Annotated in this window: 121 protein-coding genes, 5 tRNA genes and 1 other RNA gene (2 of these 127 cut by a window edge); 38 read left to right on the top strand and 89 right to left on the bottom strand. The window is 51.3% G+C overall.

Annotated elements, in window-relative coordinates; translation table 11 throughout:
* The 8 genes from HZU75_RS09465 to HZU75_RS09430 all read right to left on the bottom strand — a co-directional run.
* Nucleotides 1–374, bottom strand: partial view of a CobW family GTP-binding protein gene (locus HZU75_RS09465; protein WP_180305849.1) — the 5' portion only. The gene continues 682 nt to the left of window position 1, outside the view; the window shows 374 of its 1056 coding nt (coding positions 1–374); it begins with the start codon at nucleotides 372–374; its stop codon lies off the left edge, out of view.
* Between the two features lie 116 nt (nucleotides 375–490).
* The gene (gene pth, locus HZU75_RS09460; RefSeq protein WP_180305848.1) at nucleotides 491–1108 is read right to left on the bottom strand and encodes an aminoacyl-tRNA hydrolase; all 618 of its coding nucleotides are present in this window, start codon (nucleotides 1106–1108) and stop codon (nucleotides 491–493) included.
* A 129-nt stretch (nucleotides 1109–1237) separates the two neighbouring features.
* Nucleotides 1238–1816, bottom strand: coding sequence for a 50S ribosomal protein L25/general stress protein Ctc (locus HZU75_RS09455; protein ID WP_180305847.1), 579 nt, complete (start codon nucleotides 1814–1816; stop codon nucleotides 1238–1240).
* Nucleotides 1817–1941: 125 nt separating this feature from the next.
* Nucleotides 1942–2892, bottom strand: coding sequence for a ribose-phosphate pyrophosphokinase (locus HZU75_RS09450; RefSeq protein ID WP_157315062.1), 951 nt, complete (start codon nucleotides 2890–2892; stop codon nucleotides 1942–1944).
* Nucleotides 2893–2953: 61 nt separating this feature from the next.
* Nucleotides 2954–3030, bottom strand: a tRNA-Gln gene (locus tag HZU75_RS09445).
* 17 nt (nucleotides 3031–3047) lie between these two features.
* Complete coding sequence (gene ispE, locus HZU75_RS09440; RefSeq protein WP_180305846.1) at nucleotides 3048–3950, bottom strand: 4-(cytidine 5'-diphospho)-2-C-methyl-D-erythritol kinase; 903 nt, start codon at nucleotides 3948–3950, stop codon at nucleotides 3048–3050.
* The gene (gene lolB / locus HZU75_RS09435; protein ID WP_180305845.1) at nucleotides 3947–4483 is read right to left on the bottom strand and encodes a lipoprotein insertase outer membrane protein LolB; all 537 of its coding nucleotides are present in this window, start codon (nucleotides 4481–4483) and stop codon (nucleotides 3947–3949) included. Before lolB ends, ispE begins: the two co-directional genes overlap by 4 nt.
* Nucleotides 4484–6223, bottom strand: coding sequence for a tetratricopeptide repeat protein (locus HZU75_RS09430; RefSeq protein WP_180305844.1), 1740 nt, complete (start codon nucleotides 6221–6223; stop codon nucleotides 4484–4486).
* A gap of 85 nt (nucleotides 6224–6308) precedes the next feature.
* Here HZU75_RS09430 and mutM point away from each other — a divergent pair, with 85 nt between their 5' ends.
* The 5 genes from mutM to HZU75_RS09405 all read left to right on the top strand — a co-directional run bounded on the left by mutM (nucleotide 6309) and on the right by HZU75_RS09405 (nucleotide 11621).
* A complete protein-coding gene (gene mutM, locus HZU75_RS09425; protein ID WP_180305843.1) occupies nucleotides 6309–7124 on the top strand; it encodes a bifunctional DNA-formamidopyrimidine glycosylase/DNA-(apurinic or apyrimidinic site) lyase in 816 nt (271 codons plus the stop codon).
* An 89-nt stretch (nucleotides 7125–7213) separates the two neighbouring features.
* Nucleotides 7214–9208, top strand: a complete 1995-nt coding sequence (locus HZU75_RS09420) for a dynamin family protein (RefSeq protein ID WP_180305842.1) — start codon at nucleotides 7214–7216, stop codon at nucleotides 9206–9208.
* A 164-nt stretch (nucleotides 9209–9372) separates the two neighbouring features.
* The gene (locus tag HZU75_RS09415; protein WP_180305841.1) at nucleotides 9373–10128 is read left to right on the top strand and encodes a copper homeostasis protein CutC; all 756 of its coding nucleotides are present in this window, start codon (nucleotides 9373–9375) and stop codon (nucleotides 10126–10128) included.
* A gap of 94 nt (nucleotides 10129–10222) precedes the next feature.
* Nucleotides 10223–10519 (top strand): hypothetical protein, encoded by a 297-nt coding sequence (locus tag HZU75_RS09410; protein ID WP_180305840.1) that lies wholly within the window; start codon nucleotides 10223–10225, stop codon nucleotides 10517–10519.
* Entirely contained in the window at nucleotides 10512–11621 is a 1110-nt protein-coding gene (locus HZU75_RS09405; RefSeq protein WP_180305839.1) for a patatin-like phospholipase family protein, read from the top strand. The genes HZU75_RS09410 and HZU75_RS09405 overlap by 8 nt, the downstream gene beginning before the upstream one ends.
* Before the next feature lie 71 nt (nucleotides 11622–11692).
* Here the strand turns inward: HZU75_RS09405 and HZU75_RS09400 are convergent, their stop codons facing one another.
* The 5 genes from HZU75_RS09400 to argH all read right to left on the bottom strand — a co-directional run bounded on the left by HZU75_RS09400 (nucleotide 11693) and on the right by argH (nucleotide 17512).
* Complete coding sequence (locus HZU75_RS09400) at nucleotides 11693–12742, bottom strand: oxidoreductase (protein ID WP_265575725.1); 1050 nt, start codon at nucleotides 12740–12742, stop codon at nucleotides 11693–11695.
* 117 nt (nucleotides 12743–12859) lie between these two features.
* Entirely contained in the window at nucleotides 12860–13213 is a 354-nt protein-coding gene (locus HZU75_RS09395; RefSeq protein ID WP_180305838.1) for a YkgJ family cysteine cluster protein, read from the bottom strand.
* A complete protein-coding gene (locus tag HZU75_RS09390) occupies nucleotides 13206–13667 on the bottom strand; it encodes a GNAT family N-acetyltransferase (protein ID WP_180305837.1) in 462 nt (153 codons plus the stop codon). Before HZU75_RS09390 ends, HZU75_RS09395 begins: the two co-directional genes overlap by 8 nt.
* Before the next feature lie 78 nt (nucleotides 13668–13745).
* A complete protein-coding gene (locus HZU75_RS09385; RefSeq protein ID WP_180305836.1) occupies nucleotides 13746–15980 on the bottom strand; it encodes an ATP-binding protein in 2235 nt (744 codons plus the stop codon).
* A gap of 143 nt (nucleotides 15981–16123) precedes the next feature.
* Complete coding sequence (gene argH, locus HZU75_RS09380; protein WP_180305835.1) at nucleotides 16124–17512, bottom strand: argininosuccinate lyase; 1389 nt, start codon at nucleotides 17510–17512, stop codon at nucleotides 16124–16126.
* A 212-nt stretch (nucleotides 17513–17724) separates the two neighbouring features.
* On the opposite strand from argH, the gene HZU75_RS09375 reads away from it, so the two are divergent.
* Nucleotides 17725–18225, top strand: coding sequence for a GNAT family N-acetyltransferase (locus HZU75_RS09375; RefSeq protein WP_180305834.1), 501 nt, complete (start codon nucleotides 17725–17727; stop codon nucleotides 18223–18225).
* 55 nt (nucleotides 18226–18280) lie between these two features.
* Here the strand turns inward: HZU75_RS09375 and HZU75_RS09370 are convergent, their stop codons facing one another.
* Entirely contained in the window at nucleotides 18281–19000 is a 720-nt protein-coding gene (locus HZU75_RS09370; protein WP_180305833.1) for a pseudouridine synthase, read from the bottom strand.
* A 212-nt stretch (nucleotides 19001–19212) separates the two neighbouring features.
* On the opposite strand from HZU75_RS09370, the gene HZU75_RS09365 reads away from it, so the two are divergent.
* The 4 genes from HZU75_RS09365 (at nucleotide 19213) to blaOXA (ending at nucleotide 21898) form a co-directional block, all read left to right on the top strand.
* Nucleotides 19213–20223, top strand: a complete 1011-nt coding sequence (locus tag HZU75_RS09365) for an extracellular solute-binding protein (RefSeq protein WP_180305832.1) — start codon at nucleotides 19213–19215, stop codon at nucleotides 20221–20223.
* Between the two features lie 50 nt (nucleotides 20224–20273).
* On the top strand, nucleotides 20274–20795 hold the full coding sequence (locus tag HZU75_RS09360; protein ID WP_180305831.1) for a GNAT family N-acetyltransferase: 522 nt from the start codon (nucleotides 20274–20276) through the stop codon (nucleotides 20793–20795).
* A gap of 9 nt (nucleotides 20796–20804) precedes the next feature.
* Nucleotides 20805–21038, top strand: a complete 234-nt coding sequence (locus HZU75_RS09355; protein ID WP_180305830.1) for a TIGR02450 family Trp-rich protein — start codon at nucleotides 20805–20807, stop codon at nucleotides 21036–21038.
* A 77-nt stretch (nucleotides 21039–21115) separates the two neighbouring features.
* On the top strand, nucleotides 21116–21898 hold the full coding sequence (gene blaOXA / locus HZU75_RS09350; protein WP_180305829.1) for a class D beta-lactamase: 783 nt from the start codon (nucleotides 21116–21118) through the stop codon (nucleotides 21896–21898).
* Nucleotides 21899–21977: 79 nt separating this feature from the next.
* Here the strand turns inward: blaOXA and HZU75_RS09345 are convergent, their stop codons facing one another.
* The 8 genes from HZU75_RS09345 to rbsK all read right to left on the bottom strand — a co-directional run bounded on the left by HZU75_RS09345 (nucleotide 21978) and on the right by rbsK (nucleotide 28596).
* Entirely contained in the window at nucleotides 21978–22256 is a 279-nt protein-coding gene (locus HZU75_RS09345) for a peptidylprolyl isomerase (RefSeq protein ID WP_157315046.1), read from the bottom strand.
* A gap of 101 nt (nucleotides 22257–22357) precedes the next feature.
* On the bottom strand, nucleotides 22358–22705 hold the full coding sequence (locus HZU75_RS09340) for a hypothetical protein (RefSeq protein ID WP_180305828.1): 348 nt from the start codon (nucleotides 22703–22705) through the stop codon (nucleotides 22358–22360).
* Between the two features lie 39 nt (nucleotides 22706–22744).
* The gene (locus HZU75_RS09335; RefSeq protein WP_180305827.1) at nucleotides 22745–23776 is read right to left on the bottom strand and encodes a substrate-binding domain-containing protein; all 1032 of its coding nucleotides are present in this window, start codon (nucleotides 23774–23776) and stop codon (nucleotides 22745–22747) included.
* A gap of 73 nt (nucleotides 23777–23849) precedes the next feature.
* Complete coding sequence (gene rbsB / locus HZU75_RS09330) at nucleotides 23850–24779, bottom strand: ribose ABC transporter substrate-binding protein RbsB (protein WP_180305826.1); 930 nt, start codon at nucleotides 24777–24779, stop codon at nucleotides 23850–23852.
* A gap of 99 nt (nucleotides 24780–24878) precedes the next feature.
* Nucleotides 24879–25817 (bottom strand): ABC transporter permease subunit, encoded by a 939-nt coding sequence (locus tag HZU75_RS09325; RefSeq protein WP_180305825.1) that lies wholly within the window; start codon nucleotides 25815–25817, stop codon nucleotides 24879–24881.
* On the bottom strand, nucleotides 25814–27289 hold the full coding sequence (locus HZU75_RS09320; protein ID WP_180305824.1) for a sugar ABC transporter ATP-binding protein: 1476 nt from the start codon (nucleotides 27287–27289) through the stop codon (nucleotides 25814–25816). The genes HZU75_RS09325 and HZU75_RS09320 overlap by 4 nt, the downstream gene beginning before the upstream one ends.
* Before the next feature lie 9 nt (nucleotides 27290–27298).
* Nucleotides 27299–27697, bottom strand: a complete 399-nt coding sequence (gene rbsD, locus HZU75_RS09315) for a D-ribose pyranase (RefSeq protein WP_180305823.1) — start codon at nucleotides 27695–27697, stop codon at nucleotides 27299–27301.
* Nucleotides 27694–28596 (bottom strand): ribokinase, encoded by a 903-nt coding sequence (rbsK, locus tag HZU75_RS09310; protein WP_180305822.1) that lies wholly within the window; start codon nucleotides 28594–28596, stop codon nucleotides 27694–27696. The genes rbsD and rbsK overlap by 4 nt, the downstream gene beginning before the upstream one ends.
* A 255-nt stretch (nucleotides 28597–28851) precedes the next feature.
* Between rbsK and HZU75_RS09305 the strand changes: the two genes are divergently transcribed.
* From HZU75_RS09305 to HZU75_RS09295, 3 genes are all read left to right on the top strand, one after another.
* The gene (locus HZU75_RS09305; protein WP_180305821.1) at nucleotides 28852–29613 is read left to right on the top strand and encodes a competence/damage-inducible protein A; all 762 of its coding nucleotides are present in this window, start codon (nucleotides 28852–28854) and stop codon (nucleotides 29611–29613) included.
* Between the two features lie 72 nt (nucleotides 29614–29685).
* Entirely contained in the window at nucleotides 29686–30684 is a 999-nt protein-coding gene (locus tag HZU75_RS09300) for a patatin-like phospholipase family protein (RefSeq protein ID WP_180305820.1), read from the top strand.
* A 155-nt stretch (nucleotides 30685–30839) separates the two neighbouring features.
* Nucleotides 30840–31940, top strand: a complete 1101-nt coding sequence (locus HZU75_RS09295; RefSeq protein WP_180305819.1) for a GGDEF domain-containing protein — start codon at nucleotides 30840–30842, stop codon at nucleotides 31938–31940.
* A gap of 9 nt (nucleotides 31941–31949) precedes the next feature.
* Here the strand turns inward: HZU75_RS09295 and HZU75_RS09290 are convergent, their stop codons facing one another.
* The 3 genes from HZU75_RS09290 to HZU75_RS09280 form a co-directional block, all read right to left on the bottom strand.
* Entirely contained in the window at nucleotides 31950–33149 is a 1200-nt protein-coding gene (locus HZU75_RS09290; RefSeq protein ID WP_180305818.1) for an MFS transporter, read from the bottom strand.
* A 101-nt stretch (nucleotides 33150–33250) separates the two neighbouring features.
* Nucleotides 33251–34567, bottom strand: a complete 1317-nt coding sequence (gene paeA / locus HZU75_RS09285; RefSeq protein ID WP_228028013.1) for a polyamine export protein PaeA — start codon at nucleotides 34565–34567, stop codon at nucleotides 33251–33253.
* 108 nt (nucleotides 34568–34675) lie between these two features.
* The gene (locus HZU75_RS09280; RefSeq protein ID WP_180305817.1) at nucleotides 34676–34846 is read right to left on the bottom strand and encodes a hypothetical protein; all 171 of its coding nucleotides are present in this window, start codon (nucleotides 34844–34846) and stop codon (nucleotides 34676–34678) included.
* Nucleotides 34847–35063: 217 nt separating this feature from the next.
* On the opposite strand from HZU75_RS09280, the gene HZU75_RS09275 reads away from it, so the two are divergent.
* The 4 genes from HZU75_RS09275 (at nucleotide 35064) to HZU75_RS09260 (ending at nucleotide 38158) form a co-directional block, all read left to right on the top strand.
* Complete coding sequence (locus tag HZU75_RS09275) at nucleotides 35064–35444, top strand: hypothetical protein (RefSeq protein WP_180305816.1); 381 nt, start codon at nucleotides 35064–35066, stop codon at nucleotides 35442–35444.
* Nucleotides 35445–35719: 275 nt separating this feature from the next.
* Nucleotides 35720–37090, top strand: coding sequence for a peptide MFS transporter (locus tag HZU75_RS09270; protein ID WP_180305815.1), 1371 nt, complete (start codon nucleotides 35720–35722; stop codon nucleotides 37088–37090).
* Between the two features lie 236 nt (nucleotides 37091–37326).
* A complete protein-coding gene (locus tag HZU75_RS09265; RefSeq protein WP_180305814.1) occupies nucleotides 37327–37926 on the top strand; it encodes a cell wall hydrolase in 600 nt (199 codons plus the stop codon).
* The gene (locus HZU75_RS09260) at nucleotides 37907–38158 is read left to right on the top strand and encodes a hypothetical protein (RefSeq protein WP_180305813.1); all 252 of its coding nucleotides are present in this window, start codon (nucleotides 37907–37909) and stop codon (nucleotides 38156–38158) included. The genes HZU75_RS09265 and HZU75_RS09260 overlap by 20 nt, the downstream gene beginning before the upstream one ends.
* Here the strand turns inward: HZU75_RS09260 and HZU75_RS17760 are convergent.
* The gene (locus tag HZU75_RS17760; RefSeq protein WP_373279600.1) at nucleotides 38142–38345 is read right to left on the bottom strand and encodes a cysteine-rich CWC family protein; all 204 of its coding nucleotides are present in this window, start codon (nucleotides 38343–38345) and stop codon (nucleotides 38142–38144) included. The two genes, HZU75_RS09260 and HZU75_RS17760, sit on opposite strands and share 17 nt — an antisense overlap.
* The gene (locus HZU75_RS09255; protein ID WP_180305812.1) at nucleotides 38338–38949 is read right to left on the bottom strand and encodes a phosphorylase family protein; all 612 of its coding nucleotides are present in this window, start codon (nucleotides 38947–38949) and stop codon (nucleotides 38338–38340) included. Before HZU75_RS09255 ends, HZU75_RS17760 begins: the two co-directional genes overlap by 8 nt.
* A gap of 160 nt (nucleotides 38950–39109) precedes the next feature.
* Here HZU75_RS09255 and HZU75_RS09250 point away from each other — a divergent pair, with 160 nt between their 5' ends.
* Nucleotides 39110–39613: a DUF6841 family protein gene (locus HZU75_RS09250; RefSeq protein WP_180305811.1), complete on the top strand. Its 504-nt coding sequence runs from the start codon at nucleotides 39110–39112 to the stop codon at nucleotides 39611–39613.
* Between the two features lie 77 nt (nucleotides 39614–39690).
* On the opposite strand, the gene HZU75_RS09245 is transcribed toward HZU75_RS09250, so the two are convergent.
* The 4 genes from HZU75_RS09245 to HZU75_RS09230 form a co-directional block, all read right to left on the bottom strand.
* Entirely contained in the window at nucleotides 39691–40425 is a 735-nt protein-coding gene (locus tag HZU75_RS09245; RefSeq protein WP_180305810.1) for a carbonic anhydrase family protein, read from the bottom strand.
* A gap of 238 nt (nucleotides 40426–40663) precedes the next feature.
* Nucleotides 40664–40945: a hypothetical protein gene (locus HZU75_RS09240; protein ID WP_180305809.1), complete on the bottom strand. Its 282-nt coding sequence runs from the start codon at nucleotides 40943–40945 to the stop codon at nucleotides 40664–40666.
* A gap of 88 nt (nucleotides 40946–41033) precedes the next feature.
* A complete protein-coding gene (gene rlmF / locus HZU75_RS09235) occupies nucleotides 41034–41954 on the bottom strand; it encodes a 23S rRNA (adenine(1618)-N(6))-methyltransferase RlmF (RefSeq protein WP_180305808.1) in 921 nt (306 codons plus the stop codon).
* A 31-nt stretch (nucleotides 41955–41985) separates the two neighbouring features.
* Nucleotides 41986–42729, bottom strand: a complete 744-nt coding sequence (locus tag HZU75_RS09230) for a hypothetical protein (RefSeq protein WP_180305807.1) — start codon at nucleotides 42727–42729, stop codon at nucleotides 41986–41988.
* 160 nt (nucleotides 42730–42889) lie between these two features.
* Between HZU75_RS09230 and HZU75_RS09225 the strand changes: the two genes are divergently transcribed.
* A complete protein-coding gene (locus HZU75_RS09225; protein ID WP_180305806.1) occupies nucleotides 42890–44185 on the top strand; it encodes a tryptophan--tRNA ligase in 1296 nt (431 codons plus the stop codon).
* A gap of 164 nt (nucleotides 44186–44349) precedes the next feature.
* Entirely contained in the window at nucleotides 44350–45090 is a 741-nt protein-coding gene (locus HZU75_RS09220) for a substrate-binding periplasmic protein (RefSeq protein ID WP_180305805.1), read from the top strand.
* A 5-nt stretch (nucleotides 45091–45095) separates the two neighbouring features.
* Here the strand turns inward: HZU75_RS09220 and HZU75_RS09215 are convergent, their stop codons facing one another.
* From HZU75_RS09215 to HZU75_RS09200, 4 genes are all read right to left on the bottom strand, one after another.
* Nucleotides 45096–46370, bottom strand: coding sequence for a Y-family DNA polymerase (locus tag HZU75_RS09215; protein ID WP_180305804.1), 1275 nt, complete (start codon nucleotides 46368–46370; stop codon nucleotides 45096–45098).
* Nucleotides 46367–46813 carry a LexA family protein gene (locus HZU75_RS09210; protein WP_180305803.1) on the bottom strand — a complete coding sequence of 149 codons (447 nt, stop codon included), beginning with the start codon at nucleotides 46811–46813 and terminating at the stop codon, nucleotides 46367–46369. The genes HZU75_RS09215 and HZU75_RS09210 overlap by 4 nt, the downstream gene beginning before the upstream one ends.
* 112 nt (nucleotides 46814–46925) lie before the next feature.
* Complete coding sequence (locus tag HZU75_RS09205; protein ID WP_180305802.1) at nucleotides 46926–47180, bottom strand: hypothetical protein; 255 nt, start codon at nucleotides 47178–47180, stop codon at nucleotides 46926–46928.
* A 161-nt stretch (nucleotides 47181–47341) separates the two neighbouring features.
* Nucleotides 47342–47417: transfer RNA gene (locus tag HZU75_RS09200), tRNA-Thr, on the bottom strand.
* A 270-nt stretch (nucleotides 47418–47687) separates the two neighbouring features.
* Here HZU75_RS09200 and HZU75_RS09195 point away from each other — a divergent pair.
* Together HZU75_RS09195 and HZU75_RS09190 are read left to right on the top strand one after the other, a co-directional pair.
* Nucleotides 47688–48362 (top strand): SPOR domain-containing protein, encoded by a 675-nt coding sequence (locus HZU75_RS09195; protein WP_228028012.1) that lies wholly within the window; start codon nucleotides 47688–47690, stop codon nucleotides 48360–48362.
* Nucleotides 48363–48416: 54 nt separating this feature from the next.
* The gene (locus HZU75_RS09190; protein ID WP_180305800.1) at nucleotides 48417–49070 is read left to right on the top strand and encodes a thiol:disulfide interchange protein DsbA/DsbL; all 654 of its coding nucleotides are present in this window, start codon (nucleotides 48417–48419) and stop codon (nucleotides 49068–49070) included.
* A gap of 62 nt (nucleotides 49071–49132) precedes the next feature.
* Here the strand turns inward: HZU75_RS09190 and HZU75_RS09185 are convergent, their stop codons facing one another.
* The 8 genes from HZU75_RS09185 to HZU75_RS09150 form a co-directional block, all read right to left on the bottom strand.
* Nucleotides 49133–49624, bottom strand: a complete 492-nt coding sequence (locus HZU75_RS09185) for a nucleoside deaminase (RefSeq protein ID WP_180305799.1) — start codon at nucleotides 49622–49624, stop codon at nucleotides 49133–49135.
* 7 nt (nucleotides 49625–49631) lie between these two features.
* On the bottom strand, nucleotides 49632–50420 hold the full coding sequence (locus tag HZU75_RS09180) for an adenylate/guanylate cyclase domain-containing protein (RefSeq protein ID WP_180305798.1): 789 nt from the start codon (nucleotides 50418–50420) through the stop codon (nucleotides 49632–49634).
* Nucleotides 50421–50689: 269 nt separating this feature from the next.
* Nucleotides 50690–50917 (bottom strand): hypothetical protein, encoded by a 228-nt coding sequence (locus tag HZU75_RS09175; protein WP_180305797.1) that lies wholly within the window; start codon nucleotides 50915–50917, stop codon nucleotides 50690–50692.
* Between the two features lie 155 nt (nucleotides 50918–51072).
* Nucleotides 51073–52218 (bottom strand): response regulator, encoded by a 1146-nt coding sequence (locus HZU75_RS09170; protein WP_180305796.1) that lies wholly within the window; start codon nucleotides 52216–52218, stop codon nucleotides 51073–51075.
* 65 nt (nucleotides 52219–52283) lie between these two features.
* Nucleotides 52284–52502 carry a VF530 family protein gene (locus HZU75_RS09165; protein WP_180305795.1) on the bottom strand — a complete coding sequence of 73 codons (219 nt, stop codon included), beginning with the start codon at nucleotides 52500–52502 and terminating at the stop codon, nucleotides 52284–52286.
* Nucleotides 52503–52594: 92 nt separating this feature from the next.
* Entirely contained in the window at nucleotides 52595–54505 is a 1911-nt protein-coding gene (locus tag HZU75_RS09160) for a B12-binding domain-containing radical SAM protein (RefSeq protein ID WP_228028011.1), read from the bottom strand.
* Nucleotides 54506–54646: 141 nt separating this feature from the next.
* Nucleotides 54647–55171 (bottom strand): DUF6714 family protein, encoded by a 525-nt coding sequence (locus HZU75_RS09155; RefSeq protein WP_180305794.1) that lies wholly within the window; start codon nucleotides 55169–55171, stop codon nucleotides 54647–54649.
* 98 nt (nucleotides 55172–55269) lie between these two features.
* The gene (locus tag HZU75_RS09150; RefSeq protein WP_180305793.1) at nucleotides 55270–55608 is read right to left on the bottom strand and encodes a zinc ribbon domain-containing protein YjdM; all 339 of its coding nucleotides are present in this window, start codon (nucleotides 55606–55608) and stop codon (nucleotides 55270–55272) included.
* Nucleotides 55609–55789: 181 nt separating this feature from the next.
* Here HZU75_RS09150 and HZU75_RS09145 point away from each other — a divergent pair, with 181 nt between their 5' ends.
* Nucleotides 55790–55996, top strand: coding sequence for a hypothetical protein (locus HZU75_RS09145; protein WP_180305792.1), 207 nt, complete (start codon nucleotides 55790–55792; stop codon nucleotides 55994–55996).
* Nucleotides 55997–56051: 55 nt separating this feature from the next.
* Here HZU75_RS09145 and HZU75_RS09140 read toward each other — a convergent pair whose 3' ends face one another.
* The 5 genes from HZU75_RS09140 to gloA all read right to left on the bottom strand — a co-directional run bounded on the left by HZU75_RS09140 (nucleotide 56052) and on the right by gloA (nucleotide 62733).
* Nucleotides 56052–56696, bottom strand: a complete 645-nt coding sequence (locus HZU75_RS09140; protein WP_180305791.1) for a DsbA family protein — start codon at nucleotides 56694–56696, stop codon at nucleotides 56052–56054.
* A gap of 195 nt (nucleotides 56697–56891) precedes the next feature.
* Nucleotides 56892–57695, bottom strand: a complete 804-nt coding sequence (locus tag HZU75_RS09135; RefSeq protein WP_228028010.1) for an inositol monophosphatase family protein — start codon at nucleotides 57693–57695, stop codon at nucleotides 56892–56894.
* Between the two features lie 282 nt (nucleotides 57696–57977).
* On the bottom strand, nucleotides 57978–60398 hold the full coding sequence (locus HZU75_RS09130; RefSeq protein ID WP_180308777.1) for a phosphoketolase family protein: 2421 nt from the start codon (nucleotides 60396–60398) through the stop codon (nucleotides 57978–57980).
* 473 nt (nucleotides 60399–60871) lie between these two features.
* Nucleotides 60872–62269: a sodium:proton antiporter gene (locus HZU75_RS09125; RefSeq protein ID WP_180305790.1), complete on the bottom strand. Its 1398-nt coding sequence runs from the start codon at nucleotides 62267–62269 to the stop codon at nucleotides 60872–60874.
* 83 nt (nucleotides 62270–62352) lie between these two features.
* Nucleotides 62353–62733: a lactoylglutathione lyase gene (gene gloA, locus HZU75_RS09120; protein WP_180305789.1), complete on the bottom strand. Its 381-nt coding sequence runs from the start codon at nucleotides 62731–62733 to the stop codon at nucleotides 62353–62355.
* 154 nt (nucleotides 62734–62887) lie between these two features.
* Here gloA and HZU75_RS09115 point away from each other — a divergent pair.
* A tRNA-Lys gene (locus HZU75_RS09115) sits at nucleotides 62888–62963 on the top strand.
* A 20-nt stretch (nucleotides 62964–62983) separates the two neighbouring features.
* Nucleotides 62984–63056: transfer RNA gene (locus HZU75_RS09110), tRNA-Lys, on the top strand.
* A 128-nt stretch (nucleotides 63057–63184) separates the two neighbouring features.
* Here the strand turns inward: HZU75_RS09110 and HZU75_RS09105 are convergent.
* Nucleotides 63185–63550, bottom strand: coding sequence for a hypothetical protein (locus tag HZU75_RS09105; RefSeq protein WP_180305788.1), 366 nt, complete (start codon nucleotides 63548–63550; stop codon nucleotides 63185–63187).
* 201 nt (nucleotides 63551–63751) lie between these two features.
* Here HZU75_RS09105 and HZU75_RS09100 point away from each other — a divergent pair, with 201 nt between their 5' ends.
* Nucleotides 63752–63967: a hypothetical protein gene (locus HZU75_RS09100; protein ID WP_180305787.1), complete on the top strand. Its 216-nt coding sequence runs from the start codon at nucleotides 63752–63754 to the stop codon at nucleotides 63965–63967.
* Between the two features lie 78 nt (nucleotides 63968–64045).
* Here the strand turns inward: HZU75_RS09100 and HZU75_RS09095 are convergent, their stop codons facing one another.
* Both HZU75_RS09095 and yiaY read right to left on the bottom strand, forming a co-directional pair.
* Nucleotides 64046–64300 carry a DUF2061 domain-containing protein gene (locus HZU75_RS09095; RefSeq protein WP_180305786.1) on the bottom strand — a complete coding sequence of 85 codons (255 nt, stop codon included), beginning with the start codon at nucleotides 64298–64300 and terminating at the stop codon, nucleotides 64046–64048.
* A 183-nt stretch (nucleotides 64301–64483) separates the two neighbouring features.
* Nucleotides 64484–65635 carry an L-threonine dehydrogenase gene (gene yiaY / locus HZU75_RS09090; protein ID WP_180305785.1) on the bottom strand — a complete coding sequence of 384 codons (1152 nt, stop codon included), beginning with the start codon at nucleotides 65633–65635 and terminating at the stop codon, nucleotides 64484–64486.
* Nucleotides 65636–65838: 203 nt separating this feature from the next.
* On the opposite strand from yiaY, the gene HZU75_RS09085 reads away from it, so the two are divergent.
* Entirely contained in the window at nucleotides 65839–66645 is an 807-nt protein-coding gene (locus HZU75_RS09085; RefSeq protein WP_180305784.1) for a TFIIB-type zinc ribbon-containing protein, read from the top strand.
* A 2-nt stretch (nucleotides 66646–66647) separates the two neighbouring features.
* Here the strand turns inward: HZU75_RS09085 and HZU75_RS09080 are convergent, their stop codons facing one another.
* The 3 genes from HZU75_RS09080 to rnk all read right to left on the bottom strand — a co-directional run bounded on the left by HZU75_RS09080 (nucleotide 66648) and on the right by rnk (nucleotide 68487).
* Complete coding sequence (locus tag HZU75_RS09080; RefSeq protein WP_180305783.1) at nucleotides 66648–66797, bottom strand: hypothetical protein; 150 nt, start codon at nucleotides 66795–66797, stop codon at nucleotides 66648–66650.
* Between the two features lie 208 nt (nucleotides 66798–67005).
* Complete coding sequence (locus tag HZU75_RS09075; protein ID WP_180305782.1) at nucleotides 67006–67944, bottom strand: class I SAM-dependent methyltransferase; 939 nt, start codon at nucleotides 67942–67944, stop codon at nucleotides 67006–67008.
* A 129-nt stretch (nucleotides 67945–68073) separates the two neighbouring features.
* Nucleotides 68074–68487 carry a nucleoside diphosphate kinase regulator gene (rnk, locus tag HZU75_RS09070; RefSeq protein WP_180305781.1) on the bottom strand — a complete coding sequence of 138 codons (414 nt, stop codon included), beginning with the start codon at nucleotides 68485–68487 and terminating at the stop codon, nucleotides 68074–68076.
* Between the two features lie 255 nt (nucleotides 68488–68742).
* On the opposite strand from rnk, the gene HZU75_RS09065 reads away from it, so the two are divergent.
* A tRNA-Phe gene (locus HZU75_RS09065) sits at nucleotides 68743–68818 on the top strand.
* Between the two features lie 50 nt (nucleotides 68819–68868).
* Here the strand turns inward: HZU75_RS09065 and HZU75_RS09060 are convergent.
* From HZU75_RS09060 to HZU75_RS09035, 6 genes are all read right to left on the bottom strand, one after another.
* A complete protein-coding gene (locus HZU75_RS09060) occupies nucleotides 68869–69444 on the bottom strand; it encodes an SRPBCC family protein (RefSeq protein WP_180305780.1) in 576 nt (191 codons plus the stop codon).
* A 93-nt stretch (nucleotides 69445–69537) separates the two neighbouring features.
* Nucleotides 69538–69963, bottom strand: coding sequence for a ProQ/FINO family protein (locus tag HZU75_RS09055; RefSeq protein WP_180305779.1), 426 nt, complete (start codon nucleotides 69961–69963; stop codon nucleotides 69538–69540).
* Between the two features lie 188 nt (nucleotides 69964–70151).
* The gene (locus HZU75_RS09050; RefSeq protein ID WP_180305778.1) at nucleotides 70152–70412 is read right to left on the bottom strand and encodes a hypothetical protein; all 261 of its coding nucleotides are present in this window, start codon (nucleotides 70410–70412) and stop codon (nucleotides 70152–70154) included.
* 204 nt (nucleotides 70413–70616) lie between these two features.
* Nucleotides 70617–71207, bottom strand: coding sequence for an NF038129 family PEP-CTERM protein (locus HZU75_RS09045; RefSeq protein WP_180305777.1), 591 nt, complete (start codon nucleotides 71205–71207; stop codon nucleotides 70617–70619).
* Nucleotides 71208–71225: 18 nt separating this feature from the next.
* Nucleotides 71226–73931, bottom strand: a complete 2706-nt coding sequence (locus tag HZU75_RS09040; RefSeq protein ID WP_180305776.1) for a DUF8508 domain-containing protein — start codon at nucleotides 73929–73931, stop codon at nucleotides 71226–71228.
* A 170-nt stretch (nucleotides 73932–74101) separates the two neighbouring features.
* Nucleotides 74102–75040 carry a carbohydrate kinase family protein gene (locus HZU75_RS09035; RefSeq protein WP_180305775.1) on the bottom strand — a complete coding sequence of 313 codons (939 nt, stop codon included), beginning with the start codon at nucleotides 75038–75040 and terminating at the stop codon, nucleotides 74102–74104.
* Between the two features lie 214 nt (nucleotides 75041–75254).
* Between HZU75_RS09035 and HZU75_RS09030 the strand changes: the two genes are divergently transcribed.
* Entirely contained in the window at nucleotides 75255–76415 is a 1161-nt protein-coding gene (locus tag HZU75_RS09030) for a GGDEF domain-containing protein (RefSeq protein WP_180305774.1), read from the top strand.
* A 137-nt stretch (nucleotides 76416–76552) separates the two neighbouring features.
* Entirely contained in the window at nucleotides 76553–77824 is a 1272-nt protein-coding gene (locus tag HZU75_RS09025; protein ID WP_180305773.1) for an O-acetylhomoserine aminocarboxypropyltransferase/cysteine synthase family protein, read from the top strand.
* Between the two features lie 63 nt (nucleotides 77825–77887).
* On the opposite strand, the gene HZU75_RS09020 is transcribed toward HZU75_RS09025, so the two are convergent.
* Nucleotides 77888–78406 (bottom strand): AAA family ATPase, encoded by a 519-nt coding sequence (locus HZU75_RS09020; protein WP_180305772.1) that lies wholly within the window; start codon nucleotides 78404–78406, stop codon nucleotides 77888–77890.
* Nucleotides 78403–78972, bottom strand: coding sequence for a nicotinamide riboside transporter PnuC (gene pnuC, locus HZU75_RS09015; RefSeq protein WP_180305771.1), 570 nt, complete (start codon nucleotides 78970–78972; stop codon nucleotides 78403–78405). The genes HZU75_RS09020 and pnuC overlap by 4 nt, the downstream gene beginning before the upstream one ends.
* Before the next feature lie 189 nt (nucleotides 78973–79161).
* On the opposite strand from pnuC, the gene proB reads away from it, so the two are divergent.
* On the top strand, nucleotides 79162–80283 hold the full coding sequence (proB, locus tag HZU75_RS09010) for a glutamate 5-kinase (protein WP_180305770.1): 1122 nt from the start codon (nucleotides 79162–79164) through the stop codon (nucleotides 80281–80283).
* Between the two features lie 61 nt (nucleotides 80284–80344).
* Nucleotides 80345–81778, top strand: coding sequence for a tetratricopeptide repeat-containing glycosyltransferase family protein (locus HZU75_RS09005; protein ID WP_180305769.1), 1434 nt, complete (start codon nucleotides 80345–80347; stop codon nucleotides 81776–81778).
* Nucleotides 81779–81783: 5 nt separating this feature from the next.
* Here HZU75_RS09005 and HZU75_RS09000 read toward each other — a convergent pair whose 3' ends face one another.
* From HZU75_RS09000 to HZU75_RS08955, 10 genes are all read right to left on the bottom strand, one after another.
* Entirely contained in the window at nucleotides 81784–82356 is a 573-nt protein-coding gene (locus tag HZU75_RS09000; protein WP_180305768.1) for a CNP1-like family protein, read from the bottom strand.
* A 46-nt stretch (nucleotides 82357–82402) separates the two neighbouring features.
* Nucleotides 82403–83416 (bottom strand): cation diffusion facilitator family transporter, encoded by a 1014-nt coding sequence (locus tag HZU75_RS08995; RefSeq protein ID WP_180305767.1) that lies wholly within the window; start codon nucleotides 83414–83416, stop codon nucleotides 82403–82405.
* A gap of 11 nt (nucleotides 83417–83427) precedes the next feature.
* Nucleotides 83428–84741 (bottom strand): ATP-binding protein, encoded by a 1314-nt coding sequence (locus HZU75_RS08990; protein ID WP_180305766.1) that lies wholly within the window; start codon nucleotides 84739–84741, stop codon nucleotides 83428–83430.
* On the bottom strand, nucleotides 84738–85415 hold the full coding sequence (locus tag HZU75_RS08985) for a response regulator transcription factor (protein WP_180305765.1): 678 nt from the start codon (nucleotides 85413–85415) through the stop codon (nucleotides 84738–84740). The genes HZU75_RS08990 and HZU75_RS08985 overlap by 4 nt, the downstream gene beginning before the upstream one ends.
* On the bottom strand, nucleotides 85415–85972 hold the full coding sequence (locus HZU75_RS08980; RefSeq protein ID WP_180305764.1) for a cytochrome b/b6 domain-containing protein: 558 nt from the start codon (nucleotides 85970–85972) through the stop codon (nucleotides 85415–85417). Before HZU75_RS08980 ends, HZU75_RS08985 begins: the two co-directional genes overlap by 1 nt.
* Nucleotides 85973–86043: 71 nt before the next feature.
* Nucleotides 86044–86313, bottom strand: a complete 270-nt coding sequence (locus HZU75_RS08975) for a PepSY domain-containing protein (protein WP_180305763.1) — start codon at nucleotides 86311–86313, stop codon at nucleotides 86044–86046.
* A gap of 165 nt (nucleotides 86314–86478) precedes the next feature.
* Nucleotides 86479–87348 carry an HDOD domain-containing protein gene (locus HZU75_RS08970; RefSeq protein WP_180305762.1) on the bottom strand — a complete coding sequence of 290 codons (870 nt, stop codon included), beginning with the start codon at nucleotides 87346–87348 and terminating at the stop codon, nucleotides 86479–86481.
* A gap of 313 nt (nucleotides 87349–87661) precedes the next feature.
* Nucleotides 87662–88750, bottom strand: coding sequence for a metallophosphoesterase family protein (locus HZU75_RS08965; RefSeq protein ID WP_180305761.1), 1089 nt, complete (start codon nucleotides 88748–88750; stop codon nucleotides 87662–87664).
* A gap of 190 nt (nucleotides 88751–88940) precedes the next feature.
* Entirely contained in the window at nucleotides 88941–89645 is a 705-nt protein-coding gene (locus HZU75_RS08960) for a DsbA family protein (protein ID WP_180305760.1), read from the bottom strand.
* Complete coding sequence (locus HZU75_RS08955; protein WP_180305759.1) at nucleotides 89639–90505, bottom strand: MBL fold metallo-hydrolase; 867 nt, start codon at nucleotides 90503–90505, stop codon at nucleotides 89639–89641. Before HZU75_RS08955 ends, HZU75_RS08960 begins: the two co-directional genes overlap by 7 nt.
* A gap of 145 nt (nucleotides 90506–90650) precedes the next feature.
* Between HZU75_RS08955 and HZU75_RS08950 the strand changes: the two genes are divergently transcribed.
* Nucleotides 90651–91541, top strand: coding sequence for a LysR family transcriptional regulator (locus tag HZU75_RS08950; protein ID WP_180305758.1), 891 nt, complete (start codon nucleotides 90651–90653; stop codon nucleotides 91539–91541).
* A gap of 19 nt (nucleotides 91542–91560) precedes the next feature.
* On the opposite strand, the gene HZU75_RS08945 is transcribed toward HZU75_RS08950, so the two are convergent.
* From HZU75_RS08945 to HZU75_RS08915, 7 genes are all read right to left on the bottom strand, one after another.
* Nucleotides 91561–91881 (bottom strand): hypothetical protein, encoded by a 321-nt coding sequence (locus HZU75_RS08945; protein ID WP_180305757.1) that lies wholly within the window; start codon nucleotides 91879–91881, stop codon nucleotides 91561–91563.
* Nucleotides 91882–91990: 109 nt separating this feature from the next.
* Entirely contained in the window at nucleotides 91991–92935 is a 945-nt protein-coding gene (locus tag HZU75_RS08940; RefSeq protein WP_180305756.1) for a TIGR01777 family oxidoreductase, read from the bottom strand.
* Between the two features lie 36 nt (nucleotides 92936–92971).
* The gene (locus tag HZU75_RS08935; protein WP_180305755.1) at nucleotides 92972–93439 is read right to left on the bottom strand and encodes a DUF2269 family protein; all 468 of its coding nucleotides are present in this window, start codon (nucleotides 93437–93439) and stop codon (nucleotides 92972–92974) included.
* Entirely contained in the window at nucleotides 93439–94710 is a 1272-nt protein-coding gene (locus HZU75_RS08930) for an SDR family oxidoreductase (RefSeq protein ID WP_180305754.1), read from the bottom strand. Before HZU75_RS08930 ends, HZU75_RS08935 begins: the two co-directional genes overlap by 1 nt.
* A gap of 40 nt (nucleotides 94711–94750) precedes the next feature.
* A complete protein-coding gene (locus HZU75_RS08925) occupies nucleotides 94751–95170 on the bottom strand; it encodes a thiol-disulfide oxidoreductase DCC family protein (protein ID WP_180305753.1) in 420 nt (139 codons plus the stop codon).
* 37 nt (nucleotides 95171–95207) lie between these two features.
* Nucleotides 95208–95762, bottom strand: coding sequence for a GbsR/MarR family transcriptional regulator (locus tag HZU75_RS08920; RefSeq protein WP_180305752.1), 555 nt, complete (start codon nucleotides 95760–95762; stop codon nucleotides 95208–95210).
* A gap of 192 nt (nucleotides 95763–95954) precedes the next feature.
* Nucleotides 95955–96926: a TDT family transporter gene (locus HZU75_RS08915; RefSeq protein ID WP_180305751.1), complete on the bottom strand. Its 972-nt coding sequence runs from the start codon at nucleotides 96924–96926 to the stop codon at nucleotides 95955–95957.
* A gap of 272 nt (nucleotides 96927–97198) precedes the next feature.
* Here HZU75_RS08915 and HZU75_RS08910 point away from each other — a divergent pair, with 272 nt between their 5' ends.
* On the top strand, nucleotides 97199–99520 hold the full coding sequence (locus HZU75_RS08910; RefSeq protein WP_180305750.1) for an extracellular solute-binding protein: 2322 nt from the start codon (nucleotides 97199–97201) through the stop codon (nucleotides 99518–99520).
* Between the two features lie 48 nt (nucleotides 99521–99568).
* Here the strand turns inward: HZU75_RS08910 and HZU75_RS08905 are convergent, their stop codons facing one another.
* The gene (locus tag HZU75_RS08905) at nucleotides 99569–99919 is read right to left on the bottom strand and encodes a hypothetical protein (protein ID WP_180305749.1); all 351 of its coding nucleotides are present in this window, start codon (nucleotides 99917–99919) and stop codon (nucleotides 99569–99571) included.
* 32 nt (nucleotides 99920–99951) lie between these two features.
* Nucleotides 99952–100863, bottom strand: coding sequence for a LysR family transcriptional regulator (locus tag HZU75_RS08900; RefSeq protein WP_228028009.1), 912 nt, complete (start codon nucleotides 100861–100863; stop codon nucleotides 99952–99954).
* A gap of 91 nt (nucleotides 100864–100954) precedes the next feature.
* On the opposite strand from HZU75_RS08900, the gene HZU75_RS08895 reads away from it, so the two are divergent.
* Entirely contained in the window at nucleotides 100955–101923 is a 969-nt protein-coding gene (locus tag HZU75_RS08895) for a DMT family transporter (RefSeq protein WP_180305748.1), read from the top strand.
* On the opposite strand, the gene HZU75_RS08890 is transcribed toward HZU75_RS08895, so the two are convergent.
* The 4 genes from HZU75_RS08890 to creD all read right to left on the bottom strand — a co-directional run bounded on the left by HZU75_RS08890 (nucleotide 101846) and on the right by creD (nucleotide 105475).
* A complete protein-coding gene (locus HZU75_RS08890; protein ID WP_180305747.1) occupies nucleotides 101846–103093 on the bottom strand; it encodes a TIGR03862 family flavoprotein in 1248 nt (415 codons plus the stop codon). The two genes, HZU75_RS08895 and HZU75_RS08890, sit on opposite strands and share 78 nt — an antisense overlap.
* 64 nt (nucleotides 103094–103157) lie before the next feature.
* The gene (locus HZU75_RS08885) at nucleotides 103158–103604 is read right to left on the bottom strand and encodes a L,D-transpeptidase Cds6 family protein (RefSeq protein WP_180305746.1); all 447 of its coding nucleotides are present in this window, start codon (nucleotides 103602–103604) and stop codon (nucleotides 103158–103160) included.
* A gap of 78 nt (nucleotides 103605–103682) precedes the next feature.
* Nucleotides 103683–103898: a SlyX family protein gene (locus tag HZU75_RS08880; RefSeq protein WP_180305745.1), complete on the bottom strand. Its 216-nt coding sequence runs from the start codon at nucleotides 103896–103898 to the stop codon at nucleotides 103683–103685.
* Between the two features lie 158 nt (nucleotides 103899–104056).
* Complete coding sequence (gene creD / locus HZU75_RS08875; protein ID WP_180305744.1) at nucleotides 104057–105475, bottom strand: cell envelope integrity protein CreD; 1419 nt, start codon at nucleotides 105473–105475, stop codon at nucleotides 104057–104059.
* 205 nt (nucleotides 105476–105680) lie between these two features.
* Here creD and HZU75_RS08870 point away from each other — a divergent pair, with 205 nt between their 5' ends.
* On the top strand, nucleotides 105681–106436 hold the full coding sequence (locus tag HZU75_RS08870) for a M48 family metalloprotease (protein ID WP_180305743.1): 756 nt from the start codon (nucleotides 105681–105683) through the stop codon (nucleotides 106434–106436).
* 46 nt (nucleotides 106437–106482) lie between these two features.
* Here HZU75_RS08870 and HZU75_RS08865 read toward each other — a convergent pair whose 3' ends face one another.
* From HZU75_RS08865 to creB, 3 genes are all read right to left on the bottom strand, one after another.
* On the bottom strand, nucleotides 106483–107217 hold the full coding sequence (locus tag HZU75_RS08865) for a substrate-binding periplasmic protein (protein WP_180305742.1): 735 nt from the start codon (nucleotides 107215–107217) through the stop codon (nucleotides 106483–106485).
* A 79-nt stretch (nucleotides 107218–107296) separates the two neighbouring features.
* Nucleotides 107297–108727, bottom strand: coding sequence for a two-component system sensor histidine kinase CreC (gene creC / locus HZU75_RS08860; protein ID WP_180305741.1), 1431 nt, complete (start codon nucleotides 108725–108727; stop codon nucleotides 107297–107299).
* Complete coding sequence (gene creB / locus HZU75_RS08855; RefSeq protein WP_180305740.1) at nucleotides 108727–109431, bottom strand: two-component system response regulator CreB; 705 nt, start codon at nucleotides 109429–109431, stop codon at nucleotides 108727–108729. Before creB ends, creC begins: the two co-directional genes overlap by 1 nt.
* A gap of 252 nt (nucleotides 109432–109683) precedes the next feature.
* On the opposite strand from creB, the gene ycaO reads away from it, so the two are divergent.
* Nucleotides 109684–111426: a 30S ribosomal protein S12 methylthiotransferase accessory factor YcaO gene (gene ycaO, locus HZU75_RS08850; protein ID WP_180305739.1), complete on the top strand. Its 1743-nt coding sequence runs from the start codon at nucleotides 109684–109686 to the stop codon at nucleotides 111424–111426.
* A gap of 142 nt (nucleotides 111427–111568) precedes the next feature.
* Here the strand turns inward: ycaO and rnpB are convergent.
* An RNA gene (rnpB, locus tag HZU75_RS08845) (RNase P RNA component class A) lies at nucleotides 111569–111998 on the bottom strand.
* A 300-nt stretch (nucleotides 111999–112298) separates the two neighbouring features.
* On the opposite strand from rnpB, the gene HZU75_RS08840 reads away from it, so the two are divergent.
* A protein-coding gene (locus HZU75_RS08840; protein WP_180305738.1) for a hypothetical protein crosses the window boundary here: on the top strand, nucleotides 112299–112423 show its start. 349 nt of this gene lie beyond the right edge of the window; 125 of the gene's 474 nt are visible here — the first part of the coding sequence; its start codon is at nucleotides 112299–112301; its stop codon lies off the right edge, out of view.

Raw genomic sequence — 112423 nt, 5'->3', positions numbered from 1 at the left:
GCGCGCAATTCAAATGCACTCGCCAGCATCGGGTCACGTAGCAAATCCACAATACCCGCCGGGTGTCCCAAGCCAGAAGGCTCAATTAGCAAGCGGTCTGGACGCATACCCCTTGCCAGTCTTGTGAGCGTCACACGTAATTGCGGGCTGGTGGTGCAGCAAATACAGCCACCGGGTACTTCAGCAACCTGCAAGCCCTCCCCTGCCGCCGACAAGCTGGCACCGTCGATACCGACTTCGCCAAACTCATTGACGACAATCGCCCAGTATTCATCGGCAGGCTTATTGGCGAGCAGATTCATCAAGGCGGTGGTTTTGCCAACGCCAAGAAAGCCGGTCACTATATTGACGGGGATAGCTACTTTTTTGCTCATTTCTTGCCACTTTATGTAACTCTGCAAAAGTTATCCAGCAAGGCACTGCAGCCGCAGACAGTACAATGAGTACGGCAAGGCGAGGTAACGATGCTGGAGAGCTTGTGCTTGTTTAGTTATTCTGCCGCCTTTGGTGCGGGCTTGTGCTCACGTTTTTTACTTTCATCGGTGTGCAGCAAACTCATTGCCGCGCCAGCTTGGCCTGCCAGCAGCTTGGGCAGCACCACCAGCGATTTCATCAGCGCGTCATCAATTAGCGCTTGCTCTTCTTTGCGCGGCGGCTTGAGCACGAAATTAGCCACTTCGGCCTTATTACCCGGATGACCAACGCCGATGCGCAGACGCCAGAAATTGGGCGTACCGAGATGCGCCTGAATATCGCGCAAACCATTGTGGCCGCCATGTCCACCACCTTGCTTGAGCTTGGCCAAGCCCGGCGCAATATCGAGCTCGTCGTGCACCACCAAGATTTCATCCGGCAAAATCTTATAAAACTGCGCCAAGGCCACCACCGCCAAACCACTGCGATTCATAAAGGTTTGCGGCTGTAGCAGCCAGACATCATGCCCAGCAATATTGACGCGCCCAATCAGGCCATGAAATTTGCTGTCGTGGCGCAGCATAATCTTGCCGTCGCGTGCGAGCTGATCGACCAGCCAAAAGCCCGCGTTATGCCGCGTGGCTTCATATTCAGCGCCAGGATTACCCAGCCCTACGATTAATTTGATTGCCATTGTACGAATCGATGCAGAAAAAAGTGTCGAACGAAATGATACCGTGTTTACCCGCCTAATCGGGCTTGAAATGAAAAAACCCCGCCAAAGCGGGGTTTTTCGTCAGGCAATGCCAAACAGGAAAAGGGATTAGCCTTTTGCGCCGTTGAGCATAGATACCGCCAAGTCCGCGCCACGTAGCAACGAAACCAGCTGTACGCCTTCTGGCAATACCAGGTCAGACAAGTGAACTGACAGGTTACCCACTGCCAAGTTGGCTTGGTCAACAGTGATGAACTCTGGCAATTTAGAAGCAACGCAACGTACCATTACTTCGTTCAAGATGTTGCTGATCGCGCCGCCTTGCAGTTTCACGCCCAGGCAAGTATCGCCGTTCACGAAGTGCAGTGGTACTTTCAACTCGATCACAGAATCAGCAGTTACGCGTTGGAAGTCAACGTGTTGTACTTGCTGTTTGAACGGGTGGTATTGAACTGCGCGCAACAAAACTTGCTCAGCAGCAGCGCCGTCAATCGACAGATTGATCAGAGCAGTGTGGAATTTTTCGTTTTGCAGCGTGTAGTACATGCTGTTGTGGTCCAAGCTGATTGCGGTTGGCTCAACAGAACCACCGTAAACGATACCTGGCAATTGACCGGCTTTACGCAGGCGGCGGCTCGCACCAGTGCCCTGCTTTGCGCGGCTTGTAGCATTTAATTCGAAAGTCATTTTAAAACTCCAGTTTGGAAATAAACATGCGCCCCCCGCGACCAGAGAAGCGCACGATTCGGGGTATAACCCCTGAATACTTTTACTGCAATGCCTGCAAGCATATACCCTCAGGCATTTAAAACTTAATCGACGAACAGGCTAGATACAGACTCTTCGTTGTTGATGCGACGCATGGTTTCAGCCAACAGACCCGCAATCGACACCACGCGGACACGACCGCTGGCTTGTGCTTCTTCTGACACCGGGATCGTATCGGTTACAACGACTTCATCCAAAGCCGATTGCAAGATACGCTCAACCGCTGCGCCCGAGAATACCGGGTGAGTCGCATAAGCCATGACCTTTTTAGCGCCAAATTTTTTCAACGCTTCAGCCGCTTTACACAGGGTATTGGCGGTGTCGATCATGTCATCGATGATGATACAGGTGCGATCTTTCACGTCACCGATAATGTGCATCACCTCGGCCACATTGGCTTTCGGACGACGCTTGTCGATGATGGCCATATCAACACCCAACTGTTTCGCCATCGCACGAGCACGCAATACGCCGCCCACGTCAGGAGAAACAATCATCAGGTCTTCATGGTTTTTCGCACGGATATCGGCGAGCAACACCGGTGTCGAATAAATATTATCCACCGGAATGTCGAAGAAGCCTTGGATCTGATCAGCGTGGACATCCACCGTCAACACGCGATCAACGCCAGCCACTTGCAGCATGTTCGCAACGATCTTGGCAGAAATCGGCACCCGAGCTGAGCGTGGACGGCGATCCTGACGTGCATAACCAAAGTATGGAATCGCGGCAGTAATACGGCCAGCAGAGGCGCGTTTTAATGCATCGACCATCAACATCATTTCCATGATGTTGTCGTTGGTAGGTACGCAAGTCGACTGCAAAACAAAAACGTCGCGACCACGCACGTTTTCGAGCAACTCAACCGTCACTTCGCCATCAGAGAAACGGCCAACAGTGGCACGCCCCAATGAAATATCGAGGTGATTTACTACACGTTCAGCAAGGCGCGGGTTAGCGTTGCCGGTAAATACCATGAGGCTGTCGTAAGCCATTTCCGTTTCCTGAAAAACGAAAAGCGTGTAACTTGTGATTACACGCTTTTCTTTTTATAGGTGGCAGGGGAAGAAGGATTCGAACCTTCGCATGTCGGAATCAAAATCCGATGCCTTAACCAACTTGGCGACTCCCCTAACGATACTGCGTCAAATCAATCTGATGCAAAATCGAGTAACTGGTGTTGACTCAGCGTTGAACTAACAAAACCGGTCATCTCTTTAGGAAGGCAGGATATTACGGCATTTGCACGATTTTGTGAAGCGTTTTTTTCAGCGCCATCAGCAATAAATTGGGCAAATACGCAACTACCAGATCCTGTCATTTTTGCTGGAGCATACTGGCTAAGCCATTGGATACATTCAGCAATCTGCGGAAATTTGCGCACCGCAACTGGTTCCAGATCGTTTTTTAATTCGACCTGATCAGCCCTTCCTTCAAGGAGCGCGACTTTAAGTGATGGCGTATCCCTTGTCAACTCTGGGTCGCCAAAAATCGCGGGGGTTGGCACATGCACGGGTGGATGCAGCACAACAAAATGAGCCACGGGCGTCTCGATTGGCGTCATGATTTCGCCAATACCTTCCACCAAGGCATTGCGCCCAAAAATGAAAAAAGGCACATCGGCACCAAGTTGCAAACCCAAGGTCATCAAGGCCTGACGCGATAAATTGAGCGACCATAAGCGATTCAATGCCAGCAATACCGTTGCAGCATCTGAACTGCCACCGCCCATCCCGCCGCCCATAGGCAACCGCTTTTCTACGCGAATATCGACTCCCAACTGCTGTTGAGTATGCCCTTGCAATAATCGGGCGGCACGCACAGTCAAATCGCTTTCAGCAGGGACATTCTCGATTGGGTTGTGGTGAATTACTTGACCGTCTTGACGCACTCGCAGCCAGATCGTGTCATGCGCATCGATCAACTGAAAAATCGATTCGAGTAAATGATAACCATCGGCACGTCGCCCAGTGATATGCAAAAACAAGTTCAGTTTGGCGGGCGCAGGGAAAGCGGCAAAACCTTGCGCATCAATTATGGGGGTGAAACTCATGGGCTTGATGTGATCCATTCATTAATCAAAATGCGGACTTTCAAATCGTCACGCAATAATTCAATACGATAAGGTTGCGGGCCATTGCGATAATCACTCGCGCTAATTCGCCAACCGTTTTGCAGCAGCACTTCCCCTTCCCGCGTGAAAGGCACATCAGGCCGCGCCTGACCCCGCAACCACCAGCGTAAGCCTGAAACAGGTAACTGCAAACCGGTTAGCTGCTGTAGCAAGGCTTCAGGATCTTCGGCCTGAGTGATCTGACCGGCCTGATTAAGCTGCGCAGAAATAATTTCATCGCCCTGATAGCGCAGTTGCAGCTCAGCCAGCACCGACCCAAATGGAGTTGCAAGGCTTAGCTGATCTTCATTTGGACTTGCGCGCCAAGCAAACTGCGCCGTATCCGATTGATTGCCTTGTCGAATATTGACTTTGCCGCTCGCAGAAAAACCCGCCTGTGGCGGCGCCAGTGGGGCTTGTGTACACGCAAGCAATAGCGCACTTACACCGACAATCAGACGCTTCCAGCTCATTTACAGGCCCAAGCGCTGGCGCACTTCCAACGCGACTTCATCATCTGGCTGAATAGCCAGCACTTCATCCAGAATTTGCTTCGCGCGAGCTTTATCACCTTTGGTCCATAAAATTTCGGCCAAATGAGCACCCACTTCCGCATCAGGCATCGCTAGATATGCTTTTTCCAACAACGCTAAAGCTTCGCTCAATTTACCTTGTTTAAACCGCAACCAACCGAGCGAGTCGAGAATAACTGGGTTTTCGGGCTGCTGCGCATACGCCTTAACAAGATAGGTATCTGCCTCTGCATAACGATTGGTGCGATTCGCCAAGATATACCCCAAGGCGTTCTGGCCATTCACACTCTCAGGCTGCATAGCCAAAAACTGCCGTAAATCGGCTTCGGCACCAGCCGTATCGCCCGCCAAATCAAGATAGAGCGAACGGTCATAGTACAACTCAGCCTCTTGTGGCAATCGAGCAATGGCTTCCGTTAATGTGGCAACGGCCCGGCTAAGGTCTTTGCGTTCCCGCCAAACCTGCGCCTCAATCTGGGCCTTATCAATCTGCTCCTGCGTCGTTGTTACAGGCAATGCCCGCAGCGCTTGATCCGCCTTGCTCTGCTGACCAAGCTTGGCATATAAGCGCGGCAAGCGTTGGGCTGATTGTGCTTTGCGATCCCCCTCAGCTTTGCCATACCACTCGATTGCCAATGCATACTGGTGACGCTGCTCAGCAAGCTGCCCTAGATAAGGCGCCAAATGCCCCGCACTTTTCGGGTTAAGCTGCACCGAACGCGTCAGGTATTGCTGCGCCTTAGCAACTTCATTTAATTGCATCGCAATCAGGCCTGCCCCTACTAGCGCCTCGAGCTGATTTGGGTCACGCGCTAATACCGACTCATAATATTGCCCTGCTTGCTGGTACTGAGCGGTATCGGCCGCAATCCGTGCTTGCGCCAGAGTAATTTGACTCGACATTGGATTGGCTTTGGCGGCTGCGGCCAGCAAATCCAAAGATGCAGCGTCTTTACCGTCATTCAATTGCACCTTATACAGCACCGCGGGTTCCCACAGGGGACGCAGTTTCAGCGCGGCATCAAGCTCTTGTTGCGCCAAATCTGGCTGCTGAGCATTGCTATACGCGACCGCACGGGCAAAATGCGCCTCAGGCATCGGTGCATAGGCCTCAGTCAGGCGCAACGTCAACTGCAGTACCGCTTCACGATCAACGTCTTTACCCCACAGTTGGTGCATTTGCACAAAGAAAGGCGCCACCTCCTGCGGCTTCGCCGCAAACATCGCGTTTAAGTGCACTTCGGCATCAGCAATACGCCCGTTGCGCAATAATAAGCTGATCATTAACTGACGGGCAGGCAGCGCCTGCGGCGCGGCGGCAGTCCAAATTTCGGTCGCATCTTGCGCTAGAGCCAATTGGCCGGAAGCCACCGAAAGCTGCGCAGCACGTTGCGCTACGCGAGGATCTTTTGTTCGACGAGCCAAATCCACCCATGCCTCTGCGGCAAGGGGCAGATTTCCGCGCTGTGCAGCTACATCGCCAATCAAGAACCGCATCACTAGCTCATCATCCAACGCAAGCTTGGGTAGGCTAGATGGATCATATTCGGGAGCAGGCTCTGCCGCACTTGGCGCACTAGTCACTGCAGAAGCGGTAGGCGCGCTAGCGCCCGGCGGGGTTGCGCAAGCAGTAAGGCCTAACAGAAGCGAAGCAAAAAGAGCCGAAGTGCGCAAGGTCATAAATGATCCAATCAGTAAGCTGAAGGCAATAGAATGCCGATATTAGGTAAACTAGGGATTAAAGTCCAACTTCAAGCGATTGACCATGCCCGAATTACCCGAAGTAGAAACCACACGCCGCGGGATTCAAGATCATTTAGCGCAGGCCAAGATTAAGGAAATCATAGTCCGCAACCCACGTTTGCGCTGGCCGGTACCAAGCGATTTAAATGAACTAATCTCTGAGCAGACCATATTATCCGTGCGGCGCCGCGCCAAATATTTATTGCTAGAGCTTGGTACAGGCACCATTTTGATTCACTTGGGCATGTCGGGTAGCTTGCGGGTACTCACAGAAGCCTTTCCCGCAGAAAAGCATGATCACATTGACCTAGTGTTACACAACGGTACCCGATTGCGTTATCGCGATCCACGGCGTTTTGGCGCTTGGCTGTGGATTACAGGCAACCCGCTTCAACACAGCCTATTGAGTACTCTGGGACCGGAACCCTTAACTGCCGAATTTAATCCCAAGTATTTAGCGCAACGTCTAGTGAACAAACGCACTGCTATCAAACAATTGATCATGGATAATCAATTGGTGGTTGGCGTAGGTAATATTTATGCCTCCGAATCGCTATTTCGCGCCCGTATCAACCCCAACACCCCCGGCACAACCCTATCGGCCGAGCAAATCAGCTCGCTTTGTACCGAAATCAAAGCTACGCTGAGCGAAGCAATCGCTGCTGGAGGTAGCACATTGAGGGACTACGTCGATAGTGATGGCAAGGCCGGCTACTTCATGATTAACAGCTTTGTATATGGCCGCACAGGCCAACCGTGTCGCGTTTGTGGTACGCCCATTTGCTCAATTCGGCAGGGGCAGCGTGCAACTTTCTTTTGTCCGCACTGCCAAGATTGACAAGCGACTGTGCAAGCGGCATAAATCAATGTACGAAGAAGGCTTACCCAAAGCCACGCAGACTACGCGCACCGCGTAAGGGGACAAGAATGAGTACCGAATACCTGCACCAACAAGAGGTCGCCGCCAACGACCATTTAGTTGCCAATTTCCAAGCCTATAGCGCATGGCGCGGCAACTTGACCCATTCGATTGCTCAGCTTTCTCGCTGGTTAACCGATCAAGACCTGAATGATTCGCAAACCGCACTGCGTATCCAAGGCATGATCGACCGCCTGAAAGAAGACAAGCTTAATATTGCTTTTGTCGCCGAATTTTCTCGTGGCAAATCCGAATTAATCAATGCGATTTTCTTTGCCCATTATGGCAAGCGCATTTTGCCCTCAAGCGCAGGTCGCACCACGATGTGCCCTACCGAGCTGTTGTACGATGGTAGCAAAGCCCCTTGCTTGCAGTTGCTCCCCATCGAAACGCGCGCAGATAACGTCACCACCATTGAATATCGCCGTTATCAAGACGAATGGCACACCATTGCACTCGACATCGACGATGCTGACTCGATGCAGGAAGCCTTCAAGGAAATCGGCCGCACGCAACGAGTTAATGTCGAAACAGCTAAAAAATTTGGCCTGTTCGATGAAACCGATCCCGATCAAGTCGTGGCGCTTGATGCTAACGGCGAGGTTGAAATTCCGTGCTGGCGTCATGCCATCATCAATTTCCCGCATCCTTTGCTGGAACAAGGCTTAGTAATTCTGGATACCCCAGGCCTGAACGCCATAGGTACCGAGCCGGAGTTGACACTCAATCTATTGCCGAATGCACATGCGATTCTGTTCATTTTGGCCGCCGACACGGGCGTCACCAAATCGGACATCGAAGTATGGCGCAACCATATTGTGCGTAACCAGAGTGGCAAACGCGGCCGTCTGGTCGTCCTCAATAAAATCGACGGCCTGTGGGATGACCTAAAATCACACCAAGAAATTGAAGCCGAGATCAGTAAACAGGTTAAAACCACCGCAGAGCTGCTTGCGATGCCGGCCTCTCAGGTTTATCCAGTCTCAGCGCAAAAAGCCTTGGTAGCCAAAGTGCAGAATGATGATGCACTACTAAGCAAATCTCGTTTAATTGCACTCGAAACGGCACTCTCGGAAGACTTACTCCCTGGCAAACAAGATATTGTGCGTGACGCCAGCCAAAGTGAAGTTGAAGATGTGGTAACTGCAGTGCGCGCGATCTTGCAGGCTCGCCAAGATGGCGTCAAAGAACAGCTCTCTGAACTCACTGGTCTGCGCGGCAAAAATCAAGACGTCATTGCCCAGATGATGGACAAGGTTCAGCTCGACAAAAAACAATTTGAACAAGGGCTGGTGCGTTTTCAAGCTTTACGCTCGGTATTCACTCAGCAAACTAATAAATTGTTCTCGTTGCTCGGCAAGGATGCACTTAAAGCCGAAATTGACCGCATTCGCGACCAAATGGAGCGTAGTTTGTTCTCATTTGGCGATGGCGGTCTATCGGCCACGATGGATAAATTCTTTGTCGATGTGAATGCTTCAATCTCAAAATCTGCCGAACAAGTTGCCGAAATTCAGGCCATGATGGCAGCGATGTATAAAAAGTTCAGCGAAGAACACGGTCTAGGCACTGCAACACCACCACCATTCTCAACGTTGAAATATCACAAAGAGTTGGCGCGTCTGGAAAAATCGTTCCGCGAGCATTTCAACACCGTCGGCAATCTGCTGACGACCAGCCGTGGCCGTTTGACACACAAATTCTTTGAAACCGTCGCCAGCCGCGTGGTGTATGTGTTTGAAGTCGCTAACCGTGACGTCGAAAATTGGCTCAAAGCGGTGATGGCGCCAATGGAAACGCAAGTGCGCGAGCACCAATTGCAATTGCGCCGCCGACTGGAATCCATCAAACGCATTCACAAAGCCACCGACACTTTGGAAGATCGTATCCAAGAACTTGAGGAAATGCAGCGCCAGCTAGCCGAGCAGATCGGTGAGCTCAATGCGCAACTACGCGGAGTCTATACTGCACTGCATGCCAATATGGATCGCAAAGCAGCATAATCTGCTGGCAGCCCCACCCAAATATAACGCCGCCTTGTGCGGCGTTTTTTCTAGCCAAACCGGCAGCCCCCAGCCAACACGAAGGGCTGGTAATTACTTACTTGCCCAGCGCTAAAGTCGGCGCTCATAATCAGGCGATACCGATTTAGAGCCGAGAATTCAGAATGACCAACGATATTGTGTTAGAAATTTGCGCAGGCTCAGTAACTTCTTGCCTTGCCGCTCAGGAAGGTGGGGCACACCGGGTTGAATTTTGTGACAATCTGCTTGAAGGCGGCACCACCCCATCATTCGGCCAGCTTGCCGCCGCGCGTGATCGGTTGTGGATTACACTGAATGCGATTATTCGGCCCCGTGGCGGCGATTTTCTCTATTCCGAGCTGGAATTTGAAGTAATGGAACGCGATGTTTTAGCCTGCCGCAAGATAGGGGTGGATGGTATTGTTATCGGGCTATTAAACCAAGATGGCTCTATCGACATACCCCGCACTAAACGGTTAGTTGAATTGGCCGGCACCATGCCTGTCACCTTCCATCGCGCCTTTGATGTCGCCCGCGACCCACAGCAAGCGCTAGAGGACATTATCAGCACCGGCTGCACGCGCCTACTCTCCAGCGGCCAAGCCGCCACGGCACTGGAAGGCGCGGCACTGCTCAAACAATTGCAGCAACAAGCCGGTGATCGCTTGATTGTGATGCCCGGCGCCGGGGTGCGCGTCAATAATATTGGCGAGCTGGTGCAAAAAACGGGTTGCAGAGAGTTTCATAGCTCAGGTCGGGCACCATTTCCGAGCGGCATGAATTATCGCAACCCAGCAGTCAAAATGGGCGCGCCCGGCCAGGATGAATACAGCCTGATAGAAACCGATGTCAATTTAGTGCGCGAACTTCTGCATAACGCCCGTCACCACACAGAATAATTACGCGAAAACAATAAATAACTTTCTTTTTTTCCCGGAATTTGATTTACATTTGGTGCTCAAATTTAGCGGTCTTTCGCTTGAGAAGAACCCCATGTCACCTCTGCAAACCCTTTCGCGGACTACAGGCTTGGCGGGCGGTATCCAACTGGATATCGCTCGGGCGCAAGCCCATCAGCAGGCTCAGCAATTTATCCTCCGACTTGAATACCTTCCCACACCAGTATATCCCGCCAATTCTGCACTGAGCTTAGCGGCAGCCCTGACAGCGAAGCACCGCGATCGAGCTGGGCTCTCATACACCCCCAGCGACCCTAGCCACACCCGTTCTGCCAGCAACAATATCAATGAACAGCGCTACCCCGATGATCCAAGGAGACGTTATGGTTAAGCCAAAAAGAAAAATCGCCATCACCTGCCAAGGTGGCGGTAGCCAGACGGCGTTTACGGCTGGCGCATTAAAAGCACTGTATGACGCAGGCTTTGAAGACCACTACCAATTAGTCAGCATCACCGGCACTTCGGGTGGCGCACTATGTGCCACGCTGCTGTGGTACGCGCTGTTAAAGGGGGATCAATATCTGCCACAGCGCATGCTCGATTTCTGGGCGGACAATACCGCGCAATCCGCTGCCGAAGCACAATTTAACCATTACGTGGTCGAATCGATCCGCGCAGTCAATCGTGGGCAAGTGCCCCAATTTAATTTGAGCCCTTACTCGCCACTGATGCAAATGATGTCGAGTATGAGTACATCGAATTTACGTCCCAATTTCACCGATTTTCGTGGCTTACTAGCGGATCATATCGATTTTGATGAACTCGCACGCCTTGGCCCTCAACCGCAACTGCCAGCATTGATTTTAGGCGCGGCCGAAGTGCTCACCGGCACTTTGGCTAAATTTAACTCACGCACCGAGGCAATTCGCATCGAGCATATTCTGGCCTCATGCGCCGTACCAAATATTTTTGAAGCGGTTGAATTTGATGGCCAAGCTTACTGGGATGGTCTATTTTCCGACAATCCACCAATCGATGAAGTCATCAAACCCGAGATGGTCGGCATGGAAAATCTGCCCGAAGAAATCTGGGTGATTAAAATCAACCCCAATGGTTGCAGCGAAGTACCGAAAACCCCGGAAGCGATTTCAGACCGGCGCAATGAGCTAATCGGTAATGTGTCGCTGTTTCAGCAGCTGACCAGTATTCGCACGCTCAATGAGTTATTGCTAAAAGACGCCTTTAAACCAGAGTTTTTAGCCTCGCGCGGCATCAAAGCGCCAGTTTTGTTACCCAAGTGTTTAAGCAGCGATGAAGTGCGCCCTTACCATATTCCATTTATTGAAATGTCGGAAGAAATGCAAAAAACACTCGATTACGAAAGCAAGCTCGATCGCAGCAGTGAGAATATTACTCGCCTGATGGCCGACGGTGAAAAACAAGCGCAGCAGTTTATTCAAGCACGCATCGCCAGCTTGAGAGATGCCCAATAGTAAAGGGTATATCTTTACTCATTTAAAAAATAAAGGGGTATAGCAATATACCCCTTTATCTATTCCAAACATTAAATCACTGCAATCTGCCGCCCTTCCGCTGCGCTCTGGCGCGCCAGATCGAGCAGCCACATCACATCACGCGCTTCGCTGGCAGGCACTGGGTTGGCCGCACGCCCCCAGATCGCATCACGAATCCCCGCGTAGTAGGCCGCATAGTCACCAGCAGGCAAAGCCTGCTGCTCACTACTGATCTGATCGTTTTCGCTGCGATATAGCGTCGCATAGCGTGAGTCATGCCCCCAATCAACACGGTCAGGACGGGAGCCGGCCTTGAGCCAGCTTTCCTGCAAATCCAACCCTTCAACCGCATAGGCCGCCTCGGTGCCCTGCACCAGAAAGCGCGGCGTACCGCCGTGCACTAGGGTACTGGCCGATAACACCGCCCGCATTGCTGGGTAATGCAGCACCACCTGAAAATCATCAACCGCTTGCGCACCTTCTCGACGCAGTGCCAGATCTGCACTGATACGCTCAGGCAACCCAAACAATTGCAGGGCCTGATCGAGCAAATGGGGGCCGAGGTCATACCACAGCCCCGCGCCAGCCACATCCGACTCACGCCAGCGCTGGCGTACTTGCGGGCGGAAACGATCAAAGTTGGAGTTAAACTGCACCACGCGGCCCAGTGCCTTACGCGCTAGCAGCGATTTAAGATGCAGAAAGTCGTTATCCCAGCGGCGATTGTGAAATACCGATAATAATTTTCCCGCCTCTTCAGCGCGTTGAACCAGATCATCGGCTTCACGCAAATCAAGCGTGAACGGCTTATCAATCACCACATGCTTGCCTGCTGCCAGTGCAGCCCGTGCGAGGGGGTAATGGGTGTCGTTGGGCGTCGCAATCACCACCAGATCGAGCCCCGGATGCGTAATCAGGCGATCAGGCTCGGTTTTCACCACCATATCAGGCCAATCAGCGATCACATCAGCTGGACGTGAAGTGGCTATCGCAGTCAGTTTTAGGCCAGCAGTGGCATCAATTAATGGCGCGTGAAAGGTCTTGGCCGCATAGCCATAAGCAATCAAGCCCACGCGCAAACTAGGTTCAGTAATCAACACTGCAGCCCTTAAATATTCAAATTTGACTTTATAACGAAATCATCCTCGGCTGTCTGTAAGGTATTTACTTACAAGTACGCAGATTCCGATAATTGGTTATTCCCACCAAGCCATGCATCACACCAACACTTGGCGCACTTCAACAAAGAAGCGTTGAATCAATTGCTCGATGCGTGGATCAGTTAAGGCAGCGGGCCTGCGCCCATGGGGACATGGCAAACTGGGCGTCGTGCCAAATAAACGGCAAATCAAAGGTCGCTCGGTATAAACCGTACAGCCTTGCTCAGCTAAATGCGGGCAATTATATTCTTCCAGCGCTTTGGCACGCACAGTTGCAGAGACACGGGGTAAGCGGGAAATTTCTTCACTGGACGTAGTGACCGGGCCGCAACAATCATGGCAGCCTGGTATGCAATCAAACTGTGGAATTTGCGTACGCAAAAAACGAATCTGGTCGCGCTGCTCAAACATTGCTTGATCTCCTCCACAACATATCTACGTGGGGAATGCCATCTTCATCATATTGATCAGAGACAGTCACAAATCCATGGCGGCCGTAATATGCCTGTAAATGCGCCTGAGCGCCAATACGATTAGCCAGACCAGGGTATTGCTCACTAGCACCGATTAAACCTTGTTTAATTAGCATATGCCCCACCCCTGTACCTCGGGCAAAGCCTGCGGTAATTACTCGACCCAATGAGGGCTCGGCAAATTTCAAACCAGGGGGCACCAAACGTAAACAGGCGGCAATCCGTTCTCCATCCCAGCCAAGTAAATGCGAGGACACCAAATCGAGCTCATCTATATCTGGATAAGCACACTTCTGCTCGACTACAAACACATCCTGCCTTAAACGCAGATATTGAAAGAGGGTCAAGGCATCAAAATCGGCAAAACGATACCAGCGCCATTGCAGCGTCATAAGCAGATCCGCACTCTAAGCCAAAGCGCTCTATTCTAATCGGCAAAACAGATTACTGGGCCGGAAAATGCGGCACCCTTATTCCAAGGCGCGAGTTGATTCTGGCAAGCGCTCAGGCGCGATCCTAGGCAAAGTAATAACAAACTCGGCCCCCAAGCCCAGCGCACTATGCACCTCAATGGTTCCACCCAGTACGGAATGCACGATGTTATAAACAATATTTAAGCCCAGACCAGAACCGCCCTGCCCCAGTTTAGTGGTAAAGAAAGGCTCAAAAATATGCGCGAGATGTTCAGGCTTAATACCGACCCCATTATCGCGGACACTCAAGCGGATAGTCTGCTCATCAACTGGCTGCGCTTCTATCATGACCAATCCGGCCTCCATCCCAACAAAGGCATGCGTTTCCGCATTGGCAATCAGATTATTGAGTACCTGTACCAGCGCCCCCGGAAAACTATCCAACACTAAATCGGGGGCCAGATTAGATTTAAGCTTATCGTCGCCGTACAGCACCCCCATGGTTTGCATGACTTGCAACACCAGTTCGGCCAGATCAAAACGCCGCCGCTGATCGCTGGTTTGATCAACGGCAACCTGTTTGAAGCTGCTCACCAATTGGGCCGCCTGCTCCAAGTTGCGCATCAAAATTTGCAGCCCTTGTTCGGTAACATTGACATATTCAGCCAGCACGGTTTTACGTAAGGTCTGGGCGCTCATGTGCTCGGCAAGCTCACGGTTTTTCTCTTGTAGTGTTGAGCTCATAGTGACACTTACCCCGATTGGCGTATTGAGCTCATGTGCAACCCCTGCGACCAGCGAGCCCAAAGCGGCCATCTTCTCGGATTCCACCAACATCTTCTGGGTATTTTTCAGCTGCAAAATGGTTTGCTGTAGCACCTCATTGGCTTCACGCAATTCGCTGGTACGCAGCGCGACGGTGTGCTCCAAATGGGCAGAATGGCCTTGTACTTCGGTCAAATACGCAGCTCGCTCCTGTGCCGTCGCGGCTACCTGACTGAATGCACCTTGCCAGGCATTAGGCACTTGCGGCATTTCCACATGCGGATCAGCTTGTAAGCGGCGCAGAAAATCTACCAACCGCAAAGCGGGCAGCGCGAAGAAATACGAAATAGCCCATGCTGCGCCCAGCAATAATGCCAGCAGCCCCAACAACACAAACGGGGTATTCGCCACCTGCTTGGCTTTGGCTTGCTCCAATTCCAGTTCGGAAAAATACACCAGCAAATGCCACTGGCTACCCTGCAAAGGCAACACCAGCCAACGCCATTGACCATTACCTTGCAACGATTTCTTCTGCGCCAAGATGCTGGCTAAAGGTAATTGCGTCAAAGTGGCAGGCAAGACATTATTGGCTTTCAAAATATCTTTGCTTTCCATTACTTGCCCAGCATCATCGGCCAAGACATGGCCGAGTGAATCCACCACCAAGGCGTGCCCTAGATAGCTAGCATCAGTTTTAAGCACTTCAGAGAACATGCGCAAGGTGACATCCGTACCCAGCACGCCAACGTATTCATCCTGTAAATACTGGGGACGTAGCAAACTAACCATTGCACCTTTCCCACCGGCATCGTAATACGGCTGGGTCCAGCGGCTTTCGCGCTGCGGGTTGCGATTTGGCGACATCATTTGCACTGGCTTGGTACCGCCAGCATCCATCACCACTTTCAACATTTCGTCGATCGTTTTGGTGCCTGTGGCCTGCATCAACTCCTTTTCGGCAATAAACGGATAAATGCTGGAGAAGTCTTCCCGTGGCGAGTAGTAATACGACCATTGAAAAAAAGGATGCGCCTGATGCGCCGCGTGCATTGCAGGAAATAGCGCCATCGCAGCTGCGATTTCTTTGGTCAGCGTGGCTTGCTTGGGTGCGCTGGAGCTGACATACAGCTCACCAAAACGCTCGCGCCACCACGGGTCCAGCTTGGAACCCACTAGACCCCCCGCGCCAGTGCGTCGCACGCCAAATTGCGATAGATGCTGCCAAACAGCATCATCCACACCCAACTCTGGGCGAGCCATTGCATCGGTAAATTGCAGACTAAGGCGTTGTAAATGGCTGGTAGCTACATTGATAACCTGCTCAAAAGCTAGCTGCTGCTGCATAGAATGCGATTCCACCGCAGCCAACAGACGCGACTCCTCGACGGATTCAATATGATGTTTGTACATCCATAATGCCGCCAATACTGGCACGACAATTGCACACAAGAAAATCAGAAAATGCCGCTGCAAGCGGCGCAATTGCAACTCGGAGCGTTGAGACTCAACAGCCAAACCGGCACCCATAATCCGCTCCTTTTACCTTGCTGCAAGCACGTTGCAATATAGTCCACCTAGCTTCAATACCAAACTAATTGACGGTTTGTGCTGACGGTCTGGCAATAAAAAACCCCAGACCGTAGTCTGGGGTTTTTATAAGCTTAATGTGATTAGCCGCCGATGCGTTCGCGCCATTTAGCCACTTGCACCAAGACTTGGAATGGCGCAGTACCGCCAACGTGATTACGCGCATCGAGCGAGCCTTGCAATGTGAGCACTTGCTGCACGTCGTCTTCGATCAATGGCGAGAATGATTTCAGCTCAACCAGCGTCAGATCAGCCAAGTCTTTTTTCTTCTCTTCGGCATAACGCACAGCCAGCGCTACGGCTTCGTGCGCATCGCGGAATGGCAAGCCACGTTTCACCAGATAATCGGCCAAGTCAGTCGCGGTCGCAAAACCTTGTTTCGCTGCGCGTTCCATCGCTTCTGGCTTCACGGTAATACCGCGCATCATGTCAGCGTAAATGCGCAATGTGTCGGTCAGTGTATCAACCGTATCAAACAGGCCTTCTTTATCTTCCTGATTGTCTTTGTTGTAGGCCAGCGGCTGGCCTTTCATCAGCGTGAGCAAGGCCACCAAATGGCCATTCACGCGACCCGTTTTACCGCGCACTAATTCAGGTACGTCCGGGTTTTTCTTTTGCGGCATGATCGATGAGCCGGTGCAGAAGCGATCGGCGATATCGATAAAGCCGTAGCGTGGGCTCATCCACAAAATCAATTCTTCCGACAAGCGCGACAGGTGCGTCATGATCAGCGCGCCGGCGGCGGTAAATTCGATCGCAAAGTCACGATCTGAAACGGCGTCGAGCGAGTTTTCGCAGATGCCTTCAAAACCGAGCAATTTAGCGGTGATCGTGCGATCAATTGGGAAAGTCGTACCGGCCAGTGCTGCCGAGCCCAAAGGCATGCGGTTCACGCGTTTACGCGCATCAGCCAGACGCTCAGCGTCACGGCCCAGCATTTCAACGTAAGCGAGCATGTGGTGGCCAAAGGTCACCGGCTGCGCCACTTGCAAATGGGTGAAGCCAGGCATCACCGTGCTGGCATTTTTCTCGGCCAGATCCACCAGCGAGCGCTGTAAATCGCGCACCAAACCGAGCAAAACATCAATCGCACCGCGCAAATACAGACGGATATCGGTGGCCACTTGGTCATTACGTGAACGGCCAGTGTGCAGGCGCTTACCAGCGTCGCCGATTTTATCGGTCAGGCGGCGCTCGATATTCATGTGTACGTCTTCTAAATCCAGACTCCACTCAAAACGGCCGGCGCGAATATCGTCGAGGATATCGGCCATGCCGCCTTGGATCGCACGCAAATCTTCATCGGATAATACGCCCACTTGATTGAGCATACCGGCATGTGCCAATGAGCCCTGAATGTCGACTTCGGCCATGCGGTTATCAAAAAAGACCGAAGCGGTATAGCGTTTAACTAGCTCAGACACAGGCTCGTTAAAACGGCCAGACCAGGTTTTATTGGCGGAATCAGACATTGCAAGGTTTCCGAGAATGGATAAGAAAAACAGCAGCGATTATACGGGAAAACTGCAATAAGGCGCAGAGTATATGCCCCAACGCTAGGCCGCTCAGGTGCAAAGCCAATACAAAGCTTGCACCGCAGCCTGATGTGCATCAAAGCATGCCGCAACAACCCCGCAGCCAACCGGTTTGAGTGGCAAGATGGTAGCCATCACTAGGAATAATTATGCACATCGAAGCACTGAATGATTGGGCCGCCATCGAGCCATTTTTACCATTGATCGGTTACGCCGAATACACGGCTTATGATCACCAGCGCGCCGAGCATCAACAATGGCTGACCACCAAAATCCAACGACAGCTATTTTGCGGGGTGCAATTTTTTGGCGCTCGCAATGCCGCTGGCGCACCCGCCGGTGCGATTTCGGTCTGGCTGGAAACCCGCCCAAGCGATCTGTGTGGCGGTTGGCAAAGCGCCGAAATTCAACAAGTCGCGGTAAGCCCACAACATCAACGGCAAGGGCTGGGCTCGCAATTGCTGCACACAGTTGAAAACTGGCTGGCGGGGAAAAACGTCTATTGCCTGTACTTATCCACCTACCCTGCCGATTTTGATGTCATCGCGTTTTACGGGAAAAATGGCTATTTGCCGAGCGGCTGCTTGCCCGACGTGTATGGCCCCGGCTTGGAAGGCAAACTATTTCTGCGTAAGGTGCTCACAGCATAAGTCACGGGTATTGCCACACAGGGCAATACCCACAAAGCTCAGCACGCAATACTCATCAATCCTGTTTATTCAGAATTTGCAACTCAGCCTCGGTCAAGAAACGCCACTCGCCTTCTTCCAAATCCAGATCGGCCAATTGCAAATTGCCAATCGCAGTGCGACTCAGTGCGGCACAATGGTTGCCAGCCGCCGCCAGCATGCGCTTAACCTGATGATATTTGCCTTGCTCGAGCACGATCTCGATCTGATGATCGCCGCGTTTTACCGCCGACACAGCGGCGATGGGCTCGTCCTCATCAATCAGCTTCACACCAGCCAGCAGATCGGCGACCAGCTTGTCGGTCACTGGCTCGGCAGTCGTTGCCAGATAGGTTTTGGGCTGATGACGCTTGGGCGAGCTTTGTGCGTAAATAAACGCACCATCGTCCGACAACAGCAACATGCCAGTGGTATCGTGATCGAGTCGCCCGACCGGCTGCACATCGCGCCATTCCATGTTTTCGGGGAACAGCGTCAACACTGCCGGATGGTGTGTGGGCTTGCGCGAGCATTCGTAGCCGCTAGGTTTATTAAGCACCAGATAGACTTTTTCGCGGTATTCCCACTCTTCGTCAAACACCGTAAATTGCAAGCCTTCGGGATCGAACTCGGTCTTCCATTTGGTCACCAGCTCGCCATTGACTTTGACCTCGCCTTCTTCGATCAAATCCCGACAGCCTTTGCGCGAGCCAAAGCCCTGACTTTGTAAAATACGATCGAGTGAGGTTTTTTTCATAATCCGGCCTTTTGCATGCAATGTTCTTCGCGAAGGCCGATATTGTAATTGGAGCAAGCAGTCTGTGCGCGCAATTTCACACTTGCAGCGCCAATCGGCTGCTATAAGCAGAAATACAGATACTCCTGCGGCACATCTCCAGCTAAAATTGCAGCGGCTATAGTAGAAATAGCCCTAAAGATCAAAGCCCCAGAACAACATAAGGTTAACCCGTGCCGCTCCACAGAGCACTTTCGATTGCTACACTCAGCCTGCTGGCGCTTAGCGCCCATGCTGCAGAAGTTTTGCGTGTGCTCGCTTGGCCAGGTTACGCCGAGCCGGAACAAGTGCGGCAATTTGAAGCAAAGTTTAATGCGCGGGTTGAGCTAACGCTGGTAGGCGCGGATGACGAGCTGTGGTTACGCGCCAGTAAAAATCATGGCCAAAATTATGATGTTTTGGCTCTAAATACAGCCATCTTGCAAACTTTCATTGATCAAGGTTTGGCAGTCCCCATCCAACGCACGCAAATCCCGAATCTAAAGAAGCAGTTGCCCCGTTTTCACAAAATTACTGCGCTATCACGCGATGGTCAGCTGTATGCGGTGCCCTACACCTACTCTGAAATGGGCCTTATTTATAACCGCAAGCTGGTCAAGACACCGCCTAAATCCATGAGCGAGATGTGGAATCCACAATACCGCGATAAAGTACTGGCCTTTAATGGCAGTGCGCACAATTTCAGCGTAGCCGCCATGCAATTGGGCTACCCAAATCCGTTCCGCCTCAGCCCGCAGCAAATCGCCAATACCACGCGAAAACTGGTCGATCTGCGGCAAAATGTTTTCAAGTTCTACAATACGCCGGAAGAAGTGGTCGATTTATATCGCACCAATTCCATTGCGCTGATTTATGCCAATTATGGCGGACAGCAAATCGCTTTACTCAAAAAAGCCGGTGCTGATATTGGCTATGTGATTCCGAACGAAGGTGCTCTGGCCTGGCTCGATTGCTGGGCGATTCTGCCTGGTGCCAAAAATTTGAATCTGGCGCACGCGTGGATCAACTTTACCTTGGGCAAGGAAATGAGCCAGCAGTTGGTAAACCAGCAAGGTTTGAACAACACGACTCAGGAATCCGTTAATAACGCCGACAACCATAAAATCATCTGGCTCGAGCCGGTAGAAAATGCGGCCGAACGCGCCAATCTGTGGGCTCGAATTGTCGGTGGGCACAAAAAATAAAGCCGAGCAGATTACACGCTTTGCAAATAACAGAAACTGCTGGATCTATCATGCACCTGATTGAATGTACGTTTGAGCGGCATGCTGCCGCAATTCTGGCTATTTTTAACGATGCAATTGCGCATTCCACAGCCCTGTACGATTACCGAGCCCGCAATATGGATCAAATGGAAAGCTGGTTTGCGGCCAAACAACTAGGTGATTTTCCAGTGATCGGTTTTGAACACAACAACGGCAGCTTAATGGGCTTTGCAAGCTATGGGCCGTTTCGAGCTTTTCCAGCCTTCAAATACACCGTGGAACACGCTATTTATGTCGATAGTGCATTTCGTGGCCAAGGCTTGGGTGAGCAGCTATTGCAGCAATTGATATTACGCGCGCAAGCACAGCAAAAGCACACCATGATCGGTGCTATTGATACGAGCAATGAAGGTAGTATTTCACTACACAAGAAGCTAGGCTTTGTCTGCAATGGCATACTCCCCCAGGTTGGCTTCAAATTTGGCCACTGGCTTGATTTGGCGCTCTACCAAAAAACCCTGCAAACGCCCGAACACCCGATTGATGGATAGGCATTCACCATGACTCAAGCGCGTCGCAGCTGGCACCCGAAAAAGCTCGCCAATACCAAATGGACCGCAGTTCAGCCACAAAATCGTGAAAAGCACTTTATCGTCGTGCAGGTGACGCTGAACGTAGACGATGCGCAAAAAGTTGAACACGTCACGCTCGAAGCCGTGCTCAGCAAACGCCATTTCACTTTGCACTGGAGCGAGCTAGCCGACGAAACCCAATGGCGCAGCGGCTGGCGCTGAACGAGGCGGCATTATTACCGACTGCGCTGCCGGTAAGCTCAGGCAAAATGGCGTTTTAATTGGCTGCCGGACGAGCGATGCTGCGACTTTTCACGCTATTATTTTGTTTACTCAGCACCATGGCTCATGCCGTTGAGCTGGAAACCTCGCCCGCGATGGCCAAAGCATTTGGCGAGCGTACTGGCACTTTTGTGCTGTATGACATCAGCCAACAACGCTGGATTGGGCATAACCCTGAGCGCGCAGCGCAACGATTCTCGCCGGCCTCCACCTTCAAAATCCCCAATAGCCTGATCGGTCTGGAAACCGGCGCTGTCAGCAGTGTTGACGAGGTGTTTTATCACCATGATGGCCAGCCCAAATACCTAAAAAGCTGGGAACACGATATGGGGCTGCGCGAAGCGATTAAGGTGTCTAATTTGCCCGCTTATCAGCAGCTGGCACGCAAAGTGGGCGCGGTTGAAATGCAGCGCCAACTCAGCCGGCTGCAATACGGCAATGCCAACATTGGTAATGCAGTTGACCAATTCTGGATTAATGGCTCATTGCAAATCAGCGCGATAGAACAAAGCCAATTTTTAGCCAAACTTGCACAAGGTAAACTGCCGTTTTCGGCCAAAGGGCAGGCCGCGGTACGCGAAATTAGTGAGCTGGAACGCGGTAAAGATTGGGTGTTGTATGGCAAAACCGGCTGGACCGGCAGCAAGCCACCATCAATTGGCTGGTTTGTCGGCTGGGTTGAGCAAGGCGGGAAAATCTATAGCTTTGCGCTGAATATGGATGTGCCCGATGCAAAAGATTTGCCGCTGCGGCTAGAGATTGCCAAGGCGAATCTACGGCTATATGGACTACTCAAGTAAATGGGGTATTTCTTTCTAAGTCATTTTAAACATGAGCTAGAAAGAAATACCCCATAGAAAACTAAATCATGGCAATCAATTAACCGCGGCTAGTTACTACCAGCAAATGGTAGCCAAATTGTGTTTTTACCGGGCCTTGTACTTCGTTCAGTGGCGCGCTGAAAACCACTTTATCAAATTCTGGCACCATCATGCCTGGGCCAAACGAGCCCAATGCGCCGCCTTGTGCGCCCGACGGGCAGCTTGAATGCTCTTTGGCAACAGCCGCGAAATCTGCACCAGCAGCAATTTGCTCTTTCAGAGCGATACATTGTGCTTCAGTGCTAACAAGCAAGTGGCTGGCAGTGGCTTGAACCATGGGAAACTCCAATTTTAAACAATAAAAAAGGCGACTATTGCATCGCCTACTGCTACTTAGGTCGTGGCCGCGGTGTGATTTTTCAAGCGAGCCCGAGCGAATTAGTCGAGAAATTCATCCACTTCGGTGGCTGGGTCAAAATGATGCAGTAACAAGCAATCTTCCCAGCCATCATCGCCCTGCGCAATCGCCATCGTGGCGCGCTGCAATTGAAACGCAAGCAAAGAGTTTTGGTAAATCCGTTCCTTGCATTCATGCCAGAGCGCGGCCAGATCATTGGTTTTGTATTCAAAATTGATAAATGCGCCGTTTTCATTGCCTTCGGTGACGCGATGGCCGGTCACCAGCGGCTGCTCGGCAAAGGCCGCTAGCGCAGCACGCGCTTTGGCTTCGTCCAGTGTGGGCACTAAATGCGGTTGCAGCTGAATCAATAAAATACGGGTTGCCATAAGCACGAGCCTACTTAATGAATAAAAGTCAGGGCTATTTTACGCAGATTCACCCGCCGATGACGCAAGATCTTGCCGCCAATGTAGCCGAGCGGGCACCCACACCGATTGCACACTCTGGCCAGCGAGCAGCGCCACAATTCGATCCAAGCTGTGACGCGCCAGTTGTGCGCTGTCTTGCACCACAGTATTGATCGGGCGTGGCATACAATCGAGCAGGCTATGATCGTCAAAACTCATCAAATAACGCGGCGCGGTTTTAAAGCGATCGTGCTTATTCATAAATTCCAATGCGCCCTCCAGCAATGAAATCGACGCGACAAACAGCGCCTCGGGATAGCGCCCGAGCTGTTCATAACACTCATTCATCATCGCAAAACCACTGTGCTGATGGTAATCGCGATGCTTGATCAGGGCCGGATTAGCCTCCAAGCCTTGTGCTTGCCAAGCTTGTTGAAAACCAGCCAAACGATCCACACTGGGCGATAAATCACGCAAACCACCAAAATAGGCGATCTCTCGCACACCTTGCGCCAAGGTACGGCTGATTAACTCACATACAGGCGTTTCGGCATCGGTCACCACAAACGGGAGCTGACTGCCAATCACCCGCCGATCAACCAGCACCAGCGGCATCCGCTTGGCCCATTTGGCGTAGAGCTTGGCATTATTGGTACAGGGAACCAGCATCAGGCCATCAACTTGCCGCGCCAGTAGTTGCTCAACGGCTTTGACTTCCATTTCGGCATCGTCATTGCTGCTGACCACAAACAACTGAAAACCCGCTTCACGACAAATTGGCTCCAGCATTTGTGCCAACATCGCATGGGCAAAGTTAGTTAGCTCAGGAATCACCAAGCCCAGCGTACCGCTGCGCCGCGAGCGTAATAACCGCGCCGAAGCTGAGGGCTGAAAATGATGCTCAGCCGCCACCTGCTGCACACGAGCGACCGTTGCCGCGGCAATCCTATATTGCTCGGCGCGGCCATTCAAAATCATGCTGGCAGTGGTTTTTGATACCCCTGCCAATTCGGCAATATCGGCAATCGTTAAGCGTTGATAGGCACTCATGCCTGCTCCAAATAAAAAAGCCGGTGCCAACAATCTCGTGGCACCGGCTGTCGATCTCAGTCGATAACCGTGCTTATTGTTTTACCAGATCCAAAGGCACGGGGATAAATTTATCGACGGCCTCACCTTTGCCTAATTTGATCGCGGTATCTACGCCCATTTTACCGATTAGCTCAGGTTTTTGTTGCACCGTTGCCGCCAGTTGACCAGCTTTAACCGCTTTTACCGCATCTGGTGTGGCATCAAAACCCACCACCACGACATTTTTCAGGCCAGCCGCTTCGATCGCTTTAAATGCGCCCAAGGCCATTTCGTCGTTATGTGCAAATACGCCTTTAACGTCTTTATTGCCTTGCAGGATATTTTCCATTACCGACAAGCCTTTAGCACGGTCAAAATCAGCCGCTTGTTTGGCGACTAGTTTGAGGTCTGCTTTGCCATCAACGATAGCGTGGAAGCCTTGGCCACGTTCACGCGCGGCCGATGAGCCCGGGATGCCTTCCAGCTCAACGATATTGCCTTTGCCGCCGATTTTTTCCATTAAGAACTCAGCAGCCATTTTGCCACCCGCTACGTTATCCGAAGCAATGTGGGCACTCACTTCAGCGCCATTCACGCTACGATCGAGCGATACCACTTTAATCCCAGCTTTAACGGCTTCTTTTACTACACCAGCTACCGCATCCGAATCAGCAGGGTTGATCAAAATCACCTGCACTTTTTTCTGGATCAAATCTTCGATGTTCGAGATTTGTTTGGCTGAATCATCCTGCGCATCAACGGTGATCAACTTCACGCCCTGCGCTTTGGCCTCGGCATCTGCGCCATCACGCAAAGCGACAAAGAACGGGTTATTTTGGGTTGAAATAGCCAAGCCCACACTGAGCTGACCAGCAACAGCGGTCGGCTCAACCGCAACTTGCGTGTCTGGGCCTTGCTTTGAACATGCGATCAGCCCTGTAGCCAACAGACCAATCAATAGTGGTGAAAGTACGCGTTTCATATCTGACTCCAATCAGGCATATCAACAAGAGGCCGCCAGTAGCCGGCTAAGAATGGCGCCGGCGGCTATTGGTTTACTACATCTAACAACACGAACGACTTACTTTTTGTTGGCACGATCAAGTAATACGGCCAGCAAAATCACAACGCCTTTAATCACCTGCTGGTAGAACGACGACACGCCCAACAGATTTAAGCCATTGTTCAAAATCCCGATCAGCAAGGCGCCAACCAAGGTACCGAAAATCCAGCCACGGCCACCGGTCAGGCTCGTACCGCCGAGCACCACCGCTGCAATTGCATCCAGCTCATAGCCAGTCCCGGCCGTCGGCTGAGCTGAATTGAGGCGTGAAGTCAGAATCATCCCGGCAGTAGCGGCCATTGCGCCCGATAGCGTGTACACCCAGATTTTGATGCGATCAGTTTTAATGCCCGACAAGGCCGCCGCTTCTTCATTGCCACCGACGGCATACACATGGCGACCAAATACGGTGCGTTTGAGCACAAACCAGAACACGGCAAACATCACCAACATCAGAATGACTGGCACGGGGATAAAGCCTGCCACATAGCCACCGCCAAGCATGGCGAAAAAGTCGCTATTCAGACCCGTAATTGGGCGGCCTTCGGAAAACACCAGCGACAAACCGCGCAAAATCGTCATCGTGCCCAAGGTCGCAATAAACGGCGCAACTTTGCCTTTACTAATAATCAGGCCATTGACCATCCCCATCCCGGCACCGGCCAGAATACCCACACTGGTCGCCACCACCGGATCGACACCATGGCTGAGCATTAAGGCGGTCACCACTGAAGACAGCGCCAAAATCGAGCCTACCGACAAATCAATCCCGCCCAGCAAAATCACCAGCGTCATCCCAAAGGCAATCAGCGCATTGATCGAAACTTGGCGGAATACATTCAATAAATTACCTACCGTTAGAAAATCAGGGCTAGTAATCGCCAAGCCAGCGGCCAGTACCAATAAGGCAATAAATGGCCCTAATTTTTGCAACGTTGCTTTCTGTTGTACGTTCATTTCAAACCTCCAGTTGCAGCAGTCATTACGGTTTCAGCATCGGGCTGGCTGAAAATCCCAGCCTGTGTTCCCTGATGCATCACCAATACGCGATCACTCATGGCCAAGACTTCCGGCAATTCGGATGACACCATCACAATCGCCACGCCTGACTGCGCTAATTCATTAATGATTTGATAGATTTCAGCCTTACCGCCGACATCGACGCCACGGGTAGGCTCATCGAGAAAAAGGACTTTGGGTGCAATACCCAGCCATTTGGCAAACACGACTTTTTGTTGATTACCGCCCGACAGTGATTTCACTTCCAGCTCGGCGTCACGAGTGCGGATGTGCATCCGGTCGATTTCGCGCTGCACCACCGCCATTTGCTCGGCATGGTTAATCACACCAAAACGCGCGTATTTGCCCAAATTGGCCAGGGTGGCGTTTTCGCGCACCGACAAGCCCAGCACCAGCCCTTGGCTTTTACGATCTTCAGTCACAAATCCAATTCCGGCAGCAATCGCTTCCGCAGGGGACGTCGCATTCAGTGCTTGGCCATCAAGCTCTACGCGGCCAGCCACTTTGCGATTAATGCCAAAAATGGTTTTCAGGATTTCACTGCGACCCGCGCCCATTAGCCCGGCGATACCGAGCACTTCACCGGCACGTACTTCAAAATTAATCCCGCTAATCGTCGCATCGGCCAAGTCGCTGACTTTCAGTCGCACTTCGCCTAGCGTGGCCTGCCGTACAGGAAAACGATCGCCAATCTCGCGGCCGACCATCATGCGGACGATTTCGTCAAAATCAGTGTGGGCAATCACCCGCTCGCCGACAAATTGGCCATCGCGCAGTACCGAAATTTTGTCGCAGACTTTGAAAATCTCCTCCATCCGGTGCGAGACATACACAATGCCGACACCACGAGATTTCAGATCGGCAATAATGCCAAACAGTTTTTCAGTTTCGCGCTCGGACAGCGCCGCAGTCGGCTCATCCATAATCAGCGTTTGCGCATTGAGCGACAGCGCCTTGGCGATCTCAACCATTTGCTGCTGGCCAATCGATAGCGTGCCGGCTTCGACATCGGGATCGAGGTTTTCAATGCCGAGCAGCTTGAGGTATTCCAAGCATTGCGTGCGCATTTTGATGGTGTTGATCACCCCAAAATGGCGTGGCTCGCGCCCTAAAAACATGTTTTCCATCACCGACAATTGCGGGATCAGGTTTAGCTCTTGGTGAATAATGGCGATGCCATGTTTTTCAGCATCGCTGGTATTTTTAATGGGGGTATCTTTACCATCAACAGCGATGGTGCCGCTATCCGCCTGATACACCCCGCACAGGATCTTCATCAAGGTTGATTTGCCTGCGCCGTTCTCCCCCATCAGCGCATGAATCTCGCCGCGCTCCAACGCAAAATCGACGCCTTCGAGCACCCGGACGGGGCCAAAGGCTTTGCTGATGCCTTTCATTTGGATCAACATGCTCGGCTCCTAAAAGATCACACCGGAATACAACACGATATTGGCGTAAGGGCTGGCTTCTCCGGTACGGATAATCGCGCGGGCCTGGTGGGTGAGCTGCTTGAATTGTTCGTGTGGTACATACTCGATTTGCACGCCCTGCTGTGCCAAACCCTCAGCCTGCTCGGCCACGGCGGGATTTTTTGCTTGGCATTCGCTCGCCAGTACCGCACGTTCCACCTGAAAATCGGCCAAGATGCTGTTTAGCGTCGCGAAATACGAAGGCGTACCGATTTGTAGTGATAAGTCGATACACTCCACATGATCGGGAATTGGCAGGCCGCAGTCGGCAATCACAATGCAATCGGTGTGACCCATGCCCGCCAATACGCGGCTGATGTCACGGTTGAGATGACCTAGCTTTTTCATTCTGCCTCTCCTTGTTCACTGAGAAACGCCTGCAATTGCGCTTTGGTAGGCATGCCGCTTTGCGCACCGGCTTTGGTCACCGACAAAGCACCGGCAGCACAGGCCATGCGGCTGGCGGCGGATAGGCCCAAATCCCAAAAAGCGGCCAAGGCACCATTAAAGGTATCGCCTGCACCGGTGGTATCGACTGGAGTCACTTTAAAACTCGTTTGCTGCTGCAAAGTACCTGCGGCATCGGTAAACCATGCGCCGTCAGCGCCTGCGGTCATTAGCACTTTGCCGGGCAATTGCTGTAAGGCCTGCTGCCATTCACTTTCAGGCCGGCCTAGCGCCATGCCCAATTCAAATTCATTCGGTGTTAGCAGCGCTACTTTATCGAGCAAACTCACAGGCAAACGCATTGCTGGGGCAGGATTTAAAATAAACGGTTTGCCATAGCGATTGGCCAATAGCGCAGCCATTTCGATACTCGCCAACGGCGTTTCCAGCTGGGCAATCACCACATCGGCACTTTCAAAAGCCGCCTCGGCAGCCTCAATATCGGCGGGGCTTAAATGTGCGTTGGCACCGGGCACTACGATAATGGCGTTATCACTGTCCGACACCGTAATCATCGCGATGCCACTGGCGGTATTGGGGCTGGTTTTCACCCAGTCGGTATTGATGCCTTCGGCTTGCAATCCGGCTGTTAGCTCACGCCCAAAGGCATCATCACCCACGCGGCCAATCATCGTAACTTGTGCGCCGAGCCGCGCAGCGGCAACTGCCTGATTGGCGCCTTTGCCACCGTGATAGGTCGCAAATCCACTCCCCAGCAAAGTCTCCCCCAAGCGCGGGTAATGCCCGACCTGCGCGACCAGATCCATATTAATACTGCCAACCACCAATACCTTATTCATATCGCCTCCATAACCTTGCTAACTCGTTTTAGCTAACGATGAGCACATGCTAAACCGTAATCAGCACAGCGAATTGATTTATATCAAATTCATGTAGCGAAAATATATACACTACATCCCTAGTGCCAAAATCCCTTACTTAAGCCTCAAATAGGGCTAAACCCACGGCCAGCCTAGGATTTCAGATGGCGCAGCATGTGTAGTGGTGACAAAATAAGTACCTTTCTAGCGGCTACCGTTGAGCGGATATTGCACATGGCACAATTTCAGGTATTGATTATCGGCGACGAAATTTTGAGTGGGCGCCGCCAAGACCAGCACTTTGGCGTCGCCCTAGCCAGCCTGCAGCGACATGGGCATCAACTGGCGGGGGTGCGCTACCTACCCGATCATCCTGCAACCTTGGTTGCGGCATTTCGCGATACGTTGACGAGCAATGCCAATGTGATTTCATTTGGTGGCATCGGCGCCACGCCCGATGACCATACGCGGCTGGCCTTAGCCACTGCAGCGGACATCGCTTTACATCGCCATGATGAGGCCGCTGCTTTGATTGAGGCCCGATTTGGCGAGCAAGCTTTTCCCTATCGAATTCAGATGGCCGAGTTTCCAGCGGGCAGCAGCCTGATCCCTAATCCGGTTAATCAAGTGGCGGGGTGTTTTTTCCGCCAACACGCGCTGCTGCCCGGATTTCCCAGCATGGCTTGGCCGATGCTGGAATGGGTGCTAGAGACGCACTTCACCGACGGGCAGGCACCGCATGTGTGCAGCATTATCGTGCCCGATGCACGGGAAGGAGAGCTGGTCGGCATTATGCAAACACTGGTGGACCAGCATCCAAACACCGGATTTAGCAGCCTGCCGAGCTATGGCAATGCGCGCTATGCCACGCCACATATTGAATTTAGTACCAGCGGCGAGCGTGATGCGGCCGAGGCGACGATGCGCGATTTGTGCGCTCAGCTGGATGCGGCAGGGCTAATCTGGTTTGTGAGTAGCGCAGCGACAGCCAGTTAAACGTCTAAATTTCATTTGAACATCACCCCACAAAAGCTTACTGTTGGCGTCACCTATAAATGGAGCAACGGTATGCACAAACGGGCATTAATCATTAGTGGTGGCGCGCCCAACGCCACTTTGGTCGCTGGCGCACTGGAAGCCTTTGCCGAGCAAGGGCTGCAATTCGATATTATTTCGATGGCGGGTGCTGGCGCTTTGCTGGGACTGATGTACAGCGCACCTAAAAATGGCGACGCCATCGCCACGCTGCGCGGCATGCAGGAAATGGGCATTGCCGATGTGCTGTATCAGGCATTTCCAGTCAATTTTAAAGTGTTTAATAAACCCGGCCCAATGGCCGAGCTGTATCGTCAGTGGCTGGAACACAATCCAATGGTGCAAGCATTGCAGCGCTGGCCGGTAAGCGATCCAGTATCACAGGCGGTGAAAGACAGCACGGAGCTGGTGCTGGCCAGCGCCTGCCCAAGCGACTTATCGGCACAATCGCTTGGCCTGTGCGCGCACGTGCCATTTGCCGAGCAATTGATTGATTTTGCTGCGCTTAAGTCATGCCCAACTGATTTGTGGATCAACGCGTATAACCTTAGCCAACGCCAGATGATTAATTGGTCGCAAGCAGATATCGACCCACAAAAGCTGCAAGCCGCGTTGTCATTTCCGTATTTGTATCCACCGACGCAAATTGGCGACGATTTCTATATCGAAGGCGCTGCGATTGACTGCCTGAACTTTAAGGCGCTGATTGATCATTACGATGGTGAACTGGCCGAAATCGTGATTTTTGATCTACTGGGCGCGGAAAAACTACTGCGCAAACCACGCGATTTATACGATGCGTGGGTAATGTCGATTATCACCCCGCTGGTTGAAATTGCCCGCGACGATGTGAAGTTGTTTGAGGCACTACACAATGCTGATCAGCGCATCAAATTACACAAAGTGCCGTTGCTCGACGCGATTGAACCCGAAGATTTACCAGATGTGTTTGACTGGTCACGTAGCAACTTAGAATCTTTATATCGACTTGGCTACAACGTTGCCAAACAGTACGCGCGAGCAAACCTCTGACACCTAATGGCAAATACATTACCGGGTATAGCTCATGAAACCTTATATAATCGCTATCTTCTGACTATACCCTTACCAATAAAATGCGAAATTGAATTAATCTCATTCAATACGTATAACAAGTAGGTTAATATCGATTATCGATGCGAGGTCGTGTGAAACAAACCGATCAAACCTTGCTGGAGCAAATGCGGATTACTGATTTTGAAATTGAATATCGGAAAACGCTATTCAATTTTAGCCACAGTGATGCCGATGCACTGATCCGCTTTCATAGCGTAGCAGAAGCACGCATAGAGCCATTGGTCACACAATTTTACGAGTTGCAGACCAGCGTACCCGAGATCGCCTTATTAATTGGTGACTCAGATACTTTGGCTAGGTTGCGCGCAGCACAGCGCAAATACATTTTGGATTTATTTAGCGGTGTTTACGACCTTGCATATGTCAACAATCGCCTACGTATTGGTTTAGTGCATAAACGCATAGGGGTTGAGCCTAAACTCTATCTTGCCGGTATTCACACGCTTAAACAGCTCTTAAATACTTTAATCACCGATCATATCGGCGATACCCCAGAACGTTTGCTCACACTGCAAGCGCTGGAAAAATTATTTATGTTTGATATTGCGCTGGTATTTGAAACGTATATCCGCAGTTTGGTGGCTGAAATTGAATCATCGCGTGAGAAATCTGAACAATACGCGCGCGGCTTAGAAGAAAAAGTACGCGAACGCACTCACCAACTCGAAGATGTGTCCCGCACCGACCCACTCACTGGTTTACTTAACACGCGCCAACTCAGCGAAACGCTGACCAAGGGACTACGGCAGGCAGAGCGCCGAGGTGAACCATTGGCGGTGGCCTACATTGATGTCAATGATTTCAAACTAATCAATGACCAGTACGGGCATCAGCATGGCGACGAAATATTACGTTTTGTGGCAACAACTATCCGCCGGATTTTACGCACCGAAGACAGTAGCTTTCGCTATGGCGGCGACGAGTTCTGCATCGTGCTTCCTAATTGCACTCAGGAACAAGCTGAGTTGATCGTGACACGCCGCCTGTATGAAGAAATGATTCAACGTGAGGAATGTGTCTCCCTCAGTGTTGGCTGCGCTTCCACCGGGCCAAATGAATTTTGCAGCCCAGAGGCCTTAATCCGCCAAGCAGATGAGCGCATGTATGTGATGAAGGCTGCCTGCAAACAGCACTCGACAGAAACAGCAGCGCCTAGCCATACCGAAAAGTAGGCCTATGCTTTATGACACGGCCTTAATCTGGCGTGCCACCCAAATCGCCAGCAAACCCGCCACACAACTCAGTACGCCAATCCAACCATAATTGGCCAAATAACCATTGCCTTGCTGCGTCAAAATCAGCCCAGCCAATAGCGAAGCACTACCGGAAGCAAAATTCTGAATCGCCGAATTAAACGCCATCAAGCGTCCGCGCAAATGCGGGTGCGTTGCAGCGGTCACCATTGCGGTGGCAGGAATAAAGCGCCCGCTGACAAACACAAAAAACAGCGCCGAAATCGCCAGTTGCCACGGCAAAGACCAAGGCAAACTTTGCGTGACGAGCACGATGGGGATAAAACTTAACACAATCAGCCACCCCACCACGTGCGGAGCATGGTAGCGATCGGTCAAGCGCCCGATCATTGGGCGGCTAAAAATCGTCGCCGCGCCACCCACCAAGTAAACGTACATCAGGTCGTGCGGCGAAATACCGATATTGGCGACCATGGTTGGCGCAATAAACGGGATGACCAGAAAGCCTGAAATCATCAACATCGCCGTCAGGCCCACCGCCCACCAATGATTGCGCTCGCGCAGTAATTCGCGGTAGTTGTCGAGCAAAGTGGCATTGCGATCAAGTTGCGCCAAATGTGAGCGCACCGGCGGCACACACTTCACCATCGCCAAGGCAATCACCATGCAAATCAGCGTCAGCACGATAAAAGGCACTCGCCAACCGTAATGCGCTGCCAGCCATAAACCTAACGGCACACCGGCGACTGCTGATAAAGAAAACCCCAACATCACCCAGCTCATCGCTTGGCCACGGCGCTCGGGCGGCACCACATCGCCGACAATCGCCAGACAAATCGAGCCAATGACACCGCCGAAGACCCCAGCCAAAATTCGCGCCAGCAATAAGCTCACAAAGCCTCCAGCCAGACCACACGCCAAAGTCGCTAGCATCAAGCCTGCGTAGCAAAACAGCAAAGCATGGCGCCGATCAAAACGATCGGCTAGCGACGAAGCCAGCAGTGATGAACACCCTGCCGCCAGCGAATAGGCCGACACCAGCAAGCCAAATTGCGCGGTGTTGACGTGCATCTCGGCCATTAGATATGAGGCGAGCGGCATCATGATCATAAAATCGACAATGGTGCTAAACATCACCAGCATCAGGGTGATCAACAGGGCAAATTCTTGCCGAGAATTAAGTGGCATACCAAGACCTGCGGCCAGCCGCGTTGAGTGACAGGGGTATATTATCGACGATCTCTATGAAATTCGTCTGTGTAGCAATACATGCTGGCGGTATATTTAGACTATAGTGCGGGCGGATTGGCTGAACCGGCTTCACAGCGCGTCACCAGCAATTGGTCAATTTTGTAATGGTCGATATCGACTACTTCAAATTTGAAGCCAGCATGAATGACAAAATCGGTGCGCTTGGGCACTTTGCGCAGCATATACATCATAAAACCGGCAATCGTTTCGTATTGATCATCATCGGGGAATGCATCGATATGAAACACGCGCTCCAAATCACCAATGGCCGTCACGCCATCGACCAGCCATGAATTAGCATCGCGCTGCACGATTTGCTCCTCGTCGAGCGCCACGCTTTGATCACCCATCAGCGCGCCGGTAATGTCGTTGAGCGTAATTAGCCCTACCACCAGCGCATACTCGTTGATAATCAGCGCAAAATCTTCGCGTGCCGCTTTAAATTGGCCCAAGATTTCAGCCAGTGACAAGGTTTCGGGCAAGATCAGCGCATTGCGCAGCAAACCATCGCCGCGCAGTGAAATACTTTCGCCACGCAGCACATTACTCAGAATATCTTGCGAATCCACATAACCAATGACTTGATCGATGTGGCCAATGCAGACGGGAAATTTGGCGTGCGGGCTAGCGAGTAATTTGGCTTTGATGCTGTCTTCCGATTCGAGCCGGTCGATCCAGACGATGCTCTCGCGCACGGTCATGCTCGACGGCGCAGTGCGCTCTTCCAGCTCAAACACATTTTCAATCAATTGTTGCTCTTGCTTGGCCACCACACCCGATAAGGCTCCGGCATTAGCCAGCGCCAAAATATCGTCGGTAGTAATGTCATTTACTCGTGCTTGCGGTAAGCCCAATAACTTAAGTACTTGATTCGCTAAGCCATTAAAAAACCAGACAAAGGGGCGCAATGCCAGCACGCATAAGCGAATTGGGCGCACAATCCGCACCGCAACGGATTCGGACACTACCATACCAATCCGTTTCGGAATTAAGTCGGCCAATAGGATAAAAACGGCCGTCACTAATAAGAATGAGCCTGCCGAGCCCAAGGTCAACGCCATATCTGCAGGCACAAATCGCGCAAAGAATTGTGTAAAAGCTTGCGCATATACGCTTTCGCCGAGGACACCCGCCAAAATAGCAACAGCGTTGACACCAATCTGCACCGCAGTGAAGAAATGCCCGGGTTGAGCCAGTAGTTCCAGCACCAGCGCGGCGCGTTCATCGCCATCATCGCGCATTTGCGCCAATTTCATTTTGCGACTAGCCGCGAGGGAAATTTCGGAAATTGAAAAAAAAGCGCTGACTACAATCAGTAGTCCAATCAAGAGGGAGCTTGTGAAAATACTCATCATGCATCAGACCTGCCACAACATTCGTTGTCCTCAGCATAACGGCTAATTGCCTACTCCGACAGTGAATACTGCATGGCAAGTCAGCATAACCGTGCCACTCGGGCAGGATTAATACAGGGGATGAGTACGCACCAGCCTTGCACGTAACTGCTGCAACATCAGCTCGTAACTTCGACGCAGGGCCTGATTTTGCCCTTCGCGTACAATCAAACGACACAACTGCAGGATGTACTGCTCTACGCTCAAGCTTTGCGTTTCTAAATTGACATCGGCCGACATGATTAACAACCTACTGGGCTTTGAATGCTGCAATCTTAAGAGCTTACCGCCCCCGGCGCTGTGAACTTTTGCCGCCATGCCATCGGTATTATTGCCGGAGCAGTGCATACCGGGCTGCGCTGATTTTGCAGAAAAATTTGGGCTTTGGCGCGCCAGCTGCTACACCAAAAGAACAGCACGGCAATTGAACCGCGCATTCGACGCCAAGGAGGCCATCATGGGCAACAGTAAAACTAAAGGTCGTATCACCGTCTCATCTCGTATTGATTTTGTTCGCTTGGCGTCCGAGCAAATGAGCGATGCCATTCTGGTGCTGATTTACGATACCACGGATGAGCGCACGACTAAATCTCGCACCACACTGGTCAATTATCTCAACGATATTGGCATGATGACCCTCGCCCAAGCCATCGAGGCCCATAAATCGATCGTGATGTTTGAAAACCCCGATGATGCTATTTTGGCCTGGCAACAAGTGAGCGATCACAGCCATGCATTAGGAGCACATTTATTCTGGCATGGCCTGCAAGATGATGCGGTTCACCACGCCATCTTGCAGGCTCGCCCCAAGGAAGTCAGCCCACTGGCGCACCACTAAACGAGCAAACAAGGGTATATCAATAGACCAAAATTATAACAAAGGCTTCAAAAAAATACCCACCAAGGGTATAACCGCCATTACACCCAAAACAAACAGAGCGCTAATCAGCGCTCTGTTTGTTTTGGCGCATAAAAAGTTCATATTGCCAAAGTAAGCGCACTAAAAAGACCATTTTTTACGCGCCTTGGGCAAGGACAAACCGTTACAATTTGCCAAATCAATAAAAAAGATCAGTTCAACCGCCGACGATGGCTTCGGCAGCAGGGGTTTTTATGCATACAACGCATCCGCGAGGATTGTATTTATTATTTGCCACGGAAATGTGGGAGCGCTTTTCGTATTACGGCAACCGCGCCTTGTTAGCATTATTTATGCTATCTGCGCTTTCATTCGATAAGCACTTTACTGCTGCTCTCTATGGCCAATATACCGGGCTGGTTTTTCTGACCCCGCTGATTGGTGGTTACATCGCCGACCGTTTCTGGGGTAATCGCCGTTCAATTATGGTCGGTGGCGTGCTGATGGCCTTGGGACAATACTCCCTGTTTGCGTCAGGCAGCTATTACACCCAGCTGGATATTGCGATTCCATTGTTTTACCTGGGCCTTGGCCTGATCATTTTGGGTAACGGCTTATTCAAGCCCAATATTTCAACCATGGTCGGCCAGCTTTATACCGCACAAGATAAACGCAAAGATGCGGCTTATACCATTTTCTATATGGGCATTAACTTAGGCTCATTCTTTGCCCCACTGATCTGCGGAACGCTAGGGGACACTGGCAACCCGGCTGATTTTCGCTGGGGTTTTTTTGCCGCAGGCACGGGCATGGTCATGAGCTTGCTGGTATTTGCCTTTTTCCAACGAAAATATCTCGTTGACCCACAGGGTAACCAAATTGGCCTGGCGCCCGAGCATCGCAGTCAGGCGCAAACCGCACGCCGCAACGAGCCTTTGACGCGTACAGACTATGATCGGATGCTGGTGATTGGGGTAATTTCTTTCTTCGTGATTTTCTTCTGGGCGGCCTTTGAACAAGCAGGAGTTTCACTTACGTTCTTTGCCAATGAAAACCTTGATCGCCAAGTATTTGGCTGGACAGTCCCCACCTCTTGGTTTCAATCACTCAACCCCGTTTTTGTGCTGATCTTTGCCCCGATTCTGGCGCAATTTTGGGTCAAGCTCGCCAATAAAGACCGCGAACCTGCATCTCCAACCAAAATGGCCTATGGCTTATTGCTACTCTCGGCGGGCTTTTTGGTGATTGCGCTTGGCGTAAAACAAGTGGCACCCGGTGTGAAATTATCCATGATGTGGCTGGTAGCAATGTACTGGCTGCACTCAATGGGTGAGCTTTGCCTGTCACCCATTGGCTTATCACTGGTTAATAAACTGGCACCTGCAAAATTTGCTTCCTTGCTGATGGGTGTTTGGTTTTTATCCACAGCAGCGGCTAACTGGTTTGCAGGGATTCTGGCTGGTTTTTACCCTGAAGCAGGTAAGCCTGCTCCGCAGTTTCTGGGCTGGGAAATTGTGAGCTTGAATGACTTTTTCATGTTTTTTGTGATGATGTCTTTCGCCGCTGGCGGCTTATTATTACTGAGCACCAGCTTCTTGCAAAAACGCATGCATGGCGTGAACTAGCTCGCAATTCTGGGCATGCCAAGCCTTGCAATACCCGAATGACACCGCAAAACGGTGTCATTTTTTTGCCCAAACCCTCTGTTTAAAAAGGTAATTTTACGCCCCCTTCAAGGTAAATAGGTACGCGCGCCTAACCATCGAGCTAGTCAATAATAGATACTTTAGTAATATGCCTGTCGCATTCTTGCTCCTATTAGATCTTAGTGCGCAACGAAACAACAGGCGCATTAAGGTCTATGTCGAATCGGAATCAAATTATTGCGGGCGGTGCTGCCCTGCTAGTTGCGCTAAACTCGTTTTCATTCTTTGCCTTTCCCATGCCCCGCATCGGGCAATTGGCGGCCACCATTGCTGCCGAACACGAAGCTAAAACACAATCCCAACTCAATACTCAGCTTCATACAGATAGCGCAAGCGAGCCAAGTAGCGCACGCATGAGCCCGCAAGACCGTGAAACCTTGATCCTGAATGCATTTAACGAAGCACGCGGCGAAGGCATCAATGGCATTAAGGCGGTACTCGGCGTCACAATGGCGCGAGTAGATTCCATTTGCTACCCCGACTCGGTCACCGATGTGGTCTATCAACGCCATCAATTTTCTTGGACACACCAACGCGGCAGCGCACGAACCTTAGCCAGCGCGGCGCGTATCGATGCACAAGCATTACAACAAATCAAAACCATTGTGGATGAATACATCGCCGAGGGGGCCAAACCAAGTACAGCACTGCTGTATCACGCCAACTACGTACGCCCTAAATGGACCCGTTCACCCGATGTAAAACGGGTAAAGCGCATCGGAAGCCATCTATTCTATGACCTTAAAGACTGCTAACTACTGCACGGTACTCGTACTGGTTTTATTAATGAGCGGTCTTGCCAGTGCCAATTGCAATGATCTCAAGGGCAAAAAGATCCGCCTTTCCAATGGTGCATTATTGCTGCACAGTGGTGGAGACTTATTTCGCGCACAAGGCCTAGAGCAAGATACCTATAACCTGCACCTCAATCGGCGCAAGTTTGTGCTGATGCGAGTCAATTACGAACACTTCAAGTGTTTTGAATAAGCTTGGCTTGCTCGATTTGTGCCGCAATAGCTAAGCCTAAACATGCTGGGCACAAACAACCCACAGAGTTCTCAGGCACAGTCAATACTGGCGGCAATGCCATACACCAACATGCCGAGCTTGGCTCATCACCCGTACAGCAAAAAGTTGCCGCGCATTGCGGGCAGATTCTAGTTGATTCAGGCACTTAATAACTCGTTCTGCTGCAAGTGGTTGATCAATCGATCCAGTGCGAGGGTCAGTTGCTGAATTGAGCCATCAAAATCCCAATCATCCTCACTAATTTGCGCCACATTCGAGATAGCACGAACCTCTAAAAATCGTTGCTGTTCAGCCAAGCACACCTGAAAAAACGCAGCCCCTTCCATATTTTCCAAATAAATCTCGTCGGTCGCAGCAAATGGCGCCATCGCGGCATTCAGAGAATTGCTATGCGCCAAGGGCAATGGCAACTGCGCATTGAGGTACGGGCAAACCCAATTTCGCTGCAGAGGAAAATCCATCTCTAAACCCAAATCAGCCAAATGGGTAAAACCGCTAGGGGTAAAAAAGCCCAGATCAGCCTCGCGTTCACTCGCAACCAACACTACATCCCCCACCTTTAATTGTGAATGAGGATAGACACCAGCAATCCCCGCCATAATTAAATAATCAGGCTGGTGTTGAGCAATAATTTTGCTGGTATGGTAAGCGGCAGAACTTAAACCTACGCCACAAAACGCCACGCCCACATCTTTGCGCGTAAAAAACTTAGCTTCGGTACGGGTAGGAAATACCACAGTTATTTTCATCGTTTTGTCTTAGCTGCTTCACTCCAAGCCACGCGACTGCTAGCGTGAAATACAACACAGAAATGGTATAAAACATTCATTCTGTCATAGTGCGAATATCTTGGCCTAGAATAAATCACACAAACACAACAACAAACTTAATGCGCAGGTAATCTAAGGTATGAATCGTCAAGCAGCACTTACAGAATTCTTTGAGCAATTTGGTCTGGCCTATTCGTCCTTGAATGTCGATAGCGTGACCTCGACATTTATTATGCCGTTCACCACCAATGTAAATGGCGATATTACACACTGGACCGAATTTGAGCCGCTGCGCCAAACCACTGAAATGCTATTTAGCTGGTATTACCAGCAGGGGTTTCGTAATGCGCATTACGAGATCGTCGATCAAGTGTTTGTCGGGAGCGACCATGCCACGGTTGAGCTGCGTTGGCATGTTGCGCGCGAAGACCAGCATTATTGGATTCACTACACAGGGTATCAACTCCGCTGGGTAGATGCTGGCTGGAAAATCTGCGGCATTATGCAAATCAGCACGCCAGAAAAATCTGATTTGCCGTTTAATAGCGAAAATAGTGAAGCCTGGTCACCACTGGCACTCGCAGAAGCTGCGCTTGGTCATGAAATTCATCGCCCAAATAACCACCCAACGAATAATGAATAGGCATGTAATTGACAAAACAAAGCCCCAGCCGAAGCTGGGGCTTTTTATTTAATACGGTTTAATACGGGAGCGGGTGATTATTTTAACCACTCAACCTTGCCTGAGCTGGTGTCATACATAGCGCCGACAATCTTGATCTGACCTTTGTCTTCCATTTCCTTCAAAATCGGGCTCATAGTACGAATCTTTGCTACGGTTTGCTTCACATTTTCTTCGGTAACGTCATGAACAAATGTATGGTTTTTCGAGTTGCGTTCACCCTGCGTGGTGGTTGCGTTCACAGCAGGCATCAACTTATCCAATAGACCAGTTAAATTCCCCATCTTCACGCCATCACAAGCACCTTTAATTGCGCCACATGAGGTATGACCTAACACCACAATCGCGCGTGAGCCCGCTACTTTAGCCGCGTATTCCAAGCTGCCAACGATGTCTTCATTCACGGTATTGCCAGCAACTCGCGCATCAAAAATCTCACCAACCCCAGTGTTAAAGACTTGTTCGGGCGCAGAGCGCGAATCAATGCACGCCACTACACTGGCCAATGGATATTGGCCCAGCGCGGTTTGTTTAACCTGTTTTGGATAATCGTATTTGTAAGACTTGCCGCTGGCAAAGCGCTGATTACCCGCTTGTAGAATCTCGATTGCCTGAGCAGGCGTTACCCCAGCCTGCACGGCTTTGGTGATGGTTTTACCCACAGCATAAGGCTCGGCCTTAACCGGAGCAGCATGATCATCGGCGGCGTAAGCGCTACCGAGCAAAAAAGTGGTCGAAACGGCCAAGGCTTGAAAAATACGGCTGAATTGCATTATCACTTCCTATTGAACAATATGGTTTTATTACGGTGACATCAATAATCACCCACGCTTTGTGGGGGAATTAACGATAAAGTTCAGTCGAAAGTTGCGGTCAGATTAGCAAGCAGACCAACGGTAATTTTACCAAGCGAAAATCACCGAGGCGCAAAAGAACGGATTAAAAAAGCAAAGCAGAACAAGGGTATATACTGCAATTCTTTATTTATTAATAGCTGCAATGGCATACCCACTATTTTTTACCTAGCGCGGTCAAAATACCATCTGGTGTTTCATTGGCCACTAGCACTTCGCGCAGACGATTAAATGCCGCAGCAGCTTCCTCTGGGTACTTGCCAAACGAGGTCAGGTTGCTGTGTTTCCAGCCTGCGGCGTGCAAAACCTGATTGCGAAATTTAGGGCCTTCCAGCGAGCCGGGCACCATTTGCAGCAAGGCGCGCTCGATAAGTACATGAGGAAACGGATCGCGAGAGATGGTGCTAAAGTGCAGTGGTAAAACTTCATTAAATTGCATAATGGACACCTAGAAATCCGCCAAGAGGTCTTTATATCTAAGGTCATCTTCTGCCAACTTGCTAGGACTTTTTGCGATATTCACATGGCTAGCAAAACCGCCAAGCTACGATACGGCTTTGTTTTTGACCTTGGGCCATTGGCAGCGTACGTACGTCTACCGCCTTGACTCGCTGCAAAGCACGATAAATCGCGGGTAAGTTATCGCTTTTTGACACCAACGTGGTAAACCAGCCGACTTGGGTCGCAAATTGCTGGCTCTCGATAATCATTTGGGCAATAAAACGCGCCTCTCCCCCCACACACCACAGCTCATTGTGCTGGCCAGCAAAATTGAGCTTGGGTTGCTGACGAGTAGATTGACTCAAACCCAAATTGCGCAATTTGCGATTGCTGCCCGCCGCCGCATCGGCAGCCGAGGCGTGAAACGGCGGGTTGCACAGCGTGAAATCAAAGTAATCGTCGGGCCCGATAATGCCGGTAAAGATATGCTGAGCCGTTTTTTGCCAGCGCGTTTCTAAGCCATCTTTCAGTACCGCATTACTGGCGAAAATATGTGCCGCGTTTTGCAAGGACACAGGATCAATATCCGAGCCAACAAATTGCCAGCCATAGCTAGCGCGCCCCAGCATCGGATAAATCGCATTCGCTCCAACACCAATATCCAACCCGCTTACCGTGTCGCCGCGTGGAATCTGGCCGGTTTTTTCTGCCAATAGATCAGCAAGGGTATGCACGTAATCGGCACGCCCCGGGATGGGTGGACAAAGATACCCATCTGGCGTATCCCAGAATTTAATCCCATAAAAATGGGCGAGCAGCGCGCGATTGAGCGCTTTGACCGCCTGCGGGTTAGCAAAGTCGATACTGTCATCACCATAGGCGTTTTTGGCCACAAACGCGGCCAGCTCGTGGCTAGCCGCAATCAGTGCGGGAAAGTCATAGCGACCTTGATGAGGATTGCGTGGATGAAGTTTTGCCCCTTGAGGTCTAGTGCTATTTTTTTTCATAAACTGCCAAATTTGTATTGGTTACACGGCATTAAGGCACTGAACATACTTGCGCCGGTAACTTGAGTTTTTTTTGGTGTCGTTCAGCCTGTGTCTTTGGAACATGGGCAGGCCAGCGATATTCAGACCAAATAAAAGTCCAATCGGCTCTATTGGGTAGCGGATTGTCAGGGTATTTTATTCGTAAAGAACCACTATATTCGTCATGACAGTGCGGCGATTTATCATAATCATCGTTACCATTGACCAAAAAACATGCGCGCATCATTTCGCTACAGGCAAACGGAACTGACTGATACCACGCATTATCGGCTGAAATAGGCTGCTGCCGTGGAGAGAATGGCAGAAAATCAGCAAGATCAATTGATCCGCCTCCGCCAGAATAGGGCCAGCTTGCGCTCATTAGCACCGCAATCGCCCAATCGTCCTTACCTACAGGGTAAAGCACTGGATAAATCGACATCGTCGCGCCTTCAAAGGCCCACGAATGTTGATAGCCACTAAGGTCAAGATAAGTGCCAAGCCGAATACTCGGTTTGCTCGCAAGCAACTCTATCAGGGCAGGTTTACTGCTATCGAGCAAAAACTGCCGCTGATTTGCCGTTTGAAACAGTTGAGTGTCTGCCGCATCGCACGGTGGAGAAATTTGCGGACAGAGTTGCGCTGCAAGATTGGGTTTGACCGGCTTGAGCAAGACCGCCTGACGAGCGGCTAAAAGAGGTGGAGAGATCGCCAGTAACAGCAGCAATACCCCTGTTTGCATTGTTTTCTGCACTGAAAATGCTCCATCACGAATGAATACCATATTCTATCTCAGCTAGCGGTAATAAAATCCGCCAGATTCCTGCATGGAATGCGCCAAAACACACACATTCGCGCGGGGTACTGCTAGACTTGTCGGCAATTTTGTTAGGCGAATTGTGAAAGGTATACAAATGAGCAGCACGCGGGTTTTAACTGGGATTACGACAACGGGCACCCCCCATTTGGGCAATTACGTCGGCGCGATTCGTCCGGCGATTGTGGCAAGCCAATCCGCCAACACCGATTGCTTCTTTTTTATGGCCGACTACCATGCGCTAATCAAATGCGATGATCCAGCCCGCATCGAGCGCTCGCGGCTTGAAATCGCCGCTACTTGGCTGGCTGCCGGGCTTGATCCAGAACGCGTGACGTTCTACCGCCAATCAGACGTGCCTGAAGTCACTGAACTCAACTGGTTGCTGACTTGTGTAACCGCCAAAGGCCAGATGAACCGCGCGCACGCCTACAAAGCCAGCACCGACATCAACGAAGCGGCGGGTGAAGACCCCGATGCAGGCATCACGATGGGCTTGTTCTGCTACCCGATTTTGATGGCAGCGGACATTTTGCTATTTAACCCGCACAAAGTGCCGGTGGGGCGCGATCAGATTCAACACATTGAAATGGCGCGCGACGTGGCGGCGCGCTTTAACCATCTGTTCGGTGCGGGCAAAGAGTTTTTCGTCTTGCCTGAAGCGCATATCGAAGAACAAGTTGCGACCTTGCCAGGCTTGGATGGCCGCAAGATGAGCAAATCGTACGACAACACGATTCCATTGTTTGAAGGCGGCAGCAAAGCGTTGAAAGACGCGATCGCGCGCATTGTGACTAACAGCCTGCTGCCCGGCGAGCCAAAAGACCCCAATTGTCATCTGGTTACGATTTATGAAGCCTTTGCTACGCCAGAACAAGCTGCACAATTCCGCGCCGACTTGGTGGCGGGTTTAGGCTGGGGCGACGCGAAAAAACAATTACTCGAGCTGATCGAAAGCCACGTTGGCCCGATGCGCGAGCGTTACGCCGAGCTGATGGCGCACCCAGAGCAGATTGAAGAATTGCTGCAAATTGGCGCAGCCAAAGCGCGTGCGATTGCCGCACCATTGCTCAAAGAAGTGCGCGAAGCCGTTGGTCTACGCCGTATGAATGCGCTGCCGCAAGCGAAAGAAAAGGCCGTTAAGGTGGCGTTGCCGGTTTTCAAACAATTCCGGCTGAATGATGGTCAGTTTTACTTCAACTTCAGCGATGCGCATGGCAAGTTATTGCTCGAAAGCACGGGTTTTGCCTCTGGTAAAGACGCTGGGCAATGGGTTGGTAAGCTGAAAAAAGAAGGCCTTGCCGCTCTCACCGCTGATGCCCCGGTGCAACTAGCCGCTGGAATTGACCAGCAAGAGCTAGCCAATGCCCTAGCTGCATTGAACGCAGCTTAATACTCTGCCAAGTATTGCTGTGCAGACCAATCAATATAAAGTCTGCGCAGCAATACCGCATAAAACGATTCGATCTCTCGCCCGCCTCCTACCACATACTTTTCCAGCAGGCCTGCCAAGAAATGCTAAATTAACATTTCAACGTTACTGCTTATTATTTCCCAATGCGCCGGCTCTACACCTTGCTCTGTTTCTGTGGTTTGACTCTCTCAGCCACGCTGTTGGCTGCGCCGACGCTCCGCATCGGGCTTGGGGAAAGCAAACTACCCTACATCGACGCAGAACAGCGCACAGGCGTTGAATACGAGATTATTAGCGCGATTTTCCAGCAAGCTGGGCTCAAGATCAGCATTGACCATTTGCCGAATAAACGAGCGCAATACCTGTTTAACCAAGGCAAACTGGATGCCTATATCAGCACTGCGGGGCAATATGCGTCCAATCCCTACATTGTTTACCAGAACATGGCGATTACGCTGTGCGAGCGCCAAATCAAACTGGCCTCGATGACGGATTTAGCCCGCTATCAGGTGGGTGCATTTCATAATGCCAGCCAGTTACTGGGGGATGAGTTTGCTAAACAAGCCAGCGACAAAACCCGCTATACGGAATTGGCACAGCAAGAGCTACTGAATCGGATGCTGGCTTTGGGGCGTATCGATGTGGCAGTCAGTGATATCAATATATTCCAGCATTTCAATCAGCTACAGCACCGGGTACCTACCGCAATTTGCCCTTATGCCCTCTTTCCACCCACGCACTATCGCCTGATTTTTCACAATGCTTCATTGCAAGCACGGTTTAATCAAGCTTTAGCACAAACCTTAAACTCGAAGCTTTACGAGCAACTAGCCACAAAATATAAGCTCTCGCTCGAGCGCGGGCGGCCTTACTTCAAACCCTGAATGGGTTATTTTGCCAAGGCAACGGGAATATCTGGCCAACGCGTGGTCCAATACGGCGACAAATGTTGCTGATTCATCGCCCACGCGGGCTTTTTATTCCCAGCACACGCCAAACCGATTGCCCCACGCCCCCAGCGCCGATTAATTGCGTCCAGTGTGGCATTGAGCTCAGCCCGTTTTATCGGGTCGGCCGTCTGCAAAAATAAATGCCCCTGAATCGCGGTCTTGGGCTGCAATTGCGTCAACATCACCCCCGCTTTCGCGTAGGCAAAACCGGAGCGATAAAGGCGTGCCAACATCCGTAACGCGATGCGGGTGAGCTTCAGCGTGTCATTGCTCGGTTGCGTCAGTGGCAACACCATTTGCTGACGATATTGTGGCTCATTAGGGCGAAACGGGTTGGTGCGAATAAAAATCCCCACGGCACCTGCAAGCGAATTCTGCTGCCGTAGTTTTTCCGCCGCCCGCGCCAGATAGGTGCTAATCGCCTCAGCCAATTGTTGCTCGCTAAAAATCGGCTGACCAAATGAGCGGGAGCATAAAATTTGCTGTTTGTCCGGCGTGACCTCTTCAAGCTCTAGGCAAGCACAGCCATTGAGCTCGGCCACAATGCGCTGCAAAACTACGCCGTAGCGTTGACGTAATTGCTCGGCAGGGCTGGCAGCCAAATCAGCAACTGTATGTATACCATCCTGTTTCAATCGTACAGAGAGTTTGCGGCCAATACCCCAGACCTCACCCACATCCATCGTCGCCATGAATTGTTGCCGCTGCTGAACCGGCAATTTTTCCCACTCGCATACACCGGCAAACTCAGGGCGCTGTTTAGCAATATGGTTAGCCAACTTGGCCAATGTTTTGGTCGGCGCAATCCCGACACAAATGGGCAAGCCCGTCCAGCGCCAGACCGTTTGTTTTAGCAGCAAACCCAGCTCAGTGTGATCGGAAAGAACCCCATGCAGCCCCAGAAAGCATTCGTCAATCGAGTACACCTCTTGCTGCGGACTAAAACGCGCCAGCACCTGCATCACCCGCTGACTCATATCAGCATACAAAGCATAATTGCTGCTATAGGCAATCACACCGTGGGCACGCGCAAACTGGCTAAGCTGGTGCCAAGGAGCAGCCATCGGAATACCCAGCGCCTTGGCCTCAGCCGAACGTGAAATGATACAACCATCATTATTGGACAACACCACCACGGGCTTGCCGACCAAATGGGGCTCGAATACGCGCTGGCAGCTCACATAAAAATTATTGACGTCCACTAGGGCAATCATCGCGCCTCCACGATCCACGCCCGCACAACCCCCCAGATGACCAACTCCTGCTCATCACCCAAAATAATCGGTGCATACGCCGGATTTTCCGCCAGCAAGGCCAGCCGTTGCTGCCGCTGAAATAGCCGCTTGACGGTAAAATCGTTATCGACGATCGCCACCACAATATCGTTGTGCTGCGCGGCTAAGGCTCGGTCAACAATTAGCAAGGCACCATCAGGAATTGAGCGCTCCGGATTCACGCTGACCATGCTATCGCCAGACACGGTGAAATAGAATGTCGCCTCGGGGTGTGAAATATAGCGGAGGTTTAAGTCCACCCGCTCCTCAGACCAATCGGCCGCCGGAGATGGAAACCCTGCCGATACCGAGCCAATGAAGGGTAATTCATATGAAACTGGGCTGGCTTGGGCAGCCCAAGGGCCAGATAGAAAACTTGCCATGGCTAGACCTTTTTACCGCATAAGATCTAGTCATTATAGAACGATCGTTCTTTTCTGATAATAGTTTGCTGCGCCGTTTAGCAGCTATACATCAGCAAAACTCATCATTGTCTTAATCGATCAGCAGACCTGCAGCCGCGAGACGTGTTCTTAGCGCACTAAAACCACCTTCATATTCCCAATACAACATCCGCCCATGCGAGGACGACACCAGAATATATTGCTCAGAAACAGATTGAATGCGCGCCACTGCAATTAGTTTTTCCACGAAATGCTCGCCCTCAATTGCCTCGGTTATTTCACATTGCTGCTCATCATAACCGTGCATCAGCAGCGCATTGCGTACACGCAGAGCCAAAAATTGCATCGAGCATCACCTAAAGTTATTTAACAGTAGTGAGCATATACGTAGCCAGCCCCGCCGCTTAGAGACAGTGTGAGCAAAACAATTAGGGGTAAGGGGTGGGAAATAGCGACTAGAAATGAGAAAACCCCTGCAAATTTGCATTTGCAGGGGTTTAATTTTCTTGGTGCCGACGGCAGGAATCGAACTCGCGACCCCCTGATTACAAGTCAGGTGCTCTACCAACTGAGCTACATCGGCTAAGAGCTGCGCATTCTACCTGAGCTAGAAATTTACGCAAGCCCCTGATGAAACTTTTTTCATTTTTCTGCCTCAGAGCAGTACGCGCAATGTGGTGCAAATCACCACTCAAAGCAGATCACGCCGCTGTGCGTAGCCAAAATAGTGAATTCAAATGCAAACCAATGCCAACTGGGACTGTTCAACTGGACAAGCCCATTCAGCGGGGTAGAATCACGGCTCAAGCAGTTATTTAATGGTTCGCGCACCGGAGAAAGTATGAGCCGCGACATGAAGTCAAGCCGTAGTAGCAGTCGTTCCAACGCAAGTAATGGTTCCAAATCAGGTGGTAGCTCTTTATTAACTGGGCTACTAGTTGGCCTGTTTGTCGGTATTGGCATTGCTGTCGCGGTGGCGCTGTATCTGAACTACAGCGGCAATCCATTTAGTAAAGAGAAAGCAACGCCAAATGAAATGCTCGCCTCTGGCCCGGAAACCGCCACCTCAGCGCCAGAAATCTTGCAACCAGGCAATGGCAAAGATGCCGTACCTGTCGTAACCGTCGTGCCAGCCGCCAGCAAACCGGAAGCAGTGAACGCCAGTGAAGATCGATTCGATTTTTACAAAATGCTGCCGGAAGCCAGCGAAAAAACGAACGCAGCCCCTAAAGAGCCAAGCACCAGCGCCAAACCGAAGCCGAGCGCCTCTGCAGCTTCTAGCGCAGCAGCACCAAAGGCTGGCTTACTGCAGGTGGGCGCCTTCCAAAATGAAAACGATGCCGATAACCTAAAAGCCAAATTGGCCTTATTAGGGATTGAGTCTCGCATCCAGACGACTGATGTTCCTGAAAAAGGGGTTTGGCATCGTGTCCGGGTAGGGCCATTTACCGACCCAGCCGATCTGGAGCGCACCCGTAATTTGCTTAAAAATAACGGTATCGATAGCACGATTATTAAAGTGAACTAAGCCTTTTAAAGCCGGCAGGCGCTGACCTGCCCTCAAGTCTGACTGGAGCCGAAGATGTTAAAACAATGGATTAAAACTTTTGTGGTCACTGCCAGCTTGTTGGCCGCTACGGGCGCGCACGCCTTTACCGAAGGTAAAGATTACAAGCCACTAGCACAGCCTCAACCTATCGCAGTGGCAGGCAAACAAGAAGTAATTGAGTTTTTCTGGTATGGCTGCCCACACTGCTTTGCGATTGAGCCATCAGTAGAAGCTTGGGAAGCCAAACTGCCAGCCAATGTTAATTTCCGCCGTGTGCATGTAATGTGGGATGGCCGCAATGACATGGAAGGTCATGCAAAGATTTTCCTCGCACTCGAAGCTATGGGCTTAACCAAAAAGCATCAAATGGCCGTATTCAAAGCCATTCAGCAAGACCGCATCGAGCTACGTAAGGAAGACGTACTATTTGACTGGGTGAAAAAACAAGGTATCGACGTTAATAAATTTAAAGCCAACTACAATGGTTTCTCTACTAAAAACCAGCTCAACAAGCTCAGTGAGCTGACCAAAACCTATGCAGTTGATGGCGTGCCGATGTTTATCGTCAATGGTAAATGGGTGACTAGCCCATCGATGGTGGGCCGCGAAGACGATACCATCACCAAAGTGATCAACGAATTACTGGCGAAAAACAAAGCCCCGACAGCAGCTAAAGCGAAAAAATAAACTTATCGCCCTACAGAAAAAGCCACCGCATGCGGTGGCTTTTTTATTGTTTATTCAGTAGCCTATTTTAGGCTTTGTGCCAAATGCTGCCGTATACCTTTGCGCTGCACATATTCATTGAGTAGCGCTTGGGATTCTTGCTCCATAAAGCCCTGACTCACCACCAAGGACTCAGCTTTGTAGCGATAGTAGTCCCCATGCGCCAACAAGCCCAAAGCCCCCACCCACGTATCTGCAGCTCCAATGACGAGCGCATCGATGCCAACATTGATGATGGCGCCCAGACACATCATGCAGGGCTCTAGCGTGGTATAGAGCGTGCATTGATGTTTATGTGCCGCCAAAAAAGGCGCCACGCTTTGAATCGCCAATAGCTCCGCATGCTGGGTATCGTTGGCAGGCACATCAACGGCATTGTGAGCACGGGCAATGATTTGCCCTTCATGCACAATCACCGCGCCAATTGGCAAATTGCCGGCGGCCAAGGCCAAACGGGCCTGCTCTAGCGCTGCCAACATAAAATCAGGATGAGGATGCTCAACAGCGCGAAACATCAGCGGACTACACCTCGCGATAGAGTTTTTTATCAGCCGATTTCATTTTCTCGAACTCACTACGCAGAATACATACCAGCTCCCCGTCGCCAATCCCGCGGACCGAGACTTCCCGCGTGACGATGCGATCGGTAAAAAACGGCGTGGTGCGATCATCTTCCAGATCAAAACCCCGTCGGTTAAACGCAAAGCTGATGCTGGGCAGCTTTTGCAAGCGCGAAGCCATATTGATGCACGAGCCAATGTAATCGTTACCCTCACCCACCGAATACACCGTACCGCGCGCCAAGCCAACCCGTAGGCGACTAGGCGGCTCGGCCACGCGCGATTTCAGCGAGGGTAAAAAGTCATGCTGATATTTTTTGCAAATACTCCAAGCGCTGGCAATCACATTGCGCATCGCCGCTTGCGATAAGCCCTTACTCGACCAGATCACCAATAAGCCATCGCCGAGAAACTTGGTAAAGAATGGCAATGGGCACCAGAGTGCCACCCCCTCTTCTTCATCTTTTTGCTTCATCTCATTGCGCAGCTCGGCCATCAACCAAGTTAAAAATGGATGCAAAAAACTGGGTACTGATAAATGCGGGTCAATCTGATTACAAAACTGGGTAAAACCTTCCAGATCAAACACCGCCGCAATCGCGTCGGTCGGCTTGGATTCGAGCGTCAAATCCCCCAGGCCGAGCACCGAAGCATTGAATTGGTCAAAGGCCCGTCGGCTCAGTAATTTACGCCGCTGGCCGTCGATTTCGGTGCGCACATAATCGGCGCTGCGAGGTTTGTAGGTGGGCATATTAGATCAATCGCACATTATCAATGATCAAAGATGGAATGCTGATCATAAGCGCTGACGGCCTAGACTAAAAGCTTTTTTACATTCTTGCTTACAACTAGCGACGCTCTGCGCACCGAATACACCACAGGGTATATGCTCTTGAATTAGACGCAATCTAATATCCTGATCAATACCTTTTAGCCGGTACAAAAAACAAAGCCACTGCAGCAATCACAGTGGCTTAGATTTAGCTAGCACTCATTTAGCAAGCGCTACATTGATCTGGCTTATTGAAACCGGACATCTTCGTCGATCGGCACCAGATCACTCAGATATTCATCGGTTTTAACCCCTTTTGGCCAGCAAACCCGGGCGCGGTTGCCCTCAACTTTTAACACGCGGCCATCGTAGCGCTCGTTGCCAAATTGATTCACTACATTCACGCGAGTATTCACTGGCAATGCGTAGCTAGCACCTGAAAATCGTTCGATTAGTGATGAAATCAGCATTAACATGATTCACTCCTTGGGTCATTTGTGTAGTTTATGACTGTATAATACGCCAATTTACTACGTAGTCGAATTACATTTTGTGTGAATATGTACATGTCCTATACACGTAAAAAACGGCCCTCAGCCGCTTTTTTCCTCCCAGCCACCCGCTCAAAAAATTATGCCGATTGCTCCAGTGACATTTTCAGGGTTTGCGCAATCTGGGTTAGTTTATCTTGCAAAACGGACTCATCCTCATAGGTGGCGCTGATCTTATCCCAACCGGCGCGCACAATATTAAGCAAGTTTTCTTCTTGGTTATCGGTCAAACCAAAGGCGGATAAAGATTGCTCCAGCTCCATCAATACATCACTTAATAGCACGGACCGGATCGCCTTACCTTCGCGCTGCTGGTGATCAATCTCCAACAAAGCACCCGTCAGCGATTGAATCGAGCGCATGATTTCCAGCCGATTCTGGGTTGCCAGCAAATTGGCTTTGACATTAATCGCCTCGAATCTAGCCTCGGCCGCCTCAATCAAAATGGCCAAATGGTCACGTAAGCGGCCGCACAAGGCCTCATCGGTGATTGGCATATTGTTCACAATTAATTTCACATGGGGATAGTTAATCGACAAGCGTGAACGATATTGAACCACCCGATCCATTTTTGCCATTTGCAGCAAAATCGCCCGCTCCACCCCAGACGCTTCGCCACGTACATTCAAAACCAGCGGCTCTGGCTCGGTATCCAGCTGAACAACACCATCCAGCGTAAAGCGTTGTAGCGCGGCAAGTACCTGATGCGCCAAGTCACCCGGAGTATGGCAATAATTGAGGGATTTAAGCATTTCCATCACCATGCCAATTTCACTCATATTACTCATGACCGTGAAGGCAGTGCTGGTGGCGGCGTGGATTTGGGTTTTCAGCTGCTCGTAACCACGACAGATTTGCAGCATGTGAGCGATACGGGACAGCAGCAATTTATGATTAATTGGCTTGGTAATAAAACCTTGCCCGCCCACATCGTAGACTTTTAATAGTTCGTCGGTGTTTTCTTCGGCCGACATCAACATGACCGGGATGTCGGATAGCTCAAAGTCATCACAAATGGCTTTGCACAAAGCAAATCCATTCATGCCTGGCATATTCACATCGGCGATGACGGCCACAGGCATCAACTCGCGCGCTTTGTTCAGCCCATCTGCGCCATCAACCGCTTCTACCACCTCAAACTGAGCTTGCAAATATTGCGCGATGACTTTTCTTGTTAACGCCTCGTCATCCACAATCAAAATGCTTGGTTTTACTGCCTCATTCATGCAATTTGCCCCCTAGCCATACACACATTTTATTTTTGACAAATTGCAAGAAATACAAGCTGAGACTAACGTCGCATCTTTGCATCCAACTCCTCAACCTTGGCGCGCGCCCACGGCGTGCGGCGCAAGAATTTCAGGCTGGATTTAATCGACGGCTCGTTGAAAAAGCATTGCAGCGGAATCTGTTTATGCAGCCCTTTCCAGCCGAAATGCTCGACCAAATCGGTCAGCATTTGCTCTAGCGTAATGCCGTGCTGCGGATTATTTTTTTGCGGTGTAGTCATACAGCCCTGCCTTGAGACCAACCATACCCACATTGGTATAGCTGGCTAGTTGTTTCTGGATAATGCCTTTTGCCCAATACACAGCCCGCAGCCTAGCCACGGCTTTGTAACGCTCGCTCGATAAAGTGGCGATGCACCGTCGGGCGCGGCACTTTGCAATCAAACCAAGCGCGCACGTCTTCTTCCACACCAATGCCATGCATGAAGTTATACAAGGCTTTATTCAGCCCCTGCCCCATTAAATCATGGTCGATCGGCGTTTTATCGATAAAGCCGACGTCATTTTTGGCAAAACTCACTGGCGGCAGCGGAATCAGCTCCACGCCGTATTCTTCCGGATTTTTGCCCACGGGCGAGTGCACGGTACAGGCAAAGCGATGGAAAAAGCCCGATTGAATACAGCCGTGCTCGAAGAGCTGGCGCACGTATTCGAGCGCATCGACGGTGTCTTGCACCGTTTGCGTTGGAAAGCCGTACATCAAATAGGCGTGGACCAAAATCCCGGCTTCGGCAAAACCATAGGTCACGCGCGCGACCTGATCGACTGATACGCCTTTTTTCATTAATTTCAGCAGGCGATCCGATGCCACTTCGAGCCCGCCCGAAATCGCGATACAGCCGCTATCGGCGAGCAATTGGCACAGCTCTGGCGTGAACGATTTTTCAAAGCGGATATTGCCCCACCACGAAATCGACACTTTGCGGCGCAGCAGCTCCTCGGCCAGCGCGCGCAGCATTTTTGGCGGCGCGGCTTCGTCGACAAAATGGAAACCCGTTTGACCTGTTTCTTCGATAATCGCCTCGATGCGATCGACCAGCATTTCAGCCGTCGTCGTTTCATAGCGAGAAATATAGTCGAGCGTAATATCGCAGAAGCTGCATTTCTTCCAATAGCAGCCGTGCGCAATCGTCAGCTTATTCCAGCGTCCATCCGACCACAGGCGGTGCATCGGGTTCAGCATATCGAGTAATGACAGGTAGCGATCAAGCGGCAGGCCATCCCATGTTGGCGTACCGACGTCGGAAAACGGCACGTCGGCTTCCATTAGGTTAATGTATTTGACCTTTCCATCTTCACGGATAAAGGTGCGCACCAAACGCTGCTGCGAGCGTTTGCCCTGCAAATGGTCGATCAGCGCCAACAGCGGGCGCTCGCCGTCGTCGAGCGTGACAAAATCAAAGTAATCAAACACGCGCGGCTCGGTCAGCTCGCGCAATTCGGTATTTGCAAAACCACCGCCCAGCGCGATTTTAATCTCGGGATATTGCCCTCGGATGCTTTGTGAAATTCGGAAAGCGGCGTATACCGCACCGGGGAATGGCACTGAAATCAGCACCAGATTCGGCTGATGCTTGGCAACAGCCGCCAAGCTTAAATCGTGCAAAGTCGCGTCGACCAGATTGTGTGGCGCGGCCAGCGCGGCGGCGAGTGGCTGAAAATTCGGCTGCGACATTGCCAGCGATTCGGCGTAGCGCACGAATTCAAAGCGCGGATCAATCGCATCACGAATTACGTCGGCCAAGTCATTCAGATACATCGTCGCCAAATGGCGGGCGCGGTCTTGCGTGCCGAGCGCACCAAACGCCCAAGCCATCGTGTCTTCGTTATCGTCGATGGTGTACGCGTCAATCGGCGCAAAGCGCGCGCCTTCGGGTAGAAAAGCACGGCTGACGATGCGATGACTCACCGTACTATCGCGCCCCTGCAAAAAGGCGATGGTCGGCGTGATCGTCGCGTCGTAATGATCGAAGTTCAGCAGAAAATGCTGCACCTGATGGCTTTGCTTGCGCGCGGGGATTTTACTCGCCGCGTCGCGAATTTCGGCCAAACCTTGACGCGAAAACAGGCGCAGAACCAGCGCGAGCGCCAAATCTTCCTGCCGCGCATCCAGCCGCCCACCCACCTCAGAGCGTAAAAAGCCGGTGATATACGCCGTCGACGGATACGGCGTATTCAATTGCGTCATGGGAGGGATTAGCGATAAAACACGAAAAGCAGTCATTGGCACTCACAAAACCCGCGTGCAAAAAGGCAACGCGGGCTTATTTTACACGCTTACAGCACAATGCCGGTTTTTACGGTGATGGGTGGAATAGGCTTGGAGATGCTCAGCGAACGAAGTGAGAGAGTGTTGAGCGCATTGTTAGTTGCTAGCTATCCAGAAGTTACTAGCTAATGCTTTATTAGCAATACTTCTTGCATGCTCATCATAGAGTTCACAATCCTTAACGTAGCAAAGAAACTCCCTACAAACATCTTTTCTTTCACCACGTATCTCAGAAAATCGTTCTTGGAAATAGTCACTTAGCTCAGGATCATTGTCTTCGGGAAGCATTGTGAACAGTATTTGCCAAGAGCTAGCGTACTCTCTGGGTTTATCAAAATCAGATGGTTTTTCGATAATGGCGGTCATATAGGCAGGTAAATAGAAATTTATTCCGGCTGCATCCAAATAAGACAAAGCCATCATGCAGTTGTGAAGATGCCCCCGCGGGACGTCCCACCATGAACCAGCATAATCTTCCCTCTCTGTGATTTCCTTGAGAGTTTTTTCATCCGTTATCCAATCGTCCATTGCCATAGCGGCATGAAGGCCACAATGTCTTGGGAAAGGAGCAGATGAGAATTGCTCCCGAATTTTATGGCACAACTCTGTGGCATTGTTCATGGTTGTAGCGCACGTGAAATCTACACTCATCACCAAGTATAGATTTAGATTGTTTGTTGATTTATTGCCTAGGCTGCCGCACAGGGCGGCAATCCAACTCAGGCCTTCTTCACAAACTCAGTTTTCAACTGCATCGCGCCGATACCGTCGATTTTGCAGTCGATGTCGTGATCGCCGTCGATCAGGCGGATGTTTTTGACTTTGGTGCCGACTTTCACCACCAAGGATGAGCCTTTGACTTTCAGGTCTTTAATCACCGTCACCGAGTCGCCGTCTTGCAGCACATTGCCGTTGGCGTCTTTCCAGACTTTGGCGGCCTCTTCGGGTGCTGCATCGGATGGATTCCATTCATGCGCGCACTCGGGGCAGATCAACATAGCGCCGTCTTCGTAGACAAAAGTTGACGCGCAAACTGGACAGGGGGGCAAAGTTGACATGCTGGGTTCCATGAAGGGAAATAAATAGCGCTCAATTATACGCTGCTCTAGCGGCAAATTTGCGGCACTTTGCCAGACAATGCCTTGCTTTTCAGTGCAAATCTGCATTTAATGCCAACAAGAACGGCATTATTATTCACCGCCGTGCACACCAGTTAGCATGACACACAGCGAGGTTGTTATGGGTATCAATCAAGCCAAGCAGGATGCCAAGGCGCTTAAACAAGCGATGCAGGAAGCGGGGCATATTGAGGATGAGCTGATTCATCAGCAACGGCGCCAAGGGCTCAATCAAGCTCTACAGCAGCGCAAACAATCAGGTCGTGAGGCTGCTGCGCAGCGTTATTTAGAAAAACAGGAGCTGGCCCAGCTTAAGCGCAAAAAATAAGCAGGGTATCTTTCTACATACTAATTAAATCGCAGCCTGTAGCTATATACACCAATCACGGCGTTAGCGACCACTCCCCAATTGCCGCTTGTAAAGTTTCGATATCCACCATTCCCCCCATCATTCGGGCACCAACCAGCATGGTTGGCGTCGCAAAAATGCGTAGCTGCTGACCTAATTGCACACTGGCTTGCAATATCGAGGGCAGTGGGGCGGTTTTCGGTAGCAAATGATAGGTATTGGTGCGGCGCGCTATGGCATCAATATGCTGCAACTCCAGCGGCAATGGCGCTTGCATTAATTGCTGATGCACATCGGGATACACCGAGCGCCGATGCCGCCAAACCTGTAGCGCATAATGTGCCGCATAGCCGCTGGTTTCCGCCATCAGCGTTTGCCACTTCATCACAAAACGGACGTCATCACCTGCGAGTTGTTGCAGTAGCGGATCAAGTTGCCGGCAATATGGACAATTAAAGTCGCTAAAGACTAGTACCGTCCGGTGCGCTAAGGCAGGGCCCAGCACAATATCCAGTGGCTGGTGAAAAATAGCGCTCGGCTGCGCCTGCGCCAAATCTTGTAGCTGCGCTAAATACAGCTGCTTACGGCGTTCAGCCTCTTGCTGCAATTGAGCCAGATCATCGGCGCGGGCCCAGAGTGGCAAGGCCGCCAGACAACTTAAAAATGCGCGTCGTTGCACCGCTCGTTCCAGTGATGAAAGCGAGTATTGTCGCGTTGCCTTGCCAGCTTGTCACAGTAAATACTGACAAGCTGCAGCTACCCCCCGATGGAATCATTCGGGTGTAATGCGGCATACAAGAAAAACAATGCAAGAACACCAGCCCCGAATAATTACCCAGAAACAAGAATTAACAAGGCCTTGATGGCAATACCCCTACTTATTTTTCCTAACCCAATCCGACCAACTGGTAAATAGGCTCGGGGTACGTGCAGCAACGGCGCTGCGATGCCATGGGTTTTCATCCCAGTAATTGTCGTGAAATAGCGCCCCAACCTGCCCGCCCGATTCGAGCAAAATCAGCACGCCTGCGGCGTAATCCCAGAGCTTTTGTGCGCCGTGTAGCATCACATCGGTGCGGCCTGCGGCCAGCCAGCACCAATCAATGGTGGAAGCACCAAAGTTGCGATGGCTGTGATACGGGTTCACTGTCACGACGCGGGTTGCCAAATGGCCAGAGAGCCACTTGGTTTCGATTGAGGCCATTGCGTGTTTAAGCTGCTTATCATCTTTGAGTAGTGGCAATGTTTCGCTATTGAGCCATGCGCCACAACCCGCCTCGGCGGCAAAGCATTCATCGAGCACCGGCAGATACACCACGCCGAGCACCGGGCGATGATTACGGTACAGCGCAATCGAAACGGCAAAATACGGCAGGCCATGCGCAAAATTGCTGGTGCCATCAATCGGGTCAACAATCCACAGCCCATCAGGGTGATCATGCCATAGTGCTTCTTGCTCAGCCTGACTCATCTCCTCGCCCAACACTGGGCAATCAACCAACTGGGGAAGCAGACGTTGCAAGGCAGTTTGTGCCGCTAAATCCGCTTCCGTAAACAGGCTGCCGTCGTGTTTAAGCTCAGCCACTACTTTTTGATAGCGTGGCATCACCTCGCTCGCAGCGACTTCGCGGGCAATATTGATCAGGGCTTGCAATGACGGGCTAGGCACTTTCTTCACGGATAATCTCTTTGTATCGACCCAGCCTGGCTACGCCGATGAATGACAAGGCTTTGATATTCAATAGTTTAATGCTGTTGCGGCATTGCACCAATAAGTGAATGCCGCGATAGTGATTAACGCCAAACACACTGGACAAAGCCAGTATTGATCGGCATTGCTTAGATTGTATGCCAAAAAAAACCCGCGCTGATAAATCAACGCGGGCTTTGGCTTTCTAGCTACGCAGTGGGCTCTAGTCTGCGAGCGAGGCTCGCAGTAACTAGAAGCGTTGCGGCTAGATTAGTATGGCCATTTCCAATCTTTAACTTCTGGCATGTCATCGCCGTATTTAGCGATGTACTGCGCGTGTTCAACCAGTTTGTCAGTCAGTTTCTGACGAACATGTGCACCGATTTTTTGCAGTTTAGGTACACGATCGATCACGTCGATTGCCAAGTTGAAGCGGTCAAGCTGGTTAACCACAACCATGTCGAACGGAGTCGAAGTAGAACCTTCTTCGATGTAACCACGAGCATGGATGTTAGCGTGGCCGTTACGACGGTAAGTCAGACGGTGGATCAACCATGGGTAGCCGTGGAAGGCAAACATCACAGGTTTGTCAGTTGTGAAGATCGCGTCGAATTCGCGGTCTGACAAGCCGTGTGGGTGCTCTTCTTCAGGTTGCAGAGTCATCAAATCGCAAACGTTAACGAAGCGGATTTTCAGATCTGGGAAGTGTTGACGCAGCATATCAGTTGCAGCCAAAGCTTCCATTGTTGGGATTTCACCCGCACACGCCATGACTACATCTGGCTCGCCGTCTTGATCGTTTGATGCCCAATCCCAGATACCCAGACCTTTAGTTGCGTGTTTGATCGCTTGGTCCATAGTCAGGTATTGCAGCGCTGGCTGTTTACCGGCTACTACCACGTTCACATAGTGACGTGAACGCAATACGTGGTCAGTTACAGACAACAAGGTGTTCGCATCAGCTGGCAAGTAAACACGGATCACTTCAGCTTTTTTGTTCACCACGTGATCGATAAAGCCTGGATCTTGGTGAGAGAAGCCGTTGTGGTCTTGACGCCATACGTGTGAAGTCAACAAGTAGTTCAACGATGGAATCGGTTTGCGCCAGTTGATGTGACGAGTTGTTTTCAGCCATTTAGCGTGCTGGTTAAACATTGAATCGATCACGTGGATGAACGCTTCGTAGCAGCTAAAGAAACCGTGACGACCAGTCAAGTTGTACGCTTCGAGCCAACCTTGGCAAGTATGCTCAGACAAGATTTCCATTACGCGGCCATCTTGTTGCAGGTTGTCATTCTTGTTCACGCCATCCACTTCGAAGTGGTTAGCCAACCAAGTTTTACCAGAGTACTCAATCGTAGCATTCCAACGGTTAGATGCAGTTTCATCTGGGCCGAAGATACGGAAGTTTTTCTCTGCTTCGTTTTCTTTCATGACATCGGCAAGGAAATTACCCATTACGCGAGTCATTTCAGCGTTTTCAGTACCTGGTTTTGCAAATTTAACTTCGTAGTTACGGAAGTCTGGCATTTTCAGGTCTTTCGACACTTGGCCGTGTACAACTGGGTTAGAGCCGATACGTTTTTGGCCTTTTGGTGCCAATGACACGATGTCTTCTTTTACAGAACCATCAGCATTGAACAATGTGTCTACATTGTATGAACGCATCCAGTTTTCCAAGTTGATCACATTCTCGCCATCGATATCAGAGAATGGCACTTGGTGGCTGCGCCAGTAGTCTTCTACTTTTTTGCCTTTGATTTCTTTCGGGCCAGTCCAGCCTTTTGGCGTGCGCATTACAATCATTGGCCAACGTGGGCGAGTGATTGGTTTGCCAGCGTCTTTTTCAGCAATCGCAGCAGCGCGGATTGCAGCGAATTTGTCCATACACAAGTCCATTGCCGCAGCCATGTCTTGGTGGATTTTTTCGAATGTTTCTGGCTTGTCATTGAATGTTTCGTTGGTCAATTCAACGAAGATTGGCTCGTAGCCGTAACCAGTGAACAAGGCAGTTACTTCATCTTTGTTCATCCGTGCCAACAAGGTTGGGTTGGCAATTTTGTAGCCGTTCAGGTGCAAGATTGGCAATACAAAACCGTCATTGATCGGGTGGATGTATTTAGTTGAGTGCCAAGAAGCAGCCAATGGGCCAGTTTCAGCTTCACCGTCACCGACTACAGCGATAACAACTTGGTCTGGATTGTCCAAAGCCGCGCCGTAAGCGTGTGATACTGAGTAACCCAACTCGCCACCTTCGTGCATAGAACCTGGAGTTTCAGGCGCTACGTGCGATGGGATGCCGCGTGGGAAAGAGAATTGTTTGAACAGGCGTTGCATACCTGCTTCAGTACGGTCGATGCTTGGGAAGAATTCTTCATAAGAACCTTCAATCCAAGTATTCGCAACGAAACCAGGACCACCATGGCCAGGGCCAGTGATGTAGATCATGTTCACTTCACGCTCAGTGATGATGCGGTTTGCGTGAGCGAAGATGAAGTTCAAACCAGGTGTAGTACCCCAGTGGCCCAACAAACGTGGCTTGATGTGCTCGCGTTTCAGCGGCAGTTTCAGCATTGGGTTGTCGAGCAAGTAAATTTGACCAACAGACAAATAGTTTGCCGCTTGGAAGTAGCGGTGCATTCTATCTAATACGCTTGGAGATAACGGTTGAGCCACGGTAACACCTCTTATTTGGGTTGTGTTTAGTGATTGCTAGGTAAAAGGCTTTATTCCCTTCACCCGATGAAGCCAGTATACGGAGTGCTGGCAGGCCGCTACTGATACAAATCAAATCCTACGTTGGCTTTTACTCTACTGATGCCAAATTGCTTGATACAGCGCAAAAAGTTGACCCATTCCTGTAATTTTATTACTTGGCTAGTGGCATTTTTCTTTGTTTGCAACAACAAATTGGCCACATGCTCAGCATAAAAATCACCAGCTTGGCGCGCCGGGCAATACAAACGATGGTAAGAACCAACCTTATGCTCGCGTCATAGCATACATCGCCTTGCACGATTTTCAAGCTAATCTTTACACGTTGCAGCATAATTACTGTCAACAAATATGCGTCAATATTGCGCAATTTAATAGGTTAATAATGCCGCCCAGAAAAAAACCCACCGCAAAGGTGGGTTTTCTTAATGCAGTGACAGACTTGAACCTCAATAATGGAAAAACACCAGCGTCATCACAATACACACAGGCAATAGGCAAGCCAGCGACCAGGCCATATAGCCAAAGAAACTTGGCATTTTGACTCCACGGTCTTCTGCAACCGCCTTAACCATGAAGTTGGGCGCGTTACCAATGTAACTCATCGCCCCCATAAATACGGCACCAGATGAAATGGCCAATAATGTGGATGCCATTGGCCCCATCATATGCGCCGCATCACCATGCGCCAGATTAAAGAACACCAGATAAGTCGGTGCATTATCAAGAAAGGCCGATAAAGTACCCGTCAACCAGAAGTACATCGCATCATGCGGTGTACCATCTGCGTAGCTCACCAATTTCACCAGCCCTGCCATTGCCCCCGAAGTGCCCGCTTGCAAAATTGCAATTGCTGGCGCCATCGCAATAAAGATACCTGCAAATAGCTTGGCAACTTCAAGGATAGGCCCCCAGTTAAAATCATTGCCCGCACGCACTTGAGCTGGCGTTATTTTGAGAGAAATTGCACCGATCACTAACAACAGCACATCACGAACGATATCTTGCAAGCCAAGGTGTGAGCCCATCACTTCCCACTCGATACCGGGCTTCCAAACACCCGACATCACCACCAAACCAACAATAGCGGCCAATAAAACGAAATTGCGTTTACCATAAATCTTCAAAGCGCTATCTGGGGTTTTATCACGGGGCAACACCCCCTCTTTCTTGAAGTAGTAACTATCAATCGCGTAGAACATTGCCAATAGCAAGACACTCATCAGCAGCACGGGGCCAGCCATGTGCTCAACCGTCCACAGAAAATCCACCCCTTTCAGAAAGCCGAGAAATAAAGGCGGATCACCCAGCGGGGTCAAACCGCCGCCAACGTTAGCGACCAAGAAAATAAAAAACACCACCACATGCACATTGTGCAAGCGATTGTCGTTCGCTTTCAAAATTGGACGAATCAACAACATCGCCGCACCCGTGGTGCCCATAATCGAGGCAAGCACCGTGCCCAGCGCCAAAATACCGGTATTGAGCTTGGGTGAACCATGCAGATTACCCCATACCAAGATGCCACCTGAAACGGTATAGAGCGCAAACAAGATCAGGATAAACGGGATATATTCTTCCAGCATCGCATGCACAATCACTTCCGCTGTTGGCACTACTCCTGCATGCAGCGCGAACGGCACCACGAACAATGCTCCCCAAAATGCGGCAACCTTTCCAAAATTATCATGCCAAAAATGAGGCGCAAAAATCGGAAACAGGGCGATCGACAGCAATAAACCCGCAAACGGAATAATCCAATTAAGCGACATCGTGCTGCCATCCAAACCCGCTGCCATGGCCATGCCCGGCAGCAAGGTTGATAAGGCTAATACTCGTTTTAACATAAGCTGAACTTTATCCAATCAATACTTGGTGGATGTATACACACCAAACGCAATCAAATTATGCCTCACAGGGAGATACCCAATTAAGGCTGAATAAACTCGATTTTATAACCATCGGGATCTTCCACAAACGCAATCACCGTCGTGCCATGCTTCATCGGGCCGGGCTCACGCACCACCTTACCACCCTTGGCACGCACCGCATCGCAAGTGGCAAAAATATCGTCGGTTTCCAATGCAATATGCCCGTAACCAGTACCCAATTCGTAATGCGGGGTATCCCAATTGTGCGTCAACTCCAGCACAGCCTGCTCCGACTCGGCCCCATACCCAACAAAAGCCAAGGTAAAACGCCCCTCGGGAAAGTCCTTGCGGCGCAAGAGCTGCATGCCTAAGACTTCGGTGTAAAACGCGATCGAACGCTCCAAATCGCCCACGCGTAACATCGTATGCAAAATACGCATCGTTCTTCCTTTTTCTTAATGGTGACGGTAGTTTACCGTGTGCCGGGCGCTTAGTCGCGCGGCATATTGCCAAAGCAAATCAAAAAAACTTCAAATTAGGCGTTGACAGGGCGTCAAATAACCTTATAATGCGCATCTCTGTATGTGACGACGCGGGTCGGTAGCTCAGTCGGTAGAGCAGCGGACTTTTAATCCGTTGGTCGAGGGTTCGAATCCCTCCCGACCCACCATCGCCAAATACAAGACCTCTGGGTCGGTAGCTCAGTCGGTAGAGCAGCGGACTTTTAATCCGTTGGTCGAGGGTTCGAATCCCTCCCGACCCACACGATTTAATGAAAAAGCCTCAACTTCGGTTGAGGCTTTTTTGTATGCATCGAATAAATCAAGCCGCCCGATTATGCCAATAACCTGCGTGCCAGGCTATTGGCAATGCGCGCAGCATGACGGCGCTTTAGCGCTGCGAATCAATATCCGCCAACGACTCTTCACCTTTACTTGTAATAAAATGCCCCAGCTCGCCATCACGAATTTCTACGTGACCTTTGCGCAGCAAGAAGGCTAGTGCTTCGCCATTGACTTTAATCGTTGGGTCCGCTTTCAACAGCCGCAGACTTTCAATGCATAAGGTCATAAAAATCGTTTGCTTGCCCAAATCGGTAATTTGCAAAATACCGGTTTTACGCTCGTATGCTGCGAGCTTTTGGCTCGTTAACGCTTTTACATTTTTGAAAATTTTGTGGCTCAGTCGCGTACTTTTCAGCCCGCGCGCAACTTCTTTTAGTGCATCCATTTCATCTTTGGATAATTTCGTACTCATGCAGCATTCCTATCAGGATTGATTTTGTTCGCTATGGTACGCGCCCGCAGAGCAATGGGGAAATGCTACGGCACGAATGGTGGACATAATTGGCTTGTCTTGTATCAAGATGCACATTATTAGTAATAATTCTCAATTGCATTTATCGATTGATGGCGCTAAATTTAAACGCACCACTCTCACGCCACTCGGAGCAATCACATGACGCAATCTCCACTATGGGCTGGAGCGCTTAGCTTAGTCCTGATTCACGCCGAAACAGGCTGCCAGCACGCAGCTCAACAAGCCGCCAAACTGCTCGAGCATCTGGCTGCCGACGATGCAATGGAAGCGACCACTCGGGCGCTATGTGAAAGAGCCAGCGAGCGTTTGCGCAACAGCTCCACACGTACAAATACAACCCAACCCAATCATTGATTTACTAAGGTATATGCATGAAGCAATTGCTTGAAAAAGGCTTTAACGATATACCCTGCAAAATAGAGTAACATTCTCTCACCTCCCTGCATGCTGATGCCCAGCCTTTAGCAGATCAAGCCAACTCGAAGCACAGGCCGAACGATTGCCAAGTGCCGCATCTTGCTGCCGATAGGCATCCCAGATTTTTTCGTGAAAGAAATATGCAACAGTATTAACCATGGGCTCAACAAGCGCTAAGGCGCTGGCCACCCCGAAACTGCCGGTCAGCAAATAGGCAACCGAAAACGCCACAGAGAAGTGAACCAATGCAAATGTGATCGTTTTAGCCATGATCTGCTCCTTAAATAATTGTATTCAGCGATAGCTAGATAATAATCATTCTCAAAAACAAAATAAAATTGATTATAGATAGCAACCCAATAGGGAGTATCTATCACAAAACCAGTTGCCCAATAAAAAACCAGAGCCTACGGCTCTGGTTTTTTAAAGCTCAATGCTCGTGTAATAACTTGCTTACATGGCTGCGCGATAGATTGCGCATACTTCCTCTAGCGTAGGCTGCTTCGGGTTGGTCAAACCGCAAGCGTCTTTCAAAGCATTGGCAGCCAACGTTGGGATATCCTCTTCCTTCGCGCCCAATTGCGCTACGCCACTTGGAATACCCACATCCGCCGACAAGGTACGAATCGCATCCAGACACACATCCGCAGCCGCGCTATCGCTCAAACCTGCGGTGCTTTCACCCATGGCGCGCGCGATATCGCCCAAACGTTTGGCGGCCACTTGCTTATTGTAGGCCTGCACATGCGGCAACAGGATCGCATTGCACACGCCGTGTGGCAAATCGTAGAAGCCGCCCAGTTGGTGTGCCATCGCGTGCACATAGCCGAGCGAAGCATTGTTAAACGCCATTCCCGCCAAGAATTGTGCATACGCCATTTGCTCACGCGCCACGATGTCGTCGCCATTTTTCACCGCTTGGCGGAGCGATTGGCTGATGATTTCAACGGCTTTCAATGCACACGCATCAGTAATCGGCGTAGCGGCAGTGGAAACATAGGCTTCTACGGCATGCGTGAGTGCGTCCATACCGGTTGCTGCGGTCAAACCAGCAGGTTTGAGCAGCATCAGCTCAGGATCATTCACTGACAGAATCGGCGTAGTGTGTTTATCCACGATGGCCATTTTTACATGGCGAGATTCGTCGGTGATAATGCAAAAGCGCGTCATTTCGCTGGCTGTACCGGCAGTGGTATTGATTGCGATCAGCGGCAACTGCGGTTTAGCCGATTTATCTAAGCCTTCGTAATCTTTGATTTCGCCGCCATTCACCGCCACCAGAGCAATACCTTTGGCGCAATCGTGTGGCGAGCCGCCACCGAGCGAAATCACACAGTCACAGCCATTGGCTTTGAGCAGCGCCAAGCCCGCAGCCACATTACCGGTGGTTGGATTAGGCTGAACCGCATCAAACACCACGGTGGCAATGCCTTGCGCATTTAATAAATCAGTCACGCGCTGCACGACACCAATTTTTACCAAGGGCGCATCGGTAACGATTAAGGCTTTTTGATAGCCATAACCTTGCATCGTTTTGGCTGCATCAGCCAAACATCCGGCCCCCATCAAATTCACACTAGGAATAAAAAAAGCTGTTGTTGTCATGATTTGCTCCCAAAAAAGGTGCATTCAGCCTACCCCCAGTCAAACTGTAAGAATTTGCGCGCGCGCAAAGTTTTGCCCGCTCTAGGGATACGCCTTATGCGCAGCATTAGCGCGCTGTCGCTAAGCGGCAACACGCCCGCTTTACCACTACGCAGCACGCTACGAAACGCATAAGCTCAGCCTATTTGCGGAAATTTTAAGCGATGAATTGCAGCGGCTGTGGCGCCCCATTGGCGGTCGATGCTCTGGTCTGTGGGTTTTGCGGCTTACACAATGCAGTCGATCTGCTGGCAATCCGCGATTTCAAACTACTGGCAGAGCGTAGCGAATTGGCCTGCCCCAATCAGTGCGGGCCATTACGATTGCTCGCTTTGGGCGCAAAACTAAAAGTGACCGTAGGGCATTGTCCAAGTTGCAATGGCCTGCATTTTGCCCCTGGCGCACTGCAAATCGCTCTTGACCAAGTCGCCGCACAAGTACGTGAAATCAACCATGCGCGGCTAGAGCAAATTCTCGCGCAGCGCGTCAAACCAGAAGCGGTACGCTACAAACCCTGCCCCACCTGTCATACGATGATGAATCGGCAGGCCTTTAGCCAATATATTCGGGTGATTGTTGACGAGTGCAAACTTCATGGCGTTTGGCTCGATAGCGGGGAATTTACTATTTTGGCGGAATGGATGGAAGCTGGTGGCCAGCATCACATTGAAGCAGAGGAAGCCCGCCGTGTACGCATCGACCAAGCCAATGGCAATGTTGCCCCTGTTCGCCCCCGCAATGAAGGTGACACCGCTCTATATGCGGATTCTTCAGATGGCGCAAACCCGGAGATGGCCGAGCACATCCTCCGTCAGCATCGGCGTGAAAAACCAGGCACAGGCCACTTGCCCCCTTGGGCCGTGGGCGCTGTGTTGAGCACCCTACTCTGGTTTATTCTGGGCTGGAGCTGGCCGGTAGCTTTGCTGCTGGTCGGCACGGCAGCCGGCTGGATCTGGCGAGACCGGCGATAGCATTACATCAACCGCCGTTCAGCTTGAATAATGGATAGGTAAACGAGTGTCTGGCTGAGGTTAAATTCAAGCTCAGCCTCATGCACAGCTTGTGCTAATGACTGCCCTGCGCTCATTTTTTTATTCACAAACGTCAAGATTGCTTCATTCATACTGACCTCTTCATGCGTGGCATCGATGTGATGATTTTGCATGATGGATAAATAAGCCAGCAGTGAAATATCCCCACTCTAAGCCCGCATTATTACCAAAACCAGTCAGAGGCGTAGCCGCACTAACAACTAACCTGTGCTGATTGAGCACAAACATTTAAGTACCAGCCAATACATGCTCCATGTATTCAATCAAAGAGCTTATTAATCAATGCTTGCGATTAAATACCCATACACCAGCCTGTAACTCAGGCGGCAAGATCAAGCGACTCAATTCGGGCAGCTCTTGCCAGTTGAAATGCGTTTGGGCTTCATAATCATGCCAATTACCCGTTAGAAAACGCGAACGGCTGCCAATCACGATATAGCTCTCGACACCACGCTGCCGGAAAATTTGTCGCTCAAAGTGATTATTGGTCGGCGGCCAACTACAAATTACCACCTGCGGGTGAAAGCGCTGAATCGCGGCAATGGCATCACATCGCTGTACCTCGGCGGGGTAAGCCACGACTTTTTCCCAGCTATAGTCGTCAGTGGGCGTGATATCCACGCCTTGCTGCGCCAAGAAGCGACTTAAAGTGCCATCGCCAGCCCCAACCTCAACTACTCTGCGCTGACCGATCAAGGCCGCCAAACCCACAATCAACTCGCGGCTGTAAAAACACCAAATTCCTCGCTTTTCCACCAAGGGCATCAACAGCTGCTTTTGCCATAGCAAAGGCCAGATCAGCCTAAAAGCTCGCATCGAAACCGGTTTGCGTACTAGATCACGTTCAAAGAGGAGTTTTTGTGCCAGCAAGCCATTGATTAAATTAAATCGCACCTTGCCGGATTTCACGCCAGTGGCGGTGGAAAAAGCATATTGGCGCAAGGCCAGCTCGGTCATGCGCTTGCGCAACTGCTCGGTCACAAATAGTTCAAATGCTCGTCCACTACGCTCGCCGCTTAAAAAACGCGCATCAGGCGCCATCCGCACACTGGCCTGTGTAACCAGTTGCTTTAGCTCAGCCGGATCACGTCGCGCATAGACATCCGCCAATTCGCCACGTACCTGCTGCCATAATGCGGGTTGCGCTTCTGCCAGTTCAGTCAGACTAGGCTGCTGCTGTAGCCAGTCCCAAATTTGGGAGGGGGTTAACGTCGGCATATCTCAGGCACAAAAAGCAAAGGCTTTATCATAATCAAATCTTCCCTGCCGAACATGCCAAAGCGCTGCAAACAACAAAAAAGCCCCATCCGGGGCTAAGCAAACACACAACCGCTACCGCGCCACAGCTTACATAAGGAACATTCCCGCTCGCTCTGGCTGCCAACTTACGGCCTTAATGCGCACCCGCAATTGCGCCCCGCCCGGCGCGGGCCAAGTAATTTCCTGCCCGACCGACAAACCTAAAATAGCCGAACCAATCGGCGCCAAAATAGACACCTGCTCAGCGCGGCCATCCACTTCGTCCGGGTAGCACAGCGTCAGCTCAAAATCACGCCCCGCCGGCAAGATCTCAAACAGTACCCGTGAACGCATCGTGACCACATCAGCAGGCATTGCCTCAGGCGCTAGCACCGTAGCACGGGCCAGCTCATTTTCCAGCGCGGCAAGATTAACAACGTGATGCGCACTCTGACGCGCCAACAGTTTTTCCAAGCGCGCGGCATCGAGTGTTGAAATTGTAATTGGCGGTAAAGCTTCCATTGTGTCCTCCCTCAAGCTAGGTAAATACTGGGCTACGTCAATAAAACTTGGGTATATTCATCAAGCCCAGTCGAATACTATTTGACTGAGCAATACCCCCAAAGTTGCATGTCAATATTAGCCCTTGCCAAGCCACAGACAGCCAATACTGTTGCAACTTCGCCACCGTTCGGCGCGCAATCTGCAGATCACGCTTGACGTAGGCAGCGCAATCGGCTTTAATAGCAACCCTTGTGACTGAGCAATCAAGTCACTGGCCAATTAGCTCAGTTGGTAGAGCAGCGGATTGAAAATCCGCGTGTCCGTGGTTCGATTCCGCGATTGGCCACCAGAATATAAAAAAGCCACCTTCGGGTGGCTTTTTGCATTTCGGCGTAAGAATCACATTCCTTGCGGTGCAGAAGCTAAGCGGATTTTGCTGCGCCGGATCATTTCTTTTTGCATCGCGGTAAATTGCTGCACGACTTGCTCTTGCAGATAACTTTTGCCTAAGCCCGCCAAAAAAGCTGATTTCGGCTGCCAATCGGCCTGATACGACATCAAAGTCTCTTTTTCCTGACCCTGTAGCAGCATCTTGCTACTAAACGGCCCTTGACTGGCATTGAGCGAACGGGCAATGATTTCGTCCATCTGGTGCACTTCAATCTCACGCTCAGAGTCGAGTGCCAGCGTAAACAAACCCAGCGATAAAGCCCCTTGCTGGCGGACCATTAAACGTTGCGCCACACGCGAAATCACTTTACTCGAACTCATATTGGGCATGAATTCGGCCATATGATCAAAATCGGTGAGGACACTAAAGGCCTGCGCTTGGGAAACCGGCGCTGAAAATTGTGCTGAGAGTAAAACATGACCGTCACGCTCAGTGGCCTGCACGCTAATCGGGGGGAAGTTTGGCAATTCCTGCGCCCAGATCGGGCCTAGCAGCAAACAGCCTATCAACGCGAGTAGTCGCATCACTCACCCCTCTCATGACAATAGAGTGACTTTAGCTCAAGAACGACGCAGCCCCAAGTACTTTAAAATAGTATTTGGGGCTAAAGTGCAGGCTTAATTACGCGAGAATTTTTGTGCAAGCTGATTGAGTTTTTCTGCGCGCTGGCGTTCAGCTTCGGCAGCTGCTTCAGCGGCTTGCTGGGCTTTACGCTCATTAGCGGCTTTCTTGAAGTGCTCGTGCAAGCTGGTCGCCGCAAAGGTGCGCTGCTCTTCGGTCACTGCGTCGGCTTTACTGCCGTCCAGATTGACGCGTTCGGTGGCGTTTTGCATTACTTTCAAATAACGCACTGAGCGCGTATGCATTGCCAACGCGCTGCGCAAAATGCGACGGTTTACTTCCGGTAATTGGGCAATGACCTGTTTATCAATCCCGATGGCGAGAGGCAGACAGTCACGAAATACCGCAAATTGCTTTTGCAAATCCTTCAACATGCCAAAAGTGGTAGGTGTGGAAGTCGGTTTTTTTTCAGGGGTGTTCATCGATCAAGCTCGTCAAAGAGGGTTTTGCTAGCGCGCATTTTATCAGATTCATCACCGTAACCAACTGAATGTGATTGACGGTGTTCAAATCGATGCGTGATTGGCACTGATTTCGCGCATCTTAGCACTCAAAGCCCAGCTTGCGATGCTTAGCTAGACTTAAACGCCCAGCTACTAGTTCGCGTGGCTTAAAACAAACGCTTACGACGACGCGTTACCAGACCAACCATACCAACGCCAATCAAACCAAACAATTCGGGTTTTACCGCAATGGATGCTGCTCGCGCCGGGCTCACTGTCGCCGCAGCAAGAACAGGAAGATTAGGCTGATCACTGCTCATTTTTTGGAAGTTGTGGCGCACTAATAAATGATCTGGCACATGAATTACTTCTGCCTGTGCCACGCCGGCTAGCAAGACAGATGAAGCCCAAAATACTGATAATTTCATGATTTCAACCTGACCATTTGTGAAACAATACAACGTAATATATCAGGCATTTGAGTCAAAACCATTACAAATTGTACAAGCTAAGCTCAGACTGTGAATGTAGCCATAGCTCTACAGACTACATTTTTACTGGGTTTCTAGCTCGTTACCCCCCTCTACCCCTGCCACTAGCAATTCGCAAAGGAAGAGGGGACGCTTGTAAGCTTAGTGACGTTTACGACGCAGCACCAAAGCAACCAAACCTAGGCCTAGTAAGGCATAAGTTTCCGGCTCAGGTACTGGGGCGACTTGCACATTACCTGCTGCCTGAAACCGCAAAGGGGTATTGGCCGCGGAGTCAATCTGGAAAATACTTCCTGACGCATTCCCCAGTACGGTATCGTAATTTTTATCTAATAATTGGGCTGAAAAACTAGTGCCATCTGCACTAGGCTGGCCAGCCCAGTCACCGCTAAAATCAACCACGAAACTCAATTTTTTGCCAAAAATCACTGATTGGGCCAGATAGCTGCTGGCACTATTATTTTGGTTGCTCAGTGTCAGTTGGGATGTGAGCCCACCCGCCACCGCACCATCTTGCTGATCAACCGCACCAAGCACTTGCCAGCCGCGCAATTGGCTAATGGTTGCTGCAATATTGGGCGAGCCGAGCAAACTGCCTAAACTGAAATACACAAAACCACTGTGCTGCTCCACACTTTGGGTATCCACTTCCACCCGATATGCCGTTGCGTGTGCCATGGCTGTGGCACAGAGCAGCGCCAATGCTAGCGTTGTTTTTTTCCAGAACTTCATTATCTTGGTCCTTCCGAATTAGTAATTGATTTGGGCTTGCAAAATGCTTGCGCTGTAGCTCAGCGCCACTTTGGCGGGATTATTAATTTGTAATGGCAACGCCACTTTACTGGCCGCTGCTGGGTTATTGAGCAGCAGATAAGGCACGCCATTGAGGTAGCCTTGGGCATTAAGCAAAGTCACACCTGCTGGCAAGCCATTGATCAAGACCAGTAATTGGCCATTAATCGCGGTATTAGCCGTCAAGGACAACGTACCGGTGTAGGCTTTACTTTGCAGGTTGTAAGTCAAACCCGTTTTTTGCTGCGCAAAATTGCGGCTTAAATCGACATAGCTAGCGGGCAAATTAAAGCGTGCAACTTCTGGCTCATGATCGCTGGCTTGATCCGCAAACTCCGAATTAACATGCACCACGTCGTAATCAGCCACGCGACTCAGTGGCTCACTAGCCAGAATATGATCGAGTACTTGGCTATTCCCTTCATAAACATAGGTATAACGTTCGTTTTCTGGCAGTGTTTCCACCAGATCGATCAGCCCGGCTGCTTTGAGCTTGGCAAGTGGTTTTGAGAATTGGTAGTCGTTCAAATCACCCAGCACTGCAATTTTGGCATTTGGGTTCAGGCTACGGATTTGGCCAACAAAATCAGCAACCACCTCCGCTTGCTGATTGCGCTGACCTTCGGAGTTGAGCTGTGGCGGCTGAAAGTGACCACGTAGCGGTTGATCACCACCTTTTGAATTAAAGTGGTTCGCAATCACAAATAATTTATGCCCGTTAAACATAAACTCTGCCGCTAAGGGCTTGCGACTGCTGGCAAATGCAGCATTTGTCGGGTCAATCCGACCAGGGCTTGCACTTAAACATGCCAACTCTGCGCAAGCTTGTACCGTGGTGCTACTCAAAGCCGACCCACCTGCTCGATCAATAAATTGCACGCGGGCTGGGTTGTACAAAAATACCTGGCGGATATTGCCGCCCGGCTCGCCACCATCTTGTTTCGCGGCAGGATCGATCTGGCGATAGTCATAGGCAGGGCCACCCGCAGTACGAATGGCGCCAATTAACTGATTCATAGTTACCGCAGGGCTAACCACTGCATCCTCTGTAGCGCCATTGCTATCCTGAATCTCCATCAGGCCAACAATGTCTGGCGCCTGCAGATTAGTGACAATTTGCTTAGCAAGCCGTGCGAACTTTGGCGCACCATCACTCGGATCCAGATTTTCCACATTAAATGAGCCGAGCGATAACTCATCGTTGCGGGCGGGCCGAGTCGTTTCTGGTTGCAAGCCTGCCTGTACCAACGGGCTTAATTCAGTCGCCAACAATTGGAAATTGGCAAAGTTGTAATCCACTACGCCAATTGCAGTCTGAAATGAATCCCCCACGTTAGCCACAGGGACCTGAACTGCACCATTCGCTAAGATCAAGCGTTGCGGGTTGCTATTATCGGCACTAATGACGACCCCACCGCGTGGGCTGGGCAATTGCGCGCCAGCCCGATAATTTGCCACCACAGGGGTTTCGTTGGTTTTGTAACGGGTCGGGCCAACGACTTGCGCACCATTAAGCTGCACGCGCATGGCTTCAAGGCTTTCGAAATAATCGAGGCCATTAGTTAAATCCAAGCTATTGGCCGCCTCAACATCGGTGCCCAGCCCTTGCCAGATGGTTTGCGTTGGCACTTTACTGTCGAGCACGATGGCGGGCGGTAGCGCATTACCACTACTTAATTTGTTGATTTGGCCGGCACCATTGGCGACCAGTTGCGTCGTCGTCAAGTTATTGCTACCGCCCGTACCGCCAGGGCGGAACTCTTTTACTATGCCACTCACTTCCACCGCATCGCCGACTTGCAGCGTCGGTTTTGCACCTAGGTATACAAAAATACCTTCCGAAGTAAGGGGGTTATTGTCCGGCTGCGGGTCTTGCATAAAGAAACCGGTACTTGATAGCAAGGTCACGATGCCGGGTACATTTGCGACTGTTTTACCTTCGTAGCTAGAGCGGTGTTTGCTGCCTTGAATGTCATGAATACGAACCACTGTCGGGCTTGGGTTGCCCCCAGTATTACCGTCTGGCGGTAAAGGCCCTACCGCCGAACATAGCGCGATTGGGCTACTTGAATTGCGGGGGGTGGGCGCGGCAGGTGTAAAATCATCGCCGTTTTGATTGCTATCACTGCAACCTGCATTATTGCGCACGATCGCTGTGGTGTTTGATGGTGCAGCAGTAGGTGCTTTACCTTCAAATTGGCTGGCTGTGGCACCAAAACCTACGAAGTCTTCGACCCCAGCCGCGCTTACACAGCTAGTGCCGCAGTTCAGGATGCTAGTACTACTTACCAGCGCCACTTTGCCCACAGTGGCCCCTAATAGCAAGGAACCTTGCACATCTGGACTAGGTAAGCTCTGTGTGCCACCCAGACCTGCAGCTTGCTGTACCAACAGGTATTGCCCGGGTTTTACATCACCGCTTAGATTGGTTTTTTGCCAACTGGTGCCTGTGGCAGACGCATATTGCACACTCCAGCCATTGACCGAAATCGCGGCATCACCTGCATTGAATAACTCAATAAAATCATTTTTATAGGTCGCACCAGTATTACCACCACCACCGTACACTTGGCTAATTACTAACTTGCCCGCGGCTTGGCTAAGCGGATGCCACGCCATCAGGCAGGCGAGCGCAATAGAGCTCAATTTTCCTAGAGGTTTCATTTAATCATCCCTGTATGTTGTTATTGACTCAGTCGATGCTGAGCCGAGCACCTTACAAGGCTGTCATTAAAATCGCAGGTCAGAATAATGACAGTTCAGTGGCGAAGTAATGACTAATAAAAAAACCCGCCGTAGCGGGTTTAGCAATGCTTATTATTAAGTCGTCGCCCTTAAGCAGGCAACGCATGACCAAAAGCGGCCTGATACTGCGCGTTTAACTCGGCCAGGTTGAATTTGTGATTCTGCCCACCGCGGTGCGCAATTTTAATGCTACCGAGCAGGGACGCTAAACGACCCGTCGTTGGCCAATCCCAGCCTTGCATCAAGCCATGCAACAAACCTGCGCGGAACGCATCGCCGCAACCAGTAGGATCGAGCACTGCGGTTGCTGGCACCGCTGGAATTTCATAGCAGCTACCCTCAGCATAAATGGTGGCACCTTCAGCACCCAAGGTCACCACCAATGCTTTTACTCGTGTAGCCAACTGCTCAAGAGTTAGGCCTGTGGCTTTGCACAGCATTTCTGCTTCGTAATCATTGAGGGTCAAGTAGCTTGCCAGATCGATAATTTCGAGCAACTCTTCGCCGCTAAACATCGGCATACCTTGACCCGGATCGAAAATAAACGGGATTCCCGCCTGAGCCAGTTGGCGGCTATGATCTTGCATCCCTTGCTTGCCATCGGGTGACACAATCGCGATTGAGAGCGCCTCTTTCACATCCAGCACACTATTTACATGGGACACCCCCATTGCACCGGGGTGGAACGCAGTAATCTGGTTATCATCCAGATCAGTAGTAATAAAGCATTGCCCGGTAAAGCCTTCTTGCTCGGTAATGTAATCCTGCCGGATTTGCATTTGCTCCAACCAAGTAGCGTAAACACCAAAATCCTTACCAACCGTAGCCATAATCAATGGCTCAGAGCCGAGCATTTTTAAGGTGTAGGCAATATTCCCGGCACAGCCACCTAATTCGCGGCGCATTTCTGGCACTAGAAATGACACAGACAGAATATGGATTTGCTCCGGCAGGATGTGTTTTTTGAAGTGATCAGGAAACACCATGATGGTGTCATAAGCCATTGAGCCGCAAATAAGAGCAGACATTCATTTTCTCCGAGTAGATTTCTGAATTATACGTATGCAATCTGAGATCGTTGGCATGAATTTGTCTCATCCTGATGCTCAGTGATGTTGCAACACAGCGACGTCGATCACACTCTGATGACCACTCATCAGTTCTGACTTTACCCTGACGAATCTTGAAGGCATATTGCGATCATTAGGGAAAATACCTACATCAGCAAGTTCTTATTTACACATGTCACACGATTTATTCTCACTCGCAGCCGCGGCCATGATTTGTGCATTATTGGGTGCAGGAATGTACCTCAATCTAGCACGCGGCCATCATAGCGAACGCGGCATCACCACCTTGGCAATTGGCGGCGTCATTCATCAGTCGGGCTGGCTAATTTGGGCATTGGATCAATTCCTTAGCAATAACCTCATCAGCTGGGTGGCTATTTTGCTATTACTGCTTGGCCAACTCGGCCTGCTAGCAGGCACACGCCGATCATTTGCTCGCCCTGCCGTATTGGGGTGGTGGGCAGCATTACTGCCAATCTGGTTGATCGTGATGGCTATGAGCATGCTGCAAGTCATTTCGGAATCACAAAGCACCTTAGCCCAAGCACTATTGCTCGCGCCGCTGGCGTTTCAAATTGGCCGCGAAGCATTCTTGCCAAGCAATGATGAAGACTGGAGCTTTCCACGCTGGCTACTAGTTGGCACGACTCATTCACTGGCTGTAGTGCTATTACTAGCGGGTTTTAGTTGCATAATTGGGGCTGCTAGCGACATACAAACCAGTGCCATTCTGGCCTCATTGGCCTGCCTGATTGGGCTGATCTTGCCATACAGCTATCAATTAATGATTTCGCATCGTCTGTATACCCGCCTGAGCAAGCTGGTACGCTATGACGCGCTAACTGGTTTACTCAATCGGCGCGGCATGGAAGAACATGCAGGACGCGAATTGCATCGTGCCCGCAAACACCAAAGCTCGCTGGGGCTGATGCTGATCGATATTGATCAGTTCCGAATTGTGAACCAACGCTATGGCTATGGCGCTGGCGATGTGGCTTTGAAAAAGTGTGCCAAGAAAATGCGCGAAATCGCAGGTGAGGACGCTCTGATCGGACGAGTTGCGGGCGAAGAATTTTGCGTCATTTTCACTGACAAAGATTCACACACTCTACGCACCTTGGCTGTAGAAATCGAAATGGCACTACAAGCACTCACAATCGAACACGGCGATCACAGTTTTCATGTGTCAGTGACGTTATCGTTAGTGAAATATGGCCGCCACGGCAACCAATTTGAAGCGCTATTGCAACGCGCGGAAGAAAAACTACAGCAACGTAAAGGCAATTTACGGCTTGAGCCACTCCCCGATGGGGCCATCACAGTGGCACCGTAATATCACTGATGGCGATCAAAACACCTATGCAATTGTCTTAGATCAAGCAGCACCAAGTTTAGATCAATCAATCACTTATCGGGAAAAACCAGCAGTGCTACATTACTTGGGCTCTTATCATCCCAAGGACTTTAGCAATGAAATTCGACACGCTCGCCATTCATGCTGGTTACAGCCCCGACCCGACCACCAAAGCGGTAGCGGTGCCAATCTATCAGACCACCAGCTATGCCTTTGATGACACTCAGCATGGTGCTGATCTGTTTGATCTGAAGGTCAAAGGCAATATCTACACCCGCATCATGAACCCAACCACCGATGTACTGGAACAACGGGTGGCCGCACTAGAAGGTGGGATTGGTGCACTGGCGCTGGCCTCGGGGCAAGCGGCGATTACCTATGCGATCCTCACTATCGCCGAAGCGGGCGACAATATCATTGCCACCAGCGCGCTGTATGGCGGCACCTACAATCTATTTGCCCATACGCTGCCGCAGTACGGCATTAGCGTTAAATTCGTCGATGCCAACGACCCGCAAGCCGCTGCTGCGCTGATCGACGAAAAGACCAAAGCAATCTACTGCGAATCGATCGGTAATCCATTGGGCAACGTCGTCGACTTTGCTGCGTTTGCCGCCGTCGCCCATGCTGGTGGCGTACCGTTGATCGTCGACAATACCGTCCCCACTCCCTACCTCACCCGCCCTATCGAGCATGGTGCAGACATCGTCGTGCATAGCCTGACCAAATACATGGGCGGCCACGGCACCAGCATTGGCGGCATTATTGTCGATAGCGGTAAATTCCCGTGGGCGGAGCACAGAGCACGTTTCCGTCGTCTGAACGAGCCAGAGGTGAGCTACCACGGCGTGATCTACACCGAGGCACTCGGCCCCGCCGCCTTTATTGGCCGCGCGCGCACCGTACCGCTGCGCAATATGGGTGCGGCAATCTCGCCATTTAACTCTTTCCTGATCTTGCAGGGGCTGGAAACACTGGCGCTGCGCATGGATCGCCATGTCGAAAACGCGCTGAAAGTAGCCGATTTCCTCGCTGCACACCCGAAAGTGGAATGGGTGAATTACGCTGGCCAAGCGGGGCATCCAAGCAAGGCCTTGGTGGACAAGTACTTCGGTGGCAAAGCGTCAGGCTTGTTGACCTTTGGCGTAAAAGGCGGCCGCGAGGCCGGTGCACGTTTCCAAGACGCGCTGCAATTGATCACCCGGCTGGTCAATATTGGCGACGCCAAATCATTGGCTTGCCACCCAGCCAGCACCACGCATCGTCAGCTCTCACCAGATGAACTGAAAAAAGCGGGAGTTTCAGAAGATATGGTGCGCCTGTCTATTGGCATTGAGCACATCGATGACATTTTGGCGGATCTGGATCAGGCGCTAGCTAAGGCGTAAATAGATAGGGTATCTGCCTTCAAATCATTCTGTTCAATAGATTGAAGCAGATACCCAAACAATCTAAGCACAATTTAACTTATTCACTGCTTGTAATGCACAACCTAGACGTGCAGAGCCAAGGCCGTGCACAAGCGTTGACACCACCGATTGCTGCATCAATGCTGCGTGATAACGCGCAAATAAGGCCTCCCGGTCTAACGGGTTTTCGCGCAAAGGATCAGGCTGCCAAGGCAGATCGGCCGCAGTCAGTAAATGAAGCACATAATCTTGCGGGCGCCACAATTGCGCCAGCTCGGACGGACATTCGCCAAATCGAACCTGCGCCCAAATCAGACAAACTAGCACGCTGGTATCGCACACTAGCCACTGTGCACCAGCTGCCAACTGGTTTTCCAGCTCCAGCTGGCCGTAAGCGATGGCAATAATATCGTCCATGCTATATGTGGTGCGGCGCTGGGCGGCAAACCAAGAGCGAGAAAACTCCGGTACCCATGGCGCGTTTAACTCTTGAGCTAACTCGCGGGCTAGACTAGTTTTGCCACACGATTCAGGGCCCACAATCGCAATACGGTAAGTCATGCCAGAGCCTTGTGCCAGCGATGCCAACCCCAAACAGCCAACAGCGTTAACAAAACATACAACACGGCGGTGATATACAGCGTTTTATACAGATATACCCCACTCGCTAGTAGATTAAGTACGATCCAGTATGGCCAGTTCTCAATCCGCTTTTTGGCCTGCATCCATTGTGCCAGCAAGCCAAACACAAAAATTGCGGAGTCAAGCACCGGCACATCGGTAGGCAGAAAATGAATTTGCAGGCTTGAAACAGCAACGGTAGCCACTATGCCAACCGCGTTCAGCACCAGCCACTCATTTCGACTCAAACGACGAATAGGTAAATCTGCTTGTCCTTGGTTACTACGCCACTGCCACCAGCCATACACCGCCAACACCGCATAGACTGCCTGCAAAGTTGCCTCACCAAACAGATTAAATTTGGCGAACAACCATACATACAGCAGGCTGGCCAACAATTGCAACGGCCAAGTCAACACGTGTGCACGCGCAGCCAGCGCAATCGCCACTAAAGTCAGCACAAAACCAATTATTTCAAGCAATGACATATGCGAAATCAAACTCATTGAAAGCGCAATAGTTTAACAGGCTCAATCGCCAGCGACGTGCTCTTGGCTGCTCATCACAGCGGCAGTTGCATTAAATCATCTACAATTTGCGCTGATACAAATTTTCCCACCTGCCAAACCGCCTCGCTCGGCTTACGGACGATTTGTCACGGTATAATCAGCGCATCATTGTCGGAATTACTCATCATGACCAGCACCGTTTTACCCAGCGCCCAACGTCTTGTCATCAAAGTTGGCTCCAGCCTTGTCACAAATGATGGCAAAGGATTGGATCACACCGCTCTGAGCCGCTGGGCCAAGGAAATTGCCGAGCTGGCACGGCAAGGGAAACAGGTCGTGTTGGTTTCGAGTGGGGCAATCGCCGAAGGTGTAGCGCGTCTGGGTTGGAGTAGCAAACCGAGTGCGGTACACGAAAAACAAGCCGCCGCTGCGGTAGGCCAGATGGGGCTGTGTCGCGCCTATGAAGCGGCATTTCAGGAATACGGCCTGACCTGCGCCCAAGTGCTGCTAACCCATGAAGATTTATCTGATCGCACCCGCTATCTGAATGCAAGGTCAACCTTATTGACACTATTGCAGCTAGGCGTGATTCCGATCATCAATGAAAACGACACCGTCGTTACCGCCGAAATCAAATTTGGTGACAACGACACCCTCGGCGCCTTGGTCACCAACTTAATCGAGGGCGATGCGCTGGTCATCCTGACCGATCAGACTGGTCTCTACACAGCCGATCCGCGCAGCAACCCCGACGCCACATTGGTGCGCTTTGCCACTGCAGGCGATGAAGCGTTGGAAGCGATGGCCGGCGGCGCTGGCTCTAGCGTCGGTACCGGCGGCATGTACACCAAAATCATCGCAGCCAAACGCGCAGCGCGCAGCGGTGCGGCCACCATCATTGCGTGTGGCCGCGAAACTGATGTACTCACCCGCTTGGCGGCTGGCGAAGCGATTGGCACCCAGCTCACTGCGCACACCACACCGCTGCATGCCAAAAAACAATGGATTGCCGATCATTTGCAACTGAAAGGGCGCGTGACACTGGATGCTGGTGCCGTACGCGCACTCAAGCAAGGTGGCTCAAGTCTCTTGCCAATTGGTGTTAGCGCGGTCGAAGGTGAGTTTTTACGCGGGGAAGTGGTGAGCTGTATCGATGGCAACGGGGTAGAGATTGCCAGAGGTTTAATCAACTATAGTTCGCAAGAAACCAGCCGCATTCTGCGTCACCCTACCGGTCAGATTGAGGCGATCTTGGGTTACATTGACGAGGCCGAACTCATCCACCGTGACAACCTAGTCATTTCCTAAAGGGTATATGCCTAGAGCCAATAAATAAAAAGGCCCACAAGCAAATACATAGGTGAATAATGTGAAAGACCCAGTTCAGCTTGCACAACTTGCCCGCGCCGCAGCACAGCGCGCCGACTGGGATAAAGCACAAACCCTGATGTTTCAAGCCTTACAGCTTGCGCCTGATGCAGCGGCATTGCATTTGAATTATGGCAATATCCTTAAGCAATTAGGCCGTTATGACGAAGCCAGAGTGGCATATGAACAGGCACTCCATTGGCAACCTAATTGGGCGGATGCCCACTATAATTTGGGCAATCTTGCACTGGTTCAACAAAACCCAATCGCGGCGACCGAGCATTATCGCGCCACACTGGATGCCAATCCGGCGCATATTGAAGCACACTACAACTTAGCAACTATCCTCACTAATTTGGGACAATTTGCCCCTGCCCATCAGCATTTTGCTGCTGCGCTCGCACTTAATCCCAACCATGCGGATGCTCTGCATAATTTAGGCCGCCTCTATCGGCGGCAAAACCAAATTGAACAGGCAAGACATTATTATCAAGCCGCTTTACTAGCCAACTCTGAACATGCTTTGGCCAAATATAGTCTTGGCACGCTGGACTTGTATGAAGGGCATTGGCTCAGCGGTTGGCAGGGGTACGAGGCTCGCTGGAAGGCGCTCAATCGCCCTTACCCAGCCACCCCCGTGCCACGTTGGACAGGCGACACAGTGCCGCAGAGCGCACATTTATTAGTGATCGGCGAGCAAGGATTTGGCGATATGCTGCAATTTGCCCGCTTCTTGCCACAACTACGCCGCATTTTTGATGCCGTGACCGTCTTGGTTCCTAGCGCCTTAAGCCGATTGCTGCAACAAAGTTTCGGCTCGGCCATCAAGATCGTCACTGAGTTGCATGATCACAATGACTTTACCCATCACATCCCGCTGATGAGCCTTGCGGCGGCCCTTAAAATTACCGAACACAATCTATGTGGCGATGCCTATCTTTGCGCCGATGCCAATGATGTGGCAACATGGCAAGCGCGTTTACCCACGGGGTTTAAAGTTGGTTTGGCTTGGCAGGGCAACCCTCAGCAAACAGATAATCGTTGGCGCAGCATTCCTACGCCGCAATTAGCACCTCTGCTGGCGCAGCCGGGGGTTGTTTGGTGCAGCTTGCAAGTTGGCATTACCCCTCCCGTAGGGCTACGCGACGACAGCGCGGGCTGGCACGATTTTGCCGACACCGCAGCTTATCTGAAAAATATGGATTTGGTGATTAGCTGCTGCACGGCCACCATTCATCTCGCTGGCGCACTAGGCATTCCCTGCCTGCTCCTGAGCCGAATTGATGCCGATTGGCGCTGGCAAGGACTGCGCCACGATAGCCCATGGTATACGTCGCTACAAATTGCGCGACAAACGAGCTTCAATGAATGGCAACAGCCGATTGCACAAGCAATCGGCTGGCTAAAATTGCAACAACAAAAACGCAAAGGCTAAAAGGTTTACTGCCCCGAACACACGGCGCAATCACCCATAAACTTAGCCACACCAAATGACTTCTTGATGGTCTCAACCGCCCATGGCGCACTGAAACGGCAGAAATCATCAGCCAAATAACCTTGCCAAGCGTTATGGCCGTTTTTGCTGATCAGTTGCCATTCTTTTTTATTGCTTTGTCGCCATTCGGCATCTTTGCTGGTGGCATTTGCGTAACGACGATATTGATTTGAGGCGCAATCAATACCTTCAAAAACCAGCGTGGTCACATTGCCGGCTTTAGGCTTAACGGCTACAACATAGCGCACGATTTCATCAGGCCCCACGGTAATGCTATCCAATGCCAACTGGAACTGGGTCTTTGCCCCTGCTTGTGGCACATTAAAATCTGCCCATTGCTGCAAAGCACTGATTTTTGGCGTCACAAATTCGCTTTCAACCGGCACTGGCCGCTCACCATTGAGCCATGATTTGACGATCCCTACCCCGTCTCCCGATCCCGTTGCATTCTTAGGCGCCATTTCTTCTGCGAAAGACAATGCGCTCACTAGCATCAACATCAATAGCGCCACGCGCATGGTGTATCCCCGTCCCAAAAAAGCAAATGCTATCACGAGCGTACAGTTAATGTGAGATCCGGATCATCGGCACATTTTCACCTTCATGCTCGCTAAGCCATGCTGGCTGCAGCGTAACATGGTTAATGTGGTATTTTTCTTCCAGCATCGCGTTAAGCTGCAAGATCATGCGCGGCCAAGCATTAGCATCCGCAATAATCAGATGTGCAGATAATGCAGTACGTTTGCCACCAATACTCCAGACATGCAGATCATGTAGTTCAACAATACCGGGGGTCGCGCTAATTTCGGCCGCCACCGCTTCCAAATTCAAACCATCAGGCACACCATCCATCAGCAGATGGGTCGATGTTTTGAGCAAGGCCCATGTCGAGCGCAGAATTAGTAGCGAAACAGCAATCGACAAAATAGGATCAATTGGTTTCCAGCCGGTGTAATAAATCACCGCGCCCGCAGCGATAGCAGCCACCGAGCCGAGCAAATCACCCAATACGTGAATTAATGCAGCACGACTATTCAGATTGTCATGATCATGCGAAAGCTGCCAAGCCGATACTACATTGACCAGCAAGCCAATCACCGCAATCACCATCACCCCCAACCCATTGACCGGTTCTGGATGCAGTAAGCGCTGAACAGCTTCAACAATAATCCATACCACCAGTGCAATCATTGTGACGCTATTAAGCAGCGCGCCAATCAACTCAGCGCGTGCATAACCATACGATTTGGCGGCATTGGCTGGGCGCTGGCCGATCACATTGGCGATTAAGGCCAATAGCAAGGCAGCACTGTCGGTCATCATATGACCAGCATCGGAAATCAGCGCCAGTGAGCCAGACCAAAACCCCCCTGCCAACTCAACAAAGGCAAAACCAAAGGTCACAATCAACGCCACCAGCAACCTTTTTTGCGACGTAGGTGCGGCGTGATCATGATGATGGTGACTATGGTCGTGACGATGATCATGATGCGCATTGTGGCCACCTGGGCGATCATGCGGGTGTGCATGCTGCTCGCCATCAGGATAATGCTTATGCGTATGGGGTGTATTGCTCACTTCTTCATTCCTTATATAGCTTTGAACTGGATACCCACCGAAAAACCACCCTCGGTACGATTTGAAAATACCACTTTGGCGCCGTGCAATTGCGCGATGCGCAACACAATCGACAAGCCCAGCCCAGCGCCAAGCTGGGTTTGGCCTGCGGGACGATAAAATCGCTCGCCTAAACGCTGCAAGGTTTCTGCATCCACCCCCGGGCCATCGTCAGACACACGCAGGTGGTCACCATCAAGCTGCACCACAATCTGTACCGCCTGACCCGCATAGCGTTTGGCATTATCCAGTAAATTGCGCAGCAATAAGTTGAGCAATAAGGCATGTCCAGCAATCGTAGCGGGGGCATTCAGCTGCAAATGAGCATCATCGCTCGGCAACCCTGCGTCCCGTAAGGCTTGCTGCGCCAATTCACCTAAATTGACGGGGCTAAAATGCGGGCTTTCACCATATTCCAGCCGTGACATTTCCAATAGTTGTGCCACTAGGCGGGTGGTACGATCAATGCCTTCCAAGGCGCGCCCCAGCGCTTTAACACGCGTTTCGGGACGCGGACTACTTTGTGCCAATTCAATTTGTACCCGCAGCCCAGCCAGCGGAGTGCGCAATTCATGCGCCGCATCCGCGGTAAAGCGTCGTTCGCGCGCCAAGGTATCACTCACTTGGGCAAACAGCGCATTTAGGCGATCATGCAGCGGCACAATTTCGCTGGGGACCTGCAAATCGAGCGGGCTTAAATTATCTGGGGCGCGTTGCGCCAACTCGGCATCTACACTGCGCAATGGCTGCAAGCCACGACGGATCGCCAGCAATAATAGCGGCAGTAAAATTACCAGAGCCAGCAACGCCGTTTCGCCTAAATGTTCTGCCATCTCATTGGCGATCTTGCGATGGTGATACAAGGGCTCACCCACAATTAATTGGCGATTCTGATCCTGCCGCACGCAGATGCGCCAGTCTTGCCCTGCTAATCGTAAATTGAGTAAACCCGCACTTTGCGGGGCTTGCCGTGGGAATGTGGGTTGGATATTACTCGCCTGCACGGAGCCATCGCTGTGATACAGCGTAAAAGCCAAACGCACATGATGGTGATTACTCTGCGCAGGCAGGGTATTGAGATCATCTTCATCGCCCAAATTTTGCCACAGCATTTGGGTATAGGCGGCAAGCTGCTTATCCAGCAGTTCGGTGGTTTCCTTGCGCGCTTCGTACAGCAGTACCGCACTAAATACCGCCCAAGCCAGCAAGGTGGCCAGCAAAATCAAGACCGTCAATCGCGAGAGTAGTGAATGACTCAGCCAGTGCGTCCAGCGGCGCACCATCATTGCGGATCCCCCATTCGCCAGCCCAAACCACGCATATTTAAAATCGCGTCACTGCCCAGTTTTTTGCGCAAATGAGAAAGATGGACGTCCAGTGTATTACTCTCGACATCCCCACCCCAGCCATACATTTTGTCATCCAGCTGCGTGCGCGACAGATAATTGGGTGCATTGGCCAATAACACATGCAGCAGGCGAAATTCCATGGCAGTCAGTGGCAACGGCTCGCCGTGCAGCGTGGCACTTTGTTTTGCGGGGTCTAAGCGCAAATTACGCCAACATAAATCGTTGCCGCTGCGCCCTTGGGCGCGGCGCAGCAAGGCATGAATGCGCGCCACCAGCTCACCCAACGCAAACGGCTTAACCAAATAATCATCTGCACCAGCATTGAGACCAACAATCCGGTCATCAATACCATCGCGGGCGGTGAGGAGTAATACGGGTAAATCCTGCAGGTGAGCACCGGTTTGGCTGCGCAACCATTCCAGCAACTGCAAGCCATTTAAACGGGGTAAGGCAATGTCGAGCACAACGGCATCAAACTCATCCCGAGTGGATAAGGCGGTGCGGGCCGCTTCACCGTCTTGTAACCAATCAACGGCAAAGCCCGCATCGAGCAAGCCATCTTGCACGCCCTCGCCGAGCAATACATCATCTTCTACCAGCAATAAACGCATTAGTTCTGCGGCTCCGCCGCCACGCTCGTTTCTGTATTTGGTGCTGCCACCCGTTTATAGCCATGCACCATGGCAGCAGGCAGGTTTTCTTTATGTCGATGGCTTTCGATAATCGCGGCCAGCACATGCAAGCCTACGCCGGTTAGCAAGGTATACGCCATGATTTCGTGCAACTCTTCCAGCCATTCCTCACCCCAGAAGGCATCAGTGCCCATCAGGTAACCAGTCAGCCCCATGCCCAGCACCATCGTCAGCAAAAACAGCATCATCACCGCCCCTGCCGGGTTATGCCCTAAATAACGCGGGTGCTGACCTTTACGCATTCCTTGCAGGTAAGGAATTAAGCGGCTAGGAGTCGGAAACCAGTCGCTAAACCGAGCATGTTTGCTACCGATAAAGCCCCAGATAATCCGTGTGAGCACCAAACCCAGCGCGGCATAGCCTTCCCAACGATGCCAGGTGTCACCACCTTCGTTCAAAAAATTAATCAGCACTGCCGCCGCCAAACTCCAGTGCAGCACGCGTACCACCGGGTCCCAAACTTTAATCTTATCCATATCTTCACCCACCATTACAACAGGTATATGAACGTAGGCATTGCCAAGCAATACCTACAGACATATACCTATTAATCGATTTCAGCTTTTACGATATCCAGAGTTTTGCTATCGAAATAGACCTCGGCTTTTTTGCCTTCTTTGTTGTGGCCATAAATTTCATAGCATTCGCCAGAAACTTTAAATTTTTTAATCTTGTAGCCCATGCCTTCGATTTTGGCCTTGGCATCGGCTTCTTTCATCCATTCAGCTTTCGGGTGTTTGGTACAGTTGGCGCTTGCAAAGGTCAATGAAGACAAAGTCAAAGCGGCTACAGCGGTCAAAGTCATTAGTTTCATCATCAAGCTCCTGAGTGGTTTAAGTGATACTGCCAGCGTATTAAAACAATCTTGTATGAAGCGAAACTTAAGTTTAGAAAAATATTTTTCGCATGTGCGCAAAAACAAAGCCCCGTTGACGGGGCTCAAGATTAATTACTTGCCGCTCGCTACAGCTATGCGGCAACACTAACTACCACGGGCGGTGAGGATAATTTCGCGCAGCGCATCCAATTCATCGCTATCAATCCCAAAATAAGCCAGCGCGCGCGTGAAATGCGCGTCGCCCACCTCAAGATCAGGCTCTTGATCCATCTCGAGGGATAAATATTCGGCAATATGCGTTACGGCGATCAGCGATACCGCACCACCGGGTAGGGTTTTATCGGGTAAATCATATAAATCGGGTTCATGATGAAAGCGAATCGCCTGCCCCACCAGGCTGGGCAAGCCCCAATTACGCACCAGCAAGGCGCCAATCACTGGGTGAGTACAGGGAAAATATTGCCCTTCCACCTGATGCACCATTAATTTATCGCGTCGGCATTGCGCCAACACCTTTTCATATTCTGGGTAGCGCTGCATCATCAAGGGCTGACCGGCATTATGGAACAAGGCATAGGTGTACGCGGCATCTGGCGCCACACCAAATTGCCGACGGGCAATTAAACCAGCCGCCATCGCCAGCGACGATGCCCGCGACCAGAAATGCGCCAAATATTTACTCGCCACGCCTTCCATCGCTGATCGCAGCGCCGAGGCAATCACCACGCAATTGATATTACGGGTACCCAAGCGCTCTAAAGCATGCTGAATACTGCTGGTTTGCCCACCCGCACGAAACAGCGGCGAATTGGCTAATTTCAAAGTGACCGCCACCATCCCCGGATCGGCCGCAATCGACTCGGCCACCCGCCGGATATCCGGGTCTTCTTTTTCCATCTCCGCCATCACCTCGCTAACGACAGCTGGGCAGGTTGGAATCGAGATCGAGCTGAAAACTTTTTCAACATCCTGCTGCGAAAGGTCGAATTGAGCAGCGGTCAGGGTAGTGGACATAGGGGCACTCCAGAGCAAATGCGATTGATAGTTCACAACAGCAAAGATGCTTTAGCTTAGTGCGCCTAACACGCTTGCACCAAATAAAAAACCTGCTTACGCAGGTTTCAGGCTACTGACAAAGTGGAAAATCACTCTTTTCAAGTCTCGGCCAAGCCGAGCTTAGAAATAAGGCCTTAAATCTGCAGCCTTGATGTTTTACTCCCACCCCTCCCGTCCCCTCCTTGAGGGGAGCCTCGCTGAGCGAGCGGGGTTTGTTATCAATCTGAAACCTGCTGGCGCAGGTTTTATTTGGCTGAAATTGGTTCCACCGTTACAGAGTAACGCGCTTCAGTAACCGTGTTGGGCCATAGCGCTCGTCAAAGCCATGCGCCTCAATCACCACCTTGCCACTGGCATGCACTTTCACGACCGCCCATGCATACATGCGATCGTTAGGATTTTGGCTATCCGCGGGTTCAGCACTAAATGGCGAACCACCCGAGCCCACCATCACCTGATACGCCTTGCCACCGCTCGCCAGCGTCGGCTGCATCACATTGTAGATATGCTCGTGCCCGCAGAAGTAAGTCGCGCCATACTGCTCAATGGTTTGCCAGAATGCCTGCTGATTTTCTGGAAATTTATCCATCCCTTCCAGATCAATCCCAGGCTTATAGAAATAGGTGTAGGCCGGTTTATGGCCAAAAACGAAGAATCGTTTCGCGCCGCGCGCCTTCGCTTGCGCAAAATCCGCAGCGAGCCATGCAGCTGGAGCATGGCCATCATTGCCCACTGGGTCAGTATTAATCACGGCAAAGTGCTGGCCTGCAAAATCAAAGGAATACGATAACTGGCTTTGATCGGTGCTGATATTGTCTGCGCTACCAATTTGCGGCACGTTTTTCACATCAAATGCTTGTAAATCACTGCCTACCGTCGCTTTCCAGCGGCCTGCATCAACGATTAAATCGCCCATATTTTCACGCCAACTGTCTTCATTGCTTTGGCGCGCGATCTTTTTAGTTTTGCCGTTATCTTTGAATTTTTCTTGCACTTCATGGTTGCCCGGCACTGGCAGCACGTAGGTACCATTTTCTTGCAATGTGGTCACCATCCCGCGCCAATATGCGTATTGGCGGTTCAGCGCATTTTTATCCGTGGTGTAACCCATGATCATATCGCCATTAAAAAACAGCGCATGCGGCTTTTGGGTTTGGATTTCGCGCATGATACGTGACCATGCTTTGGTATTTTGCAGCCAGATTTTATCCTGCGCGTTGAGCTTATCCGACGGCTCTTCACGCGAATCCCCAACCGTTGCAAATGTCGCCACGACTGGATCTTTTTCCGCCGCATAGCCATTGACGGCTATAAATAAACTCAGTGTCGTGCAGACACTCACAATTGATTGAAGACGCATACATCACCCCTGTTGTTGTGCGGCGATCTTAGTCCTCCACCATGTCAAATAAATGACAACCTACTTGACTCAAGCAATACCACGTAGGGTATAACCATAAAGACAAAATACATCAAAGCCTCCAGCCGTATACATATAAAAACCCTAGTCCTTGACTAGGGTTTTTGACTGGCTATCTCGCGTTTAGCAATTAAATTGAACAACCATCTGGCGTACACAGCGCAAGCACAGGCTCTGTCGATGCCAAACCCGTTACCTGACTTAAGCTCGCCACAAACTGCGCTGGCTGCCCTAAAAAGCCAGACACATCCAGCACACTGAATTGGCCCGCTTGTTCCAGCAATAGCGATGGAAAACCACGCAAGCCATGCTGGCGCATTAAGCTGCGCGTGGCGGCAAATTGCGCCTCAAGCTGCTGTGCCAGCACATCGAGTTGCGCCAGAAAACTGGCACTATCAATCCCCAGCTCGCTAGCCAATTGCAGCAACACTGTGCCATCGCTAATCCGCAAGCCTTGCGCATAATGCGCATACTGAATCTTGCCCAGCATCGCCAAGCCATCAAAACCCAACGCTTGCGCAGCCAAGATCGCCAACGTTGGCGGGGTTGAATCGAACACGGCGCTGGTGTCGAGCAACAAGCCATTAAAGTAGGCATCACCAAACGGCTGACCCGTTAGCTCGGCAATCCGTTGATCATGCGGCATCACATAGTTGCGCAGCGCTGGGCTCACCGTTTGACGATTGGCGCCGCTCATCATGCCACCCGGATGCAACACCACTGCCAGACCTTGCAGTTGCGCCGCGGCGTGGATCAGCGGTGCGGCAGCGTAGCACCAGCCACACAGCGGGTCGAACACATAGTGCAGCTTGCTTTGATTGCTGGTGTTTACCATTTCATTTCACCTTTATTCACTTTGGCACCGATATCGAGCGCAATGCCCAAACCGGCATTTGGATAAGCCGCTTTCATACTGTCGATCAGCTCAGCACCCGTTTTCGCCCTGCCCAAGTTTTGCTCAAACGTCTGCAAATAAGCCTTGGTGTAATCAATCGCGCTGATGTCCATCTTCGCGCCTGCTTGCATATGGCCCGGCACAACGACAGCGGGTTTGAGCGCTGCCATTTCATCGAGCTGCACGATCCACGCTTTGCGCTCGGCGATGCTTTGCGTATCAGCAGTCCAAACGTGCAGGCCATTCAGTACGCCGACATTGCCGGTAATGGTTTTGATCGATGGAATCCACACATACGGGCGATGCGCCAAGATGCCGCTGGTGCCACGGATTTCAACTTTTTGCCCATCCACGCTCAAGGTATTGCCGTTCAAAGCCACTGGCAGTACTGGCTTTTTCGGTGCATTGGCGTCCATTTTCGGGCCCCAGAATGCTACCTTTGCATCGACTTTAGCTTTGATTTTTTCCAACACGGCTGGTGTTGCCAGCACTTGCGCGTTCGGGAAAAACTCTTTCAGCGTTTCCACGCCGAAATAGTAATCGGGGTCGGCTTGGCTAACGAAAATCGTTTTCAGTTCCTTGCCGCTATCGAGCACATTCGCTGCAATGCGCAGCGCATCAGCACGGGTAAAGCCAGCGTCAATCACCAGCGCTTCTTTGTCGCCGTAAACCAGCGTTGAGTTCACGTGAAAACTAGCACCATCAGCGTTATACACTTTAACTTGTAGCGGTGCGGTTTCGGCTTGGGCTGCGCCAAACGCAATTGATAATGTAGCGGCGAGTAAAGTAGTGCGGATCATAGTTTTGCTCCTAAATTAGTTGGCGCCTCATCTGGGCTGCCGTGGTGAATTGAAACTGACGCTAGTGTAGTTGCAACAATCAACCAGATAAATGCGCTAAACTGCGCATGATTATTGCAATATTCGAGCAAATAGAGGTTGGGCGATGGACAGACTCACCGCGATGAAAGTGTTTTGCGAAGTCGCCGCCAGCGGCAGCTTTAGCGCCACGGCTGACAAACTCGATATGTCGCGTGCCATGGTCACGCGCTATATTGGCGAGCTTGAAACCTGGCTCGATGCCCGGCTATTGCAACGCACGACGCGCAAAGTCACGCTCACCGACGCGGGCGAGAGCTGCCTGCGCCGCAGCCAGCAAATGCTCGCGCTGATGGACAATATCGAAGAAGAAACGCTGCGCCACGACGGCGAGCTGCGCGGGCAATTGCGCCTGACCTGCAGCATGTCGTTCGGCTTTGCGCATCTGGCCGGCGCGATCAGCGATTTTCTGGCGCTACACCCGCAACTCAAAATCGATTTGAATGTCAGCGATCGCGCGGTCAATCTGGTTGAGGAGCGCATCGACCTGGCGATCCGCATCAGCAGCGAGCCCGACCCGATGTTGATCGCCCGCCCACTGGCACGTTGCGATTCGGTACTAGTCGCCTCGCCGGGGTATCTGTCTGAACATGGGATACCACAAGCACCTGCGGCACTTACCCAGCATGGGTGTCTAAGCTATGCCAATTTTGGCCGCAGTATTTGGTCTTTCCTTCGCGGCGACGAACACGAACAAGTCGCAGTGAGCAGCCGTTTTAGCGCCAACGAGGCCACAGTGCTATTGCACGCCGCGCTCGCCGACGGCGGCATCGCGCTGCAACCGACGTATCTGGCAAAGCCCTACATCGATAACGGCCAACTGATCGCCCTGCTACCCGACTGGCAAGTGCCCGCGATGACGATTTACGCGCTGTATCCATCGCGGCGACATTTATCGCCCGCTGTACGGGCGCTGCTGGATTTTCTGGTAGGAAGATTTGAGAAGCTACTCTGGTAAACCACTAACTCGTCATCAATCACTGTTCGAGAATGGGATATAACATCATCGACACACACGATGTTACATCTCCAGTCGTTACCTGAATTTTGGAGGCCACCAAGCTAACGCAAGAACGCGCATCAAATTCTTTATCTCGTCCATTGATATTGAGAGTGTATTTAAAACCCTCATTACCACAGACTCGCACTTGCTGCGCAAACTCACCAAATACAATGCTATTGCCAGTCTGCGAGCGAAAACAATTCTGGCTAGGCGATTGAGTTTGTGCAATTGGCAAAGCAGCCATACATGACAGCGAGAATAAGCCAAGCGAGACAGCTGCAGCAATCTTATGCATTCGGGTCGACTCCGGAATTTGGAATATATATTTGACGGGCACGGAGAGCACGCCAAAATTCAACACTAAGCGCAAGTTCCTGAACCACACCTGAATACAGGTTTAACCGTTATGCACGCAACTCATCCTGTATCGCCGCCTCCAGCGTGGCAAATTCAAATTGATACCCTTCATCGAGCAAGCGTTTAGGTACGACTCGTTGGCCCTTGGTAAACAGCGCAGCCATTTCACCCAGTAGCAGCTCCAGCACGCACGCTGGCGTGACGAATAGATTGGGGCGGTGCAAGAGTTTGGCCGCGAGTGCGGCGAATTCGGCCTGCGTTGGTGCCTGCGGCGCGGTCATATTGTAAGCGCCGCGCATGTCCGGGTTGGCGATGGCGCGGGCGATCACAGCGATCACATCGTTGCGGTGCACCCAGCTCATCACTTGTCGCCCATCGCCCATCCGCCCGCCAACGCCGAGTTTGAATGGCAGTAATAATTTGGGAAATGCGCCGCCCGGGCCAAACACCAGCCCCAACCGCAGCCGAACTACGCGCACGCCGAAGGCTTCGGCTTTGATCGCGGCCTCTTCCCACTCACGACACAGGTCGGACATAAATTCATTTTGCGGACTGGCATTTTCATCCAGTGGCTCGTCGCCACGACAACCGTAATAGCCAATCGCCGAGCCATTAATCAGCACGGCGGGCTTGTGCGTCGCGCGTTGTAGCCAGCCGAATAGCTGATTGGTCAGGCCAACACGGCTATCGCGCAAGACCTGTTTGCGTGCGGCGCTCCAGCGCGGGCCGACGACGGGCGAGCCAGCCAGATTAATCACCGCGTCAAATTGCGCATTGCTATCCAACGAATTCCAATCCGAAAAAGCCGTTATCTGCCCAGCCGCGCCCTGCGCGGTAAATGTGCGTAATGCTTGCTCAGGGCGTCGACTAAATAGGCTAACGCGATGGCCGGCCGCCAATAATTGGCTAACCAGTTCGTGGCCGATAAAACCTGTGCCACCTGTGATCAACACCTGCTGTAGCGGCAGTTGGGCAAAATATTGATTCATCATGCTCTCCGATTGAAATCTCACCATAGTGCGAATTGCTTAAAAAGGCTTGTTGACCATCAGCCAGTACACTCCAATAAGGCCGAAAAAGGCGGGAAAGCCCAAAATGGTCCATATTTTTTCATACCGCCAGTAGCGTGCGGGCAGCTCTGCAGCCCCCTGTGCTGCAGCTTGGGCCAGATTGCGCATTTGCAACTGCAACCACAACACAGGCATCCAGCATAGCCCTGCAATCGCATACAACAATACAGACAGCCAAACCCACCGTGATTGCAGTGGAAAGCCAGCCCAATAAATCATTAACGCGCCCGAAAGCGGCTGGATGATGACCGCTGGCATGGTAAACCAAGTATCAGCTTTAACCACCCAATGGCTGACCACCGCCATCGCCTGCACATTACCGCTGCGATTAGTCACAAACATATAAAACGCCGTACCCAAGCCGGTGCCGAACATGATGGTGGCCGACATAATATGCAGCCATTTAACCCACAGATAGTATTCCATCACCCCCTCCTTGCTTGATCGCACTGATCAAGCAGCAGACACAACGCCAAGATTGGTAGATTTTTAAGTACTGGGCCAAACGGATGCCACAGAAACTCGGGTAGTGCGATGGCGATCACCGCGCTATAGCCCATAATCAACAATGCCTGCGCCCGCCACCAACGCCAATTTAGCAAGCATGCCACCCCAAACAGCACGTCGACCGCTACTGCTGAAATAAACAGTGGGTATTGCCACGCTGGGGGTATCCCCACCTGAGCTAACAAATGCAGGCTCTGCTCGTGCGGCCAAGCCCACCAACAAATCGCGGCCGTCAGCAACCAAACTAAAGCCACGCTGCTACGCAATAGTGGCAATAGCCAAGCAAGTTGTGAGCGCTGCCGCAATCCATAATCAGAGGGCTCCGGTAAGGCAGGCTTGGGCTCACGCCCCACTACTTTGATCATGGCTGCGCATGAGCCGATATTTCCCGATCGCAACATACACAAACTGGCAGGCGATAACAAACTATTAGGTATGTATTGCCCTATATAGCATGTTATATCTTGCATCCAAGCAGATACCCTTAAGTGTTTTGTCACCGGCAAACCCAAGGCGGCGCGTAACGCAGCCAGCCATTGCACTACGGAATACGGTTGTGGCCCCACCAATTCAAGCACTTGTCGCACCGGAGCAGGTGCGGTGAGTAAGCCCAGAATGGCTGCCACCACATCATCCAGATGCACCGGCTGGATTGCTGCGCTCAAGTGCAAGTCGGGCAACACGGGCCAAGTTGCCATTTGCAAGAACTGCTGACAACTGCGGCCATTTGGCGCGTAAATTAAGGAAGGTCGGACAATCGCCCAATCTAGCTGGCTGGCGCATAGCGCTGCATCAGCTGCCGCTTTGCTGCGCCAGTATTCCGTGGCCGCATGAATATCCGCCCCCAAAGCAGAAATCTGGATCACTCGCCGCACCCCGCCTTGCCGACTAGATCGCTCGCAAGCGGCAAATAGCGCCCTTGGCATTGCTTCGTGGAGCGCAGCAAATGATTGCTGCGCTTGCTGACTAAAAATGCCCACAGCATTGATCACGATCTCAACATCGGTCAGAACGGCATCCCAATCACGGCTGTTCACCCACTGAGAAAGATCAGCCTGAATATACTCCACCATTGTATCCAACCCAGAGGCATGTCTAGCAATGGCTCGTACTGAGTACCCCATATCTAACATATTCTTTAGTAATGCGGAGCCAACTAAACCTGATGCACCCAATATCAGTATCTTCATCAGAACACCATTTCTTTAATTTCTGTCAAAACAGAAATATTTAGGCCAATTTTTTGTTCGAACAGTAGCCTGTAGAGCAACGCTGATGCGCTTGAAAACCCAGTACACGGCTTACCACATAACGATTCGCCGCCACCCAGCGATACATACGCGCCATCACGCCGCGGGTTGCCCGCCAGCGCAGTGGACCAGTCCACCATCCTTGCCCAATCGCAGTATACAAACAGGCAATCGCTTCAATCCCCGTTTGCCAAGGCCCAAAACAAGTCCCTTGCTGCTCACGAATATGCAACAACGTTTCCAGAGCCTGCTGAGTAACGCCATAGTCGGCAGCGATAAAATCCGCAGCGCTAATGTCAATCAACTCAAACTGCCCAGCCACACTCAAACGCTGCAAGCGCAACATTTCAAAGCGACACATTGGACAAGCATCGTCATAAAAAATTTGATAGCGTGGCATGATCAAACTCCTGAGTTGTGTAACCTGCAAAAGGTCATTATTTAGCGGCTATTTCGTCATCTTTACCGAAGATAGCAACTAATTGCCCTAGCTTTCCGCCCATTTTGAGCAGCTTCATGACGACCGATGGTGGTAAATGCTTAAAATCGTCATAGCCCGATAGCAGCATTTCTAGAAAAACCAACACGTCATCCATTTTTTGCCGGGTGGCTGCTTCAATCTCGGCATCGTTCTCCGCCTCAATGGCGCATTCACGGAGTACGGTGAGCGTGGGATCAAGTTCACGCTTCTTACGCTCTTCAGTGATGACGCGAAATATTTCCCATACATCCTGTAGCGCCACAAAATGATCGCGTCGATCACCCAGCACATGCTGCACCTTTACCAAACCCCAGCTTTGCAGCTCTTTCAAGCTATTACTCACATTGGAGCGCGCCACATTGAGGGTTTCGACGATGTCTTCGGCATTCATTGGCTGGTTGGCCAGAAATAGCAAAGCATGAATCTGCGCCACGGTGCGATTCACGCCCCAGCGTGTGCCCATCTCACCCCAATGGACAATATATTTCTGCATAGTTGGGCTTAGCTTCACTGCTTTTCCTTAATTTCTGTCTTTACAGAAATTAAATACCGCAAACATGACTTTGGCAAGGACTTTATGATTAATTAGTCAGACTCCATCACCAGTGGCAGCACGACATCAAATTTACCCATGAAGAGTATTGCCATAAAACCTAAGCAATACAAAAACAGAAAAGCAATACCCCTCATGCACCAGCAAGCATTAGGCGGCCTTGCGTGGCATAGAAAACACAAGATACCGTACGGCAACATAGCTGATCACTAAAGTAGCCACTCCCAGCTCAATAGCGCCGAGTAGATTTAGTTGCTCAATTAGGGCGGTCGGCACCCGCCAGTGCTTGAACATCGCTTCGACCTTATAAATGGCTGTAGCGCCAATCGCCATCGGGAAAGTAAACGCAGCAAAGCCTGGCGTAAAGGGCAAACGCAGTAGCCGTAAAAATGCGCCGTACACGATCACCGTCATCGTAATGGCCAAGCCCAACATCACAATCACCAATAAGGGGCTTGGATCCATGGTTACTCGTAGATAAGCGGCCAGTGTCAGGCTAGCGGGCGCGGCCAGAATCGCAATGGTGGGCTGTGCACCTTCAGGAATCGTCTCGCGAAACATCAGGCGATAAAACATCAGTGGCATCATCACTGCGTAGCATGCCAAGGCAAATGCCATACACAGCCAGGCAATCAGGTGCGTCCAATCCCCCATAGAGCCTGACCATGCCACCGCCGCCACCGCAATCCCGACCGGCGGCACAAACCAACTTGGCACCATGTGATGCAGTGAAAACTCACGCCGACGATAACGAATAAACTTCACCAAAAAATACACATGCAGGGTAATGGCCAGCAACCAAACCGCAGTACCGGCTAGCGACCAATACATCGCAAGACCATGACTAAATACCATCAGCGCCATCGCAAACGTCGGCGCTACGCTGCCAATCACCGGATGTTTAAGATCTGCGCGCAAAGTATCAAAGTGCAGCACAAAGCGAACCAGCAAGCTAAGTAGCATTGCCCCCACAATTAGCATGGAAATCGTCTCAATACGTCCCTGCTGAGCCAAGGCGGCATCCAGACACATGCCAAGCCCACCAATACCCAAGGCCAGGCCCGCCATTGGCGTGGGTAGCTTGCGGATTTTTTCAGACCATTCGATCAGCTGCTGTTGCATAAATCTGGCCCCTATATCTATAAAACCAATTTATAAATATTATCAATCAATAATTTAAATATTCCAATGAAGTATTCACATCATCTCAACTTACTTCTCGTTTCTGATCAGTAGTGTGAACTCGCAATAGACAGCCCAGACTGTCCTGATCATGATCTACTTTAACTAGACCGCTTGTCTTCTACCTGCGGTACTGACTATGCTAATAGCAGTCCCGCGAGTTGACTGACCTTTCTGCTATTTTCTCGCCCTTACACCGCTGTGGAGCGACTATGCCAATCAAAACCAGAGTGATTTTCTCATCCATACTGATTACCTTGCTGGCGCTTGGTTTTGCGGCATGGGCCAATCAAGGTTTAGGGCTATCAAACTGGTTAGCATTGCCACTTACCGTAGCAGTAGCGGCCATCGCACAGTGGTTTGCGCTGCAAATTATTTTGCAGCCATTGCAAAAACTACTTTCAGCAATGAAACAACTTGCGGTCGGTGGTGGTGACCTCAATTTCCGCATCCCCGTTCAAGGTGATGATGAATTAGGGCAAGCGGCCGCAGGGTTTAATGAATTTGCGACCCAATTACAAAACACCTTCCGCGAAGTGCAGCGCGACATGGAAGGCCTGTCGCTCGGTTTAAAGGAAATCACCGCAGTAACTGGGCAATTAGTTAAAGATAGCCACACACAAGCTGATTTTGTGGCGGCTTCTGCTGCGGCGGTTGAAGAAATTACAGTGAGCATTACGCACATTGCCGATAGCGCCCACGAAGTAGATGACGTTGTGGCATCCACTCAGCAAATGTCGGTAGACGGCGCTCAAACAGTACACAGCGTGTCAGACGAAGTGAGCAAAATGCAGGGGTCAATCAAGGCACTGAGCTTTGCTATGGCTGACTTGGGGCAACGCTCAAAAGAAATTGGCAGCATTGTGAGCGTGATTAAAGATATTGCTGAGCAAACCAATCTGCTGGCGCTCAACGCAGCCATTGAAGCAGCCCGCGCTGGCGAGCAAGGCCGTGGCTTTGCGGTGGTGGCGGATGAGGTGCGTAAACTAGCCGAACGCAGCGCCAAGGCCACAGTTGAAATTACCGAACGGATCAGCTCAGTCGGCAAAGATACTGATATCGCCTTGAAAAACATGAATGAAGCCGCAGTGGGCGTTAGTTCAAGCGTAGAACGTGCGCAAGAAGCCAGCCACATGATGTCCGAAATTGGCCAGCGAATGGAAAATGTGGTGCAGGTAGTGCGTGGCATTGCTGATGCAACCCGTGAGCAAACGGCCGCCAGTACCACAATGGCACAATCTTCCGAGCAAATTAATTCGATGACGCAATCGAGCGACTCGGCGCTGCAACAAACCAAAAAAGCCCTTGAAACCCTCGATACCCGTGCCCGCGAACTCATGAATGCCGTGGGTAAATTTAAACTGGAAGACATTACCGTATTACACGGCTGGTTTGCAGCCAGTGGCTTCCGTGCAGTTGCCGATGTGAAAGCCCGCTTAAACAAAATTGGCCATCACTGGAGCGATGCGCACAGCGGTAAAGATGTCCCCGGGATGCTGAAAAAAGCAGTCGAGGAAAACAACTTACCCACAGCCGCAGCCATTGGTGGGGTCAAAATTCAAGCTTGGGCTGGTAAAAATGTGCTCGCCAATCTGGACGAATTAGCGCGCGAGCAAAGCTGGGGCCAAATCTTACCCAAAGTCATTGATGATCAAATGCACGCCGATGGCCACTATGCCGCTGTACCACTGGGTGTAGCGCGCGTGAATGTCATCTGGGCCAATGCTGCACTCCTACGCCGGATTGGAGTCAGCCAGCCACCACGCAGCTGGGACGAGCTGCTGAACTTGTGCCAGAAATTACAAAATGCAGGGATTACCCCATTTGCCCACTCCGAAGTTAAATGGCAAGTAGCAACCTTATTCGAGGCCGTATCACTGGGCTTGTGTGGTGCTAAATATTATGTGGATGCGTTTAGCAAACTGGATCAAGCCACACTTTCCGGCCCCAACACTATCCGAGCACTGGAAATGTTCCGCAGCCTAAAACCTTATTGCAGCGAAGATCCGGTTGGACGTGACTGGAACTTGGTCACCGCGGACATCATCAATGGCCGGGCTGCGATGCAATTGATGGGGGATTGGGTTAAAGGCGAATTTGATACCGCAGGCAAACAGGCTGGCTGTGATTACTATTTCTGGGCCGCGCCAAATCCAAATGGCGAATATAGTTTTGCCGCTGATACGCTCACCATGTTCCGCCAGGATGATCCAAAACGAGCCTTGGCTCAGCGTGATTTTGCGTCGTTACTGATGAGCCCAGAATGTCAGATCGCCTATAACCACCATAAAGGCTCGATCCCGGCGCGTACTGATATTGATCGCAATCGCCTCGACACCTACGGCAAAGCCTCAGCGGCCGACTTTGCCGATGCTGCGAATAAAAACACCTTGGTTCCATCTTGGGCGCACAATATGGCCGTACAAGATGATATGAAAAAAGCATTGATCGAGGTTGTATATGAATACTGGCACAACCCGAATATGACCGCAGCAGCAGCGGCCAGTAAATTAGCGGCTACTGCGCGCCGCTAAGTTCAAATAGCGCGCATCCCCCCAAATACCATCTACTTCAGTGGCTGCCTATTTCTTAGGTAGCCACTGAATCACGCTAATTGCCTGCTCTAATTTCAATAGTGCCGCTTGCTGTTTTGCCAATTGCATTTTCAAGGCGGCCACCAGTGGCACTGCTCGTGCCGACTCACCTTGGCTGTTTTTTAGCGCACCTGCAACCATCTGAGCATCGGCCTCGATAAAACGCGTCGCCAAAGCCAGCTCTACCACAGTGGCATTCACCGGCTTACGATTACGCATTTCAAACTGGAAGGCTTTGTCGCCCTGCATGACGATAAATTGCATAGTGCGCGGGTCCAAAGCACGGATAAGGGCTTCGGTATCAGCGATTTGTTGGCGAAGCTCTGTGGCCAGCGGCATGAAAATTCCTTATTCAGTGAGCAACAATCAAGCTAGCGTTGCGTCCGGCAATACGCGACCACCGAATCGATCACACAGCGCAGTTTAGGTGGCAAATAGCGATGCGCAGGATACAGCAAATAGGCCATGCCTGCGTAAGCGGTACTTAAATGCCAAGTGTCCAACACCCGCCGCAAACGACCATCAGCCACAGCCGAACGTGCCGTAAAGTCTGGCAAGCTGGCGATTCCCAAGCCATCAACCGCCGCTTGCAAACGCATTTCGCTATGGTTGACCCGCAAACGTCCAGCAATCTCGACGGTCAATTCTTGCTTACCTTGTTTAAAGCGCCATCGGTGATCAACCGGCGTTTCCCCCAAGCAAATACACGAATGTGCCAGCAAATCTTGCGGCACTTGCGGCACACCGTGCCGCGCCAGATAGTCAGGGCTAGCGACCAACACCTGCTCAACAGGTAACAAGGGCAAACCAATTAGCCCAGGTGGGGGATGATCACCAATGCGAATGACTAAGTCGATTTCATCTTCCAAGGGATCAATTACGCGATCAGTCACCACCAGTTGCAGCTCGATGCCAGTATGTTGCTGCAATAGTGGCGTAATGCAAGGCTGCAATACAGCGCGGGCAAAGCCGCGCGGCACTGCCAGACGAACCCGACCTTGTGGGCTTGCAATGTATTGCTCTGAGACCTGCATTGCCTCGTGCGCAGCTGCTAGCATGCTCTGGCAGCGAGTCAAAGCAGCTTGACCCGCATCACTGAGCCGTAAGCGCCGGGTGCTGCGCTCAAGCAGCCGCACAGACATCGCTTGCTCTAGACGAGCAATCTGCCGGCTAACCGCTGAGGCGCTGACGCCCAATTGTTTAGCAGCAGCACTAAAACTGCCACACTCCACCACCCGCACAAAAACGGCCATATCTGGCAACAAAGAAATCAACTGATTCATGCTAATGACGCACTAATGTTTTGCATATTGCATAGATTATCACCGGTAGAACAACAATTGATAATGGGATCTTTCGATTACTGCGATTGATATGATGACAATTTCATCAAAAACCACCCAATGGGGCGCACAACTCATGCTGCTGGCAGTGGCGATGGTATGGGGCAGTAGCTATGGCGTCAGCAAAAGCGCATTACTTTGGTATCCCGTGCTTGGGTTTCTAGCATTGCGATTTTTAATCACTTTTGTAGTACTTTTGCCGTATTTTTTGCGCTATTCAGCAGCAGATCGCGTTCAATCATACAAAATGGGCGCACCACTTGGCATTCTTATTGCTGCGATCTTTTTGTGTGAAACCTACGGAGTCTGCCAAACTAGCGCGAGCAATGCCGCATTTCTAATCTGTTTATGTTTGCCATTTACGCCAGTGTTTGAATGGCTACTACTGGGCAAGCCAATAACAGCTCAAGCCGCATGCTGCTTAGCCTTAGCAGTGCTAGGGGCTGCGTTGCTGAGTGGCTTTCATGGGCAAATTGCGGCGTTGAACTGGGGAGATCTGCTGATTGTAGCGGCGGCGCTATTACGTGCCATTGTGGTGACGCTGACACGCAAGCTTGCACAAACTAATCCAGCACCCGCACTTGGCCTGACCATAGTTCAAGTGGGTATAGCTGGCTGCATCATGTTGGTATTGGCCTATACAACTATACCCATCAAGCAACTCAACCTACCGCACTCCCCATCATTTTGGGTCAATCTAATTTACCTAGTCTTGCTCTGCACTATTTTTGCTTTCTTCGCGCAAAACTGGGCAGCCAGCCGACTTCCCCCCACCCGCGTTGCCGCACTGATGGGCTTGGAACCATTATTCGGAGCATTGTATGGCGTACTCGCTCTGGGCGAAACCATGAGCACGAGCGCCATCATGGGAGCAGGCTTGATGTTGTGTGCGGTGTTTGGCCTGAGCGGAGTAGGCAATGAATTAATGCGAGGTGTTTGGCAGTCGCGCCAAAATCCCTTGCGCAGCATGGCGGCCAGTCGCGAAGCAGGCAGTCAGTAGATAGCCACCGGTCGGCGCTTCCCAATCCAGCATCTCACCGGCAACAAACACGCCGGGTAGCGCCTTAAGCATCAAGCCGGCATCGACCGCATCCCATTTAACGCCGCCGGCGGTACTAATCGCTTCGTCAATCGGGCGTGGCGCCAGCAGTTTAATTGGCAAGGATTTGATCGCTTGAGCCAGCAATTCCGGCTGCATAAATTGCTCTTTGCTCAGGATTTCGTGCAATAACCCAGCTTTAATGCCTTCAATCTTCAATTTACGGCGCAAATGATTCGCCATTGAATCCGCGCCGCGTGGCTGCAGCAGCGCCGCGCGCACCTCATCCAGCGATTTTTGCGGTAGCAAGTCCAGCCACAGCGTTGCACTACCCTGCTGATTAATCTGTTCGCGCAGCCCACTCGATAACGCGTAGACCAAACTGCCTTCCACCCCGCCTTGGGTAATCACAAACTCACCGACCTTTTTCGGCGTATGTTCGTCCGCGCTGGCGGCAACAGCCTTTAATGGCGTACCGGCAAATTTATTGGCCAAAAATGGCGACCAGCTCACATCAAAACCACAGTTGGCCGCTTGCAAAGGAGCAATTTCGACCCCTTGTTCCGTTAAAACCGGCAGCCATTTGCCATCCGAGCCCAGCTTGGCCCAGCTTGCGCCGCCCAATGCCAGCAAGGTGGCGTCAAAGCGGCGCGTCAGCTCGCCCTCAGGCGATGAAAATTTGAGTTCACCGGCCTCAGTCCAGCCTAGCCAACGATGACGCGGGTGAAACTTCACACCAGATGCTTTCAGCCGCGCCAACCAAGCACGCAGCAGCGGCGCTGCTTTCATTTCAGTTGGAAATACGCGGCCCGAGCTGCCGACAAAGGTTTGAATGCCCAAGCCATGCACCCATTCACGCAAGGCCTCACCACCAAACTCATCTAGCATCGGTTTTAGCTGCTCTGCTGATTCGCCATAGCGATTTAAAAACGGCTCAGCAGGCTCGGAGTGGGTGATATTCATGCCACCGACACCAGCCAGTAGAAATTTTCGCCCCACCGATGGCATGGCATCAAATACTTCGACGCTCACCCCAGCCGCACTCAGCACCTCAGCAGCCATCAGCCCAGCGGGGCCTCCGCCGATAATGCCAACACGGGCGCAGGATGAAGTCGAATTTGTAGTGAGCATGAAGTTTCCAAAAGGTGTAAAGCGGGGGCGCATTCTAGCGCACTAGCCAGCCCATCGCAGTCGCTTAGCGCTGGCTGGCCGTTGTTTCACGGGCGATTTTCCATTGCCCAGCTTCCATGACCAGTTGCAAAGTTTTTACGGTTTGGTCTTGCAAAAGGCTGGAGCGATAATTTTGTGTGAATTGCACGCTGGCATTTTCACCATGTAATTGGATGATCTTGGGATTCACAATCTGAATTTGCACAAAATCAGCCGCAAAGAAGCGCTGCTGGCGTTGCGCACGCCATTGCGCCAGTGATAAACCGTGCTCCGGTGTAAAACTGCTGGCGTAAAACGACAAATATTGATTAATCGACTGGCTACGCCAAGCTTGCGACCATTCATCAAGCAGACGATAAATTGATTTTTCAGATTGCGACAACACTGGCACCGAAACCTCTGCCGATTCAGCGGCAAACACAGGCTGAGTCAGTGCCACGGCACAACACAAACAAGCGATAATCTTTTTCATAGTTTTATTTATTAAGTACCTTATTACCCGCCAAGGTGGGTTTTTTGAATCATGCTAAGGCGCAATGCCCTCACCGCATTAATAATGCGGCGGAATTTCGTCGAACAAACTACGTGGTGTTTGCTGATCAGGAGCAGCTTGATTCTGCTGCAAGGCCAGCAGTGCGGCGCTCAACTGATCAATCTGTAGCTGCTGGCGCGAAACGATCTGGTTTAATTCGTCGAGTAAGTCGTCCTGCAAGGCAAGGCGGATTTCCAATTCGGTGATGCGCTGCTCGCTGTTTTGCTGGTTCATAACGACCTCCAAAATAAGAGGGGTATTATGCCTCTAAAGTAGCGAAAAAGGCGGGAAAGCAGTGTAGCTACCTAGCTTAGCGGTCATGCGAGGGCTGAGCATAACCGCTGCACCAGCTCAATCGAGCCAGCGCAAAGGACTATTGCAAGACTAGTTTGTCATGATCCAGATGGCTTTGGTGTGACGGGCTTAGCGGCATGATCGACACGCCTTGTCTGATACAAGGGAGAGGTATTGCCACCCGAGCTAGACCAATCAATGTTTCGAGTAAAATACATCACCACTGCCAGCAAACCAAACAAGGTCAGACTCCCCATTAATAGGGCCATGTCTTCCGACTGCAAGATGCCAAATAGCAACCCATATAGCGCAACCAAAACCACACCAAAACCCAAGCCGCGACGCCAGCCCGCTAGTACATAGCTCACGTAATAGGCTTGCAGCCCCGCCGAAGCCAATGCCGCCAGCCAGTAGGCTGCCACAAAACCCAGATGCTCGGACAAAGACAGCGTTAGCAGGAAAAACATCGCCAAGCCCATTCCCACCAGACTGTATTGCACCGGATGCACGGCCAAACGGTGCATCACTTCCATTAAAAATACCGCGCCAAAAATCATTAGCATGAATAATTCGGCGTATTTCATCGTGCGTTCGTTCAAGACATAACGATCGACGGGATCAATCAGACGCAAGCCCACCCGTGCAGCATTACACCCCTCAGCCTCTTTAGCGTTGCACAGCACTGTTTTGCTACCCCCAGTAGCCAGCTCGCTGGTTTGCCAGCGGGCGGTAAAGCCAGTTTTGCTGATGCTGCGCTCGAGTGGAGCAAAATTACCCGCAAAGCTTGGGTGTGGCCAATTCCCCGACAGCGCCACATTACTGCTATCGCCGACTGGCTCGATCAAGAGCTGCGTGCTCCCTCCCAACTTAAGCTTCAGATCAAAATCGAGCTGCTGGCCTTGCTCTCTGAGCACCTCGGCAGCAGCGAGCGTTACCGGCGCATGTACTCCGCCCCCTAGGCGACTCAAGCGAGCCCCCGGTGAAAAATGCAGACTTTGGCGCGCACCCACGCCAGATAACTGCTTAATACCGCGCACATCGCTCAGGCTGAGCGCCAGATAGGGTGCGCCCCAGCGGGTATTGATACGCTCACGTTCCGAGCTAGCCTGAGCCTCGTATTGCGCCAAAGCTGGAATGCTAAAGCGCCCCGCCAATTGCAAATTAGTGTTGTAGATTGGTGCTTCAAATAAACCCCGTTTGAGCACCTCAACCGCCAGCAAACCGCGTGCATCAAAATAGCTAGGGGCCAGCACCACTTGCGATTCAAGCTGACTATCTTCCCAATAACTAGGTTTATCTTTGCTGGCTTCAACCAATTTGCTGGTCGTACGCACATAAGGCAACACTAAAAATGGCCCCGCCAGCGTTTGCTCTCCGGCACTAAATTGGGCGATTTCACTGCGCACCGCATCGGCGCGCTGCTGTCGTTCATTCACCAAATCACGCACGAAAGACAATACAAACAGCATTAATACAGTCAGCCCAAACATTGCAGCCAGCTTCATCCCGATTCTCATAATGGATCTCCAATAATGGCCTCGATGCCAATATCGTCAGCATGCTCAATGGATATGGAGGCAGCATGCGGGAAATGTGGAGATTGTGTGGAGACGCCGTGAAGGTTATTTACCCGATTGCGACAGTGATGTTGCACACACAAATTTTGACTACAAACTGACACAAGACTACGATCCACTCTTTCACAAAACTCGGAAATTCCTCATGAAATTGTCTTCCCTCCTCTTGGCATGCCTATTGGGCACCAGCTTGGTTCCTGCGGCAAACGCATTTGACTTGGGCAAAGCACTGAAAGTAGGTACTCAGGCGTTGCAAGCCGCCACGCTATCGGATACCGACGTCAAAGCCCTGGCCAATCAAGCCTGCGAGCAAAGCGATGGAGAAGAGAAAATTGCCGGCCCAAAAGATAAATACAGCAAACGTCTCGACAATATTGCCAAAAAATTAGGCAGTGAGATCAATGGTCAGCCGGTCAATTACAAGGTCTATATCACCCCCGACGTTAATGCTTGGGCGATGGCCAATGGCTGCATCCGGGTATATAGCGGTTTGATGGACTTGATGAGCGATGATGAAATCATCGGCGTACTAGGCCATGAAATGGGGCACGTCGCGTTGGGGCATAGCAAGAAAGCCATGCAAACTGCCTATGCAGTAGCTACCGCTAAATCGGCAGTCGGTGAATACGGCGGCTCAGCAGGCGCCGCATTGAGCGGCTCAACACTGGGCAAATTTACCGAAGACCTGATCAATGCTCAGTTCTCACAATCACAAGAGCTGGATGCCGATAACTTCTCGTATGATTTACTGACGCAAAAGAAACTCAAACGCGAGGCACTGATCACCGCATTCCAGAAATTGGCACAATTAGGCGGTGGTGAACATAGCATGCTTGATTCACATCCAGCGTCAGCAGATCGCGCAAAAAACATCGAAACTCGCATCGCCAGCAATAAATAAGCTCATCAGCAGCTGCAGGGTGCATATGCACCCTGCCTAGCCCAATTTAACGCCCCTCACGCTGCTTCGCCCATTTTGCAAACGATTGGTATAAGCGCATTCTGCTCGCGTCATCCAGTGCGCCTTTGCGAAATGCAACGTGGATCGGGTCTTTGGCAACGGACCTGCTCGCAATAACAAACTCATCGGCGTGCGCCTGTAATTCAGGATCGCCAGCCAAAATTCCTGGCAAAATTGTTTGCGCATTCGGAATAAAAGCGCCATCAATTCGCCCAGCTAGCAAATTCTTAAACCGTGCGACATGCGAAGTATCTCGCACAAATTCAAACAGTCCATTCTTGGCGGCCTGATCGACCTCGACGCCATAACTCACCCCCATTAAAGCACCGATTTTTTTACCGGATAAATCGCTTAGCGAATGAAATCGAATCGGGCGACTCTTGTGCGTCACTAGAGAAATCCCACTGTCGTAAATGGCGGCAGAGAAATCAAAAAGCTCAGCACGCTCTGGGGTATACGAAATACCGATCACCCCACCACGACCTTGCTGAGCCAGCTTATAAGCCCGATTCCACGGTAGCAACTCAGCTTTGATCGTAAAACCAGTATCGTGGGCTACAAAATCAATCGCCTCTAATGCCACGCCACGCGGCTGAGCTTTTTCATCCAGCCAGCTTATTGGGCGGTAGTTTTCCGAGGCATAAATAATCAATGGCTCTGGAGCGGCATCCGCTATAGGCAACGCCAATAGACCCGCTAGTGCGAAGATGAATCGTTGCATATTGCCACCTGCTTTGAAGATGGGGCTAACTTCAGCTTAGCCTGTCAATGGCAATTGCTATGCACGATTTCGCCCACTGCTATGCCGTATGGCGCAAAGGTAGTGTCAATTGGGCCAGTACACCACCGGCGCTGGCATTGGTCAGCACAATATCGCCGCCATGCAACTGCACAATCGCGCGCGTTAGTACCAAGCCCAAACCAGTGCTTTTTTGCCCATTTTGCCGGGGCAAAGAGTAAAAGCGATCAAACACTCTCGCCAATGCGTAGTCAGGTATTGGCTCACCATCATTGTGAATCTTGATCTGCACACACATACCCTCAGAAACAACGCTCACATTAATGCAGCCATCGTGGGCAGTAAAATCAATCGCGTTCTGCAATACATTACGGATGGCCTGCCCAAGCAAGAAGGCTTCACCAGCCAAGGTAAGTTCTGCCCCCGGAGTAAATAGAATGTGCCGCTCAGCGGCTTGGCTTTGCAACGCATCGATTTGCGCCTGCACCAGTGAGCGCATCTCAACGGGTTGCGCCGCCTGCAATTCATGCCGCGCCTCTAGCGACGCTAACTGCAGCAAATAATCAACAATATGCTGCATACGGGATACTTCTGCATCGATATGCTGCAAAAATTTCTCTCGATCAGTAGCACCCAAATCATCGTGTAAAATTTCCGCCGAAGCACGAATGCCCGCCAGCGGCGATTTGAGCTCGTGCGTGAGTTCATGCACATAATTTTCGATATAGGCCTTGCCATCGAGCTGATCACGCATCGCGCCCAAGGCCTGTGCCAAGCTAGTTAATTCGCGATTGGCGATAAAACGCGGCACGGGTGCAGGCTTCCCCGCGCTCACTTCTTTCGCAAAATCCGTTAGCTGTGTAATCCCGCGACTCAACCACCATGAAAACAGCGCCCCCGCGAGCAAACCCGCCACAATCACCGCGATCACAATGCGCGACAATTTGCGCTCGCTGCGCTCGATAAATGGCTGCATCGCCAGATTGGGGCGACTGACCGTTAGCGAGCCGATGATCTGGTCGCCATTTTTAATTGGCGCGGCCACATACATCACTGTCGAGAGCGGATTTTTCGGGTCGGCCAGCGTGGTACGCGCGCCGTACTCGCCGCGTAGCGTCAGCAGCACATCGCGCCACTGGCTGTAATCCTGACCGACGGCTTTTTGCTCAGAATCGAGCAGCACGAAGCCGCGCGCATCGGTGATATACACATGCAAATAAGTGCGCTCGTGTTTTAAACCAGCAATATTGGCCTGCGGCGAGCGCAGCGCAAATTGCGCCATCGCCGCAGCAAAGCGCCCATCGTCCAAACGGCCAGCCACCAAATCAGGCTGTACCATTGCCGCGAGCAGATTGGCGGTATCGAGCAGCACTTCTTCCGCCGATTGGCGCATCGCGGGTTTGACCTCGTCGCGCACAATGCTCAGCACATACGCCGCCAGCAAGGCCACTAGCAAAAAATATCCGAGAAAAATCCGTAACGAAAAGCGCATTAGCTCACCGCCAAGGCATAGCCAAAGCCACGATGCGTGGCAATCGGGTCGAGGTCAGCACGAATGAGTTTGAGCTTGGCGCGCAGACTTTTGATATGGCTATCAATAGTGCGCTCGAAGCTATCCTCGGCCGCATCGCCCAAAGCATCAAGCAATTGCGCTCGGCTCAACACATGCCCCGGATGCGCTAGCAAGGCTACTAATAGACGGTATTCGCTTGGCGTCAGCGCCAGCATTACTCCGCAGAAGTATACCCGCCGTGCAGCGAGCTCATGCACAAAATATTGCGCAGCCGATTGCTCGCTATTCACTTCGGTATTCGACGGCGTGCTGGCACGCGTGCGCTTTAAAATCGCTTTCACCCGTGCGGCCACTTCGCGTGGGCTAAATGGCTTGACCACATAATCATCAGCACCCAGCTCCAAACCCAAAATCCGGTCCAACTCTTCGGCGCGCGCAGTCAGCAACAACACCGGCATTTCACTCTGACGCCGCAAGCGTTTAAGCACTTCAAAACCGCTATCATCGGGCAAGCCGATATCTAAAATCAGCAAATCAGCCGCTTGCGCTGCCAGATCGGCTTCGCCCGCACGCGCCAGTGCAAAATGGCGCACCTGCCAGCCTTCACGTTGCAAGGCAAAGCTCAAGGTATCCGCAATGGCGGGTTCGTCTTCGATTAATACAATCTGGGCAGCAGAGCTCATCAGCAGAAATGACACGACGGTGGCAGACAGCTTATTTTAACCAAGCGACGCCATTTTGAGCGCGTAATCGTTCTATCGTCACAGCGTGATGCTCGCGGTTTTTTCGCAGCCTATTTTCCTGTGCAAAATCAAAACATTGCCAATTAGCCACTTAATCACAGACTGAAACTGGCAAAACTTGATCTAGGCAAAAATCTAAATGCTGCACTGCGGCGATGATGCAGCTTTCTCCGCCACCCGATAGTCAACCCTATGCGCAGCGAAACCCCAGCGAGCCTGATCGAGGGCAAAGATGCCCCGCTCGAATACTCGATCACTACCATGCAAGACCAGCTCCAACAGCTGGGCTTTAATGTTGTCGAGGCCTCATGGCTTAATCCGGTTGAGCATGTCTGGTCAGTTCACCTACACGATCGCGATTGCCCTTTGCTGTATACCAATGGCAAAGGCGCCACCCAGCTCGCCGCGCGCGCCAGCGCACTGGGTGAATTTATCGAACGGCTAAGCTGGCATTACTTCTGGTCGAATTTTCATCTCGGGCAAACCCGCGCCAATTTGCCGATTGTGCATTTCCCGCAAGAGCAATGGTTTGCCCCACCGGCGGATGGCCGATTACCTGCGGGCATCCTCAACCCCGAGTTACATGCTTTCTATAACCCCGACGATGCCCTGACCTACCCAAGTCTGGTTGACCTCAATTCCGGCAATACCGAGCGTGGCATCTGCGCCTTGCCGTTTGAGCGCCTCAGCGATGGAGAAAGCTGCTGGATTCCAGTCAATATCCTTGGCAATCTGTATGTCAGCAACGGCATGGCAGCCGGCAATACGCCAATGGAAGCGCGCACTCAGGCCTTGGCCGAGATCGTCGAGCGGCACATTAAATTCAAGGTGTTTAGCGAGAATCTGTGCCTGCCCGATATTCCGCTCGAAGTCATCGCGCGCTATCCGCATATTGCGCAGGGCATCAAGGCATTGCGCGATGCGGGATTTGGCATTTTGGTTAAAGACGCTTCTTTGGGCGGAGTATTTCCGGTACTCAATATCACGCTACTGCACCCTGAAGATCAGGGCTGCTTTAGTAGTTTTGGCGCACATCCGCGCTTTGATATTGCGCTGGAGCGTGCGCTCACTGAATTACTGCAAGGACGGGCATTTGATAAATTGGCCAACTTCCCCGAGCCTAGCTTTAATCAGGCCGAAGTCGCTGATTTTCCCAATCTGGAACAGCACTTTATCGACTCCAGCGGCACGGTGGGCTGGCGGTTTTTAAGCAATGAGGCCGATTTTCCATTCTGTGACTGGTACTTTAGCCACCACACCGCCGACGATTACCAATGGCTGGTTGATTGCATCCACGAACAGGGACATCAAATTTATCTGGCCGATTTTACTAATCTGGGCGTTTATAGCTGCCGCATCGTGGTGCCCGGCATGTCCGAGGTGTATCAGGTCGATGATTTGGAGTGGGAAAACAATAGTCTGGGCAACGCGATTCGTCCGGCCATTTTGCGACTCAATCAGCTCAATCACAATGAATGCAAAGCCTTGCTCAATCGCCTGCAAACACTGGGGCTGACCGACGACCGAGCCATTTGGGAAATTATCGGTTTGGCAGCCGACCCTGATTCGGCGTGGAAAACCCTGCGCATCGGCGAGTTAAAAACCCTGCTGGCCTTAGCGATTGGCGACAGCGACGCGATTTTGGAAGGCTGCGAATGGATTCATTATTTCGGCCAGCTCAGCGCCGAGCGTGCGCTAGTGTATCGCTGCATTAACGCCCTCATCCAATGCGGACAGCCTAGCGCGTACCAAAGTGCCTTAACCGCGCTCTACGGCGCCGACACGCTAACGCTGGCACAGGCACTACTGGCCGGGCATGTGCGTTTCTTTGGCTTAAATGAACTCGGTGGTGATATGAGCGGCAGCCGTTTACATACCCAATTGCTGGCGGCGTATGATAAATTGCAGATCAATCAAAGGTATCCGCACCACTAATGCTGCACACGAAATAGGTCAGTCAATTTGATTGACCTATAACACTAGGTGCAGGTCAGCAGCGAACTACGAAGGTATGCGATCAAAGTGCTTATTTTTATTAAGCTAGGGCAATATACCTAGTCAGGTATATTAAATAAAAGTGCGAAGCGGGCCGATAAGCCGGGTCCTGTCCGGCTGTTGCCAGCCGTGACCATCATTCCTCTAGGCGCGCCATTACTGACGCGCTCAAGCAACCTACCCGTAGACTCAGCGAGCAACCTCAACGCCTACTGCTTGGTCTTGCTCCGAATGGGGTTTACCCTGCCAGCGACTGTTACCAGCGCCGCGGTGCGCTCTTACCGACCCCTTGCGGGGCTCCCCTGACGAGGACACCTTTTCACCCTTACCTTTTCACCAATCCCAATCGCTTCAATCGATCGTTCAACTTGGCAAACTGGCGGTTCAGCTCTCTGTTGCACTTTCCGTCGGCTCTCGCCGCCTGGCCGTTAGCCAGCATCCTGCTCTATGGAGCCCGGACTTTCCTCCCCCGCCAGCATTACACTGGCAGCAGCGATGGTCTGTCCCGCTTCGCGGACGCAATTATCCGCGCTATAGCACGGCGCGGCAAGCAAGAATCAGTTTATTAGTGCGCTGGCACCGCTACTTGCCCCACTTACCCAACCGACCTTAGTCTTTTGTTGATGTCCGATTTTGAAAAAAAGATGCTATTTTTACACCTTAAATTTGCAACAAAATCACAACACCCTTTCGAATACTTGCGAATAACATACTGGAATAATATTCTTATCCACGAAGCAATGAAAACACCATGTCATACTATGCAAGTAAATTAATTCGAATATTGAAAACCATTTTTCGGGAGTTATGCAATGAAAGTACGTTCAATCCTACTCGCGGCACTTCTTTCTATTGGTAGTGTTTCTATTGCTACCGCAGCAACACCTGTAAAAGGTGAAGGTGGCAACGACAAAGCAGTTGCTCCAGTGAAAGGTGA

Origin of the sequence: Chitinibacter fontanus (assembly GCF_013423785.1) — a bacterium.
In the GTDB taxonomy this organism is placed as follows: domain Bacteria; phylum Pseudomonadota; class Gammaproteobacteria; order Burkholderiales; family Chitinibacteraceae; genus Chitinibacter; species Chitinibacter fontanus.
Note: the sequence above shows the minus strand (reverse complement) of the source record. Positions and strands in the feature narration are given on the sequence as shown.

What these genes read in the sequence shown, in the direction of transcription:
- pth (WP_180305848.1), bottom strand. Translation starts at nt 1,108, where the DNA reads ATGGCAATCAAATTAATCGTAGGGCTGGGTAATCCTGGCGCTGAATAT.
- HZU75_RS09455 (WP_180305847.1), bottom strand. Translation starts at nt 1,816, where the DNA reads ATGACTTTCGAATTAAATGCTACAAGCCGCGCAAAGCAGGGCACTGGT.
- HZU75_RS09450 (WP_157315062.1), bottom strand. Translation starts at nt 2,892, where the DNA reads ATGGCTTACGACAGCCTCATGGTATTTACCGGCAACGCTAACCCGCGC.
- ispE (WP_180305846.1), bottom strand. Translation starts at nt 3,950, where the DNA reads ATGAGTTTCACCCCCATAATTGATGCGCAAGGTTTTGCCGCTTTCCCT.
- lolB (WP_180305845.1), bottom strand. Translation starts at nt 4,483, where the DNA reads ATGAGCTGGAAGCGTCTGATTGTCGGTGTAAGTGCGCTATTGCTTGCG.
- HZU75_RS09430 (WP_180305844.1), bottom strand. Translation starts at nt 6,223, where the DNA reads ATGACCTTGCGCACTTCGGCTCTTTTTGCTTCGCTTCTGTTAGGCCTT.
- mutM (WP_180305843.1), top strand. Translation starts at nt 6,309, where the DNA reads ATGCCCGAATTACCCGAAGTAGAAACCACACGCCGCGGGATTCAAGAT.
- HZU75_RS09420 (WP_180305842.1), top strand. Translation starts at nt 7,214, where the DNA reads ATGAGTACCGAATACCTGCACCAACAAGAGGTCGCCGCCAACGACCAT.
- HZU75_RS09415 (WP_180305841.1), top strand. Translation starts at nt 9,373, where the DNA reads ATGACCAACGATATTGTGTTAGAAATTTGCGCAGGCTCAGTAACTTCT.
- HZU75_RS09410 (WP_180305840.1), top strand. Translation starts at nt 10,223, where the DNA reads ATGTCACCTCTGCAAACCCTTTCGCGGACTACAGGCTTGGCGGGCGGT.
- HZU75_RS09405 (WP_180305839.1), top strand. Translation starts at nt 10,512, where the DNA reads ATGGTTAAGCCAAAAAGAAAAATCGCCATCACCTGCCAAGGTGGCGGT.
- HZU75_RS09395 (WP_180305838.1), bottom strand. Translation starts at nt 13,213, where the DNA reads ATGTTTGAGCAGCGCGACCAGATTCGTTTTTTGCGTACGCAAATTCCA.
- HZU75_RS09390 (WP_180305837.1), bottom strand. Translation starts at nt 13,667, where the DNA reads ATGACGCTGCAATGGCGCTGGTATCGTTTTGCCGATTTTGATGCCTTG.
- HZU75_RS09385 (WP_180305836.1), bottom strand. Translation starts at nt 15,980, where the DNA reads ATGGGTGCCGGTTTGGCTGTTGAGTCTCAACGCTCCGAGTTGCAATTG.
- argH (WP_180305835.1), bottom strand. Translation starts at nt 17,512, where the DNA reads ATGTCTGATTCCGCCAATAAAACCTGGTCTGGCCGTTTTAACGAGCCT.
- HZU75_RS09375 (WP_180305834.1), top strand. Translation starts at nt 17,725, where the DNA reads ATGCACATCGAAGCACTGAATGATTGGGCCGCCATCGAGCCATTTTTA.
- HZU75_RS09370 (WP_180305833.1), bottom strand. Translation starts at nt 19,000, where the DNA reads ATGAAAAAAACCTCACTCGATCGTATTTTACAAAGTCAGGGCTTTGGC.
- HZU75_RS09360 (WP_180305831.1), top strand. Translation starts at nt 20,274, where the DNA reads ATGCACCTGATTGAATGTACGTTTGAGCGGCATGCTGCCGCAATTCTG.
- HZU75_RS09355 (WP_180305830.1), top strand. Translation starts at nt 20,805, where the DNA reads ATGACTCAAGCGCGTCGCAGCTGGCACCCGAAAAAGCTCGCCAATACC.
- blaOXA (WP_180305829.1), top strand. Translation starts at nt 21,116, where the DNA reads ATGCTGCGACTTTTCACGCTATTATTTTGTTTACTCAGCACCATGGCT.
- HZU75_RS09345 (WP_157315046.1), bottom strand. Translation starts at nt 22,256, where the DNA reads ATGGTTCAAGCCACTGCCAGCCACTTGCTTGTTAGCACTGAAGCACAA.
- HZU75_RS09340 (WP_180305828.1), bottom strand. Translation starts at nt 22,705, where the DNA reads ATGGCAACCCGTATTTTATTGATTCAGCTGCAACCGCATTTAGTGCCC.
- HZU75_RS09335 (WP_180305827.1), bottom strand. Translation starts at nt 23,776, where the DNA reads ATGAGTGCCTATCAACGCTTAACGATTGCCGATATTGCCGAATTGGCA.
- rbsB (WP_180305826.1), bottom strand. Translation starts at nt 24,779, where the DNA reads ATGAAACGCGTACTTTCACCACTATTGATTGGTCTGTTGGCTACAGGG.
- HZU75_RS09325 (WP_180305825.1), bottom strand. Translation starts at nt 25,817, where the DNA reads ATGAACGTACAACAGAAAGCAACGTTGCAAAAATTAGGGCCATTTATT.
- HZU75_RS09320 (WP_180305824.1), bottom strand. Translation starts at nt 27,289, where the DNA reads ATGTTGATCCAAATGAAAGGCATCAGCAAAGCCTTTGGCCCCGTCCGG.
- rbsD (WP_180305823.1), bottom strand. Translation starts at nt 27,697, where the DNA reads ATGAAAAAGCTAGGTCATCTCAACCGTGACATCAGCCGCGTATTGGCG.
- rbsK (WP_180305822.1), bottom strand. Translation starts at nt 28,596, where the DNA reads ATGAATAAGGTATTGGTGGTTGGCAGTATTAATATGGATCTGGTCGCG.
- HZU75_RS09305 (WP_180305821.1), top strand. Translation starts at nt 28,852, where the DNA reads ATGGCACAATTTCAGGTATTGATTATCGGCGACGAAATTTTGAGTGGG.
- HZU75_RS09300 (WP_180305820.1), top strand. Translation starts at nt 29,686, where the DNA reads ATGCACAAACGGGCATTAATCATTAGTGGTGGCGCGCCCAACGCCACT.
- HZU75_RS09290 (WP_180305818.1), bottom strand. Translation starts at nt 33,149, where the DNA reads ATGCCACTTAATTCTCGGCAAGAATTTGCCCTGTTGATCACCCTGATG.
- paeA (WP_228028013.1), bottom strand. Translation starts at nt 34,567, where the DNA reads ATGATGAGTATTTTCACAAGCTCCCTCTTGATTGGACTACTGATTGTA.
- HZU75_RS09280 (WP_180305817.1), bottom strand. Translation starts at nt 34,846, where the DNA reads ATGTCGGCCGATGTCAATTTAGAAACGCAAAGCTTGAGCGTAGAGCAG.
- HZU75_RS09275 (WP_180305816.1), top strand. Translation starts at nt 35,064, where the DNA reads ATGGGCAACAGTAAAACTAAAGGTCGTATCACCGTCTCATCTCGTATT.
- HZU75_RS09270 (WP_180305815.1), top strand. Translation starts at nt 35,720, where the DNA reads ATGCATACAACGCATCCGCGAGGATTGTATTTATTATTTGCCACGGAA.
- HZU75_RS09265 (WP_180305814.1), top strand. Translation starts at nt 37,327, where the DNA reads ATGTCGAATCGGAATCAAATTATTGCGGGCGGTGCTGCCCTGCTAGTT.
- HZU75_RS09260 (WP_180305813.1), top strand. Translation starts at nt 37,907, where the DNA reads ATGACCTTAAAGACTGCTAACTACTGCACGGTACTCGTACTGGTTTTA.
- HZU75_RS09255 (WP_180305812.1), bottom strand. Translation starts at nt 38,949, where the DNA reads ATGAAAATAACTGTGGTATTTCCTACCCGTACCGAAGCTAAGTTTTTT.
- HZU75_RS09250 (WP_180305811.1), top strand. Translation starts at nt 39,110, where the DNA reads ATGAATCGTCAAGCAGCACTTACAGAATTCTTTGAGCAATTTGGTCTG.
- HZU75_RS09245 (WP_180305810.1), bottom strand. Translation starts at nt 40,425, where the DNA reads ATGCAATTCAGCCGTATTTTTCAAGCCTTGGCCGTTTCGACCACTTTT.
- HZU75_RS09240 (WP_180305809.1), bottom strand. Translation starts at nt 40,945, where the DNA reads ATGCAATTTAATGAAGTTTTACCACTGCACTTTAGCACCATCTCTCGC.
- rlmF (WP_180305808.1), bottom strand. Translation starts at nt 41,954, where the DNA reads ATGAAAAAAAATAGCACTAGACCTCAAGGGGCAAAACTTCATCCACGC.
- HZU75_RS09225 (WP_180305806.1), top strand. Translation starts at nt 42,890, where the DNA reads ATGAGCAGCACGCGGGTTTTAACTGGGATTACGACAACGGGCACCCCC.
- HZU75_RS09220 (WP_180305805.1), top strand. Translation starts at nt 44,350, where the DNA reads ATGCGCCGGCTCTACACCTTGCTCTGTTTCTGTGGTTTGACTCTCTCA.
- HZU75_RS09215 (WP_180305804.1), bottom strand. Translation starts at nt 46,370, where the DNA reads ATGATTGCCCTAGTGGACGTCAATAATTTTTATGTGAGCTGCCAGCGC.
- HZU75_RS09210 (WP_180305803.1), bottom strand. Translation starts at nt 46,813, where the DNA reads ATGGCAAGTTTTCTATCTGGCCCTTGGGCTGCCCAAGCCAGCCCAGTT.
- HZU75_RS09205 (WP_180305802.1), bottom strand. Translation starts at nt 47,180, where the DNA reads ATGCAATTTTTGGCTCTGCGTGTACGCAATGCGCTGCTGATGCACGGT.
- HZU75_RS09195 (WP_228028012.1), top strand. Translation starts at nt 47,688, where the DNA reads ATGAAGTCAAGCCGTAGTAGCAGTCGTTCCAACGCAAGTAATGGTTCC.
- HZU75_RS09190 (WP_180305800.1), top strand. Translation starts at nt 48,417, where the DNA reads ATGTTAAAACAATGGATTAAAACTTTTGTGGTCACTGCCAGCTTGTTG.
- HZU75_RS09185 (WP_180305799.1), bottom strand. Translation starts at nt 49,624, where the DNA reads ATGTTTCGCGCTGTTGAGCATCCTCATCCTGATTTTATGTTGGCAGCG.
- HZU75_RS09180 (WP_180305798.1), bottom strand. Translation starts at nt 50,420, where the DNA reads ATGCCCACCTACAAACCTCGCAGCGCCGATTATGTGCGCACCGAAATC.
- HZU75_RS09175 (WP_180305797.1), bottom strand. Translation starts at nt 50,917, where the DNA reads ATGTTAATGCTGATTTCATCACTAATCGAACGATTTTCAGGTGCTAGC.
- HZU75_RS09170 (WP_180305796.1), bottom strand. Translation starts at nt 52,218, where the DNA reads ATGAATGAGGCAGTAAAACCAAGCATTTTGATTGTGGATGACGAGGCG.
- HZU75_RS09165 (WP_180305795.1), bottom strand. Translation starts at nt 52,502, where the DNA reads ATGACTACACCGCAAAAAAATAATCCGCAGCACGGCATTACGCTAGAG.
- HZU75_RS09160 (WP_228028011.1), bottom strand. Translation starts at nt 54,505, where the DNA reads ATGACTGCTTTTCGTGTTTTATCGCTAATCCCTCCCATGACGCAATTG.
- HZU75_RS09155 (WP_180305794.1), bottom strand. Translation starts at nt 55,171, where the DNA reads ATGAACAATGCCACAGAGTTGTGCCATAAAATTCGGGAGCAATTCTCA.
- HZU75_RS09150 (WP_180305793.1), bottom strand. Translation starts at nt 55,608, where the DNA reads ATGTCAACTTTGCCCCCCTGTCCAGTTTGCGCGTCAACTTTTGTCTAC.
- HZU75_RS09145 (WP_180305792.1), top strand. Translation starts at nt 55,790, where the DNA reads ATGGGTATCAATCAAGCCAAGCAGGATGCCAAGGCGCTTAAACAAGCG.
- HZU75_RS09125 (WP_180305790.1), bottom strand. Translation starts at nt 62,269, where the DNA reads ATGTTAAAACGAGTATTAGCCTTATCAACCTTGCTGCCGGGCATGGCC.
- gloA (WP_180305789.1), bottom strand. Translation starts at nt 62,733, where the DNA reads ATGCGTATTTTGCATACGATGTTACGCGTGGGCGATTTGGAGCGTTCG.
- HZU75_RS09105 (WP_180305788.1), bottom strand. Translation starts at nt 63,550, where the DNA reads ATGAGTACGAAATTATCCAAAGATGAAATGGATGCACTAAAAGAAGTT.
- HZU75_RS09100 (WP_180305787.1), top strand. Translation starts at nt 63,752, where the DNA reads ATGACGCAATCTCCACTATGGGCTGGAGCGCTTAGCTTAGTCCTGATT.
- HZU75_RS09095 (WP_180305786.1), bottom strand. Translation starts at nt 64,300, where the DNA reads ATGGCTAAAACGATCACATTTGCATTGGTTCACTTCTCTGTGGCGTTT.
- yiaY (WP_180305785.1), bottom strand. Translation starts at nt 65,635, where the DNA reads ATGACAACAACAGCTTTTTTTATTCCTAGTGTGAATTTGATGGGGGCC.
- HZU75_RS09085 (WP_180305784.1), top strand. Translation starts at nt 65,839, where the DNA reads ATGAATTGCAGCGGCTGTGGCGCCCCATTGGCGGTCGATGCTCTGGTC.
- HZU75_RS09080 (WP_180305783.1), bottom strand. Translation starts at nt 66,797, where the DNA reads ATGAATGAAGCAATCTTGACGTTTGTGAATAAAAAAATGAGCGCAGGG.
- HZU75_RS09075 (WP_180305782.1), bottom strand. Translation starts at nt 67,944, where the DNA reads ATGCCGACGTTAACCCCCTCCCAAATTTGGGACTGGCTACAGCAGCAG.
- rnk (WP_180305781.1), bottom strand. Translation starts at nt 68,487, where the DNA reads ATGGAAGCTTTACCGCCAATTACAATTTCAACACTCGATGCCGCGCGC.
- HZU75_RS09060 (WP_180305780.1), bottom strand. Translation starts at nt 69,444, where the DNA reads ATGCGACTACTCGCGTTGATAGGCTGTTTGCTGCTAGGCCCGATCTGG.
- HZU75_RS09055 (WP_180305779.1), bottom strand. Translation starts at nt 69,963, where the DNA reads ATGAACACCCCTGAAAAAAAACCGACTTCCACACCTACCACTTTTGGC.
- HZU75_RS09050 (WP_180305778.1), bottom strand. Translation starts at nt 70,412, where the DNA reads ATGAAATTATCAGTATTTTGGGCTTCATCTGTCTTGCTAGCCGGCGTG.
- HZU75_RS09045 (WP_180305777.1), bottom strand. Translation starts at nt 71,207, where the DNA reads ATGAAGTTCTGGAAAAAAACAACGCTAGCATTGGCGCTGCTCTGTGCC.
- HZU75_RS09040 (WP_180305776.1), bottom strand. Translation starts at nt 73,931, where the DNA reads ATGAAACCTCTAGGAAAATTGAGCTCTATTGCGCTCGCCTGCCTGATG.
- HZU75_RS09035 (WP_180305775.1), bottom strand. Translation starts at nt 75,040, where the DNA reads ATGTCTGCTCTTATTTGCGGCTCAATGGCTTATGACACCATCATGGTG.
- HZU75_RS09030 (WP_180305774.1), top strand. Translation starts at nt 75,255, where the DNA reads ATGTCACACGATTTATTCTCACTCGCAGCCGCGGCCATGATTTGTGCA.
- HZU75_RS09025 (WP_180305773.1), top strand. Translation starts at nt 76,553, where the DNA reads ATGAAATTCGACACGCTCGCCATTCATGCTGGTTACAGCCCCGACCCG.
- HZU75_RS09020 (WP_180305772.1), bottom strand. Translation starts at nt 78,406, where the DNA reads ATGACTTACCGTATTGCGATTGTGGGCCCTGAATCGTGTGGCAAAACT.
- pnuC (WP_180305771.1), bottom strand. Translation starts at nt 78,972, where the DNA reads ATGAGTTTGATTTCGCATATGTCATTGCTTGAAATAATTGGTTTTGTG.
- proB (WP_180305770.1), top strand. Translation starts at nt 79,162, where the DNA reads ATGACCAGCACCGTTTTACCCAGCGCCCAACGTCTTGTCATCAAAGTT.
- HZU75_RS09000 (WP_180305768.1), bottom strand. Translation starts at nt 82,356, where the DNA reads ATGCGCGTGGCGCTATTGATGTTGATGCTAGTGAGCGCATTGTCTTTC.
- HZU75_RS08990 (WP_180305766.1), bottom strand. Translation starts at nt 84,741, where the DNA reads ATGATGGTGCGCCGCTGGACGCACTGGCTGAGTCATTCACTACTCTCG.
- HZU75_RS08985 (WP_180305765.1), bottom strand. Translation starts at nt 85,415, where the DNA reads ATGCGTTTATTGCTGGTAGAAGATGATGTATTGCTCGGCGAGGGCGTG.
- HZU75_RS08980 (WP_180305764.1), bottom strand. Translation starts at nt 85,972, where the DNA reads ATGGATAAGATTAAAGTTTGGGACCCGGTGGTACGCGTGCTGCACTGG.
- HZU75_RS08975 (WP_180305763.1), bottom strand. Translation starts at nt 86,313, where the DNA reads ATGATGAAACTAATGACTTTGACCGCTGTAGCCGCTTTGACTTTGTCT.
- HZU75_RS08970 (WP_180305762.1), bottom strand. Translation starts at nt 87,348, where the DNA reads ATGTCCACTACCCTGACCGCTGCTCAATTCGACCTTTCGCAGCAGGAT.
- HZU75_RS08965 (WP_180305761.1), bottom strand. Translation starts at nt 88,750, where the DNA reads ATGCGTCTTCAATCAATTGTGAGTGTCTGCACGACACTGAGTTTATTT.
- HZU75_RS08960 (WP_180305760.1), bottom strand. Translation starts at nt 89,645, where the DNA reads ATGGTAAACACCAGCAATCAAAGCAAGCTGCACTATGTGTTCGACCCG.
- HZU75_RS08955 (WP_180305759.1), bottom strand. Translation starts at nt 90,505, where the DNA reads ATGATCCGCACTACTTTACTCGCCGCTACATTATCAATTGCGTTTGGC.
- HZU75_RS08950 (WP_180305758.1), top strand. Translation starts at nt 90,651, where the DNA reads ATGGACAGACTCACCGCGATGAAAGTGTTTTGCGAAGTCGCCGCCAGC.
- HZU75_RS08945 (WP_180305757.1), bottom strand. Translation starts at nt 91,881, where the DNA reads ATGCATAAGATTGCTGCAGCTGTCTCGCTTGGCTTATTCTCGCTGTCA.
- HZU75_RS08940 (WP_180305756.1), bottom strand. Translation starts at nt 92,935, where the DNA reads ATGATGAATCAATATTTTGCCCAACTGCCGCTACAGCAGGTGTTGATC.
- HZU75_RS08935 (WP_180305755.1), bottom strand. Translation starts at nt 93,439, where the DNA reads ATGGAATACTATCTGTGGGTTAAATGGCTGCATATTATGTCGGCCACC.
- HZU75_RS08930 (WP_180305754.1), bottom strand. Translation starts at nt 94,710, where the DNA reads ATGAAGATACTGATATTGGGTGCATCAGGTTTAGTTGGCTCCGCATTA.
- HZU75_RS08925 (WP_180305753.1), bottom strand. Translation starts at nt 95,170, where the DNA reads ATGCCACGCTATCAAATTTTTTATGACGATGCTTGTCCAATGTGTCGC.
- HZU75_RS08915 (WP_180305751.1), bottom strand. Translation starts at nt 96,926, where the DNA reads ATGCAACAGCAGCTGATCGAATGGTCTGAAAAAATCCGCAAGCTACCC.
- HZU75_RS08910 (WP_180305750.1), top strand. Translation starts at nt 97,199, where the DNA reads ATGCCAATCAAAACCAGAGTGATTTTCTCATCCATACTGATTACCTTG.
- HZU75_RS08905 (WP_180305749.1), bottom strand. Translation starts at nt 99,919, where the DNA reads ATGCCGCTGGCCACAGAGCTTCGCCAACAAATCGCTGATACCGAAGCC.
- HZU75_RS08900 (WP_228028009.1), bottom strand. Translation starts at nt 100,863, where the DNA reads ATGAATCAGTTGATTTCTTTGTTGCCAGATATGGCCGTTTTTGTGCGG.
- HZU75_RS08895 (WP_180305748.1), top strand. Translation starts at nt 100,955, where the DNA reads ATGATGACAATTTCATCAAAAACCACCCAATGGGGCGCACAACTCATG.
- HZU75_RS08890 (WP_180305747.1), bottom strand. Translation starts at nt 103,093, where the DNA reads ATGCTCACTACAAATTCGACTTCATCCTGCGCCCGTGTTGGCATTATC.
- HZU75_RS08885 (WP_180305746.1), bottom strand. Translation starts at nt 103,604, where the DNA reads ATGAAAAAGATTATCGCTTGTTTGTGTTGTGCCGTGGCACTGACTCAG.
- HZU75_RS08880 (WP_180305745.1), bottom strand. Translation starts at nt 103,898, where the DNA reads ATGAACCAGCAAAACAGCGAGCAGCGCATCACCGAATTGGAAATCCGC.
- creD (WP_180305744.1), bottom strand. Translation starts at nt 105,475, where the DNA reads ATGAGAATCGGGATGAAGCTGGCTGCAATGTTTGGGCTGACTGTATTA.
- HZU75_RS08870 (WP_180305743.1), top strand. Translation starts at nt 105,681, where the DNA reads ATGAAATTGTCTTCCCTCCTCTTGGCATGCCTATTGGGCACCAGCTTG.
- HZU75_RS08865 (WP_180305742.1), bottom strand. Translation starts at nt 107,217, where the DNA reads ATGCAACGATTCATCTTCGCACTAGCGGGTCTATTGGCGTTGCCTATA.
- creC (WP_180305741.1), bottom strand. Translation starts at nt 108,727, where the DNA reads ATGCGCTTTTCGTTACGGATTTTTCTCGGATATTTTTTGCTAGTGGCC.
- creB (WP_180305740.1), bottom strand. Translation starts at nt 109,431, where the DNA reads ATGAGCTCTGCTGCCCAGATTGTATTAATCGAAGACGAACCCGCCATT.
- ycaO (WP_180305739.1), top strand. Translation starts at nt 109,684, where the DNA reads ATGCGCAGCGAAACCCCAGCGAGCCTGATCGAGGGCAAAGATGCCCCG.